The organism is Streptomyces sp. NPDC126510 (assembly GCF_040302345.1).
In the GTDB taxonomy this organism is placed as follows: domain Bacteria; phylum Actinomycetota; class Actinomycetes; order Streptomycetales; family Streptomycetaceae; genus Streptomyces.
On record NZ_JBEORR010000001.1, the window covers coordinates 1 to 115,343 of the forward strand.

The following is a 115,343-nucleotide window of genomic DNA, read 5'->3' on the forward strand; positions in this document are numbered from 1 at the left end:
AACTCCCCCAGCCTTGCCCCCACCCCAAAAACCGCGCCCCCATCATCCTTTCACCTCACTCCCCGTGGGTTTGGGCGGGGGGGGGGGGGGGCCCCCCCCCCGCCCCCCCCCCAACGCCCCCTATCCATGTCGTGACGCGGTAGGCCCTAGCTCCGTACGGCGCCGAACCGGATGTCGTACGACGATCCCGGGTGCATGACCCGCAGCATCCGCTCCCCCTCGGTGGTGATCTCGTCCTGCCGCGCGCGGGTGAGGCGGTCGAAGGGCTCGATCACCAGCGCGTCCTCCGTCAGCCGCCACAGCCCCGCGAGGAAGCCGTCGACGAGGAGCGTGCGGTAGGCCATGTTGCCCTTCCACGAGCGGCCCCGGTGCTCGGGCGGGATCACGCGGCTGCGGTCGGCGTGCGAGAGCAGCAGGTTGTCGAACTCGGGGAGGAACCGCGGCGGTGCCGGGGTGCCCGGGTCGGGGCGGGGGGCGTCCGGGAGGTCGAAGAGTTCGGTGCCGCTGTCGTCCCGGAAGGTCGTCAGCTGCGGGCGCAGGCGCTCGAAGGCGTCGCGCAGGCGCGTCATGCCGGCCCAGGTCTGCATGTCCTTCACCGAGGCCGGGCCGAAGGCGGCCAGATAGCGCAGGACGACCGCGTCGGGCGTGGGCGCCGGCTGAGCGGGCCGGCCGAGCCAGTGTTCGGCGGTGGTGAGACTGACCTGCCCGCTGCGCCCCCACAGACCGCGCGGCGTCACCTGCACCAGCGGGAGGCGGCAGCGGGCGGCGACGGCCAGGGCCTGCGGATCGGCGTCGGGCCACTCCTTCAGCAGGGCCTCGCGCAGTTGCCCCATGGTGCGGGGCTCGGTCTCGACGAGGTCGCGGGCCAGCCCGGCCAGCCGGTCCAGGTCGACGCCGGCGAGTCCCTTGCGGAAGGTGACGAGCTCCCGGTCGCGGGCGGGCTGCACCAGCGGCCTCAGGGTGAGGCAGTCGTCCGCGGTGTGGGTGTGGATCGTGGAGCGCATCGTGACGATCCGGACGGCCTCGCGGTCGGCCATCAGCCGGGACAACGCCTCGGGGGCGAACCCGTCGAGCCGGGCGGCGAGCGCGTAGTACGGCGGTTTGACGTTCTGCGCCTGGAGGCCGAGCAGGTGCTCGACGGCCGCCGCGACGGAGAGCCGGGCCGGGCGCAGGAGCAACTGCCGGTCGAGGGTCGCGCGGTTGAGGGCACGCGCGTCGAGCAGGGGTGCCGTGCCGGTGACGCTCCGCTTGGTGTTCGTCATGTGAAGCACGGTAGTGGGACTTGCGGACAGGTTCTGGCCGCGACGGATGGGTCCGGCCGGCCGGGGTCCTGTTCTGCCCGACCCTTCGTCCCCGCCGTCCTCCGTCGGCGTCCCACCGGCCGAGCCGAGAGGGCCGCGCACCGAGGCCGGCCCGTCCCGTGGGACGGGCCGGCCTCGAGCGTCTACGGGGTCACGGTCAGCCCGGGCGCCATGTCGGCGTTCGCGTTGGTGAGCTTCCCGGAGCCGGTGGCGCCTTCGGAGCTGACGAAGCGCAGCTCGTGGTTGGTGCCCGTGTCGCCGACGGCGAGCAGGAGCGTGGACTGCTGGGCCGCGTAGGCGCTCTGGACGAAGGAGGTGACGTCGACGGTGATGTCGCGGCCGTCGATGGCGTTGCCCTGGTGGGTCCCTCCGCCCTCGGGGATGATGGTCGATCCGAGGGTGAAGGTGGCCGACTTCGCGACGGAGGACGTCGTGGCGGTGAAGCTCGGCCGGTTCTGCCAGGTCATCGTGTTGATCGGGCAGGACGAGCCGCCTCCGGTGCAGGTGGTGCTGCTGACGGGCTGCACGAGGAGTTGGTCGGTGTCGGTCGACGGAACCGACGAATAGCGGTGGCCGACGTAGGTGAGATGGAGCGTCGCCTGGCTCGGTGCCTTGGTGAGGCCGCCGAGAGGGAACTGGAGGTAGGTGAGCTTCCCGTCTCCGGATCCCGTGGTGTACTGCTCACCCATCAGGCCGACGCCGGTGTTGCGGGTGATGAGGGTCAGGTCCGAGGAGTTGTTCGAGCTCAGGTCGCCGGTCCACGCGCCCACCCAGGTGTCGCCGTTGGTGAGGGCGCCGGTCTTGACGTTCTGGGTCTGGCCTCCCGCGTCCGTGTAGGTGGTCGTCAGCGTGCCGACCCCGCTCGTCGTCAGCGGGAGCTGGCTGGTGTATTCGACGAGCTGGCCCGCGACCCGGAGGTTGTTCAGCGTCGCGTTGGTGACGCCGGTGATCGTGTTGCCCGTGTTCTGCTTCGAGAACCACACGTTGTCGAGGTTGACGGTGCCGATCGGGGTCTTGGTGTACGAGTACGTGGTGCCCGAGCCGTCGGGGTTGGGGGCGTACCCGTTGTTCGCCTGCTGGGCGGCGGTGACGGTCTGGGTGGTTCCGTTGCCGCCGTTGACGCTGATGGGGCCCGATGTGTACCGGGAGTTGTCGACCGAGCTGTTCTTCACCACGATGCTCTGGATGCGCGGGTAGGTGTTGCTGTTGTTCATCGCGAGGATGCCGCCGGCCGGGGCCGACAGAGAGTTGAAGTTGTCGAACGTGTAGTTGGTGAGCTTGTATCCGTTCGTCTGGTAGCCGAGTCGGATCGCGTTGCCCCCGTTGACGGTCCAGTTCAACGTGTTGCTGACCGATATGTTCTTCGAGTCCTCGTTGTCCCACTGGTTGGAGTCGAACCCGAGGTCGTCGGAGACGGTGTCGTAGGCCCCCACCGCGTTGACATAGCCCTGGACGTCGGCGCTGGAGGTGCCGAGCTTGAAGTTGTTCCACACGCCGGAGGCCAGCGGGGTGAATCCGTTGCTGGGGTTGTAGTGACCGGAGGCGAACGCGTCGTCGTTGCCGAGGGTGAAGACGCCGTTGGCGGTGATGTCCTGGCCGCTGGCGAAGTCCGTCCCGTCCACCCACGGCTGGGCGTAAGGGGTGAGGGCCTTGATGTTGTTGAACGTCACGCGGTGGGCGCTGTGGGTCTCCCAGTTCCACTGCTTCGCGTTGCGCTCGTAGGTGTCGTTGAACGTGATGTCCGACGAGTGCATGACCATGACGCCGCCCTGGTGCTGGCTGCGGTAGGCGTCGTGCAGGTCACCGCTGCTGACGGCGTTGTAGTTCGCCACACCGTTGCCGTCGAAGACGCCACGGCCGTCGATCTCGATGTCGCTCGAGCCGATGATTCCGATCGCGGGTTCGAATGCCTCCATGTACGCCTGGACGCGGTTCTTCAGCAGGGCCCCTTCGTCGGTGTAGATCTTCAGCTTGCCGCCCTTGAGCTTGCTGCCGTCCACACCGTTGACCAGCAGACCCGACCACACGTACGTGCCGTTGGGGAAGTAGAGCGTGTTGAGTGCCGTCGGGTTGGCCTTGATGGTCGCGATGGCGGCCTGCAGGGCGTACGTGACGTCGTTGGCGGCCATCACCCGCACCTTCGGGTACCGCACATTGACGCTGCTCGCGCTCACCAGGCTCCCGGCCGAGGTTTGCTGACCGGCGGGGATGGCGGTGCCGTTGACGGTCCGGCCGGCCATGGAGCTGGTCGTCGCGGCGGGAGCCGTCTGAGCCGCGCTGTTCGGGTGCGCCGCGAGGTACTTCGCGGCGAACTCCTGGAAGTTGAGGACGCCGGTCTGCAGGTTGACGCCGGAACCGTCCGATGCGCTCGTGGTGTCCGGACGCTGCGCCGGGTCCTCCAGGGGGTCGTTGACGACCGCCAGGTAGGGCTGCCCCGCCGCGTTGGTCGAGTCGCCGTTGACCATCACGATCGCCTGGTTCAACCCGGCGGCGGCTGACATCTGGAACGTCAGGGTGTGCTTGTCCGTGCTCACCGAGACGCTGCCGGCCGGGTAGTAGCGCGCCGGGTAGACGTTCACCGTGTTGATCGTGGTGCTGGGCAGCGTGACGGTGATCGTCGGTGTGCGGGAGTCCGACGCGAAGCGCGCGATGTCGAAGTTGTGACCGTTCTGGTTGTACTGCACAGCCTGGACGGGCGTGCCCGCGGCTTGCACCTGGTACTTGGTGGACGCCACGTCCGGAGACGTGGTCGTACCGCCTCCCACTCCCGTCGGCGCGTACGTGTCGACGGTGGTGGCGGCTTGTGCGGGGACGACGCCGGTGAGCATGAGGCTTGCCACCGTGACGGTGGCGCCAACGGCGGCCGCGACGATGCGGTGCACGCGCGAGCGCCGCCGCGCCGCGACGGGGTTCTGGACGGCGTCGTCGCCGGCCGGTCGGATCATGCCTGTCTCCTCAGGACTAGACCTTTCCAGGTCTGTTCAGGTGCTCCCCGTCTGCTGGAGACGGCGCGGAGCATGCGCGATGCCGCGGCCGGGCTGCGGCCGTCGGCGCTGTCGCGCGAGAGGACCACCACGACGCGTTGAGGGCGATGCACCGGGTGGCTCGGGGTGGTGCTGCGCGTGGTGGGCTGCGGACGGCTCCCTCTCATTGACCGATCCACGCGATCGGCGTGGCCGGGATGTTAATCCCGCATTTCCGGAACCGTCAACGCTTCCGCCGTTCTCCAGCGGCAAACCGGGTGCGACGTGCGTGTTCTCGCCGTGTTCCTGTAACCGCTGGATCACGACCCTCCGGCGAAGTCTTGCTCTGTTGCGACAGTCCGACCTACGCTGACGCCACTTACGTGGATCGATACATGTTTTGGGGGTGCGCCCGTGGTGACGATGGCGGAGGTGGCTGCTCGGGCGGGTGTCGCCAAGCAGACCGTCTCGAACGTGGTGTCCGGCAAGAAGGTGCGGCCCGAGACCCTGGCGAAGGTGAACGCGGCGATCGCCGAGCTCGGCTACAAGCCGAACCTGGTGGCTCGCTCGCTGAGAACCGGCAGCACGGCGACCGTGGGGCTGTTCGTGCCGTCGGTGGCCAACCCGTTCTATTCGGAGGTGGTCGAAGAGGTCGAGAACGTGCTGGTCGGTCACGGCTACAACCTGCTGCTGGCCACGACCCGCGACGATCCCGGCTACACCCGGGCCCACCTGGAGAACCTCGCCGCGCGCTCGGTGGACGCACTGCTGGTGGCCGGGGACAAGGGCGTCGCACAGCAGCTTCCGATGCTCGCCGAGGCCGCCTTCCCGGTCGCCCTGTTCGCCTGGGAGGGCGACCCTCCGACCACGCTGCCGGTGGTGTCCATCGACTACGAGCACGCCGGGTTCCTGGCCGGGCGCCACCTGAGGGATCTCGGCCACCACAACGTCGCGGTGATCGCCGACCTCCCCTCACACGCGCCGCGTGTGCGCGGGTTGCGCCGGGCGTTCGCCGACGACGGTCTCGGCATCGACGACAGCAAGGTGTTCGCCTGCACCAGAGACGACGCCGCCGGCGGGTTCGCCGCGGGCCGTGCGGCGCTGGAGGCGGACCCGGAGTTGACGGCGATCTTCGCCACCCACGACATCCTGGCCGTCGGTGCCGTCGAGGCGGTGGTCCGGTCCGGGCAGCGCGTCCCCGGCGACGTCAGCGTCGTCGGCTTCGACGACATCGCCCAGGTCGGACAGATCCAGCCGGCGCTGACCACGATCACCTTCCCGAAGCGGGAGATGGCCCAGCAGGCCGTCGAGCTGCTGCTGCGCGCCGTCGACTCCGGCCGGCCGCCGACCAACGTCATATCGCTGTTGCGCCCGACCCTGACCATCCGCGACAGCAGCGCCCCGCCCCGGGCGACCGAGTAGCGCCTGGCACCGCTCGGCCTTCACATCACCCCCGAAGAGTCCGCAGCACGATCCTGCCGCACCGGTTTCCCGCGACCTCCACGAGTCACGACAGAAAGCATCTCCACTGATGAAAGACCTCGGCCCCAACGCCTACGTCGAAGACCGGTCGCCGGGCACCGGACGGCTGCGGCCGCGCGCCGCGTTCGCTTCCGACCTGCCCGCGATCGTCCTCGACGGCGACTGGAGATTCCGGCTGGCGTCAGGGCTGGACGACCTCACCGGGGACTTCGCCGCACCGGACTTCGACGACACCGCCTGGGACCTGCTCGCCGTGCCGTCCTGCTGGCAGATGACCGGCCTGCCCGGCGAGCCGCGCTACGGCGCTCCGGCCTACACCAACATCCTGTACCCGTTCCCGGTCGACCCGCCGCGGGTGCCCCCGCAGAACCCGACCGGCGAGTACCGCCGCGGATTCGACGTGCCGGACGGGTTCCCGGCGTCGGCTGCTGTGCTCCGGTTCGAGGGCGTCGACTCCGCGTTCGCGGTGTGGCTCAACGGAATCCGGCTCGGCGACGGCAAGGGCAGTCGGCTGACCACCGAGTTCGACGTCTCCGCGGTTCTGCGGCCCGGCCGGAACGTACTCGCGGTCCGCGTGCACCAGTGGTCGTCCGGCAGCTACCTGGAAGACCAGGACATGTGGTGGCTGTCCGGGATCTTCCGGTCGGTGTCCGTGGCCGCCCGCGGTGTCGAGGACTTCTTCGTCCACACCGCCTACGACCACACGACGGGGCAGGGCACCCTGGCCGTCGACGTCACCGCCCCCACGCCGGTGTCCCTGTCGGTGCCCGAGCTCGGCATATCCGCCGCCGATCCGGCCGGCCCGCACGTGATCGACGGCATCGAACCCTGGTCGGACGAACGGCCGCGCCTGTACACGGGAGAACTGGTCTCCGAAGCCGGGGAGCGGATACCGCTGCGCATCGGCTTTCGCACCGTGGCCGTCGTGGACGGCGTCCTGACCGCGAACGGCAAGCCGATCTCGCTGCGGGGCGTCAACCGCCACGAATGGCATCCACTGGCGGGGCGGACTCTCGCCGTGGACACCATGGTGAGCGACGTGCTGCTCATGAAGCAGCACAACATCAACGCGGTGCGCACCAGCCACTACCCACCCGACCACCGGTTCCTGGACCTGTGCGACGAGCACGGTCTGTGGGTGTTCTGCGAGGGCGACCTCGAGACACACGGCTTCGAACCCGGCGGCTGGCGGCGCAACCCCAGCGACGACCCCGCGTGGCGCGAGGCCTACCTGGACCGGGCCGCGCGGCTGGTGGAACGCGACAAGAACCATCCCTCGGTCATCGTCTGGTCACTGGGGAACGAGTCCGGCACCGGAGCCAACCTGGCCGCCGCGGCCGAGTGGATCCGGCAGCGCGACGACAGCCGCCTGATCCACTACGAGGGCGACTTCGCGAGCTGCGCGTACGTCGACCTGTATTCCCGCATGTACATCGGCGTGGACGAGTTGGCCGCCGTGGGACGCCGCCAGGAGGCACCGACGGCCGATCCGGCCGACGACGCGCACCGCCGCGCCCTGCCGGCCGTGCTGTGCGAATACGGACACGCCATGGGCACCGGCCCCGGCGGGCTGTCCGAATACCAGCAGGTCATCGAGGCGCATCCGCGCCTGGCCGGTGGATTCATCTGGGAGTGGATCGACCACGGGATCGCCCGGCTCACCGGGCAGGCGGACACCGGGCAGGAGGCCCCCGACTCGTTCTACTCCTACGGCGGGGACTTCGGCGAGGAGGTCCACGACGGCAACTTCGTGGCCGACGGGCTGCTCTTCCCCGACCGCACACCGTCGCCGGGCCTGGCCGAGTACAAGAAGGTCATCGAACCGGTCCGGATCCACATCGACCCGGCGACGCGGCAGATCGGCGTGCACAACCTGCACCACGTCCGCGACAGCGGCTACCTGGACTTCCGGTGGAGCGTCGAGGACGGCGGTGAGCCGACGGGCTCCGGCGGGCTGACCGTGACCGCGACCGCTCCGGGCGCGACGACCACCGTCGAATGGCCCGCCGACCTCACCACCGCGCTCGACGCGGCGCGCAAGAACGACTCCGGCCACGAGGTGTGGCTGACCGTGACCGCGGTGCTCGCCGCCGACGAGACCTGGGCCGTGGCCGGTCACGAGATCGCCTGGGCGCAGGGGCTGGTCGTGGCGCCGGCCGCCTCGCCCGTCCCCTTCACGCCGGCGCCGGCGAGCGCCCACGACGACTGCATCGCCCTGGGTCCCGCGCGGTTCGACGCCCGCAGCGGGGTGCTGACACGGCTGGGCGACCTGGAGCTCGACGGTCCGAGGCTGGACATCTGGCGGGCCCCGATCGACAACGACCTGCTCAATGCCTTCGGCGAGCCGCAGTCCGGCGCCTGGTTCGCCGCCGGACTGCACCGGATGCGCCACGACGTCCTGGGTGTCGAGCCCGACGCGGCGGGACTCACGGTCACCGCCCGGCTGGCCGCAGCCGGGTCCTCCTCCGGGCTCGGCGTGGTCTACCGCTGGACGGCCTGTGCCACACCGGACGCGGGCCAGGCCCGGCTCCGGCTGGAGGCAGTCGTCACCCCCTACGGCCCATGGCCGGTGCCGCTGCCCCGACTGGGAGTCGCGATGTCGCTGCCCGGCACCGACGCCGAAGTCGAGTGGTTCGGTCCCGGCCCCGGTGAGGCGTACCGCGACTCCCGCGCCGCGGCTCGCGTCGGCCGCTACCGGTCGACCGTCTCGGCGATGCAGATCCCACAGGTCCGCCCGCAGGAGAACGGCAACCGCCACCAGGTCCGCCGCGCCAGGATCACCGCCCCGGGCGGCACCCTGCTCATCACCGGCGACCCGGTCATCGACCTGACCGTCCGTCCCTGGAGTACCGAAGCCCTGGCCGCCGCGGCCCACCAGCACGACCTGGTCCCCGACGGCAGACTCCATCTGCACCTCGACCACGCGCACCACGGCCTCGGCAGCACTGCCTGCGGCCCGGGCCCGTCGGCACCGAACGTCCTGGCCGCGGTCACCACCGCGTTCGCCCTGGAGTTCGGCACCGGCCGGTAGGCAGGCCTGCACGCCCGCCCACCGGCCATCCAGCAAGTCCTCTCCCTGTCACAGAAGGTTTCCTCACATGGACAGCACCACCATACGCACCCGCAGACTCGTGGCATTCGCCACCGCGGCGCTCCTCACGGCCGGTCTCAGCGCGTGCGGCAGCGGCAAGAGCACCTCCGGCGACGGTGCGGCGGAACCGAACCACAGCGGGCCGGTGAGCATGGAGTTCTGGGGCTGGGCCCCCGGCTACGACAAGATCGTCGACCAGTGGAACGCCGCTCACCCGGACAGCAAGGTCATCTTCAAGAAGATCCCGTCGGGCGGCAAGGGTGGCTACACCCAGATCACCAACGCGATCACCGCCGGCAAGGGTCCGTGCCTGGCCCAGATCGAGTACGGCACCCTCCCGTCGATGCTCGTGAAGAACACGGTCATGGACATCACGCAGTACGCGAAGGCCGACATGGCCAAGTACGTCCCGTCGGCCGTCTCGGCCTCCAGCGTCGGCGGCAAGATCTACGGCGTCCCGGTGGACGTCGGCCCGATGGTCCTCTTCTACCGCAAGGACCTCTTCGCCAAGTACGGCATCAGCAAGCCGCCGGCCACCTGGGCCGCGTACAAGGCCGACGCCGAAAAGGTCGCCGCCGCCGACCCGAGCGTGAAGTTCGGCACCGCACCCGGCGACGGCAACGATCTGGCGGCCTTCAGCCTGCAGACCGGCAAGTCCTGGTACTCGACCCACGGAGACAGCTGGACCGTCAGCATCGACAACCCCGGCACACGGAAGGTCGCCTCCTTCTGGCAGGGCATGAAGGACAAGGGTCTGGTGACGAAGACCGGCAACGCCTGGGACCCGCAGTTCGACAAGGCCGCCGAAGCGGGCAAGGTGCTGACGTTCGTCAACGCGGCCTGGGCCGCCGGCGGCCTGAAGTCGGACCTGAAGGACCAGTCGGGCAAGTGGGCGGTCGCCCCGATGCCGACCTGGAGCGCCGGCGACGGCAAGAGCGCCAGCAACGGCGGCTCGGCCACCTCGGTGATGACCGGGTGCAAGACCCCCCGCGAAGCCGAGCAGTTCGCCGCGTTCCTGTCCTCCGACCCGAAGGCCGTGAGCACGGGCATCACCGTCGGCGGCCTGTACCCGGCGTCGAAGGCCGGGCAGAACGACCCGTCGCTCGCGGCGGGCGACCCCTACTTCGGCGGCCAGAAGGTCGGCGAGCTGTACAAGGCCTCCGCCGCGCAGGTGCCCACCACCTGGACCAACGGCCCGACCTACCAGCAGGTCGAGACGGACTTCACCACTGCCATCGGCCAGGGCACCCTGCCGGCCGCGGTCACCAAGGTCCAGGCCTCGACGGTCGCCGCGATCAAGCAGCTCGGACTGTCGGTCACCGGCGGCTGAGGCAGCGGGACCCCAGCCGACCCGAAGGGGTTCCCGCGGCCGCCCGTACCCGGCGCCGCGGGAACCCGCTCCCCGACACGAACCGCCCAGCGAGGTTTCCATGAGCAGTCCCAGCAGCGCCCCGACCGCGTCACCGCCGCGGCCGGTACCCGCGCTCACCCCCCGGCTCTCCCCTGCCGGTCGGCGCCGGCGCGGCACCGGACGCCGTACCGCTTTGACCGCGACGGGTTTCCTGGCGCCGTTCGCGGTGCTCTTCCTGACCATGATGATCGCGCCGATCTGCTACGCGGTCTACCAGAGCTTCTTCACCGTCCACCGCGCCGGGCTGTTCGGCGGCACGCAGTCCACGGAGTTCGCGGGACTGTCCAACTACGCCGCCGCCTTCGGCGACCACGACTTCATCGCGTCGATCATCCGGGTCGTGCTGCTGGGCTGCGTCCAGGTCCCGGTCATGCTCGGCCTGGCCCTGCTGCTCGCGCTGCTGCTGGACTCCCGCTCGGCCCGGCTGCGCAAGACCTTCCGGCTCGCGTTCTTTCTGCCCTACGCGCTGCCGGGTGCGATCGCCGCGGTGATGTGGTCCTTCCTCTTGGCGAAGAGCCTGTCGCCGTTCACCGGACCGCTGTCCCACATCGGGATCGACGTCGACTTCCTGTCGCCGTCGTGGGTGCCGGTCTCGATCGGGAACATGATCACGTGGGGCTGGACCGGCTACAACATGCTGATCATCTACTCGGCGCTGCAGACCATCCCCGCCGAGGTGATGGAGGCCGCCGCGCTCGACGGCTGCACCGGATGGCGGCTGGCGTGGCAGGTGAAGATCCCGCTCGTGCGTCCCGCGCTGGTGCTCACCACAGTCTTCTCCATCATCGGGACGGCGCAGCTGTACACCGAGCCGGCGGTGCTGGTCGGCGCGCGCATCCAGGGCGTCTCGCCGAAGTTCTCGCCGATCATGAACACGACCCTGGGCATGGACCTGGGCGACCAGAACCTGGCCGCCGCCGAGTCCGTGGTGCTCGCGCTGATCACCCTCGTGCTCTCGTTCGGATTCCTCAAGTACACCCAGCGCAAGGGAGCGATGGCATGAGCGTGATCCAGGCCGGCCGGCCGACCCGACCGGGCCGCCGCGGCCCCGACATCGCGAGCAAGGTCGCCGTCAACGGGGTGCTGGGCCTGATGGCCCTGTACACGCTGATCCCGCTGTGGTGGCTGTTCGTCTCCGCGACCAAGGGCTCGGGCTACCTCTACACCGGTATGCCGCTGTGGTTCTCCCATTTCGACCTGGTCGCCAACATCAGAACGGTGTTCAGCTTCGAGGGCGGCGTCTTCTCCGCCTGGCTCGCCAACAGCACGCTGTACAGCCTCGTCGGCGCGACCGTCAGCACACTGCTGTCCGCGATGGCCGGGTACGCACTGTCCAAGTTCAGCTTTCGCGGCCGGGAAGGCGTCTTCAACGTCATCCTCGCCTCGGTTCTCGTTCCGGCGCCGATGTTCGCCCTGCCGTTGTTCATGCTCATGGCCAAGCTCGACCTCACCAACTCGTACTGGTCGGTGCTGCTGCCCAGCTGCGTCAGCCCGTTCGGCGTCTACCTGTGCCGGATCTTCGCCGCGGCGTCCGTCCCGGGCGAACTGCTGGAGGCCGCACGACTCGACGGAGCGGGCGAACAGCGCACCTTCTTCGGGATCGCGCTGCCGCTGATGGCCCCGGCGCTGGTGACCGTCTTCCTGTTCCAGTTCGTCGGTATCTGGAACAACTACCTGCTGCCCTCGCTCATGCTCAACTCCCCCTCACGACTGCCTGTCACGGTGGGCCTGGTGCAGTGGCGCTCGGAGTTCGCCAACGGCGTGCCGCCGCTGCTGCCGATCACCGGTGCGTTCCTGTCGCTGATCCCCCTGCTCGTGGCCTTCATCAGCCTCCAGCGGTTCTGGCGCAAGGGCCTGACCGCGGGCGCCGTCAAGTAGGTCTGAGCGGGTTTGTTACGCGCGCCGCGCCGCCGGGTACTCAGCAGTGCGTTCCCGGCACCCGCACCACACGCCCCACTCGGGAGATCCGATGCTCCGACTTCCCCATCGAACAGAACGCAACGGATCCCATGAGTGACGGCACCGGAGGGACGGTGAAGGGCATGGAACGAGGCGCGGACCCGAAGCGGTCGGCTCTGATCGTGATCGACATGATCAACACCTACGATCATGAGGACGCCGAGCTCCTCCTGCCGTCCGTCGAGCCGGTCGTGCCCGTCCTGACGGAGCTGCTCGGCCGGGCCCGCGAGGCGGACGCTCCCGTGATCTACGTGAACGACAACTTCGGCCGGTGGCGTTCGCACCACGGAGAGCTGCTGGACGCGGCGCTGTCCCAGCCGAACGCCCACCTGATCGAGCCCATCCGGCCCGACGACCGGTCGCTGTTCGTGATGAAGGCCCGCCACTCGGTCTTCTTCGAGACGCCCCTGTCCTACCTGCTGTGGAGCCTGGACGTCGGACACGTGGTGCTGACCGGCCAGGTCACCGAGCAGTGCGTCCTGTACTCCGCCCTGGACGCGCACATCCGTCACCTGGAGGTGACCGTGCCGAGGGACGCCGTCGCCTCCATCCATCCGCACCTGGCCTCCGCGGCCCTGGAGATGATGGAGCGCAACATGGGCGCCCGGATCATCACGGCGAAGGAGACCGAGTTCCCGCCCCGGGAGACCTGAGGGGCGGCCGCAGCGGGCTCAGCCGCAGCGACGGCCGGAGTTGATGCAGGCGACGGCCCGGTTCATCAGCCGCCCGGGCATCGCGTTGATGAAGTCGCCGTGGTCGGTGACGGGCTTGTGCAGCGACTCGGGGAAGCTGTCCACGGCGAAGGCGGTGCTGCCGGCCAGGCCCCTGTAGGTGAGGCGCTGGACGAGCTGCGGGATCGCCTTGAAGCCTGCCGGGCACCTCCCCCTGGCGTCGGCGAAGGCGACGTGGCTGCGGTGATTCGCGCTGTCGGTGTTCCGGCCGTCCCAGCAGCTCTGGAACCGCTCGGTGCGGACCACCTCGCTGCCCGCGGGGCAGATCGGGTACTTGTCCTTGAGCTGGACGCGTTTTTCGAAGCCGGTGCAGGACCAGGCCGCGTTGGCGTTGGCTCCGCCGTTGGCGTTGGCCTTCGCGTCGCCGGTGATGATGCGCAGGAAGCGCGGCATGGCGACCACCTTGGTGGTGGGGCTGCCGACGAAGGTGAGGCTCGCGGACGTGGGGGTGAGGATCCTGCCGATGTTGCCCTCGGCTCCACCGCCGGGTGAGCCCGCGTCCGCCTTCTCGACTCCGCGGCGGTCGCGCAGCACCGGCCAGTAGTAGGTCGACCGGTCGCCGTTGGTGCAGGTGGTGCGGGCCGCGGCGAGGCTGTCGTCGGTGGTGAAGGCGTCGACGCCTATGGCGCCGACGTAGTCGTGGGTGTGGTGGGCTCCGTTTCCCACCCCCGGGGCGACGATCACGTTGTCGGAGTTGTGCCGGCCTTGCGCGTTGACACCGCAGCGGGTCTTGAAGGCGCCCTTGGAGGCGTCGCGGTTACCGCGGGGCGGGGCGGGCACGTTGCGGGCGACCTTGGTGATGTCCACGAAGTCCTCGGGTACGGGGCCGTTGCCGGCGGGCGGTGCCGGCCTCGAGGCCGCGCGGGTGGTGGCCTGCGGGGCGTCGGTCGCGTTGGCCTGCACATTGACCAACGCGAGTCCGACGCCGCCCGCGGCCAGCCCGGCGGCCAGGACGATCGCGTTGCGACGTGTGCGGTTGCGCCTGTGTCCCTGGTTCATGGTGACCCTTCCGTTCCGGTGTCAGGTGTGACCACCGTGGCCGCTGGGACGGATGGCGACCACCGGTTCCGTCCGCGCGTCACCGTCGCGTAAGAACTGGCACTCCGGGCCGGGCCCGCACCGGGTCAGCGGTGCTCGGGGTTGTCCGCGCCCGGGCGGCAGCCGGCGTCCCACTGGGAGCGCTGGTTGCCGTGGGCGGGGACCCCTCCGGCGCGCTTCAGCAGGGCCGCGATGTGCATCAGGTTCCAGGTCATGAAGCTGGTGTTGCGGTTGGTGAAGTCGTTGTCCGGGCCGCCCGAGTCCGGGTCCAGGTACGACGGGCCGGGGCCGGCGGCGCCGATCCAGCCGGCGTCCGCCTGGGGCGGGATCGTGTAGCCGAGGTGCTGGAGGCTGTAGAGGACGTTCATCGCACAGTGCTTGATGCCGTCCTCGTTGCCGGTGATGAGACAACCCCCGGCACGGCCGTAGTAGGCGTACTGCCCTTGGGAGTTGAGCAGCGAGGAACAGGCGTAGAGGCGCTCGATGACCTGCTTGGTGACGGAGCTGTTGTCGCCCAGCCAGATCGGCCCGGCCAGGACCAGGATGTCCGCCGCCATGACCTTCTCGTACAGCACCGGCCAGGCGTCCGAGGCGAAGCCGTGCTCGGTCATGTCCGGGTACACGCCGGGTGCGATGTCATGGTCGACGGCCCGGATCAGCTCCGTGGTCACTCCTGCGGAGTCCATGATCGACCGGCTCTTGTCGATCAGGCCCTGGGTGTGGCTGCGTTGCGGGGACGGCTTGAGGGTGCAGTTGACGTAGAGGGCGGTCAGGTCGTCGAAGCGGTGGGCCGCATCGGACGCGGAGGGTGCTGTCATGGGGGCAGGGTCTCGCACGGGGCCCGTTTTGTTGCGGTTCGGCGCACCCGCGCACGTCTTACGGAGTCATGACGTACGGCCGTGCTCCCGCGGGGCGGTGCCGGTGAACGCCTAGCGTGCCCGTATGCGCGTACTGGTCACCGGCGGTGCCGGGTTCATCGGGTCCCATGTGGTCGCCGCCCTGCGGGAGCGGGGGCACAAGGCGATCGTGTTCGACGTGCGGGAGGATCCCGTGGCCGACGTGCGGGACCCCGCGGCGGTGCGCCGTGCTCTGGCCGGTGTGGACGCCGTGTGCCACCAGGCAGCGAAGGTCGGGCTCGGCGACGGCGTCGCCGACGCGGCCGACTACGTCTCGCACAACGACCTGGGGACGGCCGTGCTGCTCGCGGCCATGGCGGAGGCGGGGGTACGCACCCTCGTGCTCGCCGGGTCGATGGTCGTCTACGGGGAGGGACGGTACGTGTGCCCGCGGCACGGGGTGGTCAGGCCCGGGCCGCGGGCCGTCGCCGCTCTCGGCGCGGGCCGGTTCGAGCCCGCGTGCCCGGAGTGCGGGCAGGACCTCTCCCCCGGGCTGGTCCGCGAGGACGCCCCGGCCGACCCGCGGAACGTCTACGCGACGACCAAGCTCGCCCAGGAGCATCTGGCCGCGGCCTGGGCCCGCTGCACCGGCGGGTCGGCGGTGTCACTGCGCTACCACAACGTGTACGGGCCGGGCATGCCCCGGGACACCCCCTACGCCGGTGTCGCCTCCTTCTTCCGCTCGGCGCTCGCGAGGGGCGAGGCCCCCCGGGTCTTCGAGGACGGGCGGCAGCGCCGGGACTTCGTGCACGTGCGGGACGTGGCGGTGGCGAACGCCGTGGCGCTGGAGGCGGAGGCCGCAGCCCCCGGCGCGCTCACCGCCTACAACACCGGCAGCGGCGACCCGCACACCGTGGGCGAGATGGCCCGGGCCCTGGCCGCCGCGCACGGCGGACCCGAGCCGGTCGTCACGGGTGAATACCGGCTCGGGGACGTCCGGCACATCACCGCGGACTCCTCCCGGCTGCGGGCGGAGCTGGGATGGAAGCCCGAGGTCGGCTTCGAGGAGGGCATGCGGGAGTTCGCGCGGGCAGGGATGCGTGAGGGGTAGGTCCGGGCGGTTCCGGGCAGGGGCGCGCCAAGGACAGACCGGCGGCTGCGGCCGCGCTCAGGATCCGGCCCGGACAGAGACGCACGAGGGACAGACCCAGGCGACTGCAACCGCGATCAGGGCGCGGCCACCGGCAGGGATACCCCGAGGGACAGACCCCGGCGGCCCAGGACGTGCTCAGGACGCGGCCGCCGGCAGGACCACCTCGAAGCGGCAGCCGCCGGGGATGTTGCGTACGCCGGTCCGGCCCTGGTGGGCCTCCACGATGCCGCGGACGATGGCGAGGCCCAGGCCCGCGCCCGCCGGGGGCGTCCGGGCGTGTGTGCCGCGCCAGCCGGTGTCGAAGACGCGCGGCAGATCCTCCTCGGGGATACCGCCGCAGGCGTCCGTCACGGACAGCACGACGCCCTCGGGCGAACGCTCGGCGGCGATGGCGACCGTACCGTCGGCCGGGGTCCGGCGGATCGCGTTGACCAGCAGGTTGCCCAGCACCCGGCTCATCTCCTTGCCGTCCACCTCGACCGGCACCGGCACGATACGGCCGCCCACCAGCCGTACCCCGTACTCGCGCGCGAGGGGGTCGACACCGGCGAGGGCGTCGCCGACGAGGTCGTATAGGGAGATCCGGGTGGGCGTCAGCGCCAGGGTCCCGGCGTGGATGCGGGAAAGCTCGAAGAGGTCGCCGACCATGTCGTTGAGACGTTCGACCTCGGTGCGCATCTGCCGGAGATAGCGGTTCGGGTCGGCGGCGACGCCGTCCTCCAGGGCCTCCGACATGGCGCGCAGACCGGCCAGCGGGGTGCGCAGGTCGTGCGAGATCCAGGCGACGAGTTCACGACGGGACGCCTCCAGCGCGCGCTCCCGCTCCCTGGACTCGGCCAGTCTGGCACTGGTGGCGGCCAGCTCCCGGCTCAGTGCGGCTAGTTCGGCGGTCGCGGGAGCGTCGGGTGCGGCGAAGTTTCCGCCGTCCCCGAAGGAGCGCGCGGCCACGGCGAGTTCGCGGCTGCGGGCGACGACCCACCGGCCCAGCAGCAGGGCGGTGGCCAGCGAGACGACGGCCGCCATGGCGACGACCGTGGTGACGACGGTCAGGTCGTGCGTCGACAGGAACATCGCCCAGGCGACGGCGAGCGTGCCGGCGAGCATCGCGACGACGCCGACCGCCGCCACCACGGCGAGGGAGACCGTCAGCGAACGGCGGCGGATCAGGCGCAGTACGCCCGCTCCGGCCACCCCCGTCGCGGCGGCACCGGCGAAGGCGTACAGGGCGATCAGGACGGTGTCGTTCACGGTCGGTTCTCCCCTTCCCCGGATTCACCGGGTTCACCGGATTCACCGGGTTCGAAGCGGTAGCCCACACCCCAGACGGTCTGGATCAGGCGGGGCCGGGCCGGGTCGTCCTCGACCTTGCCGCGCAGGCGGCGGACGTGGACCGTGACCGTCGACAGGTCGCCGAAGTCCCACCCCCAGACCTCGCGCATCAGGTCCTCGCGGCCGAACGCCCGCCCCGGGTGCCGCAGGAAGAAGGAGAGCAGGTCGAACTCGCGGAGCGTGAGGGCGAGTTCCGTGCCGTTCTTGGTGGCCCGGCGGGCCGCCGGTTCCACGGTCAGGCCGGCCGCCCCCAGCCGCCTCCCCGTGACGGCGGGGCGGCTGCGGCGCAGCACCGACTCGACGCGCAGGACGAGTTCGCGGGGGCTGAAGGGCTTGGTGACGTAGTCGTCGGCGCCGACCTCCAGCCCCAGGATGCGGTCGTCCTCGTCGCCGCGGGCGGTGAGCATGATGACGGGCACGGGCCCCTGGCCGCGGATCCGTCGGCACACCTCCAGGCCGTCCATGCCGGGCAGCATCAGGTCGAGCACGACCAGGTCGGGGCGGTGCTCGGCGGCGCGGGTGAGGGCGGCCGGGCCGTCATCGGCGCGGTCGACGGTGTAACCGGCGCGGTCCAGGTACCCGGTGACGACCTCGGCGACGGTCGGATCGTCGTCCACGACCAGGATCCTGGGAGACCCGTCCTCGGTCCTGAGGGGCTCGTACGGCTGTTGCTGCATGTCCCCAGCCTTGCACCGCGCCGTCGTCGGCGGGGGGCCGGGAAGCGCCCTGGCCTCCGACGTCCGCGTTTCGTAAGGACCGGTGGCCCGGTATGCCCGATTCGCGTTCGTAGGGTGAAACCGTGACGACGACACCTTCGGACGTCGACGTGGTGCTGCCCTGCCTGAACGAGGCCGAGGCCCTTCCCTGGGTGCTCGAACGGATTCCGCCGGGCTGGCGCGCACTCGTCGTCGACAACGGTTCCACGGACGGATCGGCCGCCATCGCCCGCGCGGGGGGCGCGACCGTGCTGCACGAGCCGCGGCGGGGCTTCGGCGCGGCCTGCCACGCCGGCCTGACGGCCGCCACCGCCGAGGTGGTGTGCTTCTGCGACTGCGACGCCTCCCTCGACCCCGCTCTCCTGGTCCCCTTCGTGTGCGAAGTGCGCGCGGGACGGGCCGACCTGGTGCTCGGGCGGCGGCGTCCCGAGGGGCGGGGCGCGTGGCCGCCGCATGCCCGGGCCGGCAATCTCGCGCTGGCACGGATGCTGCGCCGGCGCACCGGGCTGCGCCTGCGCGACCTCGGTCCTCTGCGCGCCGCCCGCCGGGAGCCGCTGCTCGCCCTCGGCCTCACCGACCGGCGCAGCGGCTATCCGCTCCAGATGGTGGTCCGCGCGGCCGACGTGGGGTGGCGGATCGAGGAGCACGACGTGCCGTATCTGCCGCGTACGGGCGCATCGAAGGTGACCGGTACGTGGCGCGGGACGTGGCAGGCCGTACGGGACATGAGCCGCGTGCTGGCCGAGACTCCGGCGCACGAAACCCCGGCACACGGCGCCCCGGCACACGAACCCTCGGCGCACGAAGGGGGAACCCTCCGTTGACCACGCTCCTCGTCATCGCCAAGGAGCCGCGGCCGGGCCGGGTGAAGACCCGGCTCACACCACCGTTCACATCCCAGCAGGCGGCCGCGCTGGCCGAAGCGGCCCTCGCGGACACCCTGCACGCCGTGGCCGCCACGCCCGCCACCCGGCGCGTCCTCGTGCTCGACGGTGCCCCCGGGCCCTGGCTGCCGCCCGGTTTCGACGTCGTGGCGCAGTGCGCGGGCCGTCTGGACGAGCGGCTGGCGGAGGCCTTCGGGCGCTGCACCGGCCCGGCCCTGCTCATCGGCATGGACACCCCGCAGGTGACCCCGGAGCTGCTCACCGTGGACTTCACCGGCTGCGACGCCTGGTTCGGCCCGGCCGAGGACGGCGGCTTCTGGGCTCTGGGCCTGGCGTGTCCGGACCCCGCTCTGCTGCGGGGCGTTCCCATGTCGACACCGGAGACGGGTGCCGTGCAGCGGGGACGGCTGGTCGCGGCGGGCCTGCGGGTGCGCGACCTGCCGCCCCTGCGCGATGTCGACACCGCTCCCGACGCCCAGGCCGTTGCCGCGTTGGCCCCACGGGGGCGCTTCGCGGCGCGGCTCGCCCGGTGCACGGTGGCCGGGACGCCCGCCGCCGGTCCGGCCTCACCGACGGCCGGTCCTCGATGAGCGCCCCACCCGCCACCGCCCTGGCCTGGGCCGATGCCGACCCCTACGACGCCGCGCTGCGGGCCGGTCGCGGCCCCCTGTTCCTGCGGCGCCCGGACGGCTGGCTGCTGCCGCTGGAGGTGGAACGCTGGTGCGCCCGGGCCGACTCGGTCGACCGGGACGTGCTGGACCGGTGCGAGGGGGCCGTGCTGGACGTGGGGTGCGGGCCCGGACGGCTTGTGGCGGAGCTGGCCGCCCGGGGCCGGACCGCCCTCGGGATCGACGTCAGCGGGGCCGCCGTGGAACACAGCGTCCGGCTCGGGGGCCGGGCCCTGCGGCGCTCCGTCTTCGCACCCCTGCCCGGTGAGGGCCGCTGGGACACCGTGCTGCTCATGGACGGCAACATCGGCATCGGCGGCGACCCGTGCGCCCTCCTGCGGCGGGTCGCCGAGCTCCTGCGCCCCGGCGGCCTGCTGATCGCCGAGACCGCCCCGGCGGACGTCGACGAACGCGTGGACGTCCACATCACCGACGCCCACGCCGCCTCGGGCACCCCGTTCCCCTGGGCCCGGCTCGGCACCCGCGCACTGCTCCGGCACGCGCGGGACTGGGAGCGGGCCGGTCAGTGGACGGCGGGCGGACGGCGTTTCGCCGCCCTGCGCAGTCCCAGCAGCCGCACCGCCAGCAGCAGCGCCGAGCCACCGAAGAGAACGGCCGTGATCAGCAGCCAGCGCGTGAGGAACACCTCCGGCGGCAGGCCAGTGGCAGACCGGTAGCGCGTCTCCACCATGGAGCTGATCAGCGGGAACCACACGAGGAGCAGCAGCCCGGAGAGGGCGGCCGGTACGCGTACGTACATCGCCCACTCCCGGCGGCGGGCCCCGTCGAGCCCCCGTACCAGCGCCCGGTCCGCCGCCGCGTACAGCGGCAGCAGCACCAGGTCGTGCAGCAGCGCGGCGCCCACGACCCACAGGGCCACGCCGAACCAGTCGCCGGCCAGCAGGCGCACGCCCGCGTAGGCCGCGAGGGCGAACGAGCAGGACAGCAGCAGGAGATGCAGGGGGCTGCCGATGGCGAGGCGTCCCCGCATCGCACGGCCCCGCATCACGGGTCCCCGCGTCACGAATCTCCGCATCACAGGTCTCCGAACGTCATCCGGGCCACCCACTTGGTGTTCAGCACACCGGGCGCGGCAGGCACGATGATCCGCGCCGGGTGGCCGTGGTCGGGGGACAGGTCCTCGCCGTTGACGTAGAGGGCGAGCAGGGACCGCGGGTCGGCCACCTGGTTGGCGCGCAGCGCGGCCTTGCGGAAGGCGCCGTGCCGCTGGAGGGACTCCACGAACACGTCCGGCGGGTCGTCCTCGTACCCGACGAGGGCCGCCAGGTCGCGCAGCCGCACCCCGCGCCACCACTGGTCCGGCGTGGACCAGCCCTCGACACAGGCGATGGGCAACGCCGAGCTGTGCAACGGGAGTCCCGCGAGCTGAGCCCGGCTGAGACGGACCGTTCCGGTCCGTCCCGTCACGACGAGCCGCCACGCGTCGACGGCCGCTTCGGCCGGGTCGATCCCGGCGTACGCGGCGGTCTTGTTGATCTGGAAGCCGTTCGGGCCGCTGCCGGGTTCGGCACCGCCGTGCGGGGCGAGGAGGGCGGTGCGCCGCAGCGGGCCGCCGAAGTTCTGCCCCACGGTCGTCGCGAACAGCAGCAGCGAACCGCCCCCGACGAACCACAGGGCGCCCCGCCGGGAGACGGTCGGTTCGGCGGGACGCGGGGAGATCAGGTCGTTCTTCTCCTCCCGCAGCCGCCGCACGTTGCGCAGTGCCGTGGGCGTCTTCAGCGCGGCGTGGGCCACGAAGGCGGCGAAGAACACCCAGGCGCCGTAGAGGTGCAGGGGGTAGAAAGAGCCCGGGAAGACGTAGTCGAGCTGGACGTTGAGGACGCCGGTCACGAACTCGAAGAGCCCGCCGCCGACCAGGAGCAGCAGCGAGATCCGCTCCAGGGCGTGCGCGAGCGAGCGGGCCGGTGGCAGCGCGAACAGCCTGGGAACGACGGACCACAGCTTGGCGAGCAGGACGGGGATCAGGGTGAGGCCGAGGGTGACGTGGACGCCCTGGTTCAGCCGGTACAGCCAGTGCGGGTCGGTCGGCCAGTCGAACAGGTAGAAGCCGAGGATCCCCTTGTCCGGGGTCTTGTCGTTGACCGGCGCCAGGTCCGGGTTGTAGGCGGCGTACGAGAGGAGCCCCGTCACGAACAGCACGGTGATGCCGGCCAGCAGGACCAGGCCCAGCACCGACGTGAACCAGGGGCCCCGCAGAGGGCTGCGCCAGAAGCCGGGGGACGTGGGGAGCCGGGCATCGCGTGGATCGTCTCGCATGAGCCGACGGTAGGCCGCGAACACCCGGTGAAAGGGTGCGCGACCCATGACGAAACGCTGACGTCGGGCCCGGTCGGCGGTCCGCGACCGGCCGCGCGGCCTAGCGTGCCGGTGTGATCCGCACCCCTCCCAACACGCCGTCCCGAGGCCTGCGCCGCGACATGTACGCCGCGGGGGCCGCCGCGCTGCTCGTGGCGGTGGCCGTGGCCGTCGGCCACCGCATCGAGGACACCAACCGGACCCTGTTCGTCGACTGGCCACCGCTGCTGGCGTCCTGGGGACCGCACGCGGGCCCCGGCACCCCGGCCGCCGTCCTGGTGGCGGTCGCCACCGTGGCGTACGGGCCCGTCCTGGCGGCCCGCCTGCCCTGGCGTGCCCTGCTCCCGGCCGCCTGGGGCACGGCCATGGTGTGGATCCTCTCCCTCGCCCTGGTCGACGGGTGGCACCGGGGCATCGCCCGCCGGCTCACCACCCGCCACGAATACCTGCGGGTCGTCGACCGCTTCGACGACATCCCGGCAGCGCTCCGGGGCTTCACCGGGCACATCCTGCTCGACTCCCCCGACAACTGGCCCGCCCACGTCGCCGGGCACCCGCCCGCCGCCACCCTCACCTTCGTGCTGCTCGACCGGATCGGGCTGCGGGGCGGCGGCTGGGCCGGGATGTGGTGCATCACCGTCGGGGCGACCGCCTGCGTGGCCGTACTGGTCACGGTCCGCGCCCTGGCCGACGAGGCACTGGCCCGCCGGGCGGCCCCCTTCCTGGTGCTGGCCCCGGCGGCCGTGTGGATGGGCACCTCGGCCGACGCGTACTTCGCGGCGGTGGCGGCCTGGGCCGTGGCGCTGGCGGCCCTGGCGGTCACCCGGAGGTCCCCGGGGTGGGCGGGCGCGTCCGGGCTGCTGTTCGGCCTGACCTGCTACCTGTCGTACGGCCTCACCCTCGTCGCGCTGATCGCGGCGGCGGCCCTGGTGCTCGGCCGCCGCGGAGTCCGGGAGCGCCCGGTGCTGCCGGTGGCGCTGCTCGCCGGACTCGCCGTGGCACCCACGGTCTTCACGCTCGCGGGTTTCGACTGGTGGGAGGCCTACCGCCTACTCGTCACGCGCTACGGCCAGGGCGCGGGCGGCATCCGTCCCTACGGCTACTGGGTGTGGGCCAACCTGGCCTGCGCGGTGCTCGTCACGGGCCTGGCGACGGCGGCGGGGTTGCGGCGGACAGCGGCCGTGCTGGTCCGGCATCGCACCGGGCCCCGGCCCGAGGTGCGCCTCGCGTTCCTCGTGTGCGCCGCGCTGGCCGCCCTCCTGGTCGCCGATCTGTCCGGCATGAGCAAGGCGGAGACGGAACGCATCTGGCTCCCCTTCGCCTTGTGGCTGCTCCCGGCCTGCGCGTTCCTCACCCGCCCTCGCCTCTGGCTCGCCGCCCAGGCACTGCTCGCGGTGCTCCTGAACCATCTGCTGTTCACCGGGTGGTGAACGCCGCCGGGAGGAGGACCCGTCGACGGCGTCAAGCGGCGGGGCCTGCTTCGAGTATCTCGTCGGGGCCGACGTGCGGCGTGGGGCGCAGGCAGGCGGTGATCTCCTTGCCGTCGCCCAGGAACACGACGGTCACCTCGCTGCTGACCGTGTGCACGACGTGCATCCCGTGGCCGCCGAAGCGCTGCCCGTCGCGCCTCATGACCACCGGCTGCTCGGTGGAGGTGTCCCACACCGTGATGGCCAGTCCGTCGCCGGACAGCCGGAGGGTCAACCCGCAGGGACCGGGTGCGTGCCGGATCGCGTTGGTGACCAGTTCACTGACGACCAGTTCGGCGTCGATCGCGAGCGGGGCCGACACGGGTATGCGGCCGGTACACGGTACGTGCGACAGGAACGCTTGCAGCGCCCGGCGTGCCTCGACGGCACACGCTGCGCCTTCTGCCCAGACCACGCCGTAGCGCAGGGCGGCCTGCTCCTCCGTGCCCGGCTCATCTTCCGCCTGCTTCATAAGCGGGATGACCATGTGGGGCTCTTTCGTTGTTGTTCGTGTTGCCAAGTGACCTCGGTCGTTCATCTACCCCGGCGCTCTGCGCGCACACTGCCGATGGCCCGCCGTCGGATGTGCTCTGCGCCGCATGAGCCGGCAGGGCCATACGCCGCCGAGCACGACGACCGTCACCTCTTCGCCGCGAGCGCCCTGAGCGCGATGCCGAGTTCTTGACGGGCCCCTTACGGCGGTGACCGCGGCCTTGGCGGCACCTTGACGCATCGGGCCCCCGGGGGGCGGATCCGTCGCTAACATGGGCTGCGATTCCGGCTCCCGGGCAGGTCGCAGGGGCAGGGAGAGCGAGGTCACAGCCGGGGCGAGGGCAAGGTCACAGCCGTTCCCCCTGCTGCTCGTTCGTTAACGTGGCCTAACATCCGAGCATGACGGTCCTGCCTGACGACGGGCTTGAGCTGGCCGGCGAGTTCCCTGACGTGCCCCACGAGCAGTGGCAGCGCCTTGTGGCGGGTGTGCTGCGCAAATCGGGCAAGGACGTCGAGGGGGCCGAGGCCGAGGAAGCCCTGTCCACCGCGTTGGAGGACGGGTTGCGCACCCGCCCTCTCTACACCGCCCACGACGCCGCGCCCGAGCCGGGCTTCCCCGGCTTCGCCCCCTTTGTGCGCGGCGGCCGCGCCGAGGGGAACACGGTCGGCGGCTGGGACGTACGGCAACGGCACTCGGCGGCCGACCGTGACGCGGTGCTCGGGGATCTGGAGAACGGCGTCACGTCCCTTTGGCTGACGGTCGGAGAAGGCGGCATCGCCGTGCCGGACCTCGGCCGGGTCCTCGACGGCGTGTACCTCGACCTGGCGCCCGTCGTCCTGGACGCGGGGCGCGACACCGAGTCCGCCGCGCGCGAGTTGCTGCGGGTCTACGAGGAGCGGGGAGTCGCCCGGGACGCCGCGCGCGGCAACCTGGGTGCGGATCCGCTCGGGCACGAGGCCCGTACCGGGCAGCGGTGCGAGAGCGCTCCGGCGGCGGAGCTCGCGCGGCTGTGCGCCGAGGAGTACCCGGGGTTGCGGGCGCTGACCGTGGACGCGCTGCCGTATCACGAGGCCGGTGGTTCGGCCGCCCAGGAGCTGGGCTGCTCGCTGGCCACCGGGGTGGCGTATCTGCGGGAGCTGACCGGGGCCGGGCTGGACGTCGGACAGGCCTGTGCGCAACTGGAGTTCCGGTACGCGGCGACCGCGGACCAGTTCCTGACGATCGCCAAGCTGCGGGCCGCGCGCCGGCTGTGGGCCCGGGTGGCCGAGGCCTGCGGGGCGCCGCGCGCGGGGGCGCAGCTCCAGCACGTCGTGACGTCGCCGGTGATGATGACGCGCCGCGACCCGTGGGTGAACATGCTGCGCGCCACGATCGCCACGCTGGCCGCCGGCGCGGGCGGGGCCGACGCGGTCACCGTGCTGCCCTTCGACCACGCCCTGGGCCTGCCGGACGCGTTCGCCCGCCGGATCGCCCGCAACACCTCGACCATCCTCATCGAGGAGTCGCACCTGGCCCGGGTCATCGACCCGGCGGGCGGCTCCTGGTACGTGGAGCGGCTCACCGACGAACTCGCCCAGGCGGGCTGGGAGTTCTTCCGGCGGATCGAGCGGCTCGGCGGCCTGGCGGCCGCCCTGCGGTCGGGCGACCTGGAGCGGGATCTCGCCGAGACCTGGCAGGCCCGCACCGGCCGGCTGGCCAAGCGGCGCGAACCCATCACCGGCGTCAGCGAGTTCCCGTTCCTCGCGGAGAAGCCGGTCGTCCGCGCGGACGCTCCCGAGCCGCGCTCCGGCGGGCTGCCCCGCGTGCGCCGTGACGAGGCTTACGAGGCGCTGCGCGCCCGCTCCGACGCCCATCTCGCCGCGACCGGGTCGCGGCCGCGGATCTTCCTCGCCGCGCTGGGCCCTGCCGCCGCCCACACCGCGCGTCTCACCTTCGCCTCGAACCTCTTCCAGGCCGGCGGCATCGAGCCGGTCACGGAGGGCACCTTCGAGGAGAGCGGTTCGACGGAGGCCGTGCTGTGCTCCAGCGACGCGCTGTACGCGGAGCAGGCCGAGGCCACCGTGCGGGAGCTGAAGGCCGCCGGTGCCCGGCATGTGTTCCTCGCGGGCCGTCCCGGGGAGCACCCCGGGGTCGACGCGTACGTGTTCGCGGGCTGTGACGCCGTCGCCGTGCTGTCCGCCACCCTCGACCGCATGGGAGTTGTGTCCTGATGGGAATCCCCGACTTCTCCGGCATCGAGCTGGGCACCCCGGCCCCCGACGGCGGCGCCGACGAGTGGCGCACGGCGGTCAAGAACGCCTCCGGCGGGGACGACCTGCTCTGGGAGACCCCGGAGGGCATCGCCGTCAAGCCGCTCTACACCGGGCGTGATCTGGAGGGCCTGGACTTCCTCGACACGCGGCCGGGCGCGGCGCCGTACCTGCGGGGCCCGTACCCGACGATGTACGTCAACCAGCCCTGGACGATCCGCCAGTACGCCGGTTTCTCGACGGCCGAGGAGTCCAACGCCTTCTACCGGCGCAACCTCGCGGCCGGCCAGAAGGGCCTGTCGGTCGCCTTCGACCTGCCCACGCACCGGGGCTACGACAGCGACCACCCGCGGGTGACCGGCGACGTCGGCATGGCGGGCGTGGCGATCGACTCGATCTACGACATGCGGCAGCTGTTCGACGGCATCCCGCTGGACAAGATGACCGTGTCGATGACGATGAACGGCGCCGTGCTGCCGGTGCTGGCGCTGTACATCGTGGCGGCGGAGGAGCAGGGCGTACCGCCCGAGAAGCTGGCCGGAACCATTCAGAACGACATTCTGAAGGAGTTCATGGTCCGCAACACCTACATCTATCCGCCGAAGCCGTCGATGCGGATCATCTCCGACATCTTCGCCTACACCTCACAGCGGATGCCGCGCTACAACTCCATCTCCATCTCCGGCTATCACATCCAGGAGGCGGGTGCGACGGCCGACCTGGAGCTGGCGTACACGCTCGCGGACGGCGTGGAGTACATCCGGGCGGGCCGTGAGGCCGGCCTGGACGTGGACGCCTTCGCGCCGCGGCTGTCGTTCTTCTGGGCGATCGGCATGAACTTCTTCATGGAGGTCGCCAAGCTGCGGGCGGCGCGCCTGCTGTGGGCGAAGCTGGTGAGGCAGTTCGACCCGCAGAACGCCAAGTCGCTGTCCCTGCGCACCCATTCGCAGACCTCGGGCTGGTCGCTGACCGCGCAGGACGTGTTCAACAACGTGACGCGCACCTGCGTCGAGGCGATGGCCGCGACCCAGGGGCACACGCAGTCGCTGCACACCAACGCCCTCGACGAGGCGCTCGCGCTGCCGACCGACTTCTCGGCGCGCATCGCCCGCAACACGCAGCTGCTGCTCCAGCAGGAGTCCGGCACCACCCGCGTGATCGACCCGTGGGGCGGCAGCGCGTACGTGGAGAAGCTGACGTACGACCTGGCCCGGCGGGCCTGGCAGCACATCGAGGAGGTCGAGGCCGCGGGCGGCATGGCCAAGGCCATCGACGCGGGCATCCCGAAGCTGCGTATCGAGGAGGCCGCGGCCCGTACCCAGGCCCGGATCGACTCGGGCCGCCAGCCGGTCATCGGCGTCAACAAGTACCGGGTGGAGTCCGACGAGCAGATCGACGTGCTGAAGGTCGACAACTCCTCCGTGCGGGCGCAGCAGATCGAGAAGCTGCGGCGGCTGCGCGCGGAGCGGGACGAGCGGGTCTGCCAGGACGCGCTGGACGCGCTGACCCGGGCCGCCGGCGGCGAGGGCAATCTGCTGGAGCTGGCGGTGCACGCGGCCCGCGCGAAGGCCACCGTCGGGGAGATCTCCGACGCCCTGGAGAAGGTGTACGGCCGGCACGCGGGGCAGATCCGTACGATCTCCGGCGTGTACCGCAACGAAACCGGAGAGTCCCCGAGCGTGGACCGCACCCGCACCCTGGTGTCCGCCTTCGAGGAGGCCGAGGGCCGCCGCCCGCGCATCCTGGTCGCGAAGATGGGCCAGGACGGTCACGACCGCGGCCAGAAGGTGATCGCCACGGCGTTCGCCGACCTCGGTTTCGACGTGGACGTCGGCCCGCTGTTCCAGACGCCCGCCGAGGTGGCACGGCAGGCGGTCGAGGCGGACGTGCACATCGTCGGCGTCTCCTCGCTGGCCGCCGGTCACCTCACCCTCGTCCCGGCGCTGCGCGAGGCGCTGGCCGAGGAGGGCCGCGAGGACATCATGATCGTGGTCGGCGGGGTGATCCCGCCGCAGGACGTGCCGACGCTGCTGGAGATGGGGGCCGCGGCCGTCTTCCCGCCCGGGACGGTGATCCCGGACGCGGCGTACGACCTGGTGCAGCGACTGTCGGACGGCCTCGGGCACGACCTGTGATCGATGTCGACGCGTATGTGAAGGGCGTGCTCGACGGGAAGCGGGCGATCATCGCCCGCGCGATCACACTCGTCGAGTCGACCCGGGCCCAGCACCGGGCGCTCGCCCAGGAGTTGCTGACCGCGCTGCTGCCGCACAGCGGCCGGGCCCGGCGGATCGGCGTCAGCGGGGTGCCCGGCGTGGGCAAGTCGACGTTCATCGACGCGTTCGGCACGCTTCTGACCTCGCTCGGGCACCGGGTCGCGGTCCTGGCCGTCGACCCGTCCTCCAGCCGTACGGGCGGTTCCATCCTGGGCGACAAGACCCGCATGGAGCGCCTGGCCGTCGACCCGGCGGCGTTCGTGCGCCCCTCCCCCACGGCGGGGACGCTGGGCGGGGTCGCCAAGGCCACCCGCGAGTCCATCGTGGTGATGGAGGCGGCCGGCTACGACGTGATCCTGGTGGAGACGGTCGGCGTCGGCCAGTCCGAGACGGCCGTGGCGAACATGGTCGACACGTTCCTGCTGCTCACCCTCGCCCGCACGGGCGATCAGCTCCAGGGCATCAAGAAGGGCGTGCTGGAGCTGGCCGACGTGATCGCCGTCAACAAGGCGGACGGGCCGCACGAGCGCGACGCCCGGGCCGCCGCGCGCGAACTTGCGGGTGCCCTGCGGCTGATGCACGGCAAGGACGCGTTCTGGACGCCGCCGGTCCTGCACTGCAGCGCGCGTGAGTCGACCGGCCTGGACACGGTGTGGGAACGCCTGGAACAGCACCGCACGCTGCTGGACTCGACCGGCCGCCTCACCGCCAAGCGCCGTGACCAGCAGGTCGACTGGACCTGGACCATGGTCCGCGACGAACTCCTCGGCCGCCTGCACGCCGATCCGGCGGTACGGGCCCTGGCGCCGGCCCTCGAACAGCGGGTCAGGGACGGTGAGTTGACGCCCACGCTCGCCGCTGAGCGGATTCTGGGGGCACTCGGGGGCTCCGGTCCGGACGGTTCCTGAGGGTTTGGAACCTCCGGCCGGTCCTCACTGCGGAGGGTTGCCGTGCTTGCGGGAGGGCAGGTCGGCGTGCTTGGTCCGGAGCATCGCGAGGGACTTGATCAGCACCTCGCGGGTTTCGGCGGGGTCGATGACGTCGTCGACCAGGCCGCGCTCGGCCGCGTAGTACGGGTGCATCAGCTCGGCCTTGTACTCCTTGATCAGGCGTGCCCGCACGACCTCCGGGTCCTCCGCCTCGGCGATCCGGCGGCGGAAGATGACGTTGGCCGCTCCCTCCGCGCCCATGACGGCGATCTCGTTCGTCGGCCAGGCGTACGTGAGGTCGGCGCCGATGGACTGGCTGTCCATGACGATGTAGGCGCCGCCGTAGGCTTTGCGCAGGACGATGCTGATGCGCGGCACGGTGGCGTTGCAGTAGGCGTACAGCAGTTTCGCGCCGTGCCGGATGATGCCACCGTGCTCCTGGTCGACGCCGGGCAGGAAACCGGGGACGTCCAGGAACGTGACGATGGGGATGTTGAAGGCGTCGCACATCTGGACGAAACGGGCCGCCTTCTCGGAGGCCCCGATGTCCAGCACGCCGGCCAGCACCTGCGGCTGATTCGCCACGATGCCGACGACCTGGCCGTCCATCCGGCCCAGCGCGCAGATGATGTTGCGGGCCCAGCGCTCGTGGACCTCCAGGTAGTCGCCGTCGTCGACGAGTTCCTCGATGACCCGGGCCATGTCGTACGGACGGCTGCCGTCCGCCGGTACGAGGTCGAGGAGAACCTCACAACGCCGGTCCGCGGGGTCGCCCGTCATCACCGTCGGCGGGTTCTCGCGGTTGTTCTGCGGGAGGAGGGAGAGGAGGTAGCGGACCTCCGCGATGCAGGTCTCCTCGTCGTCGTAGGCGAAGTGGCACACGCCGGACGCCTCGGCGTGCACGTCCGCGCCGCCCAGGCCGTTCTGCGTGATCTCCTCGCCGGTGACCGCCTTGACGACATCCGGGCCGGTGATGAACATCTGCGAGGTGTCGCGGACCATGAACACGAAGTCGGTGAGGGCCGGGCTGTAGGCGGCGCCGCCCGCGCACGGGCCGAGCATCACCGAGATCTGCGGGATGACCCCGCTCGCCTTGGTGTTGCGCTGGAAGATGCCGCCGTAGCCCGCGAGGGCCGAGACGCCCTCCTGGATACGGGCGCCCGCGCCGTCGTTCAACGAGACCAGCGGGGCACCGGCCGCGATGGCCATGTCCATGATCTTGTGGATCTTCGTGGCGTGGGCCTCGCCCAGCGCGCCGCCGAAGACGCGGAAGTCGTGCGCGTAGACGAAGACCGTGCGGCCCTCCACCGTGCCCCAGCCGGTGATCACACCGTCGGTGTACGGCTTCTTGGCCTCCAGGCCGAAGCCGGTGGCCCGGTGCCGGCGCAGCTGCTCGACCTCACGGAAGGAATCCGGGTCGAGGAGGAGTTCGATGCGCTCCCGCGCGGTCAGCTTGCCCTTGGCGTGCTGCGCCTCGGTCGCCTTCTCGCTCGGTCCGGCCACCGCCCGCGCACGGATCTCGTGCAGTTCGGTCACCCTGCCACGTGCGCCGGCGGGGCCGCTCGGTGTCTCGGTCAGGGACATCGCGGTGAACTCCTCGTCAGTGCGTCGTCGATCAGGCGCGGCCCGTGCGTGTCTTCCGTCAGCCCGCCACGGGCAGGATGCCGAGGCGTTCCCTGATGGCCGCGAGCACGGCCGGCTGTTCCCGTACGAGGTAGAAGTGGCCGCCGGGCAGGATGCTCAGGTCGAAGCCGGCGGTGGTGTGGTCGGCCCAGCCGCGTGCCTCATCGGGGTCGACCCGGGGGTCGCTGTCCCCCAGCAGTGCGAGGACGGGGCAGGTCAGCCGGGCCGGGGTGCGGCGCAGATACGTTTCCACGGCCCGGTAGTCGCCGCGGACGGCGGGGAGGATCATTCGGAGGATCTCCTCGTCGCCCAGCAGCTCGGAGTCCGTGCCGCTCAGCGCGCGCAGTTCCGCGACCAGCCCGTCGTCGGACCGCACGTGGACGTCCTCCTCGCGGCGCAGGTGGGGAGCGCGGCGCCCGGACACGATCAGCGCGGAGACGGGTGTGCCGTGGGCCTGGAGGCGCTCGGCCACCTCGAAGGCGACGAGTGATCCCATGCTGTGCCCGAACAGGGCCAGCGGCCGGCCGTCGGACGCGGCGGCCAGCCGGTCCGCGACCCGGTCGGCGAGCAGGGTGATGTCGGTGACGACCGGCTCGGATCGCCGGTCCTGGCGGCCCGGGTACTGGACGGCCAGGACATCGGCGTCCGGCGCCAGGGCCCGCGACATGGGGAAGAAGAAACTGGCCGAACCGCCGGCGTGCGGGAAGCAGACCAGGCGTACGGCGGCATCGGGAGCCGGACTGAGGTTCCTGAGCCAGAGCGCGTCAAGAGGTGCGGTGGTCATGTGAGATAGGACCTTTCCAGAGCTGCCTGTCGATGCCGCCGTTCGGGGCGACGCCTCACCTCAACCGGACACCCGAACCGGCAGCCGCCGGGGGCAGATGATCTGCATCGGGTTCTCGAACTCCACACCGGCCGAGTAGTCCACGGCGATCTCGTCGAAGCGGTCGAACAGCGCGTTCAGCGCGATCCTGACCTCGAGCCGGGCCAGCGGAGCGCCGAGACAGAAGTGGATGCCCTGCCCGAAGGCGATGTGTCCACCGGTGTTGCGGTGGATGTCGAAGCGGTCGGGGTCCGGGAAGCGCTGTGCGTCCCGGTTGGCCGCACCGACCCACAGGGTCACGAGCTCGTTCTTGCCGACCTGCTGCCCGGCGAGCTCCGTCTCGGTGGTGGTCACGCGCGCCATCCTGGAGAAGGGCGGGTACAACCGCATCAACTCCTCGATGGCGCCGGGCAGCAGGTCGCGGTCCGCGCGCACTGCGGCGAAGGCCTCGGGGTGGCGGTCGAAGGTGAGGATCGCGTTGCCAATCATCGCCATGGATGCGGCGTGGCCGGCGAACAGCGTGAGTCCGACCAGGCCGATCAGATCGCCGTCTCGCAGCGGCTCACCCTCGATGGTGGCGTGGGCCAGCCCGGTGAGCATGTCGTCGACCGGGTTCTCCCGGCGTCTGCGCACATGCCCGAGGATGTACTCGTTCATCTCCCGGATGGCGGGGGCTATGTCGGACTCCATCACCTCCGGTGGCACGGTCGCCGCGTCGAGCGCGCCCAGTGCGTCACCCCACGCCCGGTACATGGGCACGTCCTCGGCCGGCAGGCCGAGCATCTCGGCGACCACGATGATCGGCAGGGGATAGGCCACCGATTCGATCAGGTCGAACCTGTTCGATCCGGACACGCCGTCGAGCAGGGACTCCATGGTCCCCTTGATCCGCTCGGACAGACCCGACACCGCGCGCGGGGTGAAGGCCTGGTTGATGACCCGGCGCAGATTGCGGTGATGAGGCGGGTCGTTGGTGACGAGGTTGCCCATGAGGAACAGGTCGAGATCGGCCTGTGGTTCGTTGAACAGCCGCACCGTCTCCGAGGAGAACGTCTTCGGGTCGGTGAGGACACGGGTGATGTCGGCGTGCCGGAAGAGCTGCCACCCGTATTCGTCGTCGTGATGGACCGGATGCTGGTCCTGCATCTCGCGGAACCAGGTGAACAGCGAGTCCACGGGTTCGGTCGCGGATGTGTCTGTCACAGGCATGGCCACCCCTGATCTGACTGCCACTGGGTTGTTGTTCACAGGCCGAAGATGGAGCGGTAGACCTTGGGATCGACGTCCGGCAGGGCCAGGCCCCGGGTGTCCGGCGCGACTGCGGGCGAGGGCGACAAGGTCGGCGAACCGGCTACCCGCAGGCCCGATTCGATGGCGCCGTCCATGTAGCCGATCCAGCCGAGAGCGAGGTCGTCGCCGCAGAACTTGACCCGTCCGAACGGCTCGTTGACCGCGCGGTGCAGTCGTGTCAGCTGCAAGGGCTGCCGGAACGCGGGCCCGCCGAGGGCGTACTGGTCCGCTTCCCAGTCCGACACGGTGTAGCTGCGCAGCGTTGCCGACGGCAGGATCTTTCTGACCTCGGACTCGACCCGCGCCCGGTTGCTGACGTCCAGCGTGCTGTTGACGGTGAAGGCCACGACGGGGGCGTTCTCGTTCAGCCGGCCCATGATGACGAAGGGGTGGTCCTCCGGCGCCTCGGCGATGAACCGGTCGCTGGGGGTGGCCAGGTCCAGCCACAGCTTCTTCTGGCGCGGCACGCCGTAGCCCTGAGTGGTGGCGTCCCGGTGTGCCTGCGGCAGGACCGGATTGAAGGTGATCTTCTTCCAGACGTTGACCGGCACCGCCATGACGACCTCGGCCGCGGTGTAACCGGCGCCCGCCCGGGTGACCACCTTCACCTTGCCGCTCTGCTGAGTGACGGAGGCGACCGGGGACTTGAGCTTCAGGTCCGGCTTGCCGTCCGCCAGGATCGCGTTGGCCAGCGCGATGGTTCCCCGTTCCATGCGGTAGGTGTTGACCCCGGAGAAGCCCGTGTAGTTCCAGCCCGCCAGCGCCCACCACTGCGCGAGCTGAAGCATCGATCCACGCGAGGTCGGCGCGCCGTACAGCCCAGTGGTGCTGATCATGCGGATCTCGTCTTCGGGCGCGTACGAGAGCTGGTCGAGGCGGTCGCGCAGGGACAGCCGGTCCAACGGCGTGATCAGGTCCTCGCGGGTGAAGGGCGCGTAGGGCTTGGGGAAGTACTCCCGTGAGCCGTCGAAGAACGGCGTGAACAGCTCGCCCTGCCGGGTGTAGGCCGTGACCGGGTCGTACTCGGCGAAGCCGGTCAGGGTCGGCATGAGCACGCGTTCGGGACCCGCGTCGGCCACGATCTTCAGGTTGTAGCGCGATATCTCACGCCAGATGTGCGGCTGCAGCGGATCGACCCAGGAGCCGCCACGTTCGATCTCGTACCCGTTGAAGGTGTCTGTCCAGGTGCGTCCGCCGATGCGGTCACGCGCCTCTAGCACGAGTACCTGGAGGCCCTTCTTGCGCAGTTCGCGGGCGGCGACGAGGCCGGCCAGCCCGGCCCCGACGACGATGGCGTCGTAGTTCTGACGGTCGGTGAGGTCCGCCCCTTCGGCGGCCTCGGCGATTGTGGGAAGGCCCGCGCCGAGCGCGGTGCCGGCGATGGCCAGGCTTCCCGTCCTGAGCACGGCTCGCCTGGAAAGGGCGTTGCGAGACGCGGCTTTGTTGCTTCTGTCGCGATTGCTGAACACGTGTTTCCCCCGTGTGTTTTCTGTGCGGCTGTGCAGATTTCGCGAGATCGGGTTTCTGACGAGCAGTTGTCGAACGGCTTCCGGGCAAAGCCGGGAACGCAGATCGCGACGCGCGTGATCCGGATTCCCGGCTCTGCCGGTTGCGGTGCGAAGTCAGGCGGAGGGCTTGCGGAACTGCTTGATCATCGCCGCGTAGCTGTCCTCGGCGTTGCCGTCGGCCACCGCGCGCTGCGCCAGCTCCAGGAAGAACTTCGGCAGTTCGGTGCTGACGCCGAGCGCCTGGCTCTCCTCGAGGAGGTGCTGCATCCCGCCCACGTGGACGTTGACGGTGGCGTCGGTGGCCGGGTACTTGTCCTCGTCGATCTGCTCCGCGTACGCGGTCACGTAGTCGGCCGTCACATTGATCGCGGTGGTGGCCATGCCCGCGAACGTGCTCGCCTTGACGTTGGCGGTGCCCAGCAGTGCGGCGGCGTGCAGGAAGCTGTTCAGGACGCCCCACATGATGCTCAGCACGGACATGTCGTACAGGGCGGACAGGCCGTGGTCCTCGTCGATGTAGACCGTTCCGGTCTCGCCGAGCACCTGGAGGGTGGCCTGGTGCTTCTCGTATGCGGCCTGCGGACCGGAGTACAGCAGCGTGGCCTCGGCGGTGCCGATGGCCTGCGGAAGTGCCAGGATCGCACCGTCGAGGTAGTCGGCGCCGAGCTTGGCCGCCCACTCGGCGGTTTCCCGCGCCTGGGTGGAGCTGGCCGTGGTCAGGTTGACCAGGGTACGGCCCGACAGCGAGGAGCCGACCGGGTCGAGCAGCCCGTGGACGGCGTCGTAGTCCGAGACGCAGATGACGACGAGCGGGCTCGCCTCGACCGCGCTCTTGACCGAGTCGGCGAGGGTGGCGCCGTCCGCCACGAGGTCGTCGGCCTTGCCGGCCGAGCGGTTCCAGACGGTCGTCGGGTGACCCTGAGCCAGGAAGGCCTTGGCCAGTGCTTGGCCCATCAGGCCCAGGCCGACAACGGTGACCGGGGACTCGGAGGCTGAATGAGTGGACACAGGTAGTTCTCCGTGTTCAGTGCGGCGTCCGCCGCGGTGGGTGTGATGGTTCGTTCGCCGGTTCCGGGTGGCGACACGGAGGCTGTCTTGGCCCCCGCGTCCGGACCGTCGGTCAGGCCTGGTCCTCGTCCTCGGCGCTCCACGGGCCGCTGACACCGAAGGGGTTGTCCACGACGTAACGCCAGTAGCCGTCCTCGCCCTGGCGCAGGACGTCGATGGCGACGCCCTCCAGGGACTCCGGCTCGCCGTTCTCGTCGAGCGCCTCCATCTGCCATTCGACCACGAGCATCGCCGTGTCGCCGACCACCAGCTGCTGGCGGACGGTCGCCTCCACGGAGGGCTTGCGCTTCGCCAGGAACTCGGTCACGTATTCACGACGCACCTGACCGCGGAGCGGATGTCCCGGCTCCCACATTCCGACCGCGTCGTCGGTGTACATCGCGTTCACCGCGTCGGCGTCGCCGGAGTTGAACGCTAATCCGAACGCCTCCTGATGCTTTTCTATGTCAGAGACCAGCGTGTAAGTGCTGTCCGCCACGGCGCATTTACTCCATTCGCTTGGGAAGAACCTGGGGGGAGAGATCCCTTCGCACGCTACCAGCGTGGACTCCGGGGCCGGTCTCCTTCCGGTAATCGTGCGCAGAGGTGCGGTGCACCGCTTCAATTACCGGGGAAAGACCGCCCGGCAGAAGAATCCAGCGGTGGAATGCTGTTCGTTACTCCTGACCTGCTCGGTTCGACGCCCGCGCCACCGCTTCCTGGATCTCCGGGGTCACCAGCGCGTCGGTCGGGTCGAGGAGGAACGCCACGCGCGCGTAGGCAACCAGCAGTCGCCCGTCCCGCGACGCGGCGTCCAGCAGCTGGTCCAGGTAGGCGTACTCGGCCAGTTGCTCCTCGCTCGGTTCGCCGCCCACGCCGGGAAAGGCGAGGTCGGCGCCGGTGGTGAGCGCCCACACGTGGTCGACGGCCCTGGCCGCGAGGTCGGCCAGGTAGCCTCCCGGGTCCACGGTCCCCGGCCGCGAGACGTGGTCGCGCAGCACCGTGGCTCCCAGTGCCGCCACCGTCATGCCCTGCCCGTAGACCGGGTTGAAGCTGCACACGGCGTCACCGATGACGAGCAGTCCACCGGGGAACGAATTCATCCGCTCGTAGCGGCGGCGCAGGTTTGCCGGGAACCGGTAGGACAGCGGTTTCCCGAGAGTTTCCTGGTCGTGCACCACGTCGTAGATATCGGTGCTGGCCAACGATTTCAGGAAGTCGTGGAAACCCGCGGTGTCATGAGGCGGGTAATCGCCGGCTATGCCGTAGCCGGTTACCACGGCGAGACCGTCCTCCACCTTCGCGCACAGCGCCCCCCGCGGGAGTGTCGCCGAGCCACCGATGTCGATGGAGACCTCGTCGGCCATCCGGTCCTCGGACAGTCGGTAGTACTGGGTGGTGTAGCCGACGTTGACGGTGAGTCGTTCCTCCTCGACCTCGGGGTAGCCGAACTCCGCGAGCCACGCGGGGGTCCGGGTACGCCGTCCGGTCGCGTCGACGACCAGGTCGGCGGTCAGGTCGGTTTCGGTGTCCCCCCGCACGATCCGGGCACCGACGACGGCGGTTCGGTCCGGGGTGGTCAGCAGCCCCGCGATGTCGGTGCGCTCCAGGAAGGTCACGTTGGGCAGCGCACGCACGCGTCCGCGCACCCGCCGCTCCAGGTGCGGCCGGCTGACCGACAGCAGGGGCAGGCCGGAGTGCGGCTTGGGCATGCGGGTGCCGTTCACGATCCACCGCACATGGGCGGTGCCGTCGCCGGCCACGGCACCGTTCGCGGTCAGTTCCTCGGTGATGCCCGGGAGCAGGTCCTCCAGCGCGAGCAGGCCGGCGGCCAGCAGGTTGTGCAGGTGCCCGCCGTGCGGGACGCCCCGCCGGATGTCCCTGTGGCCCTTGTCGGCGTCGTCTTCGGTCAGGTCGTCGCGGTCGACGACCAGGACTTCGGCGTACTGGTCGGCCAGTACGCGCGCTGCCAGCAGCCCGGCCATACTCGCACCGAGCACGATCACGCGCTGACGATCAGTTCTTTCCACTGGTGTGGTCACTCCTCTGCTCGTCCTGAACGGGCGCGCGGGACGGGAAGTAGCCCGCACGGACGAAGAAATTCACGTACTTGTCGAACAGCTCTCGATCGACCGGCGGGCATTCGATGCCGGTGCCGAGCAGTGCGTGTTCGGTGTCCGAGACGTCGATCGGCGGGTAAGTGGCCGTGCCCTGGCCCGCGTTCATGCCCTCGAACGAATCCAGCAGCGGGACGACGGCGTTCTTCCGGTCCGAGCGCACCCGGGCCGACCACGAGTCCCAGTCCACTTCGGGCAGGTGGTAGCCGAAGGACCTGAGGTGGTCGACGAACTCCGTGAACGTCTGGTTCTGCCGGTTGTAGAGGTGGAAGGTCCGGTTGGCGGTGTCCTGGCGCGAGAGGGCCACGACCGCCGCGCTGACGTAGTCAACCGGGACCATGTGGACGACCCCGGCGAGACTGTCGGGTACCGCTCGGGCTTCCAGAAGGCCCTTGAGGCTCAGCCAGACGAAGTCCTTGGTCTGGCAGGCGCCGGTGACCCGGTCGCCGCACACGACGTCCACCCGGTAGATCGACACGGGCAGTCCCCGGCTCCTGCCGAGCGCGATGACCTGCTCGGCCACCCACTTGCTCTGCAGGTAGCCGTTGTGCAGCAGGTGTGCGGGGCCGGTCGGGTCGGTCACGGTGGCGGGTGCGGCGTCGGGGCCGGGTGCGGGGAACACCCCGGTCGTCGACACGTAGTGCACCGGAACCGTCCGGTGTGCCGCGGCCAGCCGCAGCACCTCCCGGGTGCCGCCCACGTTTCCCGGGGCGAGTTCGGTGTAGGGCCGCAGCCAGCTCACCGTCGCGCCGGCGTGGTAGACGACGTCGACCCGCGCGGCGAGGTCGTCGAACTCCGTTTCGGTCAGGCCCAGCCGCTCGGCGGCCAGGTCGCCGACGACGACGGAGAGCCGGGCCGGGTCGATGTCCTCCCGGACCTGGTACCAGGCCAGGTTCTCGTGCAGCCGGCGGGTCGCGTCGGCCTGGTCGGTCCCCCGCACCAGGCAGTGCACCCTGGCCGTGGTCGACCGCATCAGGTCGCGGAGCAGGAACGCGCCGAGGAACCCGGTGGCGCCGGTCAGCAGAATCTCGTCGGGGTCGGCCGCGACACGGCTGATCACGCCGGCCGGCCGGATGTCCTCGTCGAGGTGGACCTCGGCGGCGAAATCGACTTCGGCGCCTTCAGAGGTTTTGCCGGTAGCGGTGGCCAGGAGGGTGCACAGGTGCTCCACCAGCTTCTTCGGGGTGGGGTGTTCGAAGATCAGCGAAGGCGGCAGTTTCAGGCCGGTGGCCTCCGCGAGCCGATTGCGCAGCTCGACCGAGGTGAGCGAGTCGAACCCGGAGTCGGAGAAGCGCTGGTGCTCTTCGATCGCACCCGGCACGGAGTGCCCGAGCACCGACGCCACCTCCCGGTGGAGGAAGTCCGACACGAGCTCGCGCCGGCGGGACGGCGACAGTCCCGCCAGCCGCTCGGACAGCAGCTCGTCGTCGGCCGGGGACTCCTCGGCGCCTTGGTCGGTGTTCTGGACCAGGCGGCGCAGCAGCAGCGGCGCTCGTCGGGCGTTCTTCCGCAGGGCGGCCCGGTCGACCGGGGTGACCACCAGCGCGGGGCGACCGGTTCCGAGCGCGAGGTCCAGCAGCTCCGGACCGGTGTCCTCGGTGATGGTGAGCAGGCCGGAGCGGGCGATCCGGTCGAGTTCGGTCGGGGTCAGGTGCCCGCTCATGCCGTCTTCGTGCGCCCACAGGCCCCAGGCCAGCGAGGTCGCCGGCAGTCCGAGTGCCGATCGGTGGCCGGCCAAGGCGTCGAGGAAGGTGTTGGCCGCGGCGTAGTTGGCCTGGCCGGAACCGCCGATGATGCCCGCGACGGACGAGAACAGGACGAATGCGTCCAGGTCCCTGTCGAGGGTGAGTTCGTGCAGGTTCCACGCCGCGTGCACCTTGGGCCGCAGCACGGCCGCCAGCCGGTCCGGGGTCAGGTCCGCGATCATGCCGTCGTCGAGCACCCCGGCGGCGTGCACGATCCCGGTGAGGGGGTGCTCTGCCGGGACGGTGTCCAGCAGTGCCGTGAGGGCTTCCCGGTCGGCGAGGTCACAGGAGACGACGCGCACTTCGGCGCCGAGTCCGGTGAGTTCGGCGGCCAGTTCGGTGGCACCGGCCGCCGCGGGTCCCCGGCGGCTGACCAGCAACAGCCGGGACACGCCGTGCGCGCGGACCAGATGACGCGCGAACAACCCGCCGAGCGCCCCGGTCCCCCCGGTGATCAGCACGGTGCCACCGGAACGCCACCGAGCACCGGTCCGCGGCTCACCGCCCGGCGGCACCTCGGCCAGGCCGGGCACGAGCACCTGGCCGGAACGGACGGCGGTCTGCGGCCGTCCGGACGCCAGGACCGACGGCACGGCCGCCACCGACGCCGGGTTTTCGTCGACGTCGATCAGCACGATGCGGCCGGGCGCCTCCGACTGCGCGGACCGCAGCAGTCCCCAGAGCGGTGCGGCGACGAGGTCCGAGACGTCGGTGCCGTCCTGGCCGGTGGACACGGCCCCCCGGGTGAGGACGACCAGCGGGACGTCGGTGGCCCGGTCGTCCGCCAGCCACGACTGGACCAGAGTCAGCACCTGCTGCGCGGTTTCCTCGGCACGCCGGGGCACATCGCCGCCCGCGGAGAACACCAGCGGGACGAGCAGAGCGTCGAACGGCGCGTCCGAGCGGAGCGCGGCCAAGGCGTCCGCCACCTCGTCGAAGGGTGCACCGGCGGTGAGTTCCGGCCCGGCGGGGAAGTCGACCCCGCCGACGCGCAACCTGGCCAGGGCCGGCGGCGTCGTCGGTGCGGCCGGGGTGATCGGGGTCCAGTCGACGCGAAGGACCGAGTCCCGCGCACTCGGCACGGTCGTCGCCGGCATGGCGGTCGCGGTGGGTTTCAGCCAGTACCGCTCTCGCTGGAACGGGTAGGTCGGCAGGTCCACCCGTCGCGCTCCGGTGCCGGCGAAGAAGGCGGGCCAGTCGACGGGGATCCCGGCGGACCACAGGCCGCCCAACGCCGCGACCACGTCGCGTGCCTCGGCCTGTCCGTTGCGCACCGCGGCGACGGGGGTGATGGGTGCGTTGTCGGCGACCATGGCCGAGAGCACTCCGGCGGGACCCAGTTCCAGGGTGACGTCCACGTTCTGCTCGGCGAGGGTCCGGGTCGCGTCGAGGAAGCGGACCGGCTGCCGTGCCTGGCCGACCCAGTACTCCGGGGAGCGGAGCTGTTCCTCGGTGGCGATCCGGCCGGTGACCGTCGACACGATGGGGATGCCCGGCGCGTGCAGGGAGACCTTGCGCAACACCCGGCCGAACTCTTCGAGCATCGGATCCATCAGCGGCGAGTGGAACGCGTGGCTGACCGTCAACTGCTTGGTGCGGCGTCCCCAGGACCGCACGGTCTCGCTGATCTCCTCGACGGCGGCGCGGTCTCCGGACACCACCGTCGAGACCGGGGCGTTGACCGCGGCGATCGCCGCGGCTCCGTTCGACCGCAGCAGGAGCGCGATCTCGTCCTCGGTGGCTTGCAGCGCGACCATCGCCCCGCCCGCCGGCAGTGCCTGCATGAGCCTGCCGCGTGCGGTGACCACGGCCGCCGCGTCCGGCAGCGACAGCACCCCGGCCACATGCGCCGCGGACAGTTCGCCGATCGAGTGACCGGCGAGGAAGTCCGGCCTGATCCCCCACGACTCGAACAGCCGGAACAGGGCGACCTCCAGCGCGAACAGCGCCGGCTGGGCATGGCCCGTCCCGGTCAGCCGGCTCTCGTCCTCGAGCACAGCACGCAGCGGGTGTTCCAGATGTGGGTCGAGCTGCGCGCACACCGCGTCGAAAGCCTCGGCGAACGCCGGGAACGCCTCGCACAACTCCTTGCCCATGGCGACACGTTGAGCACCCTGGCCGGTGAAGAGGAAGCCCAGCTTTCCGCCCTTGCCGGGCGCCGCGGTACGGGCGCCGTCCTCGGTCAGCGCACGCAGGGCCGCGAGCAACGACTCGGTGTCCGAGCCGACCGCCACGGCCCGGTGCGGCAGGGCCGCACGTGTCGTGGCCATGGAGTAGGCCAGGTCCACCGGGGACAGACCCGGGTTCTCCTCGACGTACGACATCAGCTCGCGCGCCTGGGCGGACAGGGCCGGCCGGCTCTTGGCGGCCAGCGGCAGGGGGAGGAACGCGGGTGCGGGTGCCGGGTTCTCGACGACGACCGGCTCCTCCTCCGGTGCCTGTTCGAGGATCAGGTGCGCGTTCGTGCCGCTGACACCGAACGAGGAGACCGCCGCCCGGCGCGGCCTGCCCGTCTGCGGCCAAGCGCGGGGCTCGGTGAGCAGCTCGACCGCTCCCGTGGACCAGTCGACCAGCGGTGTCGGCTCGTCGACGTGCAGCGTCCGCGGCAGTTCGGCGTGCCGCAGCGCCTGGACCATCTTGATCACTCCGCCGACGCCGGCGGCCGCCACCGAGTGCCCGATGTTGGACTTCAACGAGCCCAGGAACAGGGGGCGTTCCGGGGTGTGTGCGGCGCCGTAGGTGGCCAGCAGCGCCTGGGCCTCGATGGGGTCACCGAGCCGGGTGCCGGTGCCGTGCGCCTCGACGACGTCCACGTCGGAGGCGTCCAGCCGTGCCCCGGTGAGCGCGGTCCGGATCGCCCGTTCCTGCGACGGGCCGCTGGGGGCGGTGAGTCCGTTGGAGGCGCCGTCGGCGTTGACCGCCGAGGAACGCAGCACGGCCAGCACCCGGTGCCCGTTGCTCACGGCGTCGCTGAGCCGTTCGAGCAGGACCAGCCCGACGCCTTCCGCCCAGCTGGTGCCGTCAGCGGAGGCGGCGAAGGACTTGCACCGGCCGTCGGGCGCCAGGCCGCGCTGCCGGGAGAAGTCGACGAACCCGCCAGGGGTCGCCGCGATCGTCACACCGCCGGCGAGGGCGAGGCTCGATTCCCCGGTGCGCAGCGACTGCGCCGCGAGGTGCATGGCGACCAGGGACGACGAACACGCCGTGTCCACGGTCATGGAGGGGCCCTCGAAGCCGAGGGAGTAGGAGATCCGGCCGGACACCACGCTGCCGAGCTTGCTCGTCAGCAGGTAGCCCTCGAACTCCTCGGGGCCGGCCAGCCCCAGATAGGACTGTTCCACCGCGCCGACGAAGACACCGACGTCGGCGCCCTTCAGGGCGGTCGGGTCGATCCTCGCGTGCTCGAAGGTCTCCCAGGCGGTCTCCAGCAGCACCCGCTGCTGGGGGTCCATCGAGAGCGCCTCGCGAGGCGAGATGCCGAAGAACGCGGCATCGAACTCGGTGGCCCCGTCCAGGAATCCGCCTTCCCGGGTGTACGTGGTGCCGGGTACGTCCGGGTCGGGGTCGTAGAGCGCGTCGACATCCCATCCGCGGTCGGCCGGGAACTCGGTGATGGCGTCCCGGCCGTCGGCGACGAGGCGCCACAGATCGTCCGCCGAGCGCACGCCTCCCGGATAGCGGCAGGCCATGCCCACGATCGCGACCGGTTCCGCTCGGCCGGACTCCAGTTCCGCGATGCGCTGCCGGGCCTTTTGCAGGTCGGCGGTGACCCATTTCAGATATTCCGCGAGCTTCTTCTCATCCACCATGGGGAGATTTACCTGTTCCGGAAGTCGGGCGGGAATCAGTACTTGGCGCGGCCGAGCTCGTTGTCGATGAAGTCGAGCAGTTCGGCGGTCGATGCCGATTCGAGCAGGTCGGCCTGGCTCGCCTCGGGTCCGTCCTCCGGCTTGGCACCGGTCTCCAGCCACCGGGACAGCAGGGTCTGCAGCCGGACGGTGATCTCCTCGCGGTCGCCGTCGACGCCGCCGCCGTCCCCTGCCGTGAGCATCTCCTCCAGTTCGTCCAGCGCGGCGATGGCGGCCGGGCGCGGTTGCGCCGCGTCGTCGGACGCGATGTGGCTGAGGAGGAACGCGGCCAGCTTCGACGGCGTCGGGTGATCGAACACCGCCGTCGCCGGCAGCTTGGCATCGGTGACCGTGTTCAGCCTGTTGCGCATCTGTACGGCGGTGAGCGAGTCGAAGCCCAGCTCGCGGAACGGCCGTTCGGGGTCGACGTCCGCCGGATCTGCGAGTCCGAGCACCGCGGCCACCTCACCGCGGACCAGCTCCAGGACGAACTCCTCGCGCTCGGGCCCGGTCAGTTCGGACAGCCGGTGTGACACCGGCACCTCGGTGGTCTTCGCCGAGGTGCGGCCCGACGAGGGGACCAGAGCCCGCAACAGCGTTGGCACCCGGTCGAGTTCTCGCAGCGCGTCCAGGTCGAACAGCGTGGCCGCCACCGTCGGGCGGGCCGCCGGTACGGCGGCGTCGAACAGCGCCATCCCTCCCTCGGCGCCGATCGTGCCGAAGCCGTCCCTGGAGAGCCGGGTGCGGTCGATGTCACCGAGTCCCGCGTTGATGCCGCCGTCGACGTCCCACACACCCCAGGCCAGGGACGTCGCGGGCAGTCCGTGCGCGCGCCGGTGTGCGGCGAGTCCGTCGAGGAACGCGCTCGCGGCGGCGTGATTGGCCTGACCCGGTCCGCCGAACAGCCCGACGGTCGAGGAGAACAGGACGAAGGCCGACAGGTTCGCGTCGCGCGTCAGGTCGTGCAGATGCCAGGCGGCGTCGGCCTTGGGCCGCAGGACGGAGTCCAGTTGCTGCGGCGTCATGGCCGTGAGCAGACTGTTGTCGAGGATCCCCGCCGCGTGCACGATTGCGCGCAGCGGCCGGTCGGCGGGTATGCCGGCGAGCAGCGCGGCGAGGGCTTCCCGGTCCGCGACGTCGCAGGCAGCGATGTGGACCGTCGCCCCGAGTGCGGTCAGTTCGGTCCGCAGACTGCCGGCCCCCGTCGCCTCCGCGCCCGAGCGGCTCGCCAGGAGCAGATGCCTGATGCCGTGCTCCGTGACGAGGTGGCGGGCGGCGACCGCGCCGAGCGCGCCGGTGCCACCGGTGATGAGGACGGTCCCTTCGGGGTCCCACACCGGGCTGTCCGGCCCGGTGGGCACCGCGGAGGAGCGGACCCGGTGCAGCCTGGGGACCCGGGCCTGTCCGGCCCGGATCGCGGCCTGGGGCTCGTCGGCGGACAGCAGGGAGGAGAGCAGGGCCGCGGGGATCGGCTCGGCGTCCGGGCCGGCGTCGGTGTCGACCAGCACGATGCGGTCGGGGGCCTCCGACTGCGCGGACCGCAGCAGCCCCCATACCGCCGCGGCGGCCGGGTCGGGTGCCTCGTCGTCCGTCGTGGCGACGGCGCCCCTGGTGACGACGACCAGGCGGATGCCGGCGAAACGGTCGTCGGTCAGCCATTGCCGGACGAGGGTCATCGCCCGCCGGGTCAGCAGGTGCGCGCTGTCGGCCGGCTGCGGGACCCGGCCCGTCACCGCATCCGTCTCCTGGCCGGTCTCCAGCGGAACGAGGAGGGCCTGGACCGAGGCCCCGGATTCGAGTGCGTCGCCGAAGGCCGTCAGGTCGTCGTAGGACGGGATCGCGGTCTGTCCGTCGCCGAACCGCCCGAGCCTCGCCCAGGCCGTGGCGCGGGCGGACGGCCCGATGACGTCCGGGATCCAGCCGATGTCGTGGAGCCCGCCGAGCGGACCGGGCCCGTAGGGCTCCGGGCCCTGCCCGGCCGCCGGCGGCGCCGAGGGCTCCAGCCAGTACCGTTCGCGTTGGAAGGGGTAGGTCGGCAGGTCGATCCGCCGCGCACCGGTCCCGGAGAAGAAGGCGGGCCAGTCGACCGGCACGCCCCGGGAGTGCAGCACGCCGAGGGCGTTGACCAGCGTCCGCGCTTCCGGCCGGCCCTTGCGCAGGGCGGGAACCGCGACCGCGTGCTCGACGCCGGCGGCCGCCATCGCCGAGAGCACTCCGTCCGGGCCCAGCTCCAGCAGCGTGGACACGCCTTCCGACTCCAGGGTGCGCACCGCGTCGAGGAAGCGCACCGGCCTGCGGATCTGCTCCACCCAGTACTCGGGCGAGGTCCACCCGTCCCCCGACTCCACCTGGCCGGTCACCGTGGACACGATCCCGAACTTCGGCTGGTGGAAGGTCAGTCCCTCGGCGATGAGACGGAACTCGTCGAGCATGGGGTCCATCCGGTGCGAGTGGGATGCCCGCAGGATCGGCAGCACCTTGATGGAGCGGCCCCGTTCCTTCCAGACCGCCGCGACGGCGTGGACGGCGTCCTCGTCGCCCGAGAGCACCACCGCGCGGGGGCCGTTGATCGTGCCGATCACCGCGCGCCCGTCCTCCTCCAGGGTCTCGCGGACCTCTTCCTCGGTCGCCTCGACGGCGATCATGGCGCCGCCTTCCGGCAGGGACCGCATCAGGCGTCCCCGGGCGGTCACCAAGATCGCCGCGTCGGACAGGGACAGCACACCCGCGAGGTGTGCGGCGATCAGTTCACCCGTCGAGTGGCCCACGAGGTAGTCCGGGTGCACGCCCCACGCCTCTAGGAGGCGGAACAGCGCCACTCCGACCGCGAAGAGGGCCGCGAGGGTGTAGTCGATCTGGTCCAGTTCGTCGCCCGACTCGATCACCGAGCGCAGCGGACGGGGCAGGTGCTCGTCCAGCGCCGCGCAGACCTCGTCGAAAGCCGCCGCGAACACCGGGAACGTCTCGGCCAGTTCGCGTGCCATGCCGATGCGCTGAGCGCCGCCTCCGGTGAACATGAACGCGATCCGGCCCTCGTCCTTGGCGCCGAGGATCGTGCCGGTGCTCTCGTCCGCCAGTGCGGCGAGACCGTCGAGCAGTTCGTCCCGGCCGGCCGCGAGTGCCACGGCACGGTGCCGCAGCGCCGATCGGGTGGCGGCCAGCGAATAGGACAGGTCGAGCAGGTCGACGTCGGCGCGTTCGGCGAGGAACCCGCCGATGCGCTCGGCCTGGGCGCGCAGAGCCTGGGGGGATCCGGCCGACAGCACGTACGGCAGTACCGGTGCCGGTGACGCGGCGGGAGAGTCCGCCGGTGCGGAAGGCGCCTCCTTGGGAGCCGGTTGCGGTGCCTGCTCGACGATGACGTGCGCGTTGGTCCCGCTGAACCCGAACGCGGAGACGGCGGCTCGGCGCGGCCTGTCCAGCACCGGCCAGTCCTGGGGCTCGGTGAGCAGGGTCAGGGCGCCGGTGCTCCAGTCGACGTGCGGTGTCGGATCGTCGGCGTGCAGGGTCTTCGGCATGACGCCGTGGCGGATCGCCTGCACCATCTTGATGATGCCGCCGACACCGGCGGCGGCCTGGGTGTGCCCAATGTTGGACTTGAGGGATCCCAGCCGCAGCGGCCGGTCCGCCGGCCGGCCACGACCGTAGGTGGCGAGCAGGGCGTTGGCCTCGATCGGGTCGCCGAGGGGCGTTCCGGTGCCGTGCGCCTCGACGACATCGACGTCGGCGGCCGACAGTCCCGCGTCGGCGAGCGCCTGGCGGATCACCCGTTCCTGGGCGGGACCGTTGGGCGCGCTGAGACCGTTGCTGGCGCCGTCCTGGTTCGTCGCCGATCCGGTGATCACGGCGAGCACCTGGTGGCCGTTGCGCCGGGCGTCGGAGAGCCGTTCCACCAGCAGGAGTCCGGCGCCTTCGGCCCAGCCGGTGCCGTCGGCGGCGGCCGCGAAGGACTTGCACCGGCCGTCGGCCGACAGCCCGCGCAGCCGGGAGAACTCGACGAACGCCTGTGGCGTGGACATCACCGTCACGCCACCGGCCAGGGCCAGTTCGCACTCGCCCCGGCGCAGTGCCGCCGCCGCGAGATGCAGGGCGACCAGGGACGAGGAACAGGCCGTGTCGACGGTGACTGCCGGTCCCTCCAGGCCGAAGACGTAGGCCAGCCGGCCCGATGCGACGCTGCCCGCGCTTCCGCTGTAGAGGTAGCCCTCGAACTCCTCCGGCGGCAGGTACGGGCGTGACCCGTAGTCGTGGTACATGGACCCGACGAACACGCCCGTTCGGCTGCCGCGCACCGACTCCGCGGGGATTCCGGCGCGTTCGAGGCTCTCCCACGCCGTTTCCAGCAGCAGCCGCTGCTGCGGATCGGTGGCCAGGGCCTCCCGCGGTGACATGCCGAAGAACTCCGGGTCGAACCGGTCGGCGTCGTGCAGGAATCCGCCCTGGTCGGTGTAGGACCTGCCGACGGTCTCGGGGTCGGGGTGGTAGAGCCGGTCCAGGGGCCAGCCCCGGTGCTCGGGAAACGGGGTCACCGCGTCCACGCCCTCAGTGACCAACTGCCACAGCCGTTCCGGCGAGTTCACGCCGCCGGGGTACCGGCACGCCATCCCGATGATCGCGACGGGTTCCCGGTTCTTCTCCTCGATCTCGCGCAGACGCCTGCGACTGGCCTGGGCGTCGGCCACAGCGCGCTTCAGGTACTGCCGGAGTTGGTTCTCGTCAGTGCTCACGCGCCCTCGACTCCCAGGATCGTCTCAGGAGAGGCACCAGCCGGCTCCTCAGTACCGTGCACGACTTTCTTCCTTTCCCCCGGAGAAATTCTCCTCGACTCACAGCCTCTGCATTGTCGCCCGAGCGATGTCGCGATTCAGTAATTCCGCACTCCAGCCGTGGAGTGACGCCCGGTGACCGGGGGCTGATGGGCCAGTTAGCGCGTAATGAGAGGACCGCCGCGAGCGGGCGGTAGAGTCCCGGACAAAGGAGACCCTCGAAGGTTGGGAACCGGATTGAAAATGCACCCGGAGATTGAAGAACGCGAACTCGCGGAACCCTATCTCGGGGGTCTGCTCGCCTCGCTCGGATTGGGCGTCCACTTTTCCAGGGCGGAAAAGGACACTCTCTTCTACCGTGACGACACGGGTCGAGAGGTGCCGGTGCTCGACCTCGTCGGCGGCTACGGTTCGACGATCATCGGGCACAACAACCCCGACATCGTCGCCTACGCGAAGGAACTGCTGGACCAGGGAGTGCCGGTCCACGCCCAGTTCTCGAAGCACCCGTACGCCAACGAGCTGGCACAGAAGGTCAATTCCATCATCCGGCGCGAGCTCGGAACGCCGGATGCGTACTCCGCGATCTTCGCCAACAGTGGCGCCGAAGCGGTCGAGATCGCGATGAAGCACGCCGAGTTCGACCGGGTCGCGAAGCTGGCCCGACTGGCCGAGGACATCGAGCGGAACATCGAGAAGGCGCGCGTGGCTGTCGCCGGCGGTGCGGAGGTGGTGGGCGGCGAGTCCTACGAGCACCTGGGCGCGGACGCGGAGGGGAACCGCGGAACCGCTGAGGGGCGCCCCGGTTCCGCACTGACGGACGTGATCGCCGCGATCAGGAGCGTCAACGGCGAGCGCATGAGGGCCGCACCCGTGTTCCTGGCCCCTGAGGGCTCGTTCCACGGAAAGCTCGTCGGCAGTGTCCAGCTCACCCACAACGTCGGTTTCCGGACCCCGTTCGCCTCACTGGCTGCGCAGTGCCGGTTCGTGCCGTTGCACGAACCGGACGCGCTGGCCAAGACCATCGAGTCCGAGCGCAGGACGCTGCTCGACCTCGCGGTCGAGGGCGACACCGTGCGCGTCGTCGAACGCGACCTGCCGGTCATCGCCGCGTTCGTCCTCGAGCCGGTCCAGGGCGAGGCGGGGATCAGGCCGTTCGACCGGGAGACCGCGGAGCGCGTCCAGCAGGCGTGCGCGGCGGCCGACTGCCCGATCATCGTCGACGAGGTGCAGAGCGGCATGGGCCGCACCGGCGCCTTCTTCGCCAGCTCGCACATCGGGCTCCAGGGCGACTACTACACACTGGCCAAGAGCCTGGGCGGCGGGATCGCCAAGGCGGCGATGACGTTGGTGCGCGACTCCCGCTACCGCGAGGAGTTCGAGCTCGTGCACAGTTCCACCTTCGCGAAGGACGCCTTCTCCACGTTGATCGCCGGCCGCACGGTGGATCTGCTGGAAGCGGAGGACGGCAGGGTCTACCGCATGGCCGCGGAGCGCGGGGACCGGCTGATCCGGATGCTGCGGAAGCTGCAGGACGAGTTCGGGACCGTCATCAAGGATGTCCGCGGCAGGGGCCTGATGATCGGCCTCGAACTCCACGACCAGTCGGGTTCCACCTCGCAGGTCATCGCCGAGCAGTCACGCGCGGGACTGCTCGGCTATGTGCTGGCCGGCTACCTGCTGCGCGTGCACGCCCTGCGGATTCTCCCGACGGCCAGCGCCACGAACACGCTGCGGCTGGAGCCGTCCGTCCACATCACGGACGCCGAGACAGCCCGGCTGGAGTCGGGGTTGCGCGCTCTGCTGGTCGCGCTTCGGGACCAGAACGGCGCCGTCCTCCTGCCCACGGATCCGGCCGGGGAGTCCGGCGCGTAAGCATTTCGGAGATCGGGTTGACGGTTCCCGGTGCGCGGGCGCACCGGGAACCGAATTGCGACTGTCTGAATCATGAAGGAAAGAGCTGTTCACATGACGACACGGCAAGACGGTTACGGGGAGAGTCAGGAACAGCCGGTTGCGATCGTCGGGGTTTCCTGCCGACTTCCCGGTGCGACCGGAACAGCAGATTTCTGGGATCTGTTGAGTGACAGCCGCAATTCGATAACCGAAATACCCGGTGACCGTCGGGACGGGATCTCACGTTCGGTTCGGTTGGACGGTGGCACCCGCTTCGGGGCGTTCCTGGACGCGGTCGGAGACTTCGACGCCGCCTTCTTCGGTATCTCCGCCCGGGAAGCCGCGGCGATGGACCCGCAACAGCGGCTGGTACTGGAACTGGCCTGGACGGCGTTGGAGGACGCCGGAATCGTCCCCGCCGACCTGGCAGGTACGGCCGCTTCGGTGTTCGTCGGATCGCTGCGCGACGACTACGCCGGTCTGGTGCTGAGCAGCGGCGACGGCGCGATCACGCAGCACACGAACACCGGTACGCACCGAGCGATCATCGCCAACCGTGTTTCCTACGCCCTGGACCTGCGCGGGCCGAGTGTCGTGGTGGACACGGCGCAGTCGTCGTCGCTGGTCGCGGTCCATCTGGCGGCCCAGAGCGTGCGATCGGGCGAATCGCCCGTCGCCCTCGCGGCCGGGGTGAACCTCAACCTCCTCGCGGAGGGAGCGCTGGGGGCACAGCGGTTCGGCGGTCTCTCACCGGACGGACGCAGCTACGTCTTCGACGCCCGGGCCAACGGGTACGTGCGGGGCGAGGGTGCCGTGGTCATGGTGCTCAAGCCGCTGGCAGCGGCCCTGGCCGACGGGGACGACGTCTACGCGGTGATTCGCGGCAGCGCGGTGAACAACGACGGAGCCACCCCCGGCCTGACCGTGCCCGGCCCCGAGGCACAGGAGCGCGTGATCCGCGCCGCGTTGCGACGGGCGGACATCTCCCCGGACCAGGTGCAGTACGTCGAACTGCACGGCACCGGCACACCGGTGGGCGACCCGATCGAGGCGGCCGCCCTGGGTGCGGTCTTCTCGGCGCGGCGGGTGGACGGCACCGACGAGGGCGCGGACCCGCTGCTGGTGGGGTCGGTCAAGACCAACGTCGGGCACCTCGAAGGTGCCGCCGGTATCACCGGGCTGCTCAAGACGGTGCTGGGCATCAGGCACCGCCGGCTGCCCGCGAGCCTGAACTTCGAGACCCCCAACCCGGCCATCCCGCTCGACGACCTCGGTCTGCGGGTCAACACGGACCTCTCCGACTGGCCGCGCGCGGACCGGCCGCTGGTCGCCGGAGTCTCGTCGTTCGGTATGGGCGGCACGAACGCACACGTGGTGGTGAGCGAACCGCCGGCGACCGGGCGTACGGTTGTCGGGCGCTCGGCCGGCGAGGCGGACACCAGGCTGGTCCCGGTCCCCGTCTCGGGCAGGACACCGGCCGCTTTGCGGGCGCACGCCGCCCTGCTGCGGGACACCGGTCTCACACCGCACGACCTCGGGTACTCACTGGCGACGACCAGGACGGCGTTCCGGCACCGGGCCGTCGTCCTCGCCTCGAACGCCGAGGACCTGCGCACCGGCCTGGACGCCGTCGCGAACGGCGCACCCGCTTTGAACGTGATCTCGCAGGCGCCTGCCGAGCCCCGGCAGGACTGCGCGCCCGAGGCGCTCGTCGACCGGGACGACGACGGGCCGGCCGCGGAACTGGCCGTTCTCGCCGCCGAATTCGTCCGAGGCGCGGACGTCGACTGGGCGACGGCGTTCGCGGGCGTCCGGGCCGGGCGCGTCCGGCTGCCCGGCTACCCGTTCCAGCGGGAACGGTTCTGGACCGGCGAGCACCGGACCACAGCCCCGGCGGCTGGGCTTCCCGGCGGCTCCCGGCCGGCCGGTACGGACCCGGCTGCCCTGGTCAAGGCGCAGGTGGCGGCAGCGCTCGGCGCGGGCGACCCCGACGGCATCGAGCTGGACACGAACTTCCGGGATCTCGGGTTCTCGTCGCTGATGACGGTGGAACTGATCGAGAACCTGTCCGTCGCCACCGGACGCACGCTGCCCAGCGGCCTGCTGTTCGACTACCCGACCCCCCAGGAGCTGATCGCCCACTTCACCGAGACCGGGATCGAGCCGGGGGGCACAGGGCGGAGCACGCACGCGCTCGCACCGGCCGGACGTGCGGGCTCCTCCGGCCGGGACGAGGACGCGATCGCGATCGTCGGGATGGCCTGCCGGTTCCCGGGCGGGATCGAATCCCCCGAGGACCTGTGGCGGGTCGTGTCCGAGGAACGGGACGTGATCGGTGCGTTCCCGACCGACCGGGGCTGGCAGCCCGGTGACGGTTATGCGCGGGTCGGCGGATTCCTGGACACCGCCGCCGAGTTCGACGCGGCTTTCTTCGGCATCTCCCCTAGGGAGGCGCTGGCCATGGACCCGCAGCAGCGGCTCTTGCTGCAGACCGGCTGGGAAGCCCTGGAACGGGCCGGCATCGACCCCAAGTCTCTGCGGGGCAGCCGTACCGGCGTGTTCGTCGGCGGTACCGCCTCCGACTACGGCCCCCGCATGCACGAGGCGGGAGACGACGTCAAGGGCTATGTGCTGACGGGGACCACGACGAGTGTCCTGTCGGGCCGGATCGCCTACCAGTTCGGGTTCGTCGGGCCGACACTCACCGTGGACACGGCGTGCTCGTCGTCACTGGTCGCACTGCATCTGGCGATCCGGGCACTGCGCGACGGTGACGCGTCGGCGGCGCTCGCCGGCGGCGTGACCGTGATGGCCACGCCGGGTATGTTCGAGGAGTTCTCCCGGCAGCACGGGCTGGCCGCCGACGGGCGGTGCAAGCCGTTCTCGGCCGACGCCGACGGCACCGGCTGGGCCGAAGGCGTGGGAATGCTGGTGCTGGAGCGGTTGTCGGACGCCCGGCGGAGCGGTCACCCGGTGCTCGCCGTGATCCGGGGCAGCGCGATCAACTCCGACGGTTCCTCCAACGGGCTGACCGCGCCCAGTGGTCTGTCCCAGCAGCGGCTGATCAACGCCGCGTTGGCCGACGCCGACCTGAGCGGCGCCGAGGTGGACCTGCTGGAGGCACACGGCACCGGCACCTCGCTCGGCGACCCGATCGAGGCGGACGCGATCCTCGCCGCCTACGGGCAGGACCGGGACGTCCCGCTGTACCTGGGGTCGCTGAAGTCGAACCTCGGCCACACCCAGGCCGCCGCCGGAGTCGCCGGCGTGATCAAGGTCGTGCAGGCCATGCGGCACGAGGTCCTGCCGCGCACCCTGCACGCCGAAGTCCCGACCTCCCGGGTGGACTGGGCGTCCGGCCAGGTCGAGTTGCTGACGCGCGCCAGGCAATGGCAGCGGACGGGCCGGCCGCTGCGCGCCGCGGTGTCCGCGTTCGGGATCAGCGGCACCAACGCCCACATCGTCCTCGAGCAGGGGGAGAAGACCCCGACCGCGGTGGTGTTCACCGGTCAGGGGGCGCAGCGCCCCGGTATGGGGCGGGAACTGTACGCGCAGTTCCCGGTGTTCGCACGCACCCTCGACGAGGTGTGCGCCGCATTCGACCCCCATCTGGACCAGCCGCTGAAGGAGCTGATGTTCCGTGCCGGATCCGGCACGGACGCGGAGCTGAACCAGACCCGCTACACCCAGCCGGCCCTGTTCGCCTTCGAGGTGGCGCTGGCCGCGCTGGCCGCCGAGCACGGACTGGTCGCCGACCTGCTCGCGGGGCACTCCATCGGGGAACTGGCCGCCGCCTACGTGGCCGGGGTGTTCTCCTTGGCGGACGCGGCGAAACTGGTGGCCACCAGGGGCCGGCTGATGCAGCAGGCCCGCTCCGGCGGGGCGATGATCGCCGTGGAGGCCGCTGAGGCCGAGATCGCCGAGACCCTGGTCGACGGGGTCGTGGTGGCCGCGGTGAACGGCCCGGTGTCGGTCGTTCTCGCCGGGGACGCCGAGGCCACCGAAGTCGTGGCGGCCGGCTGGCGGGAACGCGGGCGCAGGGTCACCCGGTTGACCGTCAGCCACGCCTTCCACTCCCCTCACATGGACGACGTGCTCGACGAGTTCCGGGCGGTGGCCGAGTCGATCGACTACCGGCCGCCCCGGATTCCGGTGATCTCCACGGTGACGGGGCGGCCGCTCCCCGCCGATGTGACCGGGTACGCCGAGCACTGGGTCACCCAGATCCGCGGCACCGTGCGGTTCCACGACGCCGTGTCGGCCCTGCGTGAAGCCGGTGCCTCCGTGTTCGTCGAGGCCGGGCCGTCGGCCGCGCTGACCCCGCTGATCAGGTCTGCCGGGATCACCAGGGTCCTCCCGCTCGGCAGGTCCACCGGGCCCGAGACGGACGTCTTCGTCTCGGGTCTGGCCCGGGCCCACGGCGAGGAGCCCACCCACCCCTTCCGCCGGGACCGGTACTGGCTGCCGCCGCGGCGGGCGCACGGCACCTCGGGGCATCCGCTGCTCGACTCGGTGGTGGAGCTGGTCGACCGGGACGAAGTGGTGCTGGCGGGCTCCGTCTCGTCGGCCGAGCACCCCTGGCTCGCCGGGCATGTGGTCAACGGCTCGCTTCTGCTGCCCGGAACGGCGTTCCTGGATCTGGCGCTGTTCGCCGGGGAGCGCGTGGGACTGCCCGAGGTGGCGGACCTGACGCTGGAGAGCCCGCTCGAACTGCCCGGCTCCGGCTCCGCGCAGATCCAGGTCACCGTGCACGGCCGGAAACTGGCGATCCACTCCCGGCGGGACGGGGAGCAGGAGTGGACCCGGCATGCGTCCGGACTGCTCCTGGACTCCGGCCCGGACCTCGATGCGGCCGACCGGCTGGAGTGGCCGCCCGAGGGCGACCCGGTGCCGGTCGAGGACGCCTACGAACTCCTCGCCGACCGCGGGTACGACTACACCGGACTGTTCCGCGGACTGCGGTCGGCGTACCGGGACGGCGACACCGTGTACGCCGAGGTCCGGTTCCCCGACGAACACCTCGGTTCGGGGCCGGGGTTCATGCTCCACCCGGCGCTGGTGGACGCGGTGCTGCACCCGATCGTGCTGGGGCTGGTCGACGGCGGGGAGGCGATGCGCCTGCCGTTCTCGTGGAGCGGGGTGCGCACGCACACCGGCGTCGTCGGTGGAACGGAACTGCGCGTCCGTATCACGCCGGCCGGTGGCGACACCTACGAGCTGTTGCTCGCCGATGCGACGGGTGCTCCGGTGGCCACCGTCGACGGACTGGCCTTCCGGGCGGCCTCCCGCGACAGCTCCGGCACTTCCCCGATGTACGAGCTGGTCTGGCGGCGCGAGGGCTCTGCCCGGGCCGGGAGCACGACCGCCGGCGATGACGCCCTCCGGCCCACCGTCGTGGAGGTCGCACCGGCCGATGGCCCGGCGAGCGCGGTCGCCCGGTCTCTCCGGGAGATCCAGAAGTGGGTGGCCGCCGAACACGACCGGAGGGACCGGCTGGTTCTGGTCACCCGGAACGCGGTGTCCGTCGAACCGGATGAAGCGGTCACCGATCCGGCCGCGGCCGCGGTGTGGGGCCTGGTGCGAACCGCCCAGAACGAGTACCCGGACCAGGTCGTCGTGGTGGACGTCCCGGGCACCGCCGCCGCGGAGGCTGCGGCAGCCGCGATCGACGCCGCGGTGCGGACCGGGGAGTCCCAGATCGCCGTGCGGGACGGCGAAGTCCTGGTCCCCCGGCTGGCGAAGGCCGCCGGTACCGACGGAACCGGTGCCGGCGAGCCCGGATTCGGGTGGAATCCCGACGGCACTGTCCTGATCACCGGTGGCACGGGCGGGCTGGGCGCGTTGTTCGCCAGGCACCTCTACCACCGCCACGGTCTGCGCAACCTGCTGCTGGTCAGCCGCCGCGGCCCGGAAGCGCCCGGTGCCGCCGAGCTGACGGCGGAACTGGACGGCGCGCACGTGGTTGCCGTGGACGTGACGGACAGGGCGGCCCTGGCCGAACTGATCGACGGCATTCCGGCCGACGCGCCGCTGACCGCGGTGATCCACGCAGCCGGAGTCCTCGACGACGCCACGGTCACGGCGTTGACCGAGGAGCGGATCGACACGGTCATGGCGGTCAAGGCGGACGCCGCGCGGTACCTGCACGAACTGACCGCGGACCTGGACCTCGACGCCTTCGTCCTGTTCTCCTCGATCTCCGGTCTGCTCGGCACGGCGGGTCAGGCCAACTACGCCGCCGCCAACACCTACCTGGACGCCCTGGCCGCGCAGCGCCGCGCCCTCGGCCTGCCCGGAACGTCACTGGCCTGGGGGCTGTGGCAGGAGGGCATGGGCCAGTCCCTCGGCGAATCCGACATCAACCGCTGGACCCGGTCCGGGGTGGCACCGCTGACCGCCGAGCAGGGACTCGCCCTGTTCGACGAAGCGGTGGCCGGGGACTCGGCGTTGCCGGTCCCCGCGATCCTGCAGCCGTCCGGCCTGTCCGGCACCGACCCCGTGCCGGCCGTGCTGGGCGGCCTGGTCAGGCGGCGCCGCAAGCCGGCCGGGACCGGACCGGCCGGGCAGGCGGGGCAGGTGCTGACCGAGCAGCAGGCCCGGGAACTCGTACGGGCCACCACGGCCGCGGTGCTCGGCCTGCCGAACCCGAACTCGCTCGACCTGAGCAAGGCCTTCCGGGAGCAGGGGTTCGACTCGCTGGCCGGCGTCGACCTCCGCAACCGGCTGATCGCGGCCACCGGGCGTCAGCTCCCGGCCACCCTGGTCTTCGACCACCCCACACCCCAGGCGCTGGCCGCCCATCTGGCCGAGGACGCGAACACGGCTCCGGGCGAGGAGCGGGCGGGTGGCGCGAGGCGGCGGGGGAAGGCCAGGAGCCGGATTGACGAGCCGATCGCGATCGTCGGTATGGCCTGTCGCTATCCCGGCGGGGTCCGCTCGGCCGACGACCTGTGGCGGCTGGTCCTGGACGGGCGGGACGCGATCTCCGAGTTCCCGACCAACCGGGGATGGGATCTGGACGGGCTGTACCACCCCGATCCGGACCACCTCGGCACCAGCTACACCAGGCAGGGCGGGTTCCTGCACGACGCGGACCTGTTCGACGCGGCGTTCTTCGACATGTCGCCGCGTGAGGCACTGGCCACCGACCCGCAGCAGCGGTTGCTGCTGGAGACGGCGTGGGAGACGTTCGAGGACGCCGGAATCGACCCGGCGGCCCTGCGCGGGAGCCGGACCGGCGTGTTCACCGGCGTGATGTACGACGACTACGCCTCCCGACTTCCGGCCACCCCGCGGGAGGTGGAGGGCTTCCTGCTGGCGGGCAACACCTCCAGCGTGGTCTCCGGGCGGCTGGCGTACAGCTACGGGCTGGAGGGACCGGCCATCACCGTGGACACCGCGTGCTCGTCGTCGCTCGTCGCGCTGCACCTGGCCTCGAACGCGCTGCGCTCCGGTGAGGTGGATCTGGCCCTGGCGGGCGGTGTCACCGTGATGGCCGGGCCGAGCACCTTCGTGGAGTTCTCCCGGCAGAAGGGGCTGTCCACGGACGGCCGGTGCAAGTCGTTCTCGGCCGACGCCGACGGTACGGGCTGGTCGGAGGGCGTCGGCCTGCTGCTGGTGGAACGGCTGGAGGACGCCCGCCGCAACGGGCATCAGGTGCTGGCGGTGCTGCGGGGTTCCGCCGTGAACTCCGACGGTGCCTCCAACGGGCTGACCGCGCCCAACGGCCCTTCCCAGGAACGGGTGATCCGGTCCGCCCTCACCGACGCCGGCCTGTCGAGCGGTGACATCGACCTGGTCGAGGCGCACGGCACCGGTACCCGGCTCGGTGACCCGATCGAGGCACAGGCCCTGCTGGCCACCTACGGGCAGGACCGCGAGGAACCCGTCCGCCTGGGTTCGCTGAAGTCGAACCTCGGGCACGCCCAGGCCGCCGCCGGCGTCGGCGGGGTGATCAAGGTGGTACAGGCGATGCGGCACGGCATCCAGCCGCGCACCCTGCACCTCGGCGAGCCGTCGCCGCACGTGGACTGGTCCGCGGGTTCGGTCGAGCTGCTCGCCGAACGACAGGACTGGCCGGACCTCGGCCGGCCACGCCGGGCCGCGGTGTCCGCGTTCGGGATCAGCGGCACCAACGCCCACGTGATCCTGGAGCAGGGCGAAAGCGTCGCGCGTCCCACCGGGACGGCGACCGAACCTTCCGGCCCGGGTGATCAGCTCTACGCCGGTCGCCCGATGGTGCCGCTGGTGCTGTCGGCACGGACCGAGCAGGCCTTGCGCGTGCGGGCCGCGCAGCTGCGGACCCATCTGGAGGACCACCCCGGCCTCGACCTCGTCGACGTCGCCGGCACCCTGGCCGCCCGGCGCGCCCGGCTGGATCAGCGGGCCGTCGTGCTCGGTGCCGACCGGGAAACCCTGCTGCGCGGGCTCGACGCCCTCGCGGCGGGCACGTCCGGTGGGCCGGGAGTGGTGCAGGGGAACGGAACGGGCCGAGGCGCGACGGCGTTCCTGTTCACCGGGCAGGGGGCACAACGGACCGGGATGGGTAGCGAGTTGTACGAGCGGTCCGCGGTCTACCGCGCCGCGTTCGACGAGGTGTGCGCGCATCTCGATCCAGTACTCGACCGGCCGCTGCGCGTCGTCCTGTTCGCCGAGCCGGAGAGCGCGGATTCCGCCCTGCTCGACCAGACGGCGTACACCCAGGCGGCGTTGTTCGCCGTCGAGGTGGCGCTCCACCGGTTCGCCGAGCACCACGGCATCACCCCCGACTACCTGCTCGGGCATTCGGTCGGCGAGGTGGCGGCGGCGCATGTCGCCGGGGTCTTCGACCTGCGCGACGCCTGCCGCCTGGTCGCCGCCAGGGGCGCCGCGATGCAGTCGGCCCGCGACAACGGGGCGATGGCGGCGCTGGAGGCCACGGAGGAGGAGGTGCTCGACTCGCTGGTGGCCGGGGCGACGATCGCCGGTGTGAACGGTCCGCGGGCCGTGGTGGTGTCCGGCGACGACGACGCGGTGGCCGCGGTGATCGAGCACTGGTCGAGCCGGGGCAGGCGGACCCGACGGCTCTCGGTCAGCCACGCCTTCCACTCGCCGCACATGGACGAGGTGCTGGCCGGCTTCCGGGCCGAGCTGGACACCGTCACCTTCCACGAGCCGCGCATCCCGGTCGTGTCGAACGTGACCGGACAGGTCGCCACCACCGAGCAACTGACCTCACCGGACTACTGGGTGACCCATGTCCGGCAGGCGGTCCGGTTCTTCGACGGCGTGCGAACCCTGCGGCAGAGCGGTGTCACCGAGTTCGTCGAACTGGGCCCGCACGCGGTACTGACCGCGATGGTCTCCCAGGCGGTCGCGGACGAGGAAGCCGAGGGCGACATCGGCGTCACCGTACCGATGCTGCGGTCCGGACGCAGTGATGCGGAGACCGCGTTCGCCGCGCTCGCCGCCCTGCATGTCCGGGGCGTACCGCTCGACTGGTCGGCGGTGCTCCCGGCGACCGAGCCGGTGCCGCTGCCGCGGTATCCGTTCCAGCACCGCCGGTACTGGCTGGAGACCCCCTCCGCCGCGTACCCCCTGCTGGGCACAGTGGTGGACCTCGTCGACGGCGGAACCCTGCTGACCGGCGAGATCACAGCCACCGGATGGATCGGCGACCACCGGATCCGCGGTGAGGTCGTCGTGCCCGGCACGGCGTTGCTGGACATGGCGTTGCACGCCGGTGCGTGGGTGGGCTGCCCGACGGTTGCCGAACTGACCCTCGCCACGCCACTGGTCCTGCCCGAGGACGGGACCGTCTCCGTACAGATCCAGGTCGACGCCCCCGACGCGAGTGGCGGACGGTCGGTGCTCATCCACTCCAGGCCGGCTCCGTCCGGGGCCGATGAGTGGACCGAGTGGACGCGGCACGCCCACGGGGTTCTCGTCCCCGGCCCCCAGTCGCCCCCGGCCGAGCCCGAACGGGCCGGAGCCGAGGTCGAACTGGCCGGCGTGTACCAGCGGTTGGCCGAGCACGGCTATGACTACGGCCCGGCGTTCCGGAACCTCCATGCGGTGCGCCGGGACGGTGAGGACCGGTTCGTCGAGGTGGAACTTCCGCAGCGGTACCGGGCCGAGGCGAGCCGTTTCGGCGTGCACCCCGCACTGCTCGACGCGGTCCTGCACGTGCTGCTCCCCGGAGTGGTCGACTCCGGCGCCGAAGCGGTTCTGCCGTTCTCCTGGACCGGGGTGACGCGTCATACGACCGGTGCGACGGCGTTGCGGGCCCGGGTCTCGGTGCGTGGCAGCACGGCGAGTCTGGTGGTCCACGACGAGCACGGCCACGCTGTGCTGACGGTGGACGAGCTGGCACTGCTGCCCATCGGCGGGAGTCACGCGCCTGCGGGGATGCACACGGTGGTCTGGCGGGATTCCACCGGCCCCGACGGCTCCGCCGAACCGGCCGTACCGCACCGCGTACCGGCTGGGCCGCTCGCACAGGAGGACCCTGAGCGGGACGTCCCGGCAGCGGCGAAGGCCGCGGTGCATTCCGTCCTCGGTGCGCTCCGCGAGATCCTCTCCGGGGAGGACGAGCGCAGGCACGCCTTCGTGATCACCCCGGATCTGTCGCACGCCGCGGTTCGCGGACTGGTCCGGAGCGCCCAGTCGGAGAATCCGGGCAGGTTCGTGCTGATCGAGGCCGAGGAGTCGGCCACCGACGAGCAGCTCGACACGGCTCTTCGCACGTCTGAGCCGGAACTCGCGATCCGCGACCACAAAATCCTGGTGCCTCGGCTGGCCCGGCCGGCCAGCGGTCCGGCGAGTGTCCCGGACACCCGGGTGGACTGGGGCGCGGGCCCGGTGCTGATCACCGGGGCCACCGGAACCCTCGGTACCGTGCTGGCCAGGCACCTGGTCGTGAAGCACGGGGCGCGGAACCTGGTGCTGGTCAGCCGGCGCGGTGAAGCCGCGCCCGGCGCGAGCGAACTCCGGGCCGAGCTGGTCGGCCTCGGTGCCGCCGTGAGCCTGGTGGCCGCCGATGTGACCGACCGGCGAGCCCTCGAGCGGGTGTTCGCCGAGCACGAGCCGGCCGCGGTGGTGCACACGGCGGGAGTCGTCGCCGACGCCACCCTGACCGGGCTGACCGCCGAACAGATCGACACGGTGCTGCGCCCGAAGGTGGATGCGGCATGGCACCTGCACGACCTGGCCGGTGACAGGCCTCTGGTCCTGTACTCCTCGGTCGCCGGGCTGCTCGGTACGGCGGGCCAGGCCAACTACGCGGCGGCCAACACGTTCCTGGACGCCCTCGCCGAGCACCGCCGTGGAGGTGGCCTGCCCACGCTCTCCCTCGCCTGGGGTCTGTGGGCACAGTCCAGCGGCGTCTCCGAGCAGTTGACCGACGCCGACCTCCACCGACTGGCCCGCACGGGTCTGCGGCCACTGGACACCGACGAGGCCCTCGGCCTGTTCGACGCCGCCCTCGAAACGGTCGCCGGCACCGGTTCCCCGGTTCTGGCCCTGACCCGGTTCGACCGCTCCGCGCTGCGGGGCCGGACGGACCTCCCGGGGCTGCTGCGCGACCTGGCCGGACCGGCCGCGGCCACGACTCCGACGGCTGCGCGGAACGGCGAGGGACGCGGAGCGGACACCACGTCGCCTGCCCCGGAGCTCGATCGCGCCGGACTGCGGGACATCGTTCACGGCCAGATCGCCGCGGTCCTGGGCTACGCCGACCCGGCCGAGGTCGAGGAGACCCGCTCGTTCAGCGAACTCGGTTTCGACTCGCTCACCGCGGTCGAACTCCGCAACCAACTGAGCACCGCCATCGGCCGGCGGCTGTCCGCGACCGTGGTGTTCGACCACCCCACCCCCGCCGCGCTGACGGAACATCTGCTGAGCCTGGTCGCGGCCGAGGAGCCGTCGCTCCGCCCGGACAGCACACGGGCGGGCAGGGCCGAGGAGGCCCACGACGAGCCGATCGCGATCGTCGGGATGGCCTGCCGGTACCCGGGCGGCGTCACCTCCCCCCAGGAGCTCTGGCAGTTGGTCGCCGACGGCCGGGACGCCACCTCGGAGTTCCCGGTGAACCGGGGCTGGCCGAGCGATCTCCACCACCCCGATCCGGACCACCCGGGCACCTCCACCACCAACCGGGGCGGATTCCTGCACGACGCCGACCTGTTCGACGCGGAGTTCTTCGGCATGTCGCCGCGAGAGGCGCTGGCCGTGGACCCGCAGCAGCGGCAACTGCTGGAAACCACCTGGGAAGCGGTCGAACAGGCTGGCCTGGACCCGCAGGACCTGCGCGGCAGCCGGACCGGTGTGTTCGTCGGCGTCATGTACAGCGACTACGGCTCCCGGCCGGACCTGCCACCGGACGGCGTCCAGGGATACCTGTACAGCGGCAGCGCGGGCAGCATCGCCTCAGGCAGGCTCGCCTACACCTTCGGGTTCGAGGGGCCGACCCTCACCGTGGACACCGCGTGTTCGTCCTCGCTGGTCGCGGTGCACCTGGCCGCGAGCGCGCTGCGGCGCGGGGAGTGCGAACTCGCCGTGGCGGGCGGCGCGACGGTGATGTCCACACCGACGGCGTTCGTCGAGTTCTCCCGCCTGCGCGGGCTGTCCGAGGACGGCCGGTGCAAGTCGTTCTCCGACGATGCCGACGGCACCGGGTGGTCCGAGGGCGCCGGCATGCTGCTGCTGGAGAAGCTGTCGGACGCCCGGCGCAACGGGCACCGGGTGCTCGCCGTCCTCCGCGGCTCGGCGGTGAATTCCGACGGTGCCTCGAACGGGTTGACCGCGCCGAACGGCCCCGCCCAGGAACGGGTCATCCGGGCCGCGCTCGACGCCGCCGAGGTGGACCCCGCGGATGTCGACCTGGTGGAGGCGCATGGCACCGGAACGAAGCTCGGTGACCCGATCGAGGCACAGGCCGTGATCGCCACCTACGGACGTGACCGGGAGAACCCGGTGCTGATGGGTTCGCTGAAGTCGAACATCGGGCACGCCCAGGCGGCCGCGGGAGTCGGCGGCATCATCAAGGTCGTCCAGTCCATGCGGCACGGCATCGCCCCGGCGACACTGCATGTGGGTACACCGTCCCGGCACGTCGACTGGTCCGAGGGCCGGATCGAGCTGCTGACCGAGGCCCGCCCGTGGCCACGCGGGGAGCGTCCCCGCCGGGCCGGGGTGTCCTCCTTCGGGTTCGGGGGCACCAACGCCCACGTGATCATCGAGGAGGCGGAGGCCGAACCGTCCCCGAACCCGGCGGCTCCGGCCGCACCCGCGCTGCCATGGGTGCTGTCCGCCCGTAGCCGGCAGGCCCTCGTGGAGCAGGCGAAGCGGGTCGCCTCCCTGTCCACGGTGGACGAGTCGTTCACCCTGGCCACCCGTTCCGCGATGCCGTACCGGATCGCGGCGACGAGCCCGCAGTCCCTCAGGGATGCGGTGCCGGTGCGGGTGGCAGGAGGTCGGCTGGCCTTCGCGTTCACCGGCCAGGGAGCGCAGCGCATCGGTATGGGCCTGGAACTGGCCGACGCCCACCCGGTGTTCGCGGCCGCGTTCGACGAGGTCTGCGGGCACTACGACGCTTCGCTGCGCGCGGTGGTGCAGGAGGCGATCGCGTCCGGGGCGGGCCTGGACGAGACCGGTACGGCACAGCCCGCGCTGTTCGCCGTCGAGGTCGCGTTGTTCCGCCTGGTGGAGTCCTGGGGGATCCGGCCGGACCTGGTACTCGGGCATTCCATCGGCGAGTTGGCCGCCGCGCACGTGGCCGGGGTGCTGTCGCTGCCGGACGCGGCCCGGCTGGTCGCCGCCCGTGGCAGCCTCATGCAGGCCCTGCCGGGCGGCGGGGCGATGGTCGCCGTCGAAGCGAGCATCGACGAAGTAGAAGGGCTGGACCTGCCCGCCGGGGTGGCGGTCGCCGCGGTCAACGGTCCCGGCTCGATCGTGCTGTCCGGTGCGGAGGCGGCGCTGCTGTCCTTCGTCGAGGAGGAGTTCACCGGCCGGGGACGGCGCACCAAGCGGCTCTCGGTCAGCCACGCCTTCCACTCCCCGCTGATGGAGCCGATGCTGGAGGACTTCCGGGCGGTCGCCCGGGAACTCACCTACAGCGCCCCGGAGATCCCCGCGATCTCCACGGTCACCGGACGGCACGCCGAGGAGTGGACGGACCCCGAGTACTGGGTGAACCAGGTCCGGGCGACCGTCCGGTTCCACGAAGCGGTGTGGACCGCACGGGACGAGGGCGTGCGCACCGTGCTGGAGGTGGGGCCCGACGCGGTGCTCACCGGAATGATCGCGGCGGGCTTCCCCGCCGACGAGGCCGGCAACCCGGTCGCCGTGCCGCTGCGGCGGGCGGGCAAGTCCGAGCCGGACACCGTCGCCGCGGCTCTCGGCACCCTGTTCACCAGGGGTGTGGAGGTCGACTGGCGCGCGGTGTTCCCCGGCGCCGAGCCCGTCGACGTGCCCACGTACGCGTTCCAGCGCAAGCGGTTCTGGCTCACCCCGGCCGGACGGGCCGACGTGACCGGCGCCGGTCTGCGCTCCGCGGAGCACCCGTTGCTGGGCGCGGCGGTCGATCTGGCCACGGCCGGCCCCGCAGGGGGCACCACCGTGTCGACCGGCCGGCTGTCCCTGTCCACCCACCCGTGGCTGGCCGATCACCGGGTGGACGGTGTCGTGATCGTGCCCGGTACCGCGTTGGTCGAACTGGCCGCGTCGGCGGGCCCGATAGCGCAGTTCACCATCACCGAACCGGTGGTCGTACCGGGCACCGGCGCGCTCAGCCTCCAGATGGTGGTCGACGGCACCGAGGTCACGCTCTTCTCCCGGAGCGAGGGCGCCGGCTCCGACGACCTTCCGTGGACCAAGCACGCCGCCGGGACCCTCGACACCCAGCAGCACCGGGCCGTCGCTCTCGCCGAGCCCTGGCCGGAGGACATGACGGAGATCGACCTCACCGGTGTGTACGACCGGGTCGCGGAACACGGCTACCAGTACGGTCCCGCCTTCCAGGGGCTGCGGCTCCTGTGGCAGCGCGACGAGGAACTGTTCGCCGAGGTCGGGGCAGCTGAGGAACCGGCCGGATCCGCGGCGGAGTTCGCCGTGCACCCGGCGTTGCTGGACGCGGTCCTGCATCCGCTGCTGCCCGACGTCACCGGTGCCCGTCCTGCCGCACTGCCGTTCGCCTGGGCCGGGGTGCGTTTCCACGCCGCAACCTCCATGACGGACCGGTCGGCCGTGCGTGCCCGGATCACTCCTACGGGCCCGGACGCGGTGCGCCTGCTGGTGACCGACACCGACGGCAACGTCCTGGTCGAGGTGGACGAGCTGGTACTGCGTCCGTTCACCGGGCTGCTGACCGGCGCCTCGGCCGGCGAGAACCTGCTCCACACCCCGGTCTGGCGCGAGTCGGACCTGTCCGGGGCACCGGCCGACGCACCGGCGGACGGCGCCGAGTTCGACGTGGTGCAGGTCGATTCCGGTACGGGTGACCTGCCGCAGCGCGCCCGGCACGCCGTGCACCACACCCTCGGTGTGCTGCGTGACCGGCTGGCGGACGACACCACCGGAAAGCTCGCCGTCGTGGTCGGCTCCGACCTCGCCCACGCGGGTGTCCGGGGCCTGGTCCTCAGTGCCGCGACGGAACACCCCGGCCGGTTCGTGCTGGTGGACCGCCCGGACTGGGACGGTGCCGCCGATGTCCGGGACGCCGTCAAGCAGCTCCTGTCCAGGGCCGTCAGCGGTGACGAGCCGCAGATACGGGTGCGCGAAGAGCAGGTTCTCGTCCCGAGGCTGATCAGGTACAGGCGGGCAGCCGAGCCCCGGCCGGGAGATCCGCAGAGCCCGGCGGGCGCCGCGATCCCCTGGGGCGAGGGCACCGTCATGATCACTGGTGCGAGTGGTGCCCTGGGCACGGCACTGGCCAGTCACCTGGTGGAGCGGCACGGCGTGCGATCGCTGCTGCTGGTCAGCCGGAGCGGGGCTGCTCCGGAGCTCGACGCCGCTGCGGGCGACGTCGAGATCATCGCGGCGGCCTGCGACGTCACCGACCGCGACGCGCTGGCCGCGCTCGTCGGCCGCCACCGGCCTGTCGCCTTCGTCCATGCCGCAGGGACGCTGGCGGACGGCACGGTGGACGGTCTCACTCCCGAGCAGGTCGACACCGTGCTGCGGCCCAAGATCGACGCCGCCTGGCATTTGCACGAACTGGCCGGGGACAACCCCTTGGTGCTGTACTCCTCGATCGCCGGGCTGCTCGGCAACGCGGGCCAGGCCAACTACGCGGCGGGGAACACCTTCCTGGACGGCCTGGCCGAGTACCGCCGTTCACTCGGCCTCCCCACGGTCTCGCTGGCCTGGGGACTGTGGGAGACCGGGATGGGCGACGGGCTGTCCGAAGCGGACCTGAGGCGGATCCGGGCACTGGGGCTGCGTCCGATCACGCTGGCGGACGCGCTGGCGGCCTTCGACGTCGCCACCGCGGACATCGCCGGCCCGGAGGCCACCGACGCCCGGAACCCGGTGTTCGCCGTGACCGGAATCGACCGGGCGGCTCTCGGTGCCGCCGCGAACCAGCCCGCTGTGCTGCGCGATCTCGCGCCCCGTCGCAAGCAGGCCGCGGCATCCGGCGCCGACCGGTCCCGGCCTGCCGAGCCCCGGGCCGGCATCCAGTGGGATCAGCCGGGTGCTGTGCTCGACCTGGTCCGCCGCGAGGTCGCCACGGCGCTGGGACACGACAACGCGTCCGCGATCGCGTCCGACGTGCCGTTCACGGAACTGGGCTTCGACTCGCTGACGGCGGTCGAACTGCGTAACCGGCTCGCAGCGGTGACCGGTGAACGGCTGCCGACGACGCTGGTGTTCGACTATCCCACTCCGGTCACCTTGGCCGAAAACCTGCGCAGCATTCTGGCAGCCAAGCAAACCGCACCTCTCCTCGACCAACTGGAGACGTTGATTCGCGACGGACGACTCGCCTCCGATGAAGTGGAAAGGCTTCGGCAACTGCTCGGCGGCACGGCGACCGGCGCGATCTCGGACGAGCAGCTCGAAAAGGATCTGGACGATGTGGCAGACGAGGAGTTGTTCGCTCTGGTCGACGAACTCGACTGATATTCGACAGATTCGACTGAGATTCATCGCGACAAGAAGCAGCGCATTCAGTGATAGGATCCTGCGCCATGAACAGAAATTCCGCCACCCAACTCGTCGGAAAGTACATCGCCATCTGGAATGAATCGGACGATGGCGCCCGAAAGGCTTTAGTGGACGAGGTATTCGCTCCGAACGCCACGTACACCGATCCCAACATCACCGCCGAAGGCGCAGCGGCGATCGGCGAGTACATCGCCGCTGCGCAGAAGAACTTCACCGGAATGCCCTTCACCCATGGCGCGGTGCTGACCCATCACGATGTCGTCCACTTCGCCTGGGAGGTCGGCCCCACGGGCGGGGCGCCGGTGGTGAGCGGGTTCGACGTCGCGACGTTCGAGGGCGACCGGATCAGCCGGCTGTACGGTTTCTTCAACGGCTACTGACACCTTCGCGAGGCGGGACCAGGGGCCCTCGCTCCCCCGCCATGGGCCCTCACTCGCTCGCCATGGGCGCCCGCTCCCCCGCCACGGGGTCGCTGACCGCATGGTCGCCGGGAAAGGAGTTCGTCCCGACGACCAGCGGCAGCGCCCGGAGCAGGCGCGCCCGCCTCACGGAGACGGAGTCGGGGTGACCGAAGATGCGGTGAAATATCTGCCAGGTCGATTCGGCGATGCAGTCGCCTATGGTCACGATCAAGTTGTCGAAAAGCCGGGCGACGGCCTCGACCGACAATGCCTCGAGCAGGATTCGAGTACTGTTCGGCTGAGCCAGACCCCAGTGCGGGAACCTACGGTGGAAATTCTCGTTCGCGCACGCCACCACCAGCAGCATGCCGGACTCACCGTGCGATCCGAGTTTCTCGATGAATCCGAGGGTCGCCTCGTCGGCGAGATGCAGGTCGTCGACGGCGATGACGATCGGGTGTTTTCGGGCGAGCTCGTGCACGAAAGTCTCCGCCTCGTGGACGGCACTTCCCGACTCTGAACGGTTCCGCTCAGGGAACTCGGGCAGCCCCGCGGGGTCGACCTGGCGGTGCAGCGAGCGCAGTTGCCGGACGACCGCGAGCGGGTCGATGCTCACCGACCTGCTCACCCGGTACTTCACGATCAGAGGTGCCAGCGTGTTCTTCTGCGAGACCAGCCGGCAGAACTCCATCAGGAGTCGGCTTTTCCCCGTCCCGTGGTCGCCGAGGATGGTCACCAGATGCGGGATGCTGCGCTGCTCGACGCGCTCGAACATGCGCTGCAGAATTTCCATCTCGTGGTCCCGGTCCATGAACGGCTCGGTGTCGACCGGATAGTCCACGGAGCGCGCCTCAGCGACCCAGTACGGGAGCTGCTCAGCGGCCATCGCCAGGTAGGAGACCTGGTCGGCGGTCAGCGACCGCGTCCGATCGGACACCCAGATCATGCCGACCGGAACCTGGGGGAATATTTCCCAGCACTGGTCCATGAGTGTGCCGTTGACCGACACCCGGCTCTGCTGCGGGGACGAGTCGGAGTGCCGCTGGAGGTCGCCCGTCGCCACCATGGCCCTGATGGTGAGCCCATGCTTGTTCTCGTCCGACACGTCGAGGCTGTCGCGCAGGAGAAGGGCGAGTTGCGTAGCGCATGCGGCGCCCTCCCTCGGGTCGTCGAGGTCGAAGAGGGCGATCGTCGCGGAGCCCACGGACGCCAGTACTTCTCCGCCGCAGCACTCCACCCCGGCCCGGACCAGCGTGTGGATCCCGTCGAGAAGCTCATCGACACCGACCGGGTGCGCCGCGCTCGCCCCGGCTCCGACATGCGCGCGGACGATCATGACGGTGGCCTCACGCCGGTGCGACGGCGTCCGGGGCGGCGCCGCGGTATGCGGCCGGCTCTGCGCGTCCAGCAGGTCCCGCGCCGCTTCGGCCTCATCGGGACGTGTGTGCGGAGCGGGCCGGGAAACCGGGTCGGCCGTACGTCCTGCCCGGTCGGGGTCATCACCGGCGACCGCGGGCTGGAAGAACTCGGTGAGCGTCGGATCGTGCGACAGGATCCGTTGCTGGAGGTCCCGCAACCACGGCCCGGGCTCCAGACCGAACTGGTCCACGAGTTCGGAATGCGTCCGGTTGTAGACGTCCAGCGCTTCGGTCTGGCGACCGGAGCGGTACAAGGCCAGCATGAGCAGTCCGCGGGCCCGCTCACGCAGGGGTTCGGTCTCCACCATCTTCTCGATGCCACCGATCAGCTCCCGATGGTGACCGCATTCCAGCATGGCTTCGAAATACAGCTCCTGGGCGTCGATGCGTGAGTTCTCGACGATGGTCGATTCGGGCCAGACGATTCCCACTTCCGCCAGGTCGGCGAGCACGTCCCCACGCCACAGGTCCAGCGCGTCCCGCAGGATCGCGGCCGCCTCCACCGGAAGGCCGTTGACCATCTTCTTGCGACCGAGTTCCAATTGACGGCAGAACACATGGACATCGACCATGTCCTCGTCGATGCTCAACATATATCCGGGAGGCTGCGTGATCAGAGCAGGGAAAGGACCACCCGCGCGCAGCGTTTCCAGAATCGACCTGAGCGACCAGACTGAATTGTGCAGGATTTTCCTGGCGGTGACGGGTGGCTTGTCATCCGGCCACAGCGAATCCACTAACCGGCTGGCCGCGACCACCTGATTCGGCTCGAGCAGCAGGCGACCCAGCAGCGCGCGCTGTTTCACTCCGCCGAGAACGGCCCGTTCACCGCCTCTGACAACCTCGAGCGGACCAAGAACGCGAAACTGCACCATGATTTCTCCCCCAGTTTCCTGGTCACAAATCGCCCACGCCAAGGAGCGCATACATTAGCTTCGGATCGCGAAACTGAAATGTTCATCGGCTCGTCATCATGCCGAGTCGGCTCCATAAGTCGACTGCGGCGGCGACCGCACTGGACGACGTTGTCCATACGGGAGATGCCGTACGTCAGGAGGCGAGCGCCGGCAACAACAAGTCTCTTAACGAGACGCCAACACCGCGCTCATCGTGAGGGCGCTACAGGAAACAGCGCGCATGAAATGGCACACCGGATGCGGGAAAGGTCCGGTGTGGCGCGTACAGCATTGACCCCATTTATTTACCCCCGTACCCTTGCAACACTTTCAACCACCAGTTGCTATCCAGCGGTTCGACGCTGCGACACAAAGAATCGCCTGACGTCAGCGTTAATGTCAACCCCCCTATTGACTCACAGGTCTCAACCGGGGATCATAGCAGGCTGCATTCGCCGCACACCACCGCTTATTCGGCCAGAATTACGCCGGAGACATCGAGGGGCCGGCCGCCCGCAAGCCATTTCGTCTGACTTTTACAACGGTCATCCGCGCCCGAAATGGGCGTATGCGATCGCGCCCGACATCCCCGTGATTCCCGCGACCCCCGACCGGACCGCGGGAGCCGGGGCGCACCCCGACGCAGGGCCCCGGCCGGTCGCCGGACGCCGAACCCACGCAGGCACTTGCATGATTATGCGTGGTGATACATACTCTTTCTATGTCCAAGGTCCTCACCTCCCTGCCCGCCGGCGAACGCGTCGGCATCGCCTTCTCGGGCGGTCTCGACACCTCCGTCGCGGTCGCGTGGATGCGCGACAAGGGCGCCGTCCCGTGCACCTACACCGCCGACATCGGCCAGTACGACGAGCCCGACATCGCCTCGGTGCCCGGCCGTGCCAAGACCTACGGCGCCGAGATCGCGCGTCTGGTCGACTGCCGTGCCGCGCTGGTCGAAGAGGGCCTGGCCGCACTGACCTGCGGCGCGTTCCACATCCGCTCGGGCGGACGGGCGTACTTCAACACCACCCCGCTCGGCCGCGCCGTCACCGGCACGCTGCTGGTCCGCGCGATGCTCGAGGACGACGTCCAGATCTGGGGCGACGGCTCGACCTTCAAGGGCAACGACATCGAGCGGTTCTACCGCTACGGCCTGCTCGCCAACCCGCACCTGCGCATCTACAAGCCCTGGCTGGACGCGAAGTTCGTGACGGAGCTCGGCGGCCGCAAGGAGATGTCCGAGTGGCTGCTGGCCCACGGCCTGCCCTACCGGGACAGCACGGAGAAGGCGTACTCCACCGACGCCAACATCTGGGGCGCCACCCACGAGGCCAAGACGCTGGAGCACCTGGACACCGGCGTCGAGACCGTCGACCCGATCATGGGCGTCCGGTTCTGGGACCCGTCAGTCGAGATCGCCGCCGAGGACGTGACGATCGGCTTCGCCGAGGGCCGCCCGGTGTCGATCAACGGCAAGGAGTTCGCCTCCCCCGTCGACCTGGTCATGGAGGCCAACGCCATCGGCGGCCGGCACGGCCTGGGCATGTCGGACCAGATCGAGAACCGGATCATCGAGGCCAAGAGCCGCGGCATCTACGAGGCCCCGGGCATGGCGCTGCTGCACGCCGCCTACGAGCGCCTCGTCAACGCGATCCACAACGAGGACACCCTCGCCCAGTACCACGCCGAGGGCCGGCGCCTCGGCCGGCTGATGTACGAGGGCCGCTGGCTGGACCCGCAGGCGCTGATGATCCGCGAGTCGCTCCAGCGCTGGGTCGGCGCCGCCGTCACCGGCGAGGTGACGCTGCGGCTGCGGCGCGGCGAGGACTACTCGATCCTCGACACCACGGGCCCGGCGTTCAGCTACCACCCGGACAAGCTGTCCATGGAGCGCACCGAGGACTCCGCGTTCGGCCCGGTGGACCGGATCGGCCAGCTCACCATGCGCAACCTCGACATCGCCGACTCCCGCGCCAAGCTGGAGCAGTACGCCGGCATCGGCCTGATCGGCACGGGCAGCCCCACCATCGGCGCCTCCCAGGCCGCCGCGACCGGGCTGATCGGCACCATGCCGGAGCTGCCGCAGGGCGGCGCCGAGGCCATCGCTTCCCGGGGCGAGGTCTCGGAGGAGGACGCCTGGCTGGACCGCGCGGCGATGGAGTCCGGCACGGACTGACCCACAGCAGCACAGAGAGGCCGGCCCGGCATCACGTCGGGCCGGCCTTTCGGCGTGCGCCGTGCCGTCGCCCGGCCACGGACGCCGAGGGGCCGCACGGCATGGGGACGGCGTCGACCGTCCCCATGCCGTGCGGCCCTGCTTACCCGCGCTCCAGCCGGTCCGAGACGGCCCTCTCGCCGACGATGGGCGAGCGGCGGGAGGCCCGGGCCCCTACGGGAAAGCCACACGCCGGGGACGCCGCCCCCGCCCTCGGCGGTGACGGCGTCCCCGGGTGCCGCGTGCGGATCAGCGCGACGTGGCGGCCATCTCCCGGACCGGCGCGTCCAGGGAGTCCAGGCTGCGCAGGATGTCCTCGACGCGCTGCCTGGCGTCGCCGAAGAGCATCTGGGTGTTCTCGCGGAAGAACAGCGGGTTCTGCACGCCCGCGTAACCGGCGGCCATGGAGCGCTTGAAGACGATCACGTCGGCCGCCTCCCACACGTGCAGGACCGGCATTCCGGCGATGGGGCTGGACGGGTTGTCGGTGGCGGCCGGGTTGACCGTGTCGTTGGCGCCGATGACCAGGACGACCGAGGTGGCGGCGAAGTCGTCGTTGATCTCGTCCATCTCCAGGACGATGTCGTACGGCACGTTGGCCTCGGCGAGCAGCACGTTCATGTGCCCGGGCAGCCGGCCGGCCACGGGGTGGATGCCGAACCGCACGTCCACGCCCCGGTCGCGCAGCTTGCGCGCCAGTTCGGCGACCGGGTACTGCGCCTGGGCGACGGCCATGCCGTAGCCCGGCGTGATGATGACCGAGGTGGCGTTGCCGAGGAGTTCCGCGGTCGCCTCGGCGTTGATCTCCCGGTGCTCGCCCTGCTCGCCCTCGTCGGCGGCCGCCGCCGGGGTGCCGAAACCGCCCGCGATCACCGAGATGAAGGAGCGGTTCATCGCCTTGCACATGATGTACGACAGGTAGGCGCCGGAGGAGCCGACCAGCGCGCCTGTGACGATGAGCAGGTTGTTGGCGAGCAGGAAGCCCGAAGCGGCGGCGGCCCAGCCGGAGTAGCTGTTGAGCATCGAGACGACCACCGGCATGTCACCGCCGCCGATGGAGGCGACCAGGTGCGCGCCGAGGGCGAGCGCGATCACGGTGACCGCGATGAGCAGGCCGATGCCGGGGCGTACGACGAACGCCACCGTCAGCGCGACGAACGCGACGAGCGCGCCGACGTTGAGGACGTGCTTGCCGGGAAGCGTGAGCGGACGGGAGTTGATGCGCGCCGAGAGCTTCAGGTACGCGACGACGGAACCCGTGAAGGTGACGGCGCCGATGAACACCCCGATGAACACCTCGGCGTGATGGATGGCCAGCAGCGAACCGGAGAGCTCGGCGTCGACGTCGAGGTAGCCGTTCCAGCCGACGAACGTGGCGGCGAGGCCGACCAGGCTGTGCATGATGGCGATCAGCTCCGGCATGCCGGTCATCTCGACCACCCGGGCCCGCCACAGGCCGATGCCCGCGCCGAGGGCCGTGGCGACGGCGATGAGGACGAGCCCGGTCGCGGTGATGCTGCGGGAGGCGAGCCCGACCGTGGCGGCCAGGGCGACGACCATGCCCGCGATGCCCCAGACGACTCCGGAGCGGGACGTCTTGTGCTGGGAGAGGCCGGCGAGGCTGAGGATGAACAGCAGCGCGGCGACGACGTAGGCGGCCTGGGCGGCCGTATCTGTGGTCATCCCTGATCAGCCCTTCGAGAACATGCCGAGCATGCGGCGGGTGACGGCGAATCCGCCGAAGATGTTGATGCTCGCCAGCAGGATCGCGGCGAAGGACAGCACGGTGACGGCGGTGTCGCCCTGCCCGATCTGCAGCAGCGCACCGACCACGACGATGCCGGAGATGGCGTTGGTGACCGACATCAGCGGGGTGTGCAGCGCGTGGTGCACGTTGCCGATGACGTAGAAGCCGATGACGATCGCCAGGACGAACACCGTGAAGTGGCCGAGGAGTTCACTCGGGGAGAAGGCCGTCACCAGGAACAGCGCGAGCGCTCCGGCACCGACGAGTGCGTACGAGGACCAGGCCGGCCGGGCGGGCTTGGCCGGTGCCTCGGCGGTGGCCGGTTCCGGCTCCTTGGCCGCGGCCGGCGCGGGCGCGGCGGACACCTGGACCGGGGGCGGCGGCCAGGTCTTCTCGCCCTCGCGGACCACGGTCATCGACCGCTGCACCACGTCGTCGAAGTCGAGGACGAGCCGGCCGTCCTTGCCCGGGGTGAGCAGCTTCATCAGGTTGACGATGTTCGTGCCGTACAACTGCGAGGCCTGGGCGGGGAGCCGGCCGGGCAGGTCGGTGTAGCCGATGATCGTCACGTCGTTGTCGGTGACGACCGCCTTGCCGGCGACCGTACCCTCGACGTTGCCTCCCTGGGAGGCCGCCATGTCGACGATCACGCTGCCGGGCTTCATGCGCGCCACGTCCGCGGCGGTGATCAGCCTCGGCGCGGGACGGCCCGGGATGAGCGCGGTGGTGATGATGATGTCGACGTCGGCGGCCTGCTCGGCGTAGAGCTCGGCGGCGAGCCGGTTGTAGTCGTCCGAGGTGGCCTTGGCGTAGCCGTCGGTGCTCACCTCCTGCTCGGTCGAGACCGCCAGGAACTCCCCGCCCAGGGAGCGCACCTGCTCGGCGACCTCGGGACGCGGGTCGGTGGCGCGGACCACGGCGCCGAGGCTGCGGGCCGCGCCGATCGCCGCGAGCCCGGCCACGCCGGCCCCGGCCACCAGCACCTTGGCGGGCGGCACCTTGCCCGCGGCGGTGACCTGGCCCGTGAAGAAGCGGCCGAAGGCGTGCGCCGCCTCGACCACGGCCCGGTAACCGGCGATGTTCGCCATCGAGCTGAGGACGTCGAGCGACTGGGCGCGCGAGATGCGCGGCACGGCGTCCATGGCGAGCACGGTGATCGGACGCCGTGCCAGTTCCTCGACCAGGTCCGGGTTGAGGCCGGGGCTGACCAGCGCGATCAGCGTCGCCCCGTCGCGCAGCCGGCCGATCTCCTCGGTCGAGGGGGCGTTGACCTTCAGCACGATCTCCGCCTGCCACGGGTCGCCGAGCCGGGCTCCCGCCTCCTCGTAGGCCGTGTCGGAGAAGCGGGACGAGGCTCCCGCCCCCGGTTCGACCGTGACGTCGTACCCGAGCGCGACGAGTCTCCCCACGGTGGCCGGCGTCGCCGCCACCCTGGTCTCGCCCGCAGTGGATTCGGCCGGTATGCCGATCCCCTGGGGTTGCGGTTCCGCTGGGACCATCGTCTGCCTCTCCCGTCGTTCGACTGCCTGTCCTCCTTGGTGCCCGCATCCTGCACGTTCGACGCGGCATCCGTGGCGGACCACGGTCACATGGCCGAGGAGGTCGTCCTCACACCGCCCAGGGGTTGCCGGAGAGCACAATTCACGGTATCGGCGTTACTCCCGGGGCCGATGAGCCATGTGATGCGACAGGCCACTGCCGGGCGCAGACTGAAGTCGTGAGCAGCACGCGCCCGGGGCGCGGCGAGGCCGCGGCCCCCTCCCGAACCGCACCGCATCAGACGGTCGCGCTGGCGGCGATGATGTTCGCCGTCGCCATGACCTTCATCGACCAGACCATCGTGTCGATCGCGGCCCCCGACATCGTCCGCGAACTGGGTCTGTCGTCCTCCGGCATGCAGTGGGTGGTCAACTCCTACCTGCTGGCCCTCGCGGCGTTCTTCGCCCTCGGCGGCCGTCTCGCGGACCTCTACGGGTCGCGCCGGGTCGTCGTGGTCGGCACGCTGGTGTTCGTCGTCTCGTCGGTGCTGTGCGGCTGTGTTCCCGAGGGCGGCGCCGCACAGGCCTGGCTGATCATCTTCCGCGCCACCCAGGGGCTGGGGGCGGCCCTGCTGTTCCCCGCTGCTCTGGCCGTGGTGGTGACGGTGTTCCCGGTCGAGCGGCGCGGGCGTGCCCTGGCGCTGTTCTTCGGGATCACCGGCGCGCTGACCGCCATCGGCCCGCTGCTGGGCGGCTGGCTGACCGACTGGACCTGGCGGGCCGTGTTCTGGGTCAACGTCCCGGTGGCGATCGTGGCGCTGGTGCTGACGGCTCTGGCGCACATCCCCGACCGGCGGCGGTCCGGCACGCTGGACGTGCCGGGTGCCGTCCTCATCGCGATCGGCATGGGCCTGAGCGTCCTCGGCTTCCAGCAGGCGTTCTCCTGGGGCTGGGACAGCTGGGCGACCTGGGTGTGCATCGTGGGCGGCCTCGCGGTGCTGGCCGGGTTCGTCCGCTTCGAACGCGGGGTGGAGCATCCGCTGATCGATCTGCGGGTCTTCCGCGACAAGGCGTTCAGCGTGGACGCGCTGGCGCTGTTCTTCGCGATGCTCGCGTTCGTCCCGCTGTTCTTCTTCGCCTCCGTCTACGCCCAGGTGTCGCTGAGTGCCTCGCCGAACCAGGCGGCGCTGTTCCTGCTGTACGTCTTCGTGGGCTTCGCGATCGCCTCCCAGTGGGGCGGCCGGATCCTCGACAAGAAGGGCGCGAGGCCGGCCCTGAAACTGGGCGGGGTGGTGGGCGCCGTCGGGTTCGCGCTCTGGGCGGGCGAACTCACCAACCTGACCATGCACGACCAGTGGCTCTACGCGGCGCTCGCCGGGGCCGGCATCGGCTTCATCCTGGCGCCCGCGTCGACGGACGCCGTGAACCGGGCCATCGGCACGTCCTACGGCGAGGTCACCGGCATCACCCAGACCGTGCGCAACTTCGCGGCCAGCGTGGGCATGGCGATCTTCGGCACGATCCTGACGCACGTCACGACCGCCAACGTCACGGGCACCCTGGAGTCCCGGGGCGTGCCCGCGGGGACGGCTCAGAGCGTGGCGCGCGACGTCACCGAATCGGTCACCGGCAACGGCGACGCCCGGCCGCCCACCGGCACCGGCCCCGCCGCCGAGGCGACCCGGGACGCGATGTCGGCGATCCGCGTGGACTTCGCGGAGGCCAACCAGTGGGTGTTCTACGGCATGGCCATCGCACTGGGCATCGCCTTCCTGTGCGCCCTGCGGCACCCGGGCGGCAGGGTGGACGCGAACGCGAAGGTGGAGGAACCGGCGGCGCACGCCCGCTGACGCCGCCCGCCGGGAGTGAACAACTCGTCCGTACACCGCCGGAGATGGCCGAACGGTCATTTCCGGCGGCGGCCGTCCGCCCTGCCCCGGGTACGGGCCGGCGACAGAGTGCTGCACTCCCTGTGACGGCAGGGTAAATGCGAGTAATGCCCTGAATGTCTCGCCACTGAGAGGGCACTCAGGGCATGTGCACATACAACAGGGCAAGCGACCGCGCAGGGTGCTGCTCACCGGATGGTTCAGCTTCCAGGACCGGGAGGCGACCGCCGGGGACGTGCTGGCCCTGCGCCGGGTGGAGGACGTGCTGCGGGGGACGGGCATCCCCTACGACGTCGCCTGGAGCCCCCGTTTCCGTCCGGAGGCTTTGCATCTGGACCGGCTGTGGCCCGAGGACTACACCCATCTCGTGTTCGTGTGCGGCCCGCTTCACGGGCCGCAGGTGGAGGAGCTGCACCGGCGGTTCGCGCACTGCGTGCGGATCGCCGTCGGCACCTCGGTGATCGACCCCGGCAGCCCCGCCGTGACCGGCTTCCACCGGGTGCTGCCCCGGGACGGACCGGACAGCGAGCCGGTGGAGGACCTCGCGGCCCGCGCCCCGGACGTGCCGGCGCGGCCCGTGGTCGGGGTGATCCTCGCGCACGGGCAGCACGAGTACGGGCAGTTGCGGCGGCACGGGCAGGTGGCCGAGGAGGTGACGCGGTGGCTGGCCGCGAAGGACTGCGGCAGGCTGGAGCTCGAGACCCGGCTGGACGCGCACGACTGGCACCTGAGCGCGACGCCCGCGCAACTGCAGTCCGTGCTGGCCCGGCTGGACCTGGTCGTCACCGACCGGCTGCACGGACTGGTGATCGCACTGCGGGTGGGCACGCCGGTGCTGGCCGTCGACCCGGTCGCGGGCGGGGCCAAACTGACCGCGCAGGCCCGTGCCTGCGGCTGGCCCGCGCTGGTGCCCGCCGAGCGGCTGGACGTGCGGCAGTTGGACCGCTGGTGGGACTGGTGCCTGACCGGCGGCCGGGTGACCGCGCGGCAGATCCGCGACGGATTCCGCGAGGGCACCGTGCCGGACAGCGCGGACCGGCTCGTCGAAGCACTGGCGCGCCCGGTGCCCGGTTAGCGCAGCGGCCCCACGGGGCATCCGCTTGTACGTCCCCCGCTGTACTTCCCCGCCGCACCTCCCCCCGAGAGACGGTCCGGCCGCCCGGAAGGAGAGAGCGTGTCCATCGGCCGACTTCCCGAGAATGAGCAGCGCATCCTCGACGAGATGGAACGGGCCCTGCGCCGCGACCGTCGCCTCGACCGCAAGCTGCGTACCCATCGAGTGAGCCGTCGCCCCGACCCCGCCCGCGTCCTGGCCCGTCTGGCCTCCTACCGTCCTCGCGTGTGGACCGTGGCGGTCCTGTTCGCGATCTCGACGGGGCTGATGGTGGCCGGGATCGTCACGTCCGAGCCCGGTGTGATCTGGGCGTTCGCCGCGATATGGCCCCTGACGATGTTCGCCGGATTCCGGCTGATGTACCGGTGGTGCGGGAGCTGAGCGCGCCCCTCGCCTCTACGACCGCTGCGCGCCGGGCAGTTCAGCGACGGCGCGCAGCACGTCGTCGGCGGTGATGCGCAGGAGCGCCGGGTCGGGGCGGCGGCCGTGCGGATCGCCCTCCGGGCCGTACCACAGGGCACGGTGGCGCGGGTCCGGCGGCGGGCCCCAGCGACTCGGCGCGACCGGGCCGAACAGGGTGACGGAGCGCACGCCGTGGGCGACCGCGAGGTGGGCGATGCCGGTGTCGCCGCTGACCACGGCGTAGGCACCGGCGACCAGTGCGGACAGCCGTTCGAACGGGATGCCGCCGCCGAACACGTCGGTGTCCGGCAGGCCGGCATCCTTGGCGAGCCGGGCCACCAGGTCGCTCTCGGCCGCACCGCCCGTCACCACGACTCGCAGGCCCCGGGCGCGCAGTTCGGCCGCGACGGCCGCGTACCGCTCGACGGGCCAGCAGCGCGCGGGTGACCCGGCGCCGGGATGCAGGACGACCGCGCCGGGCGCCGGGGAAGCGGCCCGAGGGCGGGACAGCAGCAGGTCGCCCGGGTCGGCGTCGATGCCGTAGGCCCGCAGCAGCCGGCACCAGCGCTCGCGTTCGTGCTCCTCCGGGCACCAGGGCGGGCCCTCGATGCCGGGCAGGTCCGGGTGGGCGAAGGCGAGGAGTTCTCGCGGGCGCAGGCTCAGGAGCAGCCGGTGACTGGGCGGGCCGTTGCCGTGCAGGTCGACGGCGATGCCGGGGGGCGGACCGGTCCAGTCGAGCGTGCGCGGGACGGCCCGGCCGGGGGCACTCGCCGGCAGCAGCCGGTCCACGGCTCCCGTGGCGGCCGCGACCGGCGCGAGCTCGGCGGGCGCCGCCAGCACGAGTTCGTGACCCGGGTAGGCCCGCCGTAGCGCGCGCAGCGCGGGGACGCCGGCGAGGAGGTCTCCGAGCCCGAGGGCCCGCAGGACGAGGAGGCGGGGGCGCTCGGGCGGTGCTGTCCGGTCCGGGGTCATGGCAGCAGCCTGCCGCGTGCCCTCGGTCCCCGCCGCCGCGGAACGCCCATCGGGTGGCACACGACACTGCGGGCCCGGCTCGGTGCGAGCGCGTCCGCCCCACGCGACGCCGGCCGCCGCAAGGGCCCGCCGGGCGGGGTGAGCCGTCACTAGGACCGGGGCTCCGGTGCCTCGCCGGGCCCGCCCCGGCACGGCACCGGAGCCCCCGGGCGCCCGCCGGGTCGGGGCCACGGTCACGGACCCCGCCGGGAGGGAGCCACGGTCACGGACGCCCGCCGGGACGGGGCGGCCTTCACCAGCACCTTCCCTCGGCAGCGCCCTCAGCGCAGCCGCCCGCCACCCACCCCCAGCGGGCCCCACCACCGCCACCCACCCGGAGCGGCGCCGACCGTCACAGCCACTCGCTCGACGCCGCTCCGGCCGTCACCGGTGACCATCCGGCCCGGGGCCGGTCGTGAACGCCTCCTGGATGGGGCGCTCGTCGGCGACGACGCGGCCCTTGGGCGGTCCGTCCAGCACCGCCCGGACGGCGGTGAGCAGATCCGGGGCGACGTGGTCGGCCCGGATGGTCTCCTCGGGTCGGGTACGGCCGTTGGGGACGAGGATGCCGTGGGCGCCCGCCCGGCGCGCGGCCTCGGCGTCCGCGGCGGTGGAGCCGATCACGACGAGCTCGGCGGGGCCCGTGCAGACCCGTCCGCCCGCCCACAGCAGCAGGCCGGGCTGGGGCCTGCGGCAGTGGCAGCCGTCGTCCGGGCCGTGCGGGCAGACGGCGAACACGTCGAAGGGGCCGAGGAGTTCGTCGACGCGGTGCTGGACGCGGCGGACGTCGGCGTCGGTGAGCAGCCCGCTCGCGACACCCGGCTGGTCGGTGACCACACCGGTGCGGATGCCGCGCTCCCGCAGCAGCGCGAGCGCCTCGCGAGCACCCTCGACGGGGCGTACGCGGTCGGGGTCGGCGTTGTTCGGGACGTTCTCGACGAGCGTGCCGTCGCGGTCGAGCAGCACGGCCTTCACCGGGCTCACGGGGTGGCCTCCTCCTGCCAGGCGGGGGTGTGACGGTGGCGCCAGGCACCTGCCAGCCGGTGCCAGGTCGCGGTGGGCGGAATGAGCACGCTGGTCGCCAGCATCGTCGTGACCTCGTGGCGGGTGCGCGGGCCGGGGACGATCCGGGCACGGGCGAACTCCGCCGTGCCGGCCGCCCAGCCGAGGGCGCAGGCCGTGGCGGCCCGGCCGTGCCCGGTGGCGGCGAGGGCGCAGGCGGCGAGGCCGGCGGTCGTGATGGCCGCGTGGGTGCGGATCCGGCCGCGCGGCGCGACGGCCTTGTCCCACCAGTCGGGGCCGTGCAGATGCCGCATGAGGGCGTCGTCGGCGTTGCCGCGCTGCTGGCGTACGGACGCCCAGCGGGAGGCGGAGTGCACGGGGTGACGAGCGGTGCGGCGGCCCTGCCGGATGCGCCAGCCCGAGTCGAGGACCCGCAGCGCGAGGTCGGCGTCCTCGCGGAAGGCACGCCGGAAGCGTTCGTCGAAACCGCCGACCTGCTTGAGGACCTCGGTGCGGTAGGCCATGTCGGCGGTGACCCAGTGGGCGCGGACGAGTCCCGCGGTGCCGCGTTCCCAGTCGGTGGGGCGGCGTTCGCCGGGCAGCGGCACGGCGAGGACGCCCTGGACGCCCGCGGTGTCGGGGGACGCCGCTGCGAGATCCTCGGCCAGCCGGCCGCACCAGCGGGCCCCCACCTGGACGTCGTCGTCGAGGAACACGGTCCACGGCGTATGCACGGCGCGCAGCCCCGTGTTGCGGGCGGCGGCGGGCCCACGACCGCCGCCGCCCAGCACGGTGGTCCGCTCCCGCAGGTCGCCGAGGACGCTCAACGGGTGCCGTAGCGGACCGGGTTCGGGATCGCTCCGGTCGTCGACCAGGACGATCTCCTCGGGGCGCGGCCCCGTCGAGGCGGCGAGCGCGGCGAGACAGTCGGCGAGGGTGTCCGGCACGAGGGTGGGGATCACGACGGCGTACGGGGTCATACGGGCGGCCCTCCCTCCGACGGCATGCGCGGACTGCCGTGCTGGCGAGTGCCGCGGTACGGCTCCCTCAAACACCAGGTCAGGCCGTCGGGGGACAGCTCGGCGACTATACACCGCGTATATACACGCGATGTATAGTCCCGGCATGCCTTCTCCGACCAAGAAGATGAAGAAAACGGGGACCGCGTTCCGAACCGCCGGAACCCTCGCGGCGATCGCCGCCCTCACTCTCGCCCTGAGCGGCTGCACGGGAACCGACACCACGGCTCCCAGCGCCGTCCGGGCCCGCCCGGCCACGGACGTGCAGCCGGCCCGCTTCGGCACCGTGGACTGCCGCGAGGTCAAGTGCATCGCCCTCACCTTCGACGCCGGGCCGAGCGAGCACTCCGCGCGGCTGCTGGACATCCTGAAGGAGAAGCAGGTCCCGGCGACCTTCTTCCTCCTCGGCAAGCGGCACATCGAGAAGTACCCCGAGCTGGTACGGCGCATGGCCGACGAGGGCCATGAGGTGGCCAGCCACACCTGGGACCACAAGATCCTGACCCGGCTGAGACCCGGGGAGATACGCGAGGAACTGGAACGCCCCAACCAGGAGATAGAGCGCCTCACCGGCCGGCGCCCGACCCTGATGCGTCCTCCGCAGGGCCGCACCGACGACACCGTGCACGCCATCTGCCGCGAACTCGGCCTGGCCGAGGTGCTGTGGAGCGTGACCGCCAAGGACTACCGGACGACCGACTCCGACCTGATCACCCGCCGGGTCCTCGCCCAGTCCTCCCGGGACGGGATCATCCTCCTGCACGACCTCTACGACGGCACGGTGCCGGCGGTTCCGGGGATCATCGACGCCTTGAAGGAACGCGGCTTCGTCTTCGTGACGGTGCCCCAGCTGCTGGCACCGGGGAAGGCGGAGCCGGGCGAGGTGTACCGGTAACGCCCCACGGGTTCCCTACGATCGTGCCGTGGCGAACCTCCTGCTCGAACGCACGGCCCCGCTCCCCCTCGACGAGGCGTGGCGGCGGATCACACGATGGCGGCGGCACGGAGACGTGGTGCCGCTCACGGTGGTCAGGGTCGTACCGCACGAGCCGACCCGCGCGGGCACGCTCGTCGTGGCCCGCTCGGGCGTGGGGCCGCTGGCCTTCGACGACCCGATGGAGGTCACCGTGTGGCGGCCGCCCGAGGGAGGGGCGGCGGGGCTGTGCCGGCTGGAGAAGCGGGGCCGGGTGGTGCTGGGGTGGGCCGAACTCGAGGTGCGGCCCGGTCCGGGAGGCCGTACGCGGGTGATCTGGCGGGAGGAGATCCGGGTCCGGTTCCTGCCGTCGCTCTTCGACGGCGCGGTGCGGCACTCCTCCCGGTACGTGTTCGGACGGGCCCTGAACCACCTGCTCCGGCAGCCCTGACCCACCGGCCGCAGGCGCGGCGGCCCCCGGCCGGGATCTCGGGCGGCAGGCACTGAGGCCGCGGCCGGGGCCTCAGGCCACCGACCCGATCCGCCCGACGGTGCCCGGGTCCGGCTCGTGGTGGATCGGTGTGTGCGCTCCGGTCAGGGAGACCCCGCTGCCGCCACGCCGGACGGCGACGATCTCGGACGCGATCGACAGCGCCGTCTCCTCGGGCGTACGGGCCCCGAGGTCCAGGCCGATCGGCGAGCGCAGCCGGCTCAACTCGATGTCGGTGACGCCCACTTCGCGCAGCCGGGCGTTGCGGTCCAGGTGGGTGCGCCGGGAGCCCATGGCACCGACGTACGCCACCGGCAGCCGCAGCGCCAGCTTCAGCAGGGGCACGTCGAACTTGGCGTCGTGGGTCAGCACGCACAGGACCGTGCGGGCGTCGACGTCGGTGCGCTCCAGATAGCGGTGGGGCCACTCGACGACGATCTCGTCGGCCTCCGGGAAGCGCGTCCGGGTGGCGAAGACGGGCCGTGCGTCGCAGAGGGTGACGTGGTAGCCGAGGAACTTGCCCATCCGGACCAGGGCGGAGGCGAAGTCGATGGCGCCGAACACGATCATGCGGGGGGCGGGGACCGAGGACTCGACGAGGACCGTGAGCGGTGCTCCGCAGCGTGAGCCCTGCTCGCCGATCTCCAGGGTGCCGGTGCGGCCGGCGTCCAGGAAGGCACCGGCCTCGGCGGCGACCGTGCGGTCCAGTTCCGGATGGCCGCCGAAGCCGCCCTCGTGGGAACCGTCGGGGCGGACCAGCAGGGCCCGGCCCGTCAGTTCGGGCGGGCCCGACACGATCCGCGCCACCGCCGCCGCCTCCCCTCGGGCGGCGGCGGTGAGCGCGGACGCGACCACCGGGCGGACCGGATCGGCGGCCCGTACCGGGGTGACCAGGATGTCGATGACGCCGCCGCAGGTCAGGCCCACGGCGAAGGCGTCGTCGTCGCTGTACCCGAAGCGCTCCAGGACGGTTTCGCCGTCCCGCAGCGCCTGCTCGCACAGTTCGTAGACCGCGCCCTCGACGCAGCCCCCGGAGACCGAGCCGATCGCCGTGCCCTCGGTGTCCACCGCGAGCGCCGCGCCGGGCTGCCGGGGCGCGCTGCCGCCGACGGCCACCACGGTGGCCACGGCGAAGTCACGGCCCTGCCCGGCCCACCGGTTCAGCTCCTCGGCGATGTCCAGCATCTGTCTCGGTCTCCTTGAGGTTGCGGGGGGGGGCCGACCGTCAGTGGACGCCCAGCCAGCTCTCGATCGGGTTGAGGGCGAAGTACACGAGGAACACCGCCGTGAGGATCCACATGAAGGCGCCGATCTCCCGCCACTTGCCCTGGGCGGTCTTGATGGCAACGTAGGAGATGACGCCCGCGGCCACACCGGTGGTGATGGTGTACGTGAACGGCATCAGCACGACCGTGAGGAACACCGGGACGGCGGTGGCCCGGTCGGCCCAGTCCACGTGCCGGGCGTTCATCAGCATCATGGCGCCGATGACGACGAGGGCGGCGGCCGCGACCTCCTGCGGCACGATCGCCGTGAGCGGGGTGAAGAACAGGCAGGCAGCGAAGAACAGCCCCGTCACCACGGACGCCAGGCCGGTGCGGGCGCCCTCACCGACGCCCGTGGCCGACTCGATGAACACCGTCTGGCCGGAACCGCCGGACACGCCTCCGATCGCGCCGCCGGCCCCGTCGATGAACAGTGCCTTGGACAGGCCCGGCATCCGGCCCTTGTCGTCGGCGAGCTTCGCCTCGGTGCCGACGCCGATGATGGTGGCCATCGCGTCGAAGAACCCGGCGAGCACCAGCGTGAAGACGATCATGCCGACCGTCATCGCGCCGACCTGGCCCCAGCCGCCGAACTCCACGTCCCCGAAGAGCGAGAAGTCGGGCATGGAGACGGCGCTGCCTTGCAGTTCGGGTGCGCCGCCCGCCCACTGCCTGGGGTCGATTACACCGGCGGCGTTCAGGATCGAGGCGACGACCGTGCCGCCGAGGATGCCGATGAGGATGGCGCCGGGGATGTTCCGCGCCTGGAGCATGAAGATCAGCAGCAGGGTCCCGGCGAACAGCAGCACGGGCCACCCGGCCAGTTCGCCCGCCGGGCCGAGCGCGAGGGGCGTGGCCTTGCCCTGGTGCACGAAGCCGGACTTGTAGAAACCGATGAGGGCGATGAACAGGCCGATGCCCATGGTGATGCCGTGCTTGAGCGCGAGCGGGATCGCGTTCATGATCATCTCGCGCAGGCCGGTGATGACCAGCAGCATGATGACCACGCCGTACATCACGCACATGCCCATCGCCTGCGGCCAGGTCATCTCGGGCGCGACCTGGGAGGCGAGCACTCCGGAGACGGAGAGGCCGGCGGCGAGCGCGAGCGGCACCTTGCCGACGAAGCCCATCAGCAGGGTGGTGAAGGCCGCCGCGAACGCGGTCGCGGTGATCAGGGCCGGCTGGGCGAGCGTCTGCCCGGCCGCGTCCTCGCCGGACAGGATCAGGGGGTTGAGCAGGAGGATGTACGCCATCGCCATGAAGGTCGTGACGCCGCCGCGCACTTCACGGGCGACGCTGGACCCTCTGTGGGATATGTGGAAGTACCGGTCGAGCCAGGACCGTCCGGCCGGGACGCGGGTGCCTTCGCCCGCGTCGTCGGCTGTGGTCCTCGGCTCTGTGGACTGCTGGGTCATGGGTGCCGTCTCCCAAGTTTCAAAGGGGGTTGGGATGTTCACGACCCGGGGGACGGCCCGAGACGAACAAGGAGCCCTGGGGGACGAAGCCCCCGGGGGTGACTGCTCAGCCCTCGGAGAGCTGTGTGCCGGTCAGGTGCTCGGGGCGGACCGGCGTCCTGTTCAGCTCCAGACCGGTCGCCGCGCGGATCGCCGCGAGGACCGCCGGAGTCGACGACAGGGTGGGTGCCTCGCCGATGCCGCGCAGCCCGTACGGGGCGTGGTGGTCGGCGAGTTCGAGGACGTCGACCGGGATGGTCGGCGTGTCGAGGATGGTGGGGATCAGGTAGTCGGTGAAGGAGGGGTTCTTGACCTTCGCCGTCTTCGGGTCGACGACGATCTCCTCCATGACCGCCACGCCCAGGCCCTGCGTGGTGCCGCCCTGGATCTGACCGAGCACCGACAGCGGGTTGAGCGCCTTGCCGACGTCCTGGGCACAGGCCAGTTCGATGACCTTGACCAGGCCGAGCTCGGTGTCGACCTCGACGACGGCCCGGTGCGCGGCGAAGGAGTACTGGACGTGCCCGTTGCCCTGGCCGGTGCGCAGGTCGAAGGGCTCGGTCGGCCGGTGCCGCCACTCCGCCTCGACCTCGACGGCCTCGTCCTCGAGGACGTCGACCAGGTCGGAGAGGACCTCACCTGCGTCGGTGACCACCTTGCCGCCCTCCAGGAGCAGTTCGGCCGTCGCCCAGGCCGGGTGGTGGGAGCCGAACTTGCGGCGCCCGATCTCCAGGACCTTCTCGCGGACCAGCTCGCAGGAGTTCTTCACCGCGCCGCCGGTGACGTACGTCTGCCGGGAGGCCGACGTCGAACCGGCGCTGCCCACCTGGGTGTCGGCCGGGTGGATGGTCACCTGCGTGACGCCCAGCTCGGTGCGGGCGATCTGCGCGTGGACGGTGACGCCGCCCTGGCCGACCTCCGCCATGGCGGTGTGCACGGTGGCGACCGGCTCGCCGGCGACGACCTCCATGCGCACCTTGGCGGTGGAGTAGTCGTCGAAGCCCTCGGAGAAGCCCACGTTCTTGATGCCGACCGCGTAGCCGACCCCCCGGACGACGCCTTCGCCGTGCGTGGTGTTGGACAGGCCGCCCGGCAGCTGCCGTACGTCGGCGCCCTCGCTGGACTCCCACTGGCGCTCCGGCGGCATCGGCATCGCCTTGACGCGGCGCAGCAGTTCGGCGACGGGGGCCGGGGAGTCGACGGGCTGCCCGGTGGGCAGGAGCGTGCCCTGCTCCATGGCGTTGAGCCGGCGGAACTCCACCGGGTCCATGCCGAGCCTGGCTGCGAGCTTGTCCATCTGCGCCTCGTAGGCGAAGCACGCCTGGACCGCGCCGAAGCCGCGCATGGCGCCGCAGGGCGGGTTGTTGGTGTAGAGGGCGATGGCCTCGATGTCCACGTCCTCGACCACGTACGGGCCGACGGACAGGGAGGAGGCGTTGCCGACGACGGCCGGGGAGGCGGAGGCGTAGGCGCCGCCGTCCAGGACGATCCGGCACTTCATGTGGGTGAGCTTGCCGTCCTTGGTGGCCCCGTGCTCGTAGTACAGCTTGGCGGGGTGGCGGTGGACGTGCCCGAAGAAGGACTCGAAACGGTTGTAGACGATCTTGACGGGCTTGCCGGTGCGCAGGGCGAGCAGGCAGGCGTGGATCTGCATCGACAGGTCCTCGCGGCCGCCGAACGCGCCGCCGACGCCGGAGAGCGTCATGCGCACCTTGTCCTCGGGCAGGCCGAGCACGGGCGCCATCTGGCGCAGGTCGCTGTGCAGCCACTGGGTGGCGATGTAGAGGTGGACGCCGCCGTCCTCCTCCGGCACGGCCAGGCCGGACTCGGGGCCGAGGAAGGCCTGGTCCTGCATGCCGAAGGTGTACTCGCCCTCGACGATGACGTCGGCCCGCTCCCGGGCGGCTGTGACGTCCCCGCGGACGATCGGCTGGCGGTGGACGATGTTCGGGTGCGGGACGTGGCCCACGTGGTGGTCGTCGCGGTTCTCGTGGACGAGGAGCGCGTCCGGGGCGGTCGCGGAGGCCTCGTCGGTGATGACGGGCAGTTCGCGGTAGTCGACCTTGATTTTCGCGGCGGCCCGGCGCGCGGTCTCCGGGTGGTCGGCGGCGACGATGGCGACCGGCTCACCGTGGTGGCGGACCTTGCCGTGGGCGAGGACAGGGGTGTCCTGGATCTCCAGCCCGTAGTTCCTCACGTCGGTCGGCAGGTCGTCGTACGTCATGACGGCGTAGACGCCGGGCATGGCCAGGGCCTCGCTCGTGTCGATGGACACGATCTCGGCGTGCGCGACGGTCGAGCGGAGGATCTGCCCCCACAGCATGTCCTCGTGCCACATGTCGGAGGAGTACGCGAACTCGCCGGTGACCTTGAGGGTGCCGTCGGGGCGGAGCGTGGACTCGCCGATGCCGCCCTTGGTCCGGGAGCCCTGGGTGATCTTCGTGGGGGTTCCGCTGGGGGACGCCATGATCAGACCGCCTCTGACTGCCGGGCGGCCGCGAGGCGGACCGCGTCCATGATCTTCTCGTAGCCGGTGCAGCGGCACAGGTTGCCCGACAGGGCCTCGCGGATGTCCGCGTCGCTCGGGTTCGGGTTGCGCTCCAGCATCTCGTCGGCCGCGACCAGCAGACCGGGGGTGCAGAAGCCGCACTGGACCGCGCCGGCGTCGATGAACGCCTGCTGGATGGCGGACAGCTCGGTCCCCTCGCCCGTCTGCGAGTCGGTGCCCTTGGCGTCCCATGCCCGGGCGCTCTGCAACGACGTACCGCAGGCGCCGGACGCGCAGCCGCTCTCGGCGCGCTGCCTGGCGAAGTCGGCGAGCCCCTCGACGGTGACGACCTCGCGGCCCTCCACCTGCCCGGCGGCGACCAGGCACGAGCACACCGGCACGCCGTCCAGGCGGACCGTGCACGAGCCGCACTCGCCCTGCTCGCAGGCGTTCTTCGAGCCCGGCAGCCCGAGCCGCTCCCTCAGCACGTACAGCAGGGACTCGCCCTCCCACACGTCGTCGGCTTCCTGCTGACGGCCGTTGACCGTGAAGTTGACGCGCATCACGCAGCTCCCTCGGTGAGGCGGCGGGCGCCGCGGTAGGACTCCCAGGTCCAGGTGAGTGTGCGGCGGGCCATGACGCCGACCGCGTGGCGGCGGTAGCTCGCGGTGCCCCGGACGTCGTCGATGGGGTTGCAGGCGGCGGAGCACAGGTCCGCGAACTGCTTGGCGACCGACGGGGTGATGATCTGGCCGTTGTCCCAGAAGCCGCCCTCCTCCAGCGCGGCGTTCAGGAACTCCTCGGCGGCCTTGGCCCGGACGGGGGTCGGGGCGGCCGAGCCGATCCCGGTCCGCACGGTCCGCGTCCCGGGATGCAGGGCGAGCCCGAAGGCGCACACGGCGATGACCATCGCGTTCCTGGTGCCCACCTTGGAGAACTGCTGCGGCCCGTCGGCCTTCTTCACGTGCACGGCGCGGATCAGCTCGTCGGCCGCCAGCGCGTTGCGCTTCACGCCCGTGTAGAACGCGTCGATCGGGATGCGGCGCGAGCCGCGCACCGACTCGACCTCCACCTCGGCGCCCGCCGCGAGCAGCGCGGGGTGGGCGTCACCGGCCGGGGAGGCGGTGCCGAGGTTGCCGCCGACGCCGCCGCGGTTGCGGATCTGCGGGGAGGCGACCGTGTGCGAGGCCAGGGCGAGACCGGGCAGCTCGCCGCGCAGGTTCTCCATGATCTTCGTGTACGGCACGGAGGCACCGAGCCGCACGCTCTCCTCGCCGACCTCCCATTCGGAGAGGTCGCCGATGCGGTTCAGGTCCAAGAGGTACTCGGGCCGGCGGTGATCGAAGTTGATCTCGACCATCACGTCGGTGCCACCCGCAATCGGCACAGCTGTGGGGTGCTCGGCTTTCGCGGCGAGCGCCTCCTCCCAGCTGGCGGGGCGAAGGAAGTCCATGACCGGCTCTCTTCTTCGTCTTCTCGTGGGGCGTTCAGATTGAGCCAATCCGTGTGCGGCGGTCCCGGCTCGTTCATGTGCTGTTTACGCGTAGTGGCCTCAGTACACAGCGCGCTGCGCCAAGCGAGTCAGTCACGGAAACCATGAAGGAGTTGGCTGGCCAGGAGAGGCATCTTGTAGATTCGTATGAACGGAGGCCCGTGGAAACCTCCTCGTTCTCCTGTGGAAACGCGCGACACAACCGCGTGACCTGGAACACAGCCGGGGCAGGGCTTGATTTCGAGACATGGAACGGCGGCGACGAGAATGCGGCTGCGCGCACTGCTGGACACCGACGCGCTGGGCCTCAAGCTGCTCGGCGGCGAGGACGAGCTGGACCGCAGCGTGCGGGGTGTGATGACCACCGACCTGCGCGACCCCAGCCGCTACCTCGCGGGCGGCGAACTGGTGCTCACGGGCCTGGCCTGGCGCCGGGACGCGGGCGACTCGGAGCCGTTCGTCCGCATCCTCGTACAGGCGGGTGTGGCGGCGCTCGCCGCGGGCGAGGCCGAGCTCGGCGACGTGCCGGAGGACCTGGTCGTGGCCTGCGCCCGGCACCGCCTCCCGCTCTTCGCGGTGCACGAGTCGGTGGCGTTCGCGACGATCACCGAGCACGTCGTGCGGCAGGTCTCCGGCGAGCGCGCCGGAGACCTCGCGGCGGTCGTCGACCGCCACCGCCGCATGATGACGGCGGGCCCGGCGGGCGGCGGCCCCGACGTGGTCCTGGACCTGCTCGGCACGGACCTGGACCTGCGGGCCTGGGTCCTCTCCCCCACCGGCCGCCTGATCGCGGGCTCGAAGGCGACGGGTCCCGCCCTGCCGGCCGAGACGTGCGCCCGGCTCGCCGGGGAGCACCTGGCCGCCACCCGGACGGGCCGCCGCGGCCCCCACCGCGTCGTCCTGGGCGCCACGACGTACTCCCTGTTCCCGGTCCGCTCCACGGGCCGCTCCCCGCACTCGGCGCGGGACGTGCGCGAGACCGTCCTGGCGGACTGGCTGCTGGCCGTGGAGGCGGACGCCGGGGACTGGCCCGAGGAGCGCCTGGACCTGCTCTACGGCGTCACCCAGCTGATCGCGGTCGAACGGGACCGCCGCGACGCGGCCCGCACGGTCCGCCGCCGCCTGGCCCAGGAGGTCCTGGAACTGGTCCAGACGGGCGCGGCACCCGCCGAGATCGCCGCCCGCCTGCGCGTGGCCGCGCCGGTGCTGCTGCCCGGTCTGGGCGCCGCGCCGCACTGGCAGGTGGTCGTGGCCCGCGTCGACTGGGAGGGCGGGGAGGTCGAGGGCGGCCCGGTGGCCCAGGCTCTGCTGGAGGAGGTCCTCGTGGATCCGGCGGTCGCGGGGCCGGAGCACTCCGACCGCATCGCGGTGGCCCACACGGGAGACGAGGCCATCGCCCTGGTCCCCCTCCCGGCCGTCTCGGCGGAGCACGACGGCTCGGAGACGGGCGTCCTCGCGGACACGCTCCTGGCGTCGGTTCGGGACCCCCTCACGGCGGGCCTCGACGACGACGGCCGGCTCACCCTGGGCGTCAGCGCGGCCGTCCACTCGGCGGAAGGCCTGCGCGGCGCGCTGGAGGAGGCCCGCCACGCCCGGCGCGTCGCCGCGGCCCGCCCGGGCCGGGTCTGCGCGGCCGGCCACCAGGAACTGGCCTCGCACGTCCTGCTGCTGCCCTTCGTCCCGGACGACGTCCGCCGCGCCTTCACGGCCCGCCTCCTGGACCCGCTGCGGGACTACGACCGCCGCCACCGCGCCGAGCTGATCCCGACGCTGGAGGCCTTCCTCGACTGCGACGGCTCCTGGACCCGCTGCGCCACCCGTCTGCACCTGCACGTCAACACGCTGCGCTACCGGGTCGGCCGGATCGAGCAGTTGACGAGTCGTGACCTGTCACGCCTCGAGGACAAGCTGGACTTCTTCCTGGCACTGCGCATGAGCTGATACGCGGGGTGTCCCGGCGGCAAACGCGGGGCACCCCGGAGTCCCACGACTTTGTGAAATCCTTCACCCACCCCCTTGGCCCGGCCCGCCGATTCGTGCTGAGATGCCGCCACCACTCAACAGCTCGATGGCGTGCTCGGGGAGGGCAACGTGGCGCATACCGCCATGTCTGGTAACGGAACGACCGCCGGTGACGATCCCCTCCAGACCGCGGTATGGCGGCTGCGCTCCCGCGGGTGCTGGGCCGACGCGGCCGCCCTGCTGCTGCCGGCCACACCCGCGGCCGCGCTGCAACGCGCGGCGCTGCTGGCCGAACGGTGTCTGTACACCGAGCAGGGCTGGGAGGAGGCCGAGGACGCGCTGCGCACGGCCGAGGCGATGGCCCACAGCGACGACGAACGGGGCGCGGCCGCTTGTGAACGCGGGTACCTGGCCTACGCGGCGACCGTGCTCGCGGTACGGGACCGGGCCGACGAGGCACGGGCCGCGCTCGGCCGGGCGGCGGCACTGGTCCCTCCGGGGGCTCCCGCGCGGGCTCTGCTCGACTTCCGGCGCGGGCTCCTGGCCGAGAACCTGACGAGCGCGCCCCAGGCCGCCCGGGCCGCGTACCGCCGTGCCCACGCGGGCGCGACGGCGCACTCCGATCCGCTGCTGCTGTCGTTCACCTGGCGCCACCTGGCCGGGCTCGCCCTGCGCGAAGGGGAGCTGGCGGAGGCACGGCACGGATTCGCGGAGTCGCTGCGGATCCGGGAGGAGCTGGGCTATCTCGTCGGTACGGCGCCGGCGCTGGTGTCCCTCGCCGACACCGAAACCGAACCGGAGGCGTCCCGACTGCGGGAGGAGGCCCGCCGGCTGTTCCGCCTCCTGGGGGGCGTACCGACGTGGCTGGCCCGCCAGTTGGCTCCGCCGGTACCGCCGGCCGCGACGGCCTGAGGCGTTCGACGGCGAAGCCGGTCGGTCGTAACGCCTGTTCAGCGCCGAACGGGCACGGTAACTCTCCCCACGCACCTGCCCGGCGACGAGGAGGCGCGCCGAACGTGTACAGCGCACGACGGGGCATGCCCAAGTGGCCTCTGCAGGCGGCCATTGTGGGCTCCGGTTCACGCACCGCCCGGGAGACGTTCCTGCGCTTGGGCACCGTGCGCCGCGGGTGCGGCCACCCCACTCCCGCACCCGCGTACGGCGCGAAGGGGCCGTGTCGGGGGGTGTCCGCCCGCAGCGGTTGTCGCCTCGACGGACAGTCAGTCGGCGTGCAAGCCCATCGCGACGTTCCGAGGACGGACACCCCCCGGCGCGGCCCCGACCCACCACCCGGCGCAAGGCGAAGAGGCCACCACCACCCGGCGCCACGCGAAGACACGACCCCCACCCGGCGCCACCGCTCAGCCGGCAGCAGCCGCCCCCGCGAAATGCTCGCCCACCAGCGCCCGCACCACATCCAGATCCCGTGCGACCAGCGCGTCCAGCAACGCCGTGTGCTCGTGCGCGTCCGCCAGCAACTCCGCGCGCCCCCGGACTCCCCGGCCACCCCCGACCAGCGGCCACTGCGCCCTGCGGTGCAGGTCCTCCGCGATCCGGACCAGCTGCACGTTGCCTGAGAGGGACAGCACAGCCCGGTGGAACCCCCGGTCGGACTCCGCGTAGGTCGCGCGGCAGCCCGAGGACGCCGCGCGGACCGTCGCCTCGGCGAGGGGCCGCAACTCGGCCCAGCGTTCGGCCGGCACGGTACGGGCCAGCCGCAGCATCACCGGGACCTCGATCAGCGCCCGGACCTCGGCCAGTTCGCCCAGTTCCCGCACGCCCCGCTCGACCACCCGGAATCCACGGTTCGGCACGACCTCGACGGCCCCTTCGAGGGCCAGTTGCTGCATGGCCTCCCGGACCGGCGTCGCCGACACCCCGAACCGCTCTCCCAGCACCGGCGCCGAATACACCTCCCCGGGCCGCAGATCCCCCGCCACGAGCGCGGCCCGCAGCGCGTCCAGGATCTGCCCGCGCACCGAGGCCCGCTGCACCACCGGCCGGACGGCGGCCGGCGCGGCCGGCTCGCTGTGCGTGTGCTCGCCCCGCACCTCTCCGGCCTGCCGCGGCACCCGAACCTGCCCGGGCGGGCCACTCGCCCCGGACTGCCCACTCGACCCGGACGGGTTCGCCACCGCCCACGGAGTCCCCGTGCTCGCGGAGCCCTGCGCTCCCTGCCTCACGGGTCCTCCTCCGGACGTATCGGTACTTGGGGTCATTACGGCGGGTTGTTACTCGTCCGTCAAGCACCATAAGCGCCCCGGCGCCGAGTTCACATCTTCGTTCAACTTTTCAAGATCTTGAGTAAGGTTAGGCTTACCTTCAAGACCCCGTTTCACCCGACGGATCGGTGATCACATGCCTGCGCCCCTTTCGGCCGTCTCCGGCGCCTACACCCGCCTGGCCGAGGTCCTCCCGGGGCTCGCCGTCACCGAACTGGACGCAGCGGACGCGACCCCGCACGGCCACGGCTGGACCACCGCCGCCGACCTCGCGGCCGCCGGCCCCGCCCTCGACCGCTTCCTGGCGTGGGACGTGGACCAGATCCAGCGGGACTACGGCACGCAGGCCCGCCCCGACGTCGTCGCGAGCTTCGGCCTGCACCGCTACGCCTGGCCCGCCTGCCTCCTGATCACCGTGCCGTGGTTCCTGCACCGCCGGGTCCCCCGCTACCCCGTGACCCATGTCTCCTACGACCGCACCGCCCCGGGCCACGCCCTCGGACACCTGGCCGTCCGCCCCGCCGGCTTCGCCTGCCTGCCCGGCGACGAGGCGGCCGCGCTGCCCGGCGCCCGGGTCGTCCCCGACGAGGAGGCGCTGCGGGCGGAGGTACGGGCGGCGGTCGCCGAGCACCTGGAGCCGGTGCTGACCGCTTTCGGCCCCCGGATGCGGCGCCGCGGGCGCGCCCTGTGGGGTATGGCGACCGACGAGATCGTCGAAGGGCTGTGGTACATCGCCCAACTGCTCGGCGAGATCGAGGAGCGGCGTGCGATGCGCGAGCTGGAGCTGCTCCTGCCGGGGGCGACCAAGCCGTACGTCGGCACGGCCGCGTTCCGGGAGCTGACCGGCCCGGGCGGCGAGCCCCTGCTCACCCGGGACCGCGCGAGCTGCTGCATGTTCTACACGCTGCGCCCCGAGGACACCTGCGCGACCTGCCCGCGCACCTGCGACACGGACCGCGTCACCAAGCTGCTGGCGACGGCCGGTTGAGGAACGGGCGGGGTGCGACTCCCCAGCCGTCCCGTAAGATCGTCGCGGAACCGGGCACCCCCGTACCCACAGGCGATTCACATCATCCCCACGTGTCACGGGAACTTTCCGGAGAACCGCTCGTACGGGTAGTCTTGTTCGAACTCAACTTCCGAGCCTCAAGCGGCAGTTCGAGCAGAACGCCGCCCTGGGCATTCCCTTGCACTTCCTTGGCGGCCTCTTGCCCCGAAACCCCCTGAGGGTCGGTGCGATTGGGCCACTATGGCGGGCGTTACGCCCTATCCCAATGCAAGGGACCACCCAGATGAGACTGACCGACATATCGCTGAACTGGCTGCTTCCGGGCGCCGTGCTCCTCCTGGGCATGCTGGCGGCGGTGGCGGTGCTCGCGCGCGGCAAGCGCTCCTCGGTCAAGGACACGAGCGCGGACGACTCCTGGGAGCGCAGCGAGGAACGCCGCAGACGCAAGGAAGCCCTCTACGGCACCCTCTCTTACCTCCTTCTCTTCTGCTGTGCGGCCGTCGCCGCCCTGCTCTCCTTCCACGGCCTGGTCGGCTTCGGCGAGCAGAACCTCGGACTTTCGGGCGGCTGGCAGTACCTCGTCCCGTTCGGCCTGGACGGCGCGGCGATGTTCTGTTCCGTCCTCGCGGTGCGCGAGGCCAGCCACGGTGACGCCGCGCTCGGCTCCCGGATACTGGTCTGGACGTTCGCCTTCGCCGCGGCCTGGTTCAACTGGGTGCACGCGCCCCGGGGCATCGGCCATGCGGGCGCCCCCCACTTCTTCGCGGGCATGTCCCTGTCTGCGGCGGTCCTCTTCGACCGCGCTCTGAAGCAGACCCGCCGCGCCGCGCTGCGGGAGCAGGGTCTGGTGCCCCGTCCGCTGCCGCAGATCCGCATGGTGCGCTGGCTGCGGGCCCCCCGGGAGACCTACCGCGCCTGGTCGCTGATGCTCCTTGAAGGTGTGCGCAGCCTGGACGAGGCGGTCGACGAGGTGCGCGACGACAAGCGCAAGAAGGAAGAGACCCGCCAGCGGCGGCGCGACCAGCAGCGCGTGGAGCGGGCCCAGCTGAAGGCGATCAGCCGCGGTCACCGCGGCCACTTCGGCCGAGGTGGCGGGCGGCAGGTCGAGGTGCAGGTGGAGCGCGGCTCCTCGCAGGTCTCCGCGGAGCCTGCCATATCCGCGCCGGACCCCCTGCCCGTGCGCTCGCGTCCCTCCCTTCAGCCGGTACGCAAAGGAGCTGACCCGGTGACCGTCGACCTCACCGCGGAGGACGACACCATGGCGCTGCCGCGTCTGGACTCCCTGGAGCGCAAACTCAAGGACCTCGAGCAGCAGTTCGGTTGACCGAGCCGTGACGGAGCGGCGAAGGGGCGTGGCCTGCGGGCCGCGCCCCTTCCGCGTTCACGCCGCCCCGGCCCCCAGCTCGAACCAGACGGCCTTGCCCACGCCGTGCGGCCGGACACCCCAGGCGTCCGCGAGGGACTGCACCAGGAACAGGCCCCTGCCGTTCGTGCCCTCGTCGGCGACCGGAGCGCGCGGCCGGGGTCTGCGAGCGACGAAGTCCCGGACCTCCACCCGCAGTCCGCGGGGTCCGACGGTGGCCGTGAGGACCGCGTCGTGTTCGGTGTGCACGATCGCGTTGGTGACGAGCTCACTGGTGAGCAGTTCGGCCACGTCGGACTGCCCGTGCTTCCCCCACTGGCCGAGCAGTTCCCGCAGGGCCCTGCGGGCTTCCGGGACGGCCCGGAGGTCCGCCCGTCCGAGTCGGCGCCTCAACTGCGGCGCCTGATCGTGTTCTCTGACATCGTCGGTCCTGTCCTCCACCGTCTTCGCCGAGAAGCCCCCGATCGCTATGGGACCGCCTCGTCGTGCCTGCCTCTCCATGACCCCCGCCCGCGCGCCGATGTCGGTTCCCCTCCTGCTCGAACACGTTCACGGGGATCCATGCCCGATCGGAAACGCGGCAGTCATGTCGAATCGTCAACGACCGGGTGTTCGGCCACCGGAACGGGCCGGGCGCCCCGGGGTGGCGGGCCGCCGAGCGGTACGGCGACGGAGCGGAGGGGGACAAGAGGGTAGCCGGTCATCGTCCCCGGACGGATCCTGACCGCCGGAGATCGGACGAAGGACCGACGGACGGCTGCCGATCCCCGCGTACCCGGCGGTACACCGGGGTGGCCGGCCCCCGGCGCGGCGCTTCGGTGAAGTTGGCCGAAGTACGACGGTCTTGACGGGCCCCGCACCCGGTGCGGGGCCGTCCTCCCCACCCCCGTGGCGGGAGGACGGCCCCGGTCTTCCGGCGGACGCGCGGTCAGTACAGCTTGTTGACGGCGGTGGTCGTCGTCTTCTTGAAGGCGGCGACGGGAGCGTCGTCGAAGTCGCCCATCTGGCCCCACGACACGACGGTGACGGTCCTGCCGTCCCGGCCGACGGACAGCAGCGAGATGTCCGTGGCGCCCCAGGACGTCTCGGTGTGCAGACCGCGGACGCGGGCGCCCTCCTCGACGGGCAGCGAACCGTAGTCCCGGCCCTCGGCCTCGATGTCCGGGTCGTTCTTCTCGATGCGGTCGGCGCAGGTGCGGATCAGGTCGTCGTAGTGCTTCGCCAGGGCCTTGGCCAGGGCGGGTGTGTCCGCCACGACGGTCAGCTGCACGGCGTTGGTGTCCAGGTCGGTCCGGAACTCCCGGTGGCGGTAGTCGTAGGAGGGCACGCCCTCCGTGCTCACGCAGGAGCCGAGTCCCTCCGGGAACCCCTCGGTGACCGGGCCGGCCGTCCAGGCCGACGTCGGGTGCGGCGGCAGCTGGGACGCCGACAGGAACTTCGGTGCGGCGGCCTTCGGCGCGGCACCGGCGGCCGGTGCCGTGAGGACCGTGCCCGCCGCGAGGGCGGCGACGGTGAGTGCGGTGAGAGCGCTTGCTCGCATGCGCATGGGCATGGGTGATCCCCCGTGGGTGAGTGCGGTGTTGTGGATGCCGCGGCCAGGCCGGCTGGTCGGCCCGGGCCTGGTCGGTGCGACACCAAGAGCATCAGCGGTCCCACCGCCCGGATGCAACAACCCGCGACCGATCGGGCCCGGTGGAACCATCCCAGCCCGTCTGACGTGCAGGTACATGGGGTGCCTGGGATGCCGTTCCGGGCCGGTTCGACCTATGAGACGGGGGTACGGTGTCGGCTCACGACGACGTCGACGGCGTCGGGGAGTTCGCGGCGCTGCTGAGGACGTTCAAGGAGCGCACGGACCGCAGTTACGGTTCGCTGGCCCGCCGCCTGGCCATGAACACCTCGACCCTGCACCGCTACTGTGCGGGCGACGCGGTCCCGGTCGACTTCGCCCCCGTGGAGCGTTTCGCCGCCCTGTGCGGGGCGTCCCCGGAGGAACGTCTGGAGCTGCACCGCCGCTGGCTCCTGGCGGTGGCGGCGCGGCAGCGGCCCCGGACGGCGGGTACCGGCGGCGAGGTCGCCGCCCGGGCGGATGAACCGGGGCACGCACCGGCCGTCGTCGACGTCCTGACGAACGGCCCGGATTCCGCCCCGCCGGACGGCCCGGTGGAGGACACTGCGGCAGACCCCCCGCTCCCCCACCGCCCCTGGTACCGCCGCAGACGCGTCGCGGTCGGACTGGCCGCCGTCTGTGCGGCGCTTGCGGCTCTCGCGAGCCTCGCCGCGTTGCCGGACGACCGGCGTGCCACCGGCGGCCGGGCCCCGGTGTCCGGGCCGGCCCCGTCCGGTACGGCGACGGCGGAAGCCCGGGACCGGAAGAGCGGCTCGCCCACCCCGAGCGACAGTTCCCCCACCACTCGGCGGCCCTCGCCGTCCGCCACCCCGAAGCAGCCGAAGCCCTCCCCGACCCCCTCCACCCGCACCACCCCGCCTCCCGGAACAGCCGGCTCCGCCCCACCCCTCACCTGGTCGGCCGACTCCCAGGCCTGGAAGCTCGGTTGCGGACACGACTACGTCATCGCCAAGCCTCCAGCGCAGGTCCCACCGCCACCGGTCCCCCAGGACGCCGGGGTCTGGGCGGCGTCACAGAACGCGGTGCACGGCGGCGAGACGCTCGTGCGGTTGTCCGTGCAAGGGCGCACCGACACGGCCGTCGTACTGGAGGCGCTGCGCGTGCGCGTGGTGGGACGGACGGCCCCGGCGCTGGGCAACGCCTATGCCATGGACCAGGGCTGCGGCGGGGCGATCACCCCGCGCTCCTTCGACGTGAACCTGGACAAGGACCGCCCCATCGCCCGCGCTGTCGCCGGGAACGACACCGGTACGCCGATCCCGGCGGTGCGCATGCCCTACCGGGTGTCCGCCCAGGACCCCGAGGTGCTGCTGGTCAACGCCAGGACCCAGGCGTGCGACTGCCGCTGGTACCTGGAGCTGGACTGGTCCTCCCAGGGCCGCAGCGGCACGGTCCGCATCGACGACGGCGGCCGCCCGTTCCGCACCAGCGGCATCGCGGGGCTGTCCCGCTACCTGTACGACACCTCGGCACGCCAGTGGAAGCCGTACCGCTAGGGCCTGTTCCTGGTTCTGATCACGAGGCTGAGCGGAGGCTGCGGATCCAGATCACCGCAACGCGGCAGTGGACCGTGAGCTGTACATCCCGCGCTCGTGGACGTGCGCCCCGGCCCGCTGCCGGGCCGCAGGCCTGGGCGAGGGCACCGTCTTCGCGACCAAGCTGGTATGTGCTCGCCGTCGCCTGCTCCCATGAAGTCACGGCCGACGCCGGGAAGTTCCGCGCGGATGCCCTGGCCGTCAATTGGTCTGTTCGTGGTGCGTCGTCACGGCGTCACCATTCCGCGACCTGCAGTCATAAGCTGAGACTTATCAACCGGCGGGAATGATGGCCAATCACGGTCCCTGACAACGGTGCGCTCGGGCTGAAAGTATCCGAGCACCGCACCGAGAGGACTGACAGAGAGTGGAAACACCATCTCTTTCACAGTTCCTCATTCGGGCACCGCGTGATTGAGAAGGAGATGTCTTGCCCGCCATTCGGAAGACCATGCTCACGGTTGCGGCTCTGGCCGGAATCGTCATCACCACCCAGCCGGCCTTCGCCCAGCCCCAGGCAAGCGGCAGCTGGCGCGCCTACAGCGAGACCAATTACAAGGGTCTGGACACGACGTTCTCCGGGGAAGTGGGGGAATGTAAGTACGTCGGCGACAACTGGAACGACAAGACCCGGTCCGCCAAGTCGTCGAGCGCCACCACCAGGGTGGAGTTGTGGGACAACGCCGACTGCACCGGTGGCTCGATCGTCATCGACGGATCCGGCTACTACGCCATCGGTGCGTGGGTCAGCGGCTACCGGGTCTCGAGCGTCTAGCGGTAACGCCCCGGTTCCCGCCTCCCGCTCACCGGCCGCCCGCCTCCTGGAGTCCGCGGCTGCGGGTGGCGCTGCGGGCGGCTTGCCGGATGGCGGTGATGGCGGGCTCGTCACGACGCTCGGCGAGCCAGACCAGGGCCGACGTGCAGGGCGGCAGGTCCTTGACATCGACGTAGCGAACGCCTGGACGGGGAAACAGGTCGCGGGCCGCGGCCGGCAGGAAGGCCATGGCCTCCCCCCGGGCCACGGTGTGCAGCAGCGTCTCCATGTCCGTGACGACGGGCCCGTACCGCGCGGGGCTGCCGTCAGGGCGGGGATCGACGGCCCAGAACTCCCTCCAGGGGCGCGGCACCTGCGGGGGCCAGTCGACCACGGGGTGGCCGGCGAATTGGGCGAGAGCGGTGTCGGCCAGCCGGGCCAGGGGATCGTCGGCCGGAAGACACGCCACCCGTGGCTCGGTGGCCAGATGCTGTTGCTCGATGCTCTCCGGCACAGGAGGTCGCCCGAACACCACATCGACTTCCTTGTCCTGCAGGGCGGCAGCGAACCGGTAGGCGTCCAGGGTGACCATGTGCACCGTCAGCAGCGGGTGGCCTTCCTCCTGCAGGGCCCGCAGCACGGCGTGCGTATGAGGCATGGCGGCCTCTGCTCCGACGGTCCCCACGACGAGCCGGCCCGAGACGCGACGCACCTGCGAGTCGGCGGTGCGGCGCAGCTGCACCATGGCGTCGACCGCCGCCCTGGCCGCGGGGAGCAGCGTCCGCCCGGCGTCTGTCAGATCGACCATCCGGTTGGTGCGCTCGAACAAGCGCACCCCCAGGCGTTTCTCCAGGCCACGAATCTGCTGGCTCAACGCGGACTGGGTGATGAAGAGAGAGGCGGCAGCGCGCCCGAAATGGCGCATTTCCCCGAGAACGATGAACAAACGCAATTGGTGAATACTGGGCTCGGCCTCACTACCTGTAGTCATCGACACTACACCGGACCAGCGAATCGAAGGAGACAGGGAAAGTGAAGAAGCGTATGTGGGGGTCGCTGCTGGCGGCCGCTTTCACCAGCATTCTGGTCACCGCGCCCACGGCGTCGGCGGCACCCGATCCGGAAGGCTGCGCCAAGGGCAATTTCTGCGTGCACAGCAACGCCAATTTCACGGGGCTGGTGCTGCGCAGCGGCGGCAACTGGTCCGGAAGCGTTCCGTTCCGCTCCATTTCCAACAACGGCGTGCCCTATCCGGGTCTGGACCACATCGAGGTCCACTGGCACTGGGCGGGGGACACGACCCGGGTCCAGTGCCTGCACTACAACCCCGACCCGAATGGCCACTCGATGGTCGCGGACTATCCGGGAGCCCAGGCCTACGTCACGAAGGTGCGGTGGCGGGGCGAGTGCTGACGCCTCATCGGACCGGCCCTCCTCGCTCGGCATGGCGCTCCTTGTGGCTGGACTGGTGGGGGTGTGCTGACGCCCCCACCAGGCTAGGAGGATGCCGACCGGGCCGGTCCTGACAGACGTCAGGGTCAGGGCCGGGGCACGTTGCGCAGGTTGGAGCGGGCCATCTGCAGCATCCGGCCGACCCCGCCGTCCAGCACCATTTTCGAGGCGGACAGGGCGAAGCCCGTCACCATCTCGGCCTTGATCTTCGGCGGGATGGACAGCGCGTTGGGGTCGGTGACGATGTCGACGAGGGCGGGTCCCTTGTGCTTGAAGGCGTCCTTCAGGGCTCCGGCCAGATCCTTGGGCTTCTCGACGCGCACCCCGTACGCGCCGCAGGCGCGGGCGACGGCGGCGAAGTCGGGGTTCTTGTTCGCGGTGCCGTACGACGGGAGGCCGGCGACCAGCATCTCCAACTCGACCATGCCGAGGGAGGAGTTGTTGAACAGCACGACCTTCACGGGCAGGTCGTACTGCACCAGCGTCAGGAAGTCGCCCATCAGCATGGAGAAGCCGCCGTCGCCGGACATCGACACGACCTGCCGCTTGCGGTCGGTGAACTGGGCGCCGATCGCCATGGGCAGCGCGTTCGCCATCGAGCCGTGGGAGAAGGAACCGATGACGCGGCGGCGGCCGTTGGGTGAGATGTAGCGGGCTGCCCAGACGTTGCACATACCGGTGTCGACGGTGAACACGGCATCGTCGGCGGCCACTTCGTCGAGCACGGACGCCGCGTACTCGGGGTGGATCGGCGTGTGCTTCTCGACCTTGCGGGTGTACGCCTTGACCACCCCCTCCAGCGCGTCCGCGTGCTTCTTCAGCATCCGGTCGAGGAAGCGCCGGTTCTTCTTCTCCTTCACCCGCGGGATCAGGCAGCGCAGCGTCTCCCGTACGTCGCCCCACACCGCGAGGTCCAGCTTCGAGCGGCGGCCGAGGTTCTCGGGCCGGACGTCGACCTGGACGATCTTCACGTCGTCGGGGAGGAAGGCGTTGTAGGGGAAGTCGGTGCCGAGCAGGATCAGCAGGTCGCACTCGTGGGTGGCCTCGTAGGCGGCCCCGTATCCGAGCAGTCCGCTCATGCCCACGTCGTAGGGGTTGTCGTACTGGATCCACTCCTTGCCGCGCAGGGCGTGCCCGACCGGGGACTTGATCTTCCCGGCGAACTCCATGACCTCGGCGTGCGCTCCGGCGGTGCCGCTGCCGCAGAAAAGGGTGACCTTGCCCGCCTCGTCGATCATCTCGACGAGCCGGTCGATCTCGGCGTCCCCCGGGCGGACCGTCGGACGGGAGGTCACCAGGGCGGTCTCGGCGGCCTTTTCGGGGGCGGGCCGGTCGGCGATGTCTCCGGGCAGGGTGACGACGCTGACGCCGCTGCGGCCGACGGCGTTCTGGATGGCGGTCTGGAGCAGCCGCGGCATCTGCTGCGGGCTGGAGATCATCTCGCTGTAGTGGCTGCACTCGGCGAACAGCCGGTCGGGGTGGGTCTCCTGGAAGTAGCCGAGGCCGATCTCGCTGGACGGGATGTGCGAGGCGAGGGCGAGAACCGGGGCCATGGAGCGGTGGGCGTCGTAGAGGCCGTTGATGAGGTGGAGGTTGCCGGGGCCGCAGGAGCCGGCGCAGGCGGCGAGGGAGCCGGTGATCTGCGCCTCGGCGCCGGCGGCGAAGGCGGCGGTCTCCTCGTGCCGGACGTGGATCCAGTCGATGGCGGAGTTGCGGCGGACGGCGTCGACGATCGGGTTGAGGCTGTCGCCGACGACTCCGTACAGCCGTTTGACTCCGGCGCGGGTCAGGATGTCGACGAACTGTTCCGCGACGTTCTGTTTGGCCATGGTTCTCGTCTGCCCCTTCGGTCTCCTGGGATCCCTCCGGGTTCCATCAAGTCACACCGGTCGCGCTCACGCCTCCCACACGGCGGCGGCCGTACGGTCGTCCGCATAACCCTTGACCCGTACTTGGGAGTCGGCGAGGAACGCGGCGAGACCGGGCGGGTCGGGGCGGGACCACCGCTCGGCGAGGTACTCGCCCAGTTCGGGCTCGCCGCGCAGGGGGTCGGCGAGGCCGCCACTGCACATCAGGAGCGTGTCACCCGGGCGGGCGACGGAGGTCCGGAAGCGGAAGGGCTCGCGCGGCGGCTCAGGGGCCGGTTCGTACGGGCTGGGCGGGGTCGGGATGCCCAGGTCCATGGTGAGCCGGTCGCCCTCGGGGGTCTCGGAGGGCGGCGACCCGAAGCCCCTGACGGGATCGCCCTTGGCCTTGGTGACCTGCGGCTCGATGTCCTGCCACTCCCCCTCCCGCAGCCGGAACAGTCCGCCCGGTCCGACCCCGAAGAACACCCGGGTCCGGCACTCGGGGTCGGCCGACAGCAGCAGGCAGCGCAGGCTGGCCGCGTACTCCCCGGGGTCGACGCCCTGCTCGGAGGCGCTGGCCCGCAGCTTGCCGAGGCTGCGGTCGGTGAGGCGGTGCAGCCCGGACTTCAGGTCGCCGCGCCTCCCGTCCCTTATATCCTCCACCAGCCGTGCGTGGCTGCGTCCGACGGCTCGCGCGATCCAGTGACAGGCCTCGGCGGCGGCACGGTGCGCCCCGGGCGCGGCCCGGGCCCCGGTCGCCATCGCCACCAGCAGCAGCGCGTGCTCCCCCGCTCCGAACCGGGCGGTGAGCAGCGCGTCCCGGCGGGGTTCTCCGCGATACCGCGCGGAGTCCCCCCGCAGGGAGACGGCCCGCACCGTACAGGCCCCGTACCGGGCCCCGTCCAGCACGGTGTCCGCCACGAGATCGTCGAGGTCGTCCGGATCGGCGGCCGGAAGAGCGGTGGGTTCGGCGTCGTACGTGGGCGGCCGCGTGCCGACGTGACCCCGGGACCGGGATACGGGCTCGGGACGCGCGATCCGGGGGCTGTGTTCGTCGGGAGAGGGGTTGGTGGCCGGGGGTGAGGGCGCCTCGGGCGGCGGCTCGGCGGGGAGCGGCGGCACGGGCCGCCGGTCGGTCGTGGGGTATGCGGTGCCGCCCGGCCCGGCGGCGGGCGGCACGGACGGGCGGGGCGGACACTCGCGGGGCCCGGTGACGGGGGGCGGCGGGGCGGCCGCCGTGGCCGGGTGCGCCTCGGGGCGCGGCCGGCTCGGAGGGTCCGTGGGAGGCGGCGGGACCCGGGGCGTCCCCGCGTCGGGCACCGTCGGCGCGGGCGGCTGCGCCGAGCTCTGCGAGGCGGAGGCGGAGGGTCCCGGGCGCTCGTCCGTGGGTGTCCGGGTGGTGGGGGGCTGGTCGGGGCGCCGCGGTGGGCGGTGCGCGGTCGGGAAGCTCACCGGTCCGGCGGGGCCGGGCGGTGGTGGCTCCCAGGGCGCGCGTTGTTGCGGGGGCCTGCCGTTCGGGCGGGGCGTGGGCGGCACGTCGTCGGCCCCGGTCCGGGGCGCCGGGACCACCGGCTCCGCTCCGAAGGGCCGGTCCGACGACCGGTCCGAGGAACCCGACCGGTCCGAGGAACCCGACCGGTCCGGGGAGCCGGTCCGCCCCCGCGTTCCGTCTCGCACCGCCCCCGACGCCGACGCGAACCGGTCGTCGAGGGAATCCCGCGCCGGTGCGGGGCCCGTGTCGTCGGTGGAGTCGTCGTACAACTCCCTCCACCAGTCGTCCTCGTGACCGGTGGGCCTTCCCCCCTGCTGGCTCATGCCCGTAATTGTCCACCGCACGAGCCGGATGAAAACGGGGCTTGTGGAAAAAACCGGCCCACCAAGGGACGGTGAACGGCACGTCGAGTGAGCCGTAGAACGGTCATGCGAAATGCGGAGCCCGGCGCGGCGCGAGGGTCTGACCTGCGGGTCTGAGCCCCGGCCATGCTTCTGACCTGCGCGTTCTCCGGTTCTCCGGCAGTCTGGTCAGATGGGAGTGTGGGACCTCCTGCTGGTCGGGCTGGTCATCCTGCTCGGGCTGTGCGGAGTGCTGCTGCCCGCCATGCCGGGATCGCTGCTGGTGTGGGCAGCGGTCATGTGGTGGGCGCTCAAGGATCCGCAGCCCGTCGCCTGGTGGGTGCTGGTCGGAGCCACGGTCCTGCTGCTCGCCTCCCACGCCGTCCGCTGGGCGCTCCCGCCCCGTCGGCTGCGCATGAACAGCACCACCCGCCGCATGCTGGCCTGCGCCGGGACCGGTTCCGTCCTGGGCTTCGTGCTGGTACCCGTCCTCGGCGCGATCCCCGGCTTCCTGGGCGGTGTCTACCTCTTCGAACGGCTCCGCCTCGGCCGCCACACCGACGCGATGGCCGCCCTGCGCACGGTCATGCGCGCGGGCGGCTCCGGCATCCTGACCGAACTGTTCACCTGCCAGCTGATCGCGGCGGCCTGGCTGGGCGCGGTCCTCTGGGGCTGAGCCGGCGGCCCTCAGGAAGGCAGCACCGCCTCGCCGGGCCGGCGGCCCCTCAGGAAGGCAGCACCCCCTCGCCGGGCGGGCGGCCCTCACGCGGCAGTACCCCCTCGTGCGTCAGCAGCCGGATCTTGCGGTCCAGGCCGCCCGCGTATCCGGTCAGTGCGCCGTCCGCCCCGATCACCCGGTGGCACGGGCGGACCACCAGCAGCGGGTTCGCCCCGATCGCACCGCCGACCGCCCGCACCGCGGCCCGGGGCGCTCCGATGCGCGCGGCGATCTCGCCGTAGGTGGCCGTCGAGCCGTACGGGATGTCGTCCAGCGCGGCCCAGACCTTCTCACGGAAGGCGGTGCCCTCGGTGCGCCACGCCAGCCGGAACTCCTTCAGTTCCCCGGCGAAGTACGCGGCGAGCTGCTCCTCGGCCTCCCGGAAGGGCCCGGGGTCGCGCCGCCAGTCGTCCCGCACCTCGCGTCCGCCTTTCTGTCCGGGCACGGACAGGGAGGTCAGCTCACCGGTCGGGGCGGCGGTGAGGAGCAGCGGCCCGAGGGGGCCGGGCACACTCGTCCAGTACGTCGGGCAGGTCATCACCACTCCCACTCCCCTGCTGCGCGCAGGTGGTTCACGGCGTACGAGCGCCAGGGGCGCCAGGTGTCGGGGACGTCGAGGCCGGGCGGGGCCACGTCGGGGTCGCCGAGGCCGCGGGTGCGGATCTCGGCGACGGTGCGGGCGTCCAGACCGGGCACGGCCCGCAGGGCGTTCTGTGCGCCGTCCCGGTCGGCGCCCGGGTCCAGGCGTACGGACTGGTCGGCAAGGGCGGCGGTGAGCGCGCCGAGAGGGCCGGCGGGCTCGGCCCCGGCCAGTACGGCCGGCTCGGGGAAGAGGTGCGTGAGGCTCCCGCAGGGGGCGTCGAGGGCCTTGCCGTAACGGCGTACGAGCCGTTCCGCCTCCGTCCGGCCGGTCAGGGCGCGCACCGCGAGTTCCTCCGGGTCGGCGGTGCCCGGCGAGCGCAGCCCGGGCCGGGCGGCGACCAGGGGTGCGAGCCGGGGGTCGGCCGCGAGGCGCTCGTCGACGGCGTAGGGGTCGGCGTCGAGGTCGAACAGCCGCCGCAGCCGCTGGACGGCGGTGGTCAGATCGCGCGGGTCGGTGAGGTGCAGCCGGGCGTCGAGCCAGCCGCCCGGATGGGCGCCGGGCCCGGTCCGGGCGGTGCGGGGGCTTTCGTCGACGGCGACGACGCCGGTGCCGTACGGGAGGCGGAGGGTGCGCCGGTAGGTGCGGGTGCCGGCCGGGCCGCTCATCTCCTCGATGCCGGGTACGGCCTGGTGTTCCAGCAGGTCGAAGACGGGCCCGGCCCGGTAGGGGCCGCGGTGGGCGAGCCGCAGCGGGATGCCGGCGTTGGGGGTCGCCGCGCGGTGTCCCCTGCCGTTGCGGGGCGCGGTGGCGCGCAGCCGGCTCGGCGTCGACGCGTACACCGCCCGGATCGTGTCGTTGAACTGCCGCACGCTGGCGAAGCCGGACGCGAACGCGATCTCGGTGATGGGCAGCTCGGTGGTCTGCACGAGGACGCGCGCGGTATGGGCCCGCTGGGCCCGGGCGAGGGCGACCGGCCCGGCGCCGAGCTCGGCGGTGAGCTGCCGCTGCACCTGCCGTGCGCTGTAGCCGAGGCGTCCGGCGAGCCCGGCGACGCCCTCCCGGTCGACGACGCCGTCGGCGATCAGCCGCACGGCCCGGCCGACCACGTCGGCGCGGACGTTCCACTCGGCGGAGCCGGGCACGGCGTCCGGGCGGCACCGCCGGCAGGCCCGGAAGCCCGAGCCCTGCGCGGCGGCGGCCGTGGCGAAGAACCGTACGTTGGCCCGCTTCGGGGTGACCGCGGGGCAGCTGGGCCGGCAGTAGATGCCGGTCGTCTCGACGGCGAAGAAGAACACGCCGTCGAAACGGGCGTCCCGGCTGCGCACGGCCTCGTACCTGGTGTCCTCGTCCGTTTCCTGGTTCGTCACAGGTCCAGTCTCCCGCCCGCGACCGCACGACCGCTGGCGGGAATCGGACACCGCGATGGGCAGGGCATCCCCGCCGGGCGAGGCCCTCACGAGCACCGGGCACCCGCGCGAGGGGCCGCGAGACGCTCACGACCACCGACGGGCCCGTGCGGCACCAGACGAGGGCGCCTCACGACCGCCAGTGCGCTCCCCGCTTCGCCTCCATCGCGGCGCGGCCCATCGCCCCCTTCCGCTTCCAGTCCTTGCGGATCTCGGCCCGGAGCCGGGCGTCGGTCTTGGCGACGATGCGCTGGTTCTCCCGCAGCAGCTTGCGGTAGCTCTCCAGCCGCCGCTGCGGCAGCTCGCCGCTGTCGATGGCGGCCAGCACCGCGCATCCCGGCTCCGCCTCGTGGGCGCAGTCGTGGAAGCGGCACCGCTCGGACAGCTCCTCGATCTCGGAGAACACCTGCCCGACGCCGGTCTCGGCGTCCCACAGGCCGACGCCGCGCAGCCCCGGGGTGTCGATCAGGACGCCCCCGCCGGGCAGCGCGAGCAGGTTGCGCGTGGTGGTGGTGTGGCGGCCCTTGCCGTCGACGTCGCGGATGGCCTGGACCTGCATGACGTCCTCGCCCAGCAGCGCGTTGGCGAGGGTCGACTTGCCCGCGCCGGACTGCCCGAGCAGCACGGACGTCCCACCGCCGACGATCGCGGCGAGCACGTCGAGCCCTCCCCCAAGCTCTCGGCTGCGCTCGAGCAGGGAGGTGCCCCCCTCGCCGAGGGCGCTGACCGGCACGACCGGCACGCCGGGCGCGGTCGTCTCCACGTCCTGGACGAGGTGCGCGAGGGTCACGGCGTCCGGCACGAGGTCGGCCTTGGTGAGGACGACGACGGGCTGGGCCCCGGACTCCCAGGAGAGCGCGAGGAAGCGCTCGATGCGCCCGAGGTCCAGTTCGAGCGCGAGCGACACGGCGACGACGGCGTGGTCGACGTTGGCCGCGAGGATCTGCCCCTCGGACCGCTGGGAGGAGGTGGAGCGGACGAAGGCGGTGCGGCGCGGCAGGTACGTGCGGACGTAGCGCGGGTTCCCGCCGGGTTCGACGGCGACCCAGTCGCCGGTGCACACCACCCGCAGGGGGTCGTGCGGGGTGACGAACGCGGTGTCGGCCCGCAGCATCCCGCCGGCGGTGACGACGTCGCACTGCCCGCGGTCGACCCGCACGACCCGGCCGGGCAACAGGCCTTCGGCCTCGTACGGGGCGAACGCCTCGGCCCAGGCCTCGTCCCAGCCGTAGGGAGCGAGCGCGGAGGAAACGGATGAAGCAGAGGAGGAAGACAAGGGTGACCCTTCGAGGTCGGCCCCGGCCCGACGGTCGGTCGGATCAGCCGGCGGCCATGGAGGTGGACTTCATGAACTGGATGCGGGCAGCGCTCATCGCAACAACAGCCATCGGTCGACACCTCCTCGTCACTCGGATCTTCTCTGCACGGAACCGCGGTGTGCGCGGAACCGACGTCACGGTATCCCGCCCCGGCGCGGGTGCGTCAACCGTTTTTCACGCAGGCGTGGCCGTTCAGCTCGAAGTCGTACGGCGGGGAGTTCTTGCCGCGCCAGGAGGCCAGGAAGCCGAAGGCCAGGTCGCCGCCCGCGGGGACCGACTTGTTGTAGTCGGCGGCCGACGCGCTGACGCGGGAGCCGTCCTGGGAGACGGAGGCGTCCCACATCTGGCCGACCTGCTGGCCGTCCCGGAAGGACCAGGCGACGCGCCAGGCGTCGAGCGGCCGGGTGCTGGTGACGGTGACGGTGGCCTGGAAGCCGTCGGGCCACTGGTTGACCAGGTCGTACTCGACCCTGCAGGCGGGTTCCCCGTGCTCGTCGGGCTCGGCCCGGCCGGTGGGCGAGGAGGTGCCCTGCGGTTCGGTGTGGCGGTTCTCGTCCTCCGGCTTGCGGGACTTCTCCGGCCGCTTCGAGGTCGGGGTGTTCCGGTCGGCCGGTTTCGAGGTCGCGGGCGGCAGGGACGGGACGGACGGCAGGGGCGGAGCGCTGTCGGCCACCGGCTGCCGGTCCCCTCCGGGTGCGCCGAGGTCGTCGCCGTCGCCTCCGAAGGGCATCAGGGAGACCCCGAGGGCCAGCACGGAGACCAGGACCGCGGCGACGAGGAGTCCGTTGCGCGCGACGCGCGCCTTCTGCTCGCCGTCCTCCGATGCAGCGCCCGCCCGGTCCGTCGAGCCGGGCCGGCCGGCGCCGAGCCGCACCTCGGCGGCGCGGCGGCGGCGCTCCAGGTAGGCGAGGCCTCCCCAGCCGATCACCCCGCCGGCCAGCGCCCCCGGCAGGGCACCGCCGTGCAGGCGCAGACAGGCGGCGGCCTCCGCGCACTGCACGCAGGTGGCGAGGTGCCGGGAGAGGTCGCCGGGGGCCTCGGCGGCGGAGGAGCGGGTGACGGCGTCCAGCAGCCGGGCGTAGCTGCGGCACCGGCCGTCCATGGGCGAGTCGAGGTGGTTGCGGTGGCAGCGGTCCCGGAAGAGGGTGCGCACCTGCTGCAGTTCCTCGGCGACGCCGGCCGGATCGAGTCCCAGGCGGCGGGCGATCAGGGGCAGCGGCAGTGCCTCCACCTCGGCGAACCAGAGCAGTTCGGCGTCCGGCTGCTGCAGATCGCGCAGGCCGCGCAGCGCGAGCGGGCGCTGCAGGGGCGGGCCGGTATAGCGGGCGGCCGCGTCCGAGTTGAGCCACAGGCGCAGGTCGGGGTCGAGTTTGTGGCCCTGCCCCTTCTCCTCCCACGCCGCGGCCGTGGTGCGCACGGAGGTCAGCAGCAGGGGTATGCGGGGCAGCCGGGCAGGGCGGCGGGCGGTGCCGCGTACCTGGCCGGTCTCGGCGGCGCGGGCCTCGCGCACGCCGTGCGCGAACGCCTCACGGCCGAGCTGTGCGGCAGCCGTGGAACCGGACGTGCACAGGTCCGCGTACGCGAGGACCGCGTCCCAGCACTCGGAGAACAGCGCGGCCTCGGTGGCGTCCTGAGGGGTCGGCAGGTCGGGCATGGGTCTCCTGCATCCACAAGCGAGGTCAACTCACCACATCGGTGTTGGAGTTGGGGGGAACCTCGGGGCGGTGCAAGAGCTTTTCACGCCTCTCACACAACTGACAAGCGCCCTGTTCAGATATCACGACAGGACGGCCGCACCCCCATGGCTCCGGCCTCGGAGTGTCATACGGGTGCGGCCGTCCTGCGACTCGACGCCGCGTCGCCCCGAGGGGCGTTGTCATCGAAGCGTTATCAAACGGCGGTGGGTGCGTCGGCCGGGAGGCTGTCCATGAACGAGCTCACCGAGAAGACCGCGTTGCCGGCGCCGGGCGGGCCGTAGCCGGGCGGCGAGGAGAGGCCGAAGTCCTCCATGGTCTGCCGGTATGCCTGGAGCAGGCGGATGTGGTACTCCAGCGGCGCACCCTGCGGGTTGGCCTTGCCGAGCGGCGTCGTGGGCTCCGGGCACCAGGTGGTGAAGCGGGGCGTGATGCCGTGCGACATGAAGAAGCGCAGGCCTTCGGTGGTGGAGTCGATGGCTTCGTCGACCGTCTTGAAGCCGAACGGCTCGGCCATCTCCACGCCCGCCACGAAGTTGGGGATGACGTTGCGCGCGCCGAAGATCTCGGCCGAGTCGAGGATCCGCTTGTGCCACTCGTCCCGGCCGACGTACCGCTCCTTGCCCGGGCAGTACATCTTGAACAGGTACTCGTCCCACACCTCGTAGTTGGGGTGGTAGATCTGCACTCCGTAGTCCTTGAAGCGCTGGACGTCGTCCTTGGGCAGCGCCTGGGCGACGACCTTGCCGATCCAGCGGCCCGGGAAGTGCTCCTCGATGGCCTTGGCGTACCGCCCGTAGAAGTCCGCCTCGTCCAGGCCCTGGACCTTCGACGTGATCGCTCCACCGGTGAGCGTGTACGCGGTGGACACCTTCGCGGTGTCGTACTTGTTGATGATCTCGAGCGCCTCGAGGACTTCGTCGACGTCCTTGACGCCCGTGTACGGGCGGCCCGCCGCCTTGTGCTGGCGCCAGTTGTGGTTGATGTCGCAGTACTGGCACTCCTCCTTGGCCCCGAAGTACTGGCACACGCGGAACGCGGTCAGGTAGATCAGGTAGCCCCACTGGATGGTCGGGGCCACCTCCATGACCGACTTGCCGTTGGCGAGGGTGTGCCGGTAGTACTCGGGCATCGGCGGCACGCCGACGTCGGAGATGCGCTTGCCGTCGAGGTACAGCCCGAGGACACCGTCGTCGTTCGCGGCGACGCGGTACGGCGAGGACGGGTTCACGCGCACCGATACGACGGTACGGCGCAGGTCATAGGGGCCGCCGGTGAGGATGATCTCCTCGGGCGGCCGGCGCAGCGCGGCCTCGCCCAGCTCGGGCAGGGTGCCGTGGTCGAAGGAGAAGATGAAGTACGACTTCGGCTTGACCTCGCCGCCCTCGTTGTCGCTGAGCGCGGACGGGTCGAAGGCGACGCCGCCACGGAGCAGGTCCTCCTTGAAGACGGCCTCCCGCGGTACGTGCGGGAACCGCTCCATCAGATCCTCGACCAGCGCGGTACGGCTGCCCATCCCGTCTCTCCTCCCGGTTCGGACGTACGACTCCTCACGGTATGCCCCTGGGGGCGCGGGGCCGGTACCCGGGTCCCCCCGAGCCGGTGGAATGCCTCGTTCATCACTCTCTGTCCTGGGGCGATCGTCAGGCTTCACGCTCCAGCGCCGCCCAGTCGACCGCATAGGCCGGCCGCTCTCCGGCCAGCAGCCGTTCCGCCTCCTGCGCGACCGTCAGGCCGAGCCGGGCCAGCTCGTTGCCCTGGGAGCCGGCGAGGTGGGGGGTGACGAAGGCGCCGGGCAGGTCGTAGAGGGGCGAGTCGGCGGGAAGCGGCTCGGGGTCGGTGACGTCGAGGATCGTGGTCAGGCGCCCGGCGCGCAGTTCCGCCACGAGGGCGTCGTGGTCGACCAGCGCACCCCGCGCGGTGTTGATCAGCACCGCCCCGTCGGGCATCAGGGCCAGCTCACGGCGGCCGATCATGTGGTGGGTCTCGGGCGTCTCGGGGGCGTGCACGGTGACGATGCCGGATGTGCGCAGCAGCTCGTCCAGCGGCAGCAGCGGGACACCGAGGGCGGCGGCCCGGCGCTCGTCGACGTAGGGGTCGGTGAGGACCGGCCGCAGGTCGAAGGGGCGGAGCAGTTCGAGGACGCGGCGGCCGATGCGGGAGGCTCCGATGACGCCGACCCGGCGTCCGTAGTTGCCGATGCCGGGGATGACGCCCCAGCCCGCGGAGGTGCGGGCCGTGCGCATCCGGTCGCGGGCGGCGAGGACGTCCTTCCCGGCGAGCAGGATCATGGCGAGGGTGTACTCGGCGACCGGCAGTGCGTTGGCGACGGCCGCCGAGGAGACGGTGATGCCCCGCTCCCACAGGGCAGGGCCGGCGAAGGACTTCACGGAACCCGCCGAGTGCAGCACCGCCCGCAGCCGGGGAGCGGCGTCGAGCACCGTCTCGTCGATCCGGGGGCAGCCCCAGCCGGTCACCAGGACCTCGGTGCGGGCCAGCGCACCCCGGACGCGCGGGTCGGTGAAGTCCCGGGCCACGAGGGCCGGATCGATGTCCACGGACTTCCGCAGCCGTGCCAGCACCTCGGGCGGGAAGACCTGCGGCACGTTCTCGGCGTCCAGGGCGAACAGTGCCTGGGGGCGCTGGCTCAAGGAGGTGACCTTCCGGCTCGTGGGCGCTGCTGGAACGGCTCGTGCACCACAGGTAGAAACCGCTCTCTACGATCCCTACCGTAGGCCGGTCCGGACGGCTGCGGCAATGGACCCGGGCCGGGGTAGGTTCCGCCGGGGGCTCTCCTGTCCCCGCTGCCTCGGGGAAGGACGACGGATGAACGCGACCGTGACCAACTGGGCGGGCAACATCACCTACGCGGCCAAGGAGCTGCACCGGCCCGCCTCGTCGACCGCGCTGCAAGCGCTCGTCGCGGACAGCGACCGGGTGCGGGTGCTGGGCAGCGGGCACTCGTTCAACGAGATCGCCGAACCCGGCCCCGAGGGCGTCCTGCTGTCGCTGGCGGACCTGCCCCCTCAGGTGGACGTCGACACGGTGGCCCGCACGGTCCGGGTCGGCGGCGGCGTGCGCTACGCGGAACTGGCCCGCCTGGTCCACGGGCAGGGACTCGCGCTGCACAACATGGCGTCCCTGCCGCACATCTCGGTGGCCGGGTCGGTCGCGACCGGCACGCACGGCTCGGGGGTGCTCAACGGCCCGCTCTCGTCCTCCGTGCGCGAGGTGGAGCTGGTCACGGCCGACGGCTCGGTGGTGACCATAGGCCGTGACGAGGAGCGGTTCGGCGGGGCCGTCACCGCACTCGGCGCGCTCGGCGTGGTCACCGCACTCACCCTCGACCTGGAGCCGGCCTACGAGGTCGAGCAGCACGTGTTCACCGGGCTGCCCCTGGAGGGCCTGGACTCCGGGGTGTTCGAGACGGTGATGGCAACGGGGTACAGCGTCAGCCTCTTCACCGACTGGCGCGAGCCGGGCTTCGGGCAGGTGTGGCTCAAGCGGCGTACGGACCAGCCGCTGCCCGCCTTCCCCTGGGCCGCGCCCGCCACGGAGAAGATGCACCCGGTACCGGGCATGCCCGCGGTCAACTGCACCGAGCAGTTCGGTGTGCCGGGGCCGTGGCACCAGCGGCTGCCGCACTTCCGGGCGGAGTTCATGCCGAGCAGCGGGGCGGAGCTGCAGTCGGAGTACCTGTTGCCGCGTGGACACGCCGTGGAGATGCTGCACGCGCTCGACGCGATCCGGGAGCATGTCGCCCCCGTCCTGCGGACCTGCGAGGTGCGCACGGTCGCCGGCGACGACCAGTGGCTGAGCCCCTCGCACGGGCGGGACACCGTCGCGGCGCACTTCACCTGGATCGAGGACACGCGGGCGGTGCTGCCGGTGGTGCGGCGGGTGGAGGCGGCGCTGGCGCCCTTCGGGGCCCGCCCGCACTGGGGCAAGGTGTTCACCCTGCCCGCCCCGGCGCTGCGCGAGCTGTACCCGCGACTCGGCGACTCCCGCGCGCTGACGCAGGAGATGGACCCACGGGGGAAGTTCGCCAACGCCTTCGTACGGGGTGTGCTCGCGCGGGCCTAGGCGGGGTGGGCGGGGGCCGGCGGGCCACCGCGTGGCGGACGGCGCGGTGCCGGGGTCAGGGCGCCGCGTGCGGCGGGGCGGACCGGTCGGGTCCGTGACGCCCGGGCGGCCCGCCGTTCGGCACGGCGACGAACGGTACGGTCACGTCGCGGCGTGTGGGCGGGTACGGGCGGAGGTCGTGACGCGGTCGACCTCGT

Annotated in this window: 71 protein-coding genes and 3 pseudogenes (1 of these 74 running past the window's edge); 33 read left to right on the forward strand and 41 right to left on the reverse strand. The window is 71.6% G+C overall.

Translation table 11 applies throughout. The annotated features are described in order from the left end of the window. Positions 1–146 precede the first annotated feature (146 nt). Both ABTX60_RS00005 and ABTX60_RS00010 read right to left on the reverse strand, forming a co-directional pair. The gene (locus ABTX60_RS00005; protein ID WP_352094770.1) at positions 147–1,262 is read right to left on the reverse strand and encodes a winged helix DNA-binding domain-containing protein; all 1,116 of its coding nucleotides are present in this window, start codon (positions 1,260–1,262) and stop codon (positions 147–149) included. 182 nt (positions 1,263–1,444) lie between these two features. Then, a complete protein-coding gene (locus tag ABTX60_RS00010) occupies positions 1,445–4,246 on the reverse strand; it encodes a hypothetical protein (protein WP_352094771.1) in 2,802 nt (933 codons plus the stop codon). Between the two features lie 441 nt (positions 4,247–4,687). Here ABTX60_RS00010 and ABTX60_RS00015 point away from each other — a divergent pair, with 441 nt between their 5' ends. From ABTX60_RS00015 to ABTX60_RS00040, 6 genes are all read left to right on the forward strand, one after another. Beyond that, positions 4,688–5,686, forward strand: a complete 999-nt coding sequence (locus ABTX60_RS00015; RefSeq protein WP_352095121.1) for a LacI family DNA-binding transcriptional regulator — start codon at positions 4,688–4,690, stop codon at positions 5,684–5,686. A gap of 109 nt (positions 5,687–5,795) precedes the next feature. After that, positions 5,796–8,777, forward strand: coding sequence for a glycoside hydrolase family 2 TIM barrel-domain containing protein (locus tag ABTX60_RS00020; protein WP_352094772.1), 2,982 nt, complete (start codon positions 5,796–5,798; stop codon positions 8,775–8,777). A 67-nt stretch (positions 8,778–8,844) separates the two neighbouring features. After that, positions 8,845–10,167, forward strand: coding sequence for an ABC transporter substrate-binding protein (locus tag ABTX60_RS00025; protein ID WP_352094773.1), 1,323 nt, complete (start codon positions 8,845–8,847; stop codon positions 10,165–10,167). 100 nt (positions 10,168–10,267) lie between these two features. Next, the gene (locus tag ABTX60_RS00030) at positions 10,268–11,251 is read left to right on the forward strand and encodes a carbohydrate ABC transporter permease (protein ID WP_352094774.1); all 984 of its coding nucleotides are present in this window, start codon (positions 10,268–10,270) and stop codon (positions 11,249–11,251) included. Then, positions 11,248–12,126 carry a carbohydrate ABC transporter permease gene (locus ABTX60_RS00035; RefSeq protein WP_352094775.1) on the forward strand — a complete coding sequence of 293 codons (879 nt, stop codon included), beginning with the start codon at positions 11,248–11,250 and terminating at the stop codon, positions 12,124–12,126. Before ABTX60_RS00030 ends, ABTX60_RS00035 begins: the two co-directional genes overlap by 4 nt. A 164-nt stretch (positions 12,127–12,290) precedes the next feature. Next, positions 12,291–12,860, forward strand: coding sequence for a cysteine hydrolase family protein (locus ABTX60_RS00040; protein WP_352095122.1), 570 nt, complete (start codon positions 12,291–12,293; stop codon positions 12,858–12,860). Positions 12,861–12,878: 18 nt separating this feature from the next. On the opposite strand, the pseudogene ABTX60_RS00045 reads toward ABTX60_RS00040, so the two are convergent. Both ABTX60_RS00045 and ABTX60_RS00050 read right to left on the reverse strand, forming a co-directional pair. Next, positions 12,879–13,775: pseudogene (locus ABTX60_RS00045) on the reverse strand (DUF1996 domain-containing protein); the annotation flags it as partial. 287 nt (positions 13,776–14,062) lie between these two features. Then, positions 14,063–14,794, reverse strand: coding sequence for a flavodoxin family protein (locus tag ABTX60_RS00050; RefSeq protein WP_352094776.1), 732 nt, complete (start codon positions 14,792–14,794; stop codon positions 14,063–14,065). Positions 14,795–14,918: 124 nt separating this feature from the next. Between ABTX60_RS00050 and ABTX60_RS00055 the strand changes: the two genes are divergently transcribed. Next, a complete protein-coding gene (locus ABTX60_RS00055; protein ID WP_352094777.1) occupies positions 14,919–15,923 on the forward strand; it encodes an NAD-dependent epimerase/dehydratase family protein in 1,005 nt (334 codons plus the stop codon). A 177-nt stretch (positions 15,924–16,100) separates the two neighbouring features. Here the strand turns inward: ABTX60_RS00055 and ABTX60_RS00060 are convergent, their stop codons facing one another. Both ABTX60_RS00060 and ABTX60_RS00065 read right to left on the reverse strand, forming a co-directional pair. Continuing rightward, positions 16,101–17,213 (reverse strand): sensor histidine kinase, encoded by a 1,113-nt coding sequence (locus ABTX60_RS00060; protein ID WP_352094778.1) that lies wholly within the window; start codon positions 17,211–17,213, stop codon positions 16,101–16,103. Then, complete coding sequence (locus ABTX60_RS00065) at positions 17,210–17,971, reverse strand: response regulator transcription factor (protein ID WP_352094779.1); 762 nt, start codon at positions 17,969–17,971, stop codon at positions 17,210–17,212. Before ABTX60_RS00065 ends, ABTX60_RS00060 begins: the two co-directional genes overlap by 4 nt. A 122-nt stretch (positions 17,972–18,093) precedes the next feature. Here ABTX60_RS00065 and ABTX60_RS00070 point away from each other — a divergent pair, with 122 nt between their 5' ends. The 3 genes from ABTX60_RS00070 to ABTX60_RS00080 are packed head-to-tail and all read left to right on the forward strand — an operon-like array spanning position 18,094 to position 20,239. Continuing rightward, positions 18,094–18,834, forward strand: coding sequence for a glycosyltransferase family 2 protein (locus tag ABTX60_RS00070; RefSeq protein WP_352094780.1), 741 nt, complete (start codon positions 18,094–18,096; stop codon positions 18,832–18,834). After that, positions 18,831–19,484 (forward strand): TIGR04282 family arsenosugar biosynthesis glycosyltransferase, encoded by a 654-nt coding sequence (locus ABTX60_RS00075; RefSeq protein WP_352094781.1) that lies wholly within the window; start codon positions 18,831–18,833, stop codon positions 19,482–19,484. Before ABTX60_RS00070 ends, ABTX60_RS00075 begins: the two co-directional genes overlap by 4 nt. Then, entirely contained in the window at positions 19,481–20,239 is a 759-nt protein-coding gene (locus tag ABTX60_RS00080) for a class I SAM-dependent methyltransferase (protein ID WP_352094782.1), read from the forward strand. The genes ABTX60_RS00075 and ABTX60_RS00080 overlap by 4 nt, the downstream gene beginning before the upstream one ends. A 358-nt stretch (positions 20,240–20,597) precedes the next feature. Here ABTX60_RS00080 and ABTX60_RS00085 read toward each other — a convergent pair whose 3' ends face one another. Then, positions 20,598–21,839, reverse strand: coding sequence for a molybdopterin-dependent oxidoreductase (locus tag ABTX60_RS00085; protein WP_352094783.1), 1,242 nt, complete (start codon positions 21,837–21,839; stop codon positions 20,598–20,600). A gap of 161 nt (positions 21,840–22,000) precedes the next feature. On the opposite strand from ABTX60_RS00085, the gene ABTX60_RS00090 reads away from it, so the two are divergent. Continuing rightward, a complete protein-coding gene (locus ABTX60_RS00090; protein WP_352095123.1) occupies positions 22,001–23,308 on the forward strand; it encodes a hypothetical protein in 1,308 nt (435 codons plus the stop codon). 31 nt (positions 23,309–23,339) lie between these two features. Here the strand turns inward: ABTX60_RS00090 and ABTX60_RS00095 are convergent, their stop codons facing one another. Continuing rightward, positions 23,340–23,834 carry an ATP-binding protein gene (locus ABTX60_RS00095; protein ID WP_352094784.1) on the reverse strand — a complete coding sequence of 165 codons (495 nt, stop codon included), beginning with the start codon at positions 23,832–23,834 and terminating at the stop codon, positions 23,340–23,342. Between the two features lie 404 nt (positions 23,835–24,238). Between ABTX60_RS00095 and ABTX60_RS00100 the strand changes: the two genes are divergently transcribed. The 3 genes from ABTX60_RS00100 to meaB are packed head-to-tail and all read left to right on the forward strand — an operon-like array spanning position 24,239 to position 29,213. Then, positions 24,239–26,050 carry a methylmalonyl-CoA mutase family protein gene (locus ABTX60_RS00100; RefSeq protein ID WP_352094785.1) on the forward strand — a complete coding sequence of 604 codons (1,812 nt, stop codon included), beginning with the start codon at positions 24,239–24,241 and terminating at the stop codon, positions 26,048–26,050. After that, positions 26,050–28,224: a methylmalonyl-CoA mutase gene (gene scpA, locus ABTX60_RS00105; RefSeq protein ID WP_352094786.1), complete on the forward strand. Its 2,175-nt coding sequence runs from the start codon at positions 26,050–26,052 to the stop codon at positions 28,222–28,224. Before ABTX60_RS00100 ends, scpA begins: the two co-directional genes overlap by 1 nt. Continuing rightward, complete coding sequence (gene meaB, locus ABTX60_RS00110) at positions 28,221–29,213, forward strand: methylmalonyl Co-A mutase-associated GTPase MeaB (RefSeq protein WP_352094787.1); 993 nt, start codon at positions 28,221–28,223, stop codon at positions 29,211–29,213. The genes scpA and meaB overlap by 4 nt, the downstream gene beginning before the upstream one ends. 24 nt (positions 29,214–29,237) lie before the next feature. Here meaB and ABTX60_RS00115 read toward each other — a convergent pair whose 3' ends face one another. The 9 genes and pseudogenes from ABTX60_RS00115 to ABTX60_RS00155 all read right to left on the reverse strand — a co-directional run. Next, positions 29,238–30,818 (reverse strand): acyl-CoA carboxylase subunit beta, encoded by a 1,581-nt coding sequence (locus ABTX60_RS00115; protein ID WP_352094788.1) that lies wholly within the window; start codon positions 30,816–30,818, stop codon positions 29,238–29,240. A gap of 58 nt (positions 30,819–30,876) precedes the next feature. Then, positions 30,877–31,641, reverse strand: coding sequence for a thioesterase II family protein (locus tag ABTX60_RS00120; protein WP_352094789.1), 765 nt, complete (start codon positions 31,639–31,641; stop codon positions 30,877–30,879). A gap of 60 nt (positions 31,642–31,701) precedes the next feature. After that, a complete protein-coding gene (locus ABTX60_RS00125) occupies positions 31,702–32,889 on the reverse strand; it encodes a cytochrome P450 (protein ID WP_352094790.1) in 1,188 nt (395 codons plus the stop codon). Between the two features lie 35 nt (positions 32,890–32,924). After that, a complete protein-coding gene (locus tag ABTX60_RS00130) occupies positions 32,925–34,376 on the reverse strand; it encodes a flavin monoamine oxidase family protein (RefSeq protein WP_352094791.1) in 1,452 nt (483 codons plus the stop codon). 216 nt (positions 34,377–34,592) lie between these two features. Beyond that, positions 34,593–35,486: an NAD(P)-dependent oxidoreductase gene (locus ABTX60_RS00135; RefSeq protein WP_352094792.1), complete on the reverse strand. Its 894-nt coding sequence runs from the start codon at positions 35,484–35,486 to the stop codon at positions 34,593–34,595. A gap of 112 nt (positions 35,487–35,598) precedes the next feature. Then, a complete protein-coding gene (locus tag ABTX60_RS00140; protein WP_352094793.1) occupies positions 35,599–36,024 on the reverse strand; it encodes a YybH family protein in 426 nt (141 codons plus the stop codon). 178 nt (positions 36,025–36,202) lie between these two features. Then, positions 36,203–37,531, reverse strand: coding sequence for an NAD(P)/FAD-dependent oxidoreductase (locus tag ABTX60_RS00145; RefSeq protein ID WP_352094794.1), 1,329 nt, complete (start codon positions 37,529–37,531; stop codon positions 36,203–36,205). 10 nt (positions 37,532–37,541) lie between these two features. Then, complete coding sequence (locus ABTX60_RS00150; RefSeq protein WP_502992260.1) at positions 37,542–43,193, reverse strand: thioester reductase domain-containing protein; 5,652 nt, start codon at positions 43,191–43,193, stop codon at positions 37,542–37,544. 38 nt (positions 43,194–43,231) lie between these two features. After that, positions 43,232–47,920 (reverse strand): annotated as a pseudogene (locus ABTX60_RS00155) (type I polyketide synthase); the annotation flags it as partial. A 324-nt stretch (positions 47,921–48,244) separates the two neighbouring features. Between ABTX60_RS00155 and ABTX60_RS00160 the strand changes: the two are divergent. The 3 genes from ABTX60_RS00160 (at position 48,245) to ABTX60_RS00170 (ending at position 67,419) form a co-directional block, all read left to right on the forward strand. Continuing rightward, positions 48,245–49,876, forward strand: coding sequence for an aspartate aminotransferase family protein (locus tag ABTX60_RS00160; protein WP_352094797.1), 1,632 nt, complete (start codon positions 48,245–48,247; stop codon positions 49,874–49,876). A 93-nt stretch (positions 49,877–49,969) separates the two neighbouring features. Next, complete coding sequence (locus ABTX60_RS00165; RefSeq protein WP_352094798.1) at positions 49,970–66,994, forward strand: SDR family NAD(P)-dependent oxidoreductase; 17,025 nt, start codon at positions 49,970–49,972, stop codon at positions 66,992–66,994. A 68-nt stretch (positions 66,995–67,062) separates the two neighbouring features. Next, positions 67,063–67,419, forward strand: coding sequence for a nuclear transport factor 2 family protein (locus tag ABTX60_RS00170; protein ID WP_352094799.1), 357 nt, complete (start codon positions 67,063–67,065; stop codon positions 67,417–67,419). A gap of 49 nt (positions 67,420–67,468) precedes the next feature. Here ABTX60_RS00170 and ABTX60_RS00175 read toward each other — a convergent pair whose 3' ends face one another. Further along, positions 67,469–69,733, reverse strand: a complete 2,265-nt coding sequence (locus ABTX60_RS00175; protein ID WP_352094800.1) for an ATP-binding protein — start codon at positions 69,731–69,733, stop codon at positions 67,469–67,471. Positions 69,734–70,475: 742 nt separating this feature from the next. Here ABTX60_RS00175 and argG point away from each other — a divergent pair. Then, complete coding sequence (gene argG / locus ABTX60_RS00180) at positions 70,476–71,930, forward strand: argininosuccinate synthase (protein WP_352094801.1); 1,455 nt, start codon at positions 70,476–70,478, stop codon at positions 71,928–71,930. A gap of 288 nt (positions 71,931–72,218) precedes the next feature. Here argG and pntB read toward each other — a convergent pair whose 3' ends face one another. Both pntB and ABTX60_RS00190 read right to left on the reverse strand, forming a co-directional pair. Beyond that, positions 72,219–73,652 (reverse strand): Re/Si-specific NAD(P)(+) transhydrogenase subunit beta, encoded by a 1,434-nt coding sequence (gene pntB, locus ABTX60_RS00185; RefSeq protein ID WP_352094802.1) that lies wholly within the window; start codon positions 73,650–73,652, stop codon positions 72,219–72,221. A gap of 6 nt (positions 73,653–73,658) precedes the next feature. Further along, positions 73,659–75,215, reverse strand: coding sequence for a Re/Si-specific NAD(P)(+) transhydrogenase subunit alpha (locus ABTX60_RS00190; protein ID WP_352094803.1), 1,557 nt, complete (start codon positions 75,213–75,215; stop codon positions 73,659–73,661). 299 nt (positions 75,216–75,514) lie between these two features. Here ABTX60_RS00190 and ABTX60_RS00195 point away from each other — a divergent pair, with 299 nt between their 5' ends. The 3 genes from ABTX60_RS00195 to ABTX60_RS00205 all read left to right on the forward strand — a co-directional run bounded on the left by ABTX60_RS00195 (position 75,515) and on the right by ABTX60_RS00205 (position 78,578). Then, positions 75,515–77,044 (forward strand): MFS transporter, encoded by a 1,530-nt coding sequence (locus ABTX60_RS00195; RefSeq protein WP_352095124.1) that lies wholly within the window; start codon positions 75,515–75,517, stop codon positions 77,042–77,044. A gap of 187 nt (positions 77,045–77,231) precedes the next feature. Further along, positions 77,232–78,158: a polysaccharide pyruvyl transferase family protein gene (locus tag ABTX60_RS00200; protein ID WP_352094804.1), complete on the forward strand. Its 927-nt coding sequence runs from the start codon at positions 77,232–77,234 to the stop codon at positions 78,156–78,158. A 99-nt stretch (positions 78,159–78,257) separates the two neighbouring features. After that, positions 78,258–78,578, forward strand: coding sequence for a DUF3040 domain-containing protein (locus ABTX60_RS00205; protein ID WP_352094805.1), 321 nt, complete (start codon positions 78,258–78,260; stop codon positions 78,576–78,578). Between the two features lie 15 nt (positions 78,579–78,593). On the opposite strand, the gene ABTX60_RS00210 is transcribed toward ABTX60_RS00205, so the two are convergent. From ABTX60_RS00210 to ABTX60_RS00220, 3 genes are all read right to left on the reverse strand, one after another. Continuing rightward, complete coding sequence (locus ABTX60_RS00210) at positions 78,594–79,571, reverse strand: glycosyltransferase family 9 protein (RefSeq protein WP_352094806.1); 978 nt, start codon at positions 79,569–79,571, stop codon at positions 78,594–78,596. Positions 79,572–79,994: 423 nt separating this feature from the next. Next, positions 79,995–80,594, reverse strand: a complete 600-nt coding sequence (locus ABTX60_RS00215) for an HAD-IIIA family hydrolase (RefSeq protein ID WP_352094807.1) — start codon at positions 80,592–80,594, stop codon at positions 79,995–79,997. After that, complete coding sequence (locus ABTX60_RS00220; protein WP_352094808.1) at positions 80,591–81,592, reverse strand: glycosyltransferase family 2 protein; 1,002 nt, start codon at positions 81,590–81,592, stop codon at positions 80,591–80,593. The genes ABTX60_RS00215 and ABTX60_RS00220 overlap by 4 nt, the downstream gene beginning before the upstream one ends. 166 nt (positions 81,593–81,758) lie before the next feature. On the opposite strand from ABTX60_RS00220, the gene ABTX60_RS00225 reads away from it, so the two are divergent. Next, positions 81,759–82,526, forward strand: a complete 768-nt coding sequence (locus ABTX60_RS00225; protein ID WP_352095125.1) for a polysaccharide deacetylase family protein — start codon at positions 81,759–81,761, stop codon at positions 82,524–82,526. 28 nt (positions 82,527–82,554) lie between these two features. Then, on the forward strand, positions 82,555–82,995 hold the full coding sequence (locus ABTX60_RS00230) for an SRPBCC family protein (RefSeq protein WP_352094809.1): 441 nt from the start codon (positions 82,555–82,557) through the stop codon (positions 82,993–82,995). Between the two features lie 72 nt (positions 82,996–83,067). Here the strand turns inward: ABTX60_RS00230 and ABTX60_RS00235 are convergent, their stop codons facing one another. The 5 genes from ABTX60_RS00235 to ABTX60_RS00255 form a co-directional block, all read right to left on the reverse strand. Next, entirely contained in the window at positions 83,068–84,219 is a 1,152-nt protein-coding gene (locus ABTX60_RS00235) for an XdhC family protein (RefSeq protein WP_352094810.1), read from the reverse strand. A 40-nt stretch (positions 84,220–84,259) separates the two neighbouring features. Then, positions 84,260–85,717, reverse strand: a complete 1,458-nt coding sequence (locus tag ABTX60_RS00240; protein ID WP_352094811.1) for an NCS2 family permease — start codon at positions 85,715–85,717, stop codon at positions 84,260–84,262. Between the two features lie 106 nt (positions 85,718–85,823). After that, positions 85,824–88,223, reverse strand: coding sequence for a xanthine dehydrogenase family protein molybdopterin-binding subunit (locus ABTX60_RS00245; RefSeq protein WP_352094812.1), 2,400 nt, complete (start codon positions 88,221–88,223; stop codon positions 85,824–85,826). Positions 88,224–88,225: 2 nt separating this feature from the next. Continuing rightward, complete coding sequence (locus tag ABTX60_RS00250) at positions 88,226–88,807, reverse strand: (2Fe-2S)-binding protein (protein WP_352094813.1); 582 nt, start codon at positions 88,805–88,807, stop codon at positions 88,226–88,228. Then, positions 88,807–89,697, reverse strand: coding sequence for an FAD binding domain-containing protein (locus ABTX60_RS00255; RefSeq protein WP_352094814.1), 891 nt, complete (start codon positions 89,695–89,697; stop codon positions 88,807–88,809). The genes ABTX60_RS00250 and ABTX60_RS00255 overlap by 1 nt, the downstream gene beginning before the upstream one ends. A gap of 306 nt (positions 89,698–90,003) precedes the next feature. On the opposite strand from ABTX60_RS00255, the gene ABTX60_RS00260 reads away from it, so the two are divergent. Further along, positions 90,004–91,677: a PucR family transcriptional regulator gene (locus ABTX60_RS00260; RefSeq protein WP_352094815.1), complete on the forward strand. Its 1,674-nt coding sequence runs from the start codon at positions 90,004–90,006 to the stop codon at positions 91,675–91,677. 165 nt (positions 91,678–91,842) lie between these two features. Beyond that, the gene (locus tag ABTX60_RS00265) at positions 91,843–92,610 is read left to right on the forward strand and encodes a hypothetical protein (RefSeq protein ID WP_352094816.1); all 768 of its coding nucleotides are present in this window, start codon (positions 91,843–91,845) and stop codon (positions 92,608–92,610) included. A 449-nt stretch (positions 92,611–93,059) separates the two neighbouring features. Here the strand turns inward: ABTX60_RS00265 and ABTX60_RS00270 are convergent, their stop codons facing one another. After that, positions 93,060–93,881 carry a GntR family transcriptional regulator gene (locus ABTX60_RS00270; protein WP_352094817.1) on the reverse strand — a complete coding sequence of 274 codons (822 nt, stop codon included), beginning with the start codon at positions 93,879–93,881 and terminating at the stop codon, positions 93,060–93,062. 175 nt (positions 93,882–94,056) lie between these two features. Between ABTX60_RS00270 and ABTX60_RS00275 the strand changes: the two genes are divergently transcribed. Together ABTX60_RS00275 and ABTX60_RS00280 are read left to right on the forward strand one after the other, a co-directional pair. Next, entirely contained in the window at positions 94,057–94,908 is an 852-nt protein-coding gene (locus ABTX60_RS00275; protein WP_352094818.1) for a (2Fe-2S)-binding protein, read from the forward strand. A 304-nt stretch (positions 94,909–95,212) separates the two neighbouring features. After that, a complete protein-coding gene (locus ABTX60_RS00280) occupies positions 95,213–96,253 on the forward strand; it encodes a DUF2637 domain-containing protein (RefSeq protein WP_352094819.1) in 1,041 nt (346 codons plus the stop codon). 57 nt (positions 96,254–96,310) lie between these two features. Here the strand turns inward: ABTX60_RS00280 and ABTX60_RS00285 are convergent, their stop codons facing one another. Then, complete coding sequence (locus ABTX60_RS00285; RefSeq protein WP_352094820.1) at positions 96,311–96,793, reverse strand: ATP-binding protein; 483 nt, start codon at positions 96,791–96,793, stop codon at positions 96,311–96,313. Between the two features lie 427 nt (positions 96,794–97,220). Then, positions 97,221–97,844: a hypothetical protein gene (locus ABTX60_RS00290; protein WP_352094821.1), complete on the reverse strand. Its 624-nt coding sequence runs from the start codon at positions 97,842–97,844 to the stop codon at positions 97,221–97,223. A 230-nt stretch (positions 97,845–98,074) separates the two neighbouring features. Here ABTX60_RS00290 and ABTX60_RS00295 point away from each other — a divergent pair, with 230 nt between their 5' ends. From ABTX60_RS00295 to ABTX60_RS00305, 3 genes and pseudogenes are all read left to right on the forward strand, one after another. Further along, complete coding sequence (locus tag ABTX60_RS00295; RefSeq protein ID WP_352094822.1) at positions 98,075–99,418, forward strand: helix-turn-helix domain-containing protein; 1,344 nt, start codon at positions 98,075–98,077, stop codon at positions 99,416–99,418. Positions 99,419–99,476: 58 nt separating this feature from the next. Further along, positions 99,477–99,657: pseudogene (locus tag ABTX60_RS00300) on the forward strand (IS701 family transposase); the annotation flags it as partial. A gap of 230 nt (positions 99,658–99,887) precedes the next feature. Further along, complete coding sequence (locus tag ABTX60_RS00305; protein ID WP_352094823.1) at positions 99,888–100,232, forward strand: peptidase inhibitor family I36 protein; 345 nt, start codon at positions 99,888–99,890, stop codon at positions 100,230–100,232. Between the two features lie 28 nt (positions 100,233–100,260). On the opposite strand, the gene ABTX60_RS00310 is transcribed toward ABTX60_RS00305, so the two are convergent. Continuing rightward, positions 100,261–101,202, reverse strand: coding sequence for a LysR family transcriptional regulator (locus ABTX60_RS00310; RefSeq protein ID WP_352094824.1), 942 nt, complete (start codon positions 101,200–101,202; stop codon positions 100,261–100,263). A gap of 41 nt (positions 101,203–101,243) precedes the next feature. Here ABTX60_RS00310 and ABTX60_RS00315 point away from each other — a divergent pair, with 41 nt between their 5' ends. Next, positions 101,244–101,624 (forward strand): peptidase inhibitor family I36 protein, encoded by a 381-nt coding sequence (locus ABTX60_RS00315; RefSeq protein ID WP_352094825.1) that lies wholly within the window; start codon positions 101,244–101,246, stop codon positions 101,622–101,624. A 125-nt stretch (positions 101,625–101,749) separates the two neighbouring features. Here the strand turns inward: ABTX60_RS00315 and ABTX60_RS00320 are convergent, their stop codons facing one another. Both ABTX60_RS00320 and ABTX60_RS00325 read right to left on the reverse strand, forming a co-directional pair. Then, positions 101,750–103,492 (reverse strand): pyruvate dehydrogenase, encoded by a 1,743-nt coding sequence (locus tag ABTX60_RS00320; protein WP_352094826.1) that lies wholly within the window; start codon positions 103,490–103,492, stop codon positions 101,750–101,752. 66 nt (positions 103,493–103,558) lie between these two features. Continuing rightward, positions 103,559–105,325 carry a protein phosphatase 2C domain-containing protein gene (locus tag ABTX60_RS00325; RefSeq protein ID WP_352094827.1) on the reverse strand — a complete coding sequence of 589 codons (1,767 nt, stop codon included), beginning with the start codon at positions 105,323–105,325 and terminating at the stop codon, positions 103,559–103,561. A 211-nt stretch (positions 105,326–105,536) separates the two neighbouring features. Between ABTX60_RS00325 and ABTX60_RS00330 the strand changes: the two genes are divergently transcribed. Continuing rightward, a complete protein-coding gene (locus ABTX60_RS00330) occupies positions 105,537–106,019 on the forward strand; it encodes a DUF456 domain-containing protein (protein WP_352094828.1) in 483 nt (160 codons plus the stop codon). Between the two features lie 49 nt (positions 106,020–106,068). Here the strand turns inward: ABTX60_RS00330 and ABTX60_RS00335 are convergent, their stop codons facing one another. From ABTX60_RS00335 to ABTX60_RS00360, 6 genes are all read right to left on the reverse strand, one after another. Continuing rightward, positions 106,069–106,599 carry a methylated-DNA--[protein]-cysteine S-methyltransferase gene (locus tag ABTX60_RS00335; protein WP_352094829.1) on the reverse strand — a complete coding sequence of 177 codons (531 nt, stop codon included), beginning with the start codon at positions 106,597–106,599 and terminating at the stop codon, positions 106,069–106,071. After that, complete coding sequence (locus ABTX60_RS00340; protein ID WP_352094830.1) at positions 106,599–108,011, reverse strand: DNA-3-methyladenine glycosylase 2 family protein; 1,413 nt, start codon at positions 108,009–108,011, stop codon at positions 106,599–106,601. Before ABTX60_RS00340 ends, ABTX60_RS00335 begins: the two co-directional genes overlap by 1 nt. A gap of 169 nt (positions 108,012–108,180) precedes the next feature. After that, positions 108,181–109,326, reverse strand: coding sequence for a ribosome small subunit-dependent GTPase A (rsgA, locus tag ABTX60_RS00345; RefSeq protein ID WP_352094831.1), 1,146 nt, complete (start codon positions 109,324–109,326; stop codon positions 108,181–108,183). A 206-nt stretch (positions 109,327–109,532) separates the two neighbouring features. Continuing rightward, positions 109,533–111,023, reverse strand: a complete 1,491-nt coding sequence (locus ABTX60_RS00350) for a cellulose binding domain-containing protein (protein ID WP_352094832.1) — start codon at positions 111,021–111,023, stop codon at positions 109,533–109,535. A gap of 236 nt (positions 111,024–111,259) precedes the next feature. Next, positions 111,260–112,579, reverse strand: coding sequence for a radical SAM protein (locus ABTX60_RS00355; protein ID WP_352094833.1), 1,320 nt, complete (start codon positions 112,577–112,579; stop codon positions 111,260–111,262). A gap of 127 nt (positions 112,580–112,706) precedes the next feature. After that, positions 112,707–113,714, reverse strand: a complete 1,008-nt coding sequence (locus tag ABTX60_RS00360; protein ID WP_352094834.1) for a hydroxyacid dehydrogenase — start codon at positions 113,712–113,714, stop codon at positions 112,707–112,709. A 175-nt stretch (positions 113,715–113,889) separates the two neighbouring features. Between ABTX60_RS00360 and ABTX60_RS00365 the strand changes: the two genes are divergently transcribed. Further along, complete coding sequence (locus ABTX60_RS00365) at positions 113,890–115,146, forward strand: FAD-binding protein (RefSeq protein ID WP_352094835.1); 1,257 nt, start codon at positions 113,890–113,892, stop codon at positions 115,144–115,146. A gap of 141 nt (positions 115,147–115,287) precedes the next feature. On the opposite strand, the gene ABTX60_RS00370 is transcribed toward ABTX60_RS00365, so the two are convergent. Then, positions 115,288–115,343: the end of a helix-turn-helix transcriptional regulator gene (locus ABTX60_RS00370; RefSeq protein ID WP_352094836.1), read on the reverse strand. 292 nt of this gene lie beyond the right edge of the window; the window shows 56 of its 348 coding nt (coding positions 293–348); its start codon lies beyond the right edge, outside the window; the stop codon is at positions 115,288–115,290.

What these genes read in the sequence shown, in the direction of transcription:
- ABTX60_RS00020 (WP_352094772.1), top strand. Translation starts at nt 5,796, where the DNA reads ATGAAAGACCTCGGCCCCAACGCCTACGTCGAAGACCGGTCGCCGGGC.
- ABTX60_RS00245 (WP_352094812.1), bottom strand. Translation starts at nt 88,223, where the DNA reads ATGGCGTCCCCCAGCGGAACCCCCACGAAGATCACCCAGGGCTCCCGG.
- ABTX60_RS00210 (WP_352094806.1), bottom strand. Translation starts at nt 79,571, where the DNA reads ATGACCCCGGACCGGACAGCACCGCCCGAGCGCCCCCGCCTCCTCGTC.
- ABTX60_RS00030 (WP_352094774.1), top strand. Translation starts at nt 10,268, where the DNA reads ATGAGCAGTCCCAGCAGCGCCCCGACCGCGTCACCGCCGCGGCCGGTA.
- ABTX60_RS00220 (WP_352094808.1), bottom strand. Translation starts at nt 81,592, where the DNA reads ATGACCCCGTACGCCGTCGTGATCCCCACCCTCGTGCCGGACACCCTC.
- ABTX60_RS00090 (WP_352095123.1), top strand. Translation starts at nt 22,001, where the DNA reads ATGTACGCCGCGGGGGCCGCCGCGCTGCTCGTGGCGGTGGCCGTGGCC.
- ABTX60_RS00255 (WP_352094814.1), bottom strand. Translation starts at nt 89,697, where the DNA reads ATGGACTTCCTTCGCCCCGCCAGCTGGGAGGAGGCGCTCGCCGCGAAA.
- ABTX60_RS00175 (WP_352094800.1), bottom strand. Translation starts at nt 69,733, where the DNA reads ATGGTGCAGTTTCGCGTTCTTGGTCCGCTCGAGGTTGTCAGAGGCGGT.
- ABTX60_RS00025 (WP_352094773.1), top strand. Translation starts at nt 8,845, where the DNA reads ATGGACAGCACCACCATACGCACCCGCAGACTCGTGGCATTCGCCACC.
- ABTX60_RS00125 (WP_352094790.1), bottom strand. Translation starts at nt 32,889, where the DNA reads ATGCCTGTGACAGACACATCCGCGACCGAACCCGTGGACTCGCTGTTC.
- ABTX60_RS00170 (WP_352094799.1), top strand. Translation starts at nt 67,063, where the DNA reads ATGAACAGAAATTCCGCCACCCAACTCGTCGGAAAGTACATCGCCATC.
- ABTX60_RS00100 (WP_352094785.1), top strand. Translation starts at nt 24,239, where the DNA reads ATGACGGTCCTGCCTGACGACGGGCTTGAGCTGGCCGGCGAGTTCCCT.
- ABTX60_RS00325 (WP_352094827.1), bottom strand. Translation starts at nt 105,325, where the DNA reads ATGAGCCAGCAGGGGGGAAGGCCCACCGGTCACGAGGACGACTGGTGG.
- ABTX60_RS00275 (WP_352094818.1), top strand. Translation starts at nt 94,057, where the DNA reads ATGCCTGCGCCCCTTTCGGCCGTCTCCGGCGCCTACACCCGCCTGGCC.
- ABTX60_RS00065 (WP_352094779.1), bottom strand. Translation starts at nt 17,971, where the DNA reads ATGCAGCAACAGCCGTACGAGCCCCTCAGGACCGAGGACGGGTCTCCC.
- ABTX60_RS00095 (WP_352094784.1), bottom strand. Translation starts at nt 23,834, where the DNA reads ATGGTCATCCCGCTTATGAAGCAGGCGGAAGATGAGCCGGGCACGGAG.
- ABTX60_RS00115 (WP_352094788.1), bottom strand. Translation starts at nt 30,818, where the DNA reads ATGTCCCTGACCGAGACACCGAGCGGCCCCGCCGGCGCACGTGGCAGG.
- ABTX60_RS00260 (WP_352094815.1), top strand. Translation starts at nt 90,004, where the DNA reads ATGCGGCTGCGCGCACTGCTGGACACCGACGCGCTGGGCCTCAAGCTG.
- ABTX60_RS00085 (WP_352094783.1), bottom strand. Translation starts at nt 21,839, where the DNA reads ATGCGAGACGATCCACGCGATGCCCGGCTCCCCACGTCCCCCGGCTTC.
- scpA (WP_352094786.1), top strand. Translation starts at nt 26,050, where the DNA reads ATGGGAATCCCCGACTTCTCCGGCATCGAGCTGGGCACCCCGGCCCCC.
- ABTX60_RS00190 (WP_352094803.1), bottom strand. Translation starts at nt 75,215, where the DNA reads ATGGTCCCAGCGGAACCGCAACCCCAGGGGATCGGCATACCGGCCGAA.
- ABTX60_RS00015 (WP_352095121.1), top strand. Translation starts at nt 4,688, where the DNA reads ATGGCGGAGGTGGCTGCTCGGGCGGGTGTCGCCAAGCAGACCGTCTCG.
- ABTX60_RS00040 (WP_352095122.1), top strand. Translation starts at nt 12,291, where the DNA reads ATGGAACGAGGCGCGGACCCGAAGCGGTCGGCTCTGATCGTGATCGAC.
- ABTX60_RS00005 (WP_352094770.1), bottom strand. Translation starts at nt 1,262, where the DNA reads ATGACGAACACCAAGCGGAGCGTCACCGGCACGGCACCCCTGCTCGAC.
- ABTX60_RS00320 (WP_352094826.1), bottom strand. Translation starts at nt 103,492, where the DNA reads ATGGCCAAACAGAACGTCGCGGAACAGTTCGTCGACATCCTGACCCGC.
- ABTX60_RS00280 (WP_352094819.1), top strand. Translation starts at nt 95,213, where the DNA reads ATGAGACTGACCGACATATCGCTGAACTGGCTGCTTCCGGGCGCCGTG.
- ABTX60_RS00355 (WP_352094833.1), bottom strand. Translation starts at nt 112,579, where the DNA reads ATGGGCAGCCGTACCGCGCTGGTCGAGGATCTGATGGAGCGGTTCCCG.
- ABTX60_RS00225 (WP_352095125.1), top strand. Translation starts at nt 81,759, where the DNA reads ATGAAGAAAACGGGGACCGCGTTCCGAACCGCCGGAACCCTCGCGGCG.
- ABTX60_RS00290 (WP_352094821.1), bottom strand. Translation starts at nt 97,844, where the DNA reads ATGCCCATGCGCATGCGAGCAAGCGCTCTCACCGCACTCACCGTCGCC.
- ABTX60_RS00035 (WP_352094775.1), top strand. Translation starts at nt 11,248, where the DNA reads ATGAGCGTGATCCAGGCCGGCCGGCCGACCCGACCGGGCCGCCGCGGC.
- ABTX60_RS00265 (WP_352094816.1), top strand. Translation starts at nt 91,843, where the DNA reads ATGTCTGGTAACGGAACGACCGCCGGTGACGATCCCCTCCAGACCGCG.
- ABTX60_RS00335 (WP_352094829.1), bottom strand. Translation starts at nt 106,599, where the DNA reads ATGACCTGCCCGACGTACTGGACGAGTGTGCCCGGCCCCCTCGGGCCG.
- ABTX60_RS00160 (WP_352094797.1), top strand. Translation starts at nt 48,245, where the DNA reads ATGCACCCGGAGATTGAAGAACGCGAACTCGCGGAACCCTATCTCGGG.
- ABTX60_RS00365 (WP_352094835.1), top strand. Translation starts at nt 113,890, where the DNA reads ATGAACGCGACCGTGACCAACTGGGCGGGCAACATCACCTACGCGGCC.
- pntB (WP_352094802.1), bottom strand. Translation starts at nt 73,652, where the DNA reads ATGACCACAGATACGGCCGCCCAGGCCGCCTACGTCGTCGCCGCGCTG.
- ABTX60_RS00240 (WP_352094811.1), bottom strand. Translation starts at nt 85,717, where the DNA reads ATGACCCAGCAGTCCACAGAGCCGAGGACCACAGCCGACGACGCGGGC.
- ABTX60_RS00350 (WP_352094832.1), bottom strand. Translation starts at nt 111,023, where the DNA reads ATGCCCGACCTGCCGACCCCTCAGGACGCCACCGAGGCCGCGCTGTTC.
- ABTX60_RS00195 (WP_352095124.1), top strand. Translation starts at nt 75,515, where the DNA reads ATGATGTTCGCCGTCGCCATGACCTTCATCGACCAGACCATCGTGTCG.
- argG (WP_352094801.1), top strand. Translation starts at nt 70,476, where the DNA reads ATGTCCAAGGTCCTCACCTCCCTGCCCGCCGGCGAACGCGTCGGCATC.
- ABTX60_RS00055 (WP_352094777.1), top strand. Translation starts at nt 14,919, where the DNA reads ATGCGCGTACTGGTCACCGGCGGTGCCGGGTTCATCGGGTCCCATGTG.
- ABTX60_RS00250 (WP_352094813.1), bottom strand. Translation starts at nt 88,807, where the DNA reads ATGCGCGTCAACTTCACGGTCAACGGCCGTCAGCAGGAAGCCGACGAC.
- ABTX60_RS00330 (WP_352094828.1), top strand. Translation starts at nt 105,537, where the DNA reads ATGGGAGTGTGGGACCTCCTGCTGGTCGGGCTGGTCATCCTGCTCGGG.
- ABTX60_RS00235 (WP_352094810.1), bottom strand. Translation starts at nt 84,219, where the DNA reads ATGCTGGACATCGCCGAGGAGCTGAACCGGTGGGCCGGGCAGGGCCGT.
- ABTX60_RS00080 (WP_352094782.1), top strand. Translation starts at nt 19,481, where the DNA reads ATGAGCGCCCCACCCGCCACCGCCCTGGCCTGGGCCGATGCCGACCCC.
- ABTX60_RS00285 (WP_352094820.1), bottom strand. Translation starts at nt 96,793, where the DNA reads ATGGAGAGGCAGGCACGACGAGGCGGTCCCATAGCGATCGGGGGCTTC.
- ABTX60_RS00010 (WP_352094771.1), bottom strand. Translation starts at nt 4,246, where the DNA reads ATGATCCGACCGGCCGGCGACGACGCCGTCCAGAACCCCGTCGCGGCG.
- ABTX60_RS00050 (WP_352094776.1), bottom strand. Translation starts at nt 14,794, where the DNA reads ATGACAGCACCCTCCGCGTCCGATGCGGCCCACCGCTTCGACGACCTG.
- ABTX60_RS00310 (WP_352094824.1), bottom strand. Translation starts at nt 101,202, where the DNA reads ATGACTACAGGTAGTGAGGCCGAGCCCAGTATTCACCAATTGCGTTTG.
- ABTX60_RS00120 (WP_352094789.1), bottom strand. Translation starts at nt 31,641, where the DNA reads ATGACCACCGCACCTCTTGACGCGCTCTGGCTCAGGAACCTCAGTCCG.
- ABTX60_RS00165 (WP_352094798.1), top strand. Translation starts at nt 49,970, where the DNA reads ATGACGACACGGCAAGACGGTTACGGGGAGAGTCAGGAACAGCCGGTT.